Origin of the sequence: Kitasatospora sp. HPM-01-4 (assembly GCF_051374625.1) — a bacterium.
Lineage (GTDB): Bacteria > Actinomycetota > Actinomycetes > Streptomycetales > Streptomycetaceae > Kitasatospora.
Genome location: NZ_JBPQGP010000005.1, coordinates 8,743,168 through 8,858,510 on the forward strand (window position 1 = coordinate 8,743,168; position 115,343 = coordinate 8,858,510).

Below are 115,343 nucleotides of genomic sequence, written 5' to 3' on the forward strand. Positions count from 1 at the left end.
CGGCTGATGGTGATGGTCAAGGCGGGTCGGCCCACGGACGAGGTCATCGACGAGTTCGCACCGCTGCTGGAGCCGGGCGACATGATCGTGGACGGTGGCAACGCGCACTTCCTGGACACCAGGCGCCGCGAGGCCGCCCTGCGGGAACGCGGGCTGCACTTCGTCGGCACCGGTGTGTCCGGCGGCGAGGAGGGTGCGCTCAACGGTCCGAGCATCATGCCGGGCGGCTCCGTCGAGGCGTACGAGTCGCTCGGCCCGCTGCTGGAGGACATCTCCGCGAAGGTCGACGGGCAGCCGTGCTGTACCCACATCGGCCCCGACGGCGCCGGCCACTTCGTGAAGATGGTGCACAACGGCATCGAGTACGCGGACATGCAGCTCATCGCCGAGGCCTACGACCTGCTGCGGCGGGCCCTGCAGCTGAAGCCGGCCGACATCGCGGAGGTCTTCCGCACCTGGAACCGGGGACGGCTGGAGTCGTACCTCATCGAGATCACGGCCGAGGTGCTCGGACACACCGACGCCGCCACCGGCAAGCCGTTCGTCGACGTGGTGCTGGACCAGGCGGAGCAGAAGGGAACGGGGCGCTGGACCGTGCAGACCGCGCTGGACCTCGGCGTTCCGGTGAGCGGGATCGCCGAGGCGGTCTTCACCCGTTCGCTGTCCGGCCACGCCGACCTCCGCGGCGCCGCGCAGGGGCTTCCGGGTCCGGCCGGAGGCGGCCTGCGCGGGGCGGCGGCCGACGGCTTCGCGGACGCCGTGGAGCAGGCCCTGTACGCGTCGAAGATCGTCGCCTACGCGCAGGGGATCCATCAGATCCAGGCGGGCAGCGAGGAGTACGGCTGGAACATCGACCCGGGTGCCGTGGCGGCGATCTGGCGCGGCGGCTGCATCATCCGGGCCCGCTTCCTCAACCGGATCACCGAGACCTACGGCGGCGGGGACCAGCCGGCGACGCTGCTGACGGCCCCGTACTTCCGGCAGGCCCTGGAGGGCGCACAGGACGCCTGGCGGCGGGTGGTGTCCTCGGCGGCCGAACTGGGCGTGCCCGCCCCCGGGTTCTCGGCGGCGCTGGCCTACTACGACGCCCTGCGCTCGCCCAGGCTCCCGGCCGCGCTCATCCAGGCCCAGCGTGACTTCTTCGGAGCACACACCTACCGCCGCACCGACCGGGACGGGGCTTTCCACACCCTCTGGAGCGGCGACCGCAGCGAGCGGCCCGCATGAGCCGAGCACGATCCGGCGCGGTCGGCCCCGGCGGTCTAGGGTGAGAGAAGGATGTCTCTCACCCGGCTGGGCCTGGTGGTCCACCAAGGCCGCTCCGCTGCTGTCGCGGGGGCGCGTACCGCCCACGCGTGGTGTGCCGCGCACGGTGTCGCCTGCACCGAGATCGACGTGTGGCAGGACGGCCGACCGCGGCGCAGCGGCCAGGAGGAGGCGACGGCCGCGGGCCACCCGGAGCTGATCGTCACGTTCGGCGGCGACGGTACGTTCCTGCGCGGTGCGCGGATCGCCGCCAAGGACGGTGCCGCGGTCCTGGGCGTGAACGTGGGCCGGGTCGGCTTCCTCACCGAGATCACCCCCGACCAGGTCGAGGACGCGCTCGACGCCTTCGACCAGGGCCGGGCGGCGTGCGAGGAACGCATGGTGCTCACCATGCGGGCGTCACGGCCGCTGGAGATACCCAGCGGGCTGGAGGCGGTGCTGTGCTACGGGCGCGGCCCCGCGCTGCCCGCTCCGACCGTGCGCCCCGGCAGTGCGGAGGAGGTGGGCTGGGGGGTCGGGCTGGACGTCACCGCCGTGAACGACGTGGTCTTCGAGAAGCTCGCGCGGGACCGGCAGGTCGGCGTCGCCGTGTACCTGGCCGGACAACTGCTCGCCACGTACTCGGCCGACGCGCTGATCGTGGCCACTCCGACCGGCTCCACCGCCTACAGTTTCGCGGCCGGGGGACCGGTGCTCTCCCCGGCCGCGGACGCGCTGGTCTTCACCCCCGTGGCCCCGCACATGGCGTTCGACCGCACGGTGATAGCCGCGGCCGACGAGCCCGTCGCGGTGCGGGTGCTGGAGCACTCCGGCCGGGTGGGCGTCAGCGTCGACGGGCAGCTGCGCGGGGTACTGGATCCGGGCGACTGGGTCGCGTCCTACCGGGCTCCGTACCGCCTGCGCCTGGTGCGGCTGGCACCCACCGGGTTCTACCGGCGCCTGCGGGACCGGTTCCAGTTGGCCGACGCTCCCGCGACCGCCGTCGACCACGCTCCGCCCTTCTACCGCCCCAACGTCCCCAGGCCCGCTGAGCTGGCACATCTGCGCATCGGCCCCCTGCCGCCCGCGGAGTGAGCGCCCCGCGACGGTCTTCGTCGCGGGGAGCGGGTGGAAGGGGCGCCGGCGAGGCGCTCTCGCCGTGGTGCCGCCGGGCCTTGGGCGCGCCCGAGGTCGCGGGATGTCCGGTGGGACGGGTGAGTGGTGCATCACACAGTGTGTCGACTGATCGAATCCGTGTCCGAAGGGAATGAACTTCCCGGGGCGCCACCGTGCTCGGCTCCGGCAGCGAGGCCGGAGAGGAGGGTGGCGCGCGCCGATCGGATCAGCTGGAACTGGAGTTCACCATGGTCACCGCGCCGCCCGAAACCCTGCTGTGCGGCCGGGAGCGAGAGCTGTCGTGTGTTCGCGATCTTCTTGAGTACGGCCGACGCGGCGGGACCGCGCTGCTGACCGTCGAAGGAGTGCCGGGATCGGGCAAGACCCGTCTGCTGCGGGAGACCGTGGTCCTGGCGAAACAGCTCGGCTTCCGGGTCGGGGACGAGGCCGCCGTGGACTGCGGGGTGCGGCGCTCCCGGTACCGCTGCGGCTCGGCGGCCCGCCCGGGCGACCACTGCCGGCACACCGCGAGTGTCCACCCCACCCTCGTGGTGGTCGACGAGGCCGACGGCCTTCCCGGCCGGCCGGCCGGGGCGGGGGCGGCCGAGTGGCGCGGCCCCCGGAGCCATGCCGTCTGGGTGGCGGCCCGGCGCAGTTCCACCGGTCCCGACCCGTTCCGCGGCCTGCGGTCCGACCCGACCAGGCGCGGTGAGCGCCTGGTGCTCGGTTCGCTGTCGTCCGCCGCTTCGCTTCGGCTGGCCGCCGAGCACCTGGGAGGTCCGCTCTCGCTCCAGCTGGCCGAGCTGGTCGAACAGGCGGCCGGCAATCCGGGGCTGATCGTGGAACTGCTGACCGGGCTGCAGGAGGAGCGGGGCCTGGGGACCGTCCACGGCCGGACCGAGCTGCTGACGGACCGGCTGCCAGAGCGGCTGCACGGCAGAGTGCGCGCCACGCTCGGTCAGCACTCCCGGGAGTGCCGCCAACTTCTGTCCGTGGCATCCCTGTTGGGCAGCGAGGTGGTGTACGAGGAGCTGGCGCCGATACTGAGCACCTATCCTGCCGCGCTCTTACTGTTACTGGAGGAAGCCTGCGCCACCGGGGCGATGCGCCATGACGGCGGCCGGGTCGTCTTCGCCGGCGAACTGGTGAGGCGGGTCATCGCCGAATCGGTTCCGGCGACCCTGCGGCAGGCCCTGCTCCGGGAGGCCGACGCCCTGCGGTCGCCGCGGCAGCCGGCCGAAGCGGATCCGCCGCCCCGGGCCACGGCCCCCACCCCGCTCAGTGCACAGCAGCACACGCTGATCCAGCTGGTGAGCGAGGGCCTGACCAACCGGCAGATCGCCCGCCGTCTCGACCTCTCCCCGCACACCGTCAACTACCACCTGCGGAAGCTGTTCCGGGGCTTCGGGGTGAACTCGCGGATCGATCTGCTGCGGGCGGCGGCCCGCCACGGCACACCGGTGGGGGCGGGCAGCAGGGAGCCGTGAACCGCCCGGTCCCGCTGAGGCCCACCCGAGGGTCGGCCTCAGCGGAACGCACCGGGCTAGCCGAAGGTGAGGGACTCCTCCAGCATGCGGGTCAGCTCGTCCTCGGGGAGCGAGCGGAAGTGCCCGTCGCGGACGGCCACCGGGCCAGGGCCCTCCGACTGCTCGAGCTCGCTGGTCGCCCGGGTGGCCGCGACCATGGCGCGGGTCCGCTCCCGCCGCTCGTCCTCGTAGCGGCGCAGCGCCTGCGGCAGGTCGGAGGCCGAGGCGAGGTTGCGGGCCAGGACGACCGCGTCCTCGACGGCCATGCCCGAGCCCTGGCCGAGACTGGTCAGCATGGGGTGTGCGGCGTCGCCGAGCAGCGTCACCGGGCCTCGGCCCCAGTGCTCCAGGAAGGCGCGGTCACGGGAGGGCACCGCGATGATCGCCTCCTGGGGAGTGCTGCGGACGGCCAGTTCGACCTCCTCGGGCCAGTCGGCGAAGGCGCGCTCGACGTCCGCCTTGCCACCGCGCCAGTCACGGGCCTCCTCGACGGGCATGTTCATGGTGCCCCACCAGTACACCTGGCCGCCGCCGACGTCCACCAGGCCGAAGCGCCGTCCGCTGCCCCAGTAGTGGGTGACCGACCCCGGGGTGAAGCGCGGGTGCTCGAACGGGATGACGCCGAGCCAGCAGATGTAGCCGCTTTCCCGGGCCTCCTCCGGTCCGGCCAGCTGCCGGCGCACCACCGAGTTGAAGCCGTCGGCGCCGATCAGCACATCGCCGTGGGCCTCCCGACCGTCCTCGAAGCGGACCCGGACCCCGCCCGAGTCCTCGTCGATCTCGAACTCCCGCGCAGCGGCGCCGAGTACCAGCGGGATCCCGGCGACCTGCTCCAGCAGCGCCTGCTGGAGTGCCGGGCGGGTGATCAGCACGCTCGGGGCGCCGATCCGGCTGATGACCTTGGCGAAGGGGAACTCCCTGATCAGCTCGCCGCGGTCGGTCCTGACGTGGTACGAGGTCAGGGGCCGGCCGTAGCGCTCCAGGCCGAAGTCGAGACCGATCGAGCGGAGCGCGGCGGTGGCGTTGCTCATGACGGAGAGCCCCGAACCGGCGGCCCGCAGCTCCGTCGCCCGCTCGTAGACCTCGACGTCCATGCCGACACTGCGCAGCGTCGCGGCGGTGGTGAGCCCGCCGATTCCGGCGCCGATCACCAGCGCCTTCCGGGGCCGGTCCGACCGCACTCCACTGTCCGTCACTTCCGCTTCCTTCCTTGCGATGTCCGTCATGTCACTGTCCGATCCGGTCGGCCACGACCTCGGCCACATGGGCCACGTACGGTTCCTCCATGATGCTGAGATGATCGCCGGGTACGTCGATCACGGTCAGCTCGCCGCTGGTCCACTCGCGCCAGCCGTTCGACGGGTCCTGGTGCATGCTGCCGACCGCGGTGTGCATCGAGTCCAGGACCTCGGGCAGCGGCTCCAGGGCGTGGATCAGCGTCATGTCCTGCTCCACGACATCGGGCCGGTAGGCGTACGCGGCCCGCCAGTTGGCCTCGTAGACCCGGAACAGCCGGCGGACCACCGCGGCCGAACTGCCCGACGGCAGTACGCCCTCGGCGATGGCGAGCTGCGCGATGAAATCGAACTTCTCGTCCAGGGCGGTGAGTTCGGCCGGGATGGCCTCCAGCGGCGAGTCTCCGCCGCGCTGCAGCCAGAGCAGCTCCCAGAAGAACCAGCCCAGCAGGGCGTCGTCGTCGGTGTATCCGCGCCGCATCCGGTTCAGCGCGGTGGTGTCCAGCAGCACCAGCTGCTCGACCTCCTCGCCGGCGGCCTGGAGCTGGCGGGCCATCTCGAAGGCCACGAAGCCGCCGAAGGACCAACCGCCGATGACGTACGGTCCACTCGGCTGCGTCCGCCGCAGCGCGGAGATGTACTCGGCCGCCAACTCCTCGACGCTGCCCAGCGGTTCGGTGCCCGGATCGGCGCCGGCCGCCTGCAGGGCGTAGAAGGGACGACCCTCCGGCAGATACCTGGCGAAGCGCACGTAGCACAGGACGTTGCCGCCCATCGGGTGGACGAAGAACACCGGCCGGCCCGCACCGCCCGGCCGGATGGGCACCAGCGGATCGAAGGCGGTCTGAGCCCCGCCGGAGCGCAGCCGACCGGCGAGCTCCGCGACCGTGGGCGCGGCGATGAACTCGGAGAGCGGGATGCTGATCCCGTACCGCTGCTCGATCAGCACGACCAGGCGCATCGCGGTGAGCGAGGTCCCGCCCAGCTCGAAGAGGTTCTCGTGCACACCGACCGAGGGCCGCTGGAGCAGATCGCCGATGATCGTCGCCAGGGTGCGCTCGTAGGTGTCCCGGGGAGCGGTGTCGTCGGCGGAGGCGGCCACCGTCAGCGGTATCCGGCGCAGCGCCGCGTCGTCCCGCTTGCCGCTGGGGGTCAGCGGCAGGGCGGTGAGCCACTCGAAGTGGGTGGGCACCAGGTACCCGGGCAGCACCGACCGCAGCTGCTTGCCCAGCTGGACCAGGTCGGCCCGCTCGGGATCGCCGACCAGGAAGGCGGCGAGGAAGGAGTCGTTGCCCTCGCGCTGCCGGGCGACCACCGCCACCTCGGACAGCCCCGGATGATCGGCGGCGAACCGGGTGATCGCCACCTCCACCTCGGCGGGCTCGACCCGGAAGCCGCGCACCTTGACCTGCGAGTCGGCACGGCCGACGCAGACCACCGCGCCGCCGGGCAGGGTGAAGCCGAGGTCCCCGGTGCGGTAGAGGCGTTCCCCGGCCGGTCCCGCCGGGTCCTGGACGAAGCGTTCGGCGGTCAACTCGGGCTGGCCGAAGTAGCCCTGGGCCAGGCAGGCGCCGCCCAGGTAGAGCTCGCCGGTCACCCCGGGCGGTACCGGCCGCATCCGGGCGTCGAGGACCAGCACCCGGGCGCCGGTGATCGCCGTGCCGATCGGCGGCAGCGCGGGGAAGTCCGCCGGGTCACCCGACATGGTGTGGCTGGCGACGACGTGCGACTCGGTCGGCCCGTACTGGTTCTCCAGGATCGCGCCCGGCAGGGCGGCGCAGAGCCGGCGGATCTCCTCGGTGACCCGCAGCTGCTCGCCGGAGGAGATCAGCACCCGGAGCGCCCCGGGCACGATGCCGAGCGCGGCGGAGGCCTCGGCGAGCTGCTGGAGCGCCACATAGGGGAGGAAGAGCCGTTCGACGCCCTCCCGGTCCAACAGCCGCAGCAGGGTGGGCAGATCGCGGCGCTGCTCCTCGGTGAGCAGCCGGAGCGTGCCGCCGCCGCAGAGCGTCGAGAAGATCTCCTGGAAGGAGACGTCGAAGCTCAGCGGAGCGTACTGCACGGTGGTCCCGCCGACGGCGCCGCTGGGGATGCCGTTCTGCCAGGCGACCAGGTTGGCGAGGGAGCGGTGCGGCATCGCCACGCCCTTGGGGCGGCCGGTGGAGCCGGAGGTGAAGAGCAGGTACGCGGTGCTCTCGGGGTCGATCCGCGGCGGCACCACGGCCTCGGACTCCGGCTCGGTTCCGGGATCCGCCGGGGCGAGCAGCTCCTCGGCGGTGAGCACGGGCGTCCCGTCGGTGACCAGGCGGGCCTGGCGGCCGTGGGCGACGACCCGGAACGGCCGGGCCTGCTCCAGCATCGCGGCGATCCGCTCCTCGGGATAGCCGGTGTCCAGCGGGAGCGCCGCGGCTCCTGCCATAAGGACGCCCAGGATCACGGCGACGGTCTCGGGAGAGCGTTCCATGGCGATGCCCACCCGGTCGCCGGGCCTGGCGCCGAGCGCGATCAGCCGCCTGGCCACCAGTTCGGCGGTTCGGCCGAGTTCCGCGTAGGTCCACCGCTGTCCGTCGGCGACCAGGGCGACGGCCTGCGGGGTGTGGGCGATCCGCTCCCGGACGGCGTGGACGACGTCCGGTGCCGGGACCTCGGTCCGCGACGGTGTGGTGAGGCCGGATCCGGTCGCGGTCGCCCCCGCGGGAGTGCCGGCCTCCTCGGCGAGGAAGCCGAAGTCGGCCTGCTCGTCCGGGTGGTGGACCATCCGCCGCAGGACGTCGACGAGGACACGGGAGTGCAGCTCGGCCTGGTCCGGGGTGAAGGTGCGGCCCTCGTAGTCGATCCGCAGCCGGATCAGTCCGTCGGTGGGATCGGTGACGGCGTTCACCAGGAGCCGGAGGTTGGTCTCCTCCCAGGTGCGGAAGTCGAGCAGGGCCACACCCGGAAGCCCGAACACCTCGGCCAGCTGGCGGAAGTGGACGTAGTTGAAGGCCGTCTCCAGGACGGTGCCGCCGAGGTCCTCCTGGATCGCGCTGAGCGGGTAGCGCCGGTGCGGGTGGCTCTCCTGCTCCTGCCGGAAGGTCTCGCGGACGATCTCCGTCCAGTCGGCACCGGTGCGGTCCAGACGGATCGGCACGGTGTTGAGGAAGAGGCCCGCGATGCGCTCGGCCTCGGCCTGTTCGGGCCGGCCGTGGGTGATCAGACCGGTGGTGACGTCGGCGGAGCCGGAGAACAGCCGCAGGGTCAGCAGGTGGGCCGCGAACAGCACGGACTTCACCGGCAGCGTCCGCTCCCGGGCGAAATCCCGGACGGCCCCGGTGAGTTCCGCGCCCAGCTCGACATTGCGCATGATCAGGTCATCGCTGCCCGCGGGCTGGTGCGGCCGGAAGGCGCTGAGCTGCGGCAGCTGGACACCGGCGAAACGCCCGGTCCAGTACGCCCGGGCCTCGGCCGACTCCAGCGCCTGCCGCTCGGCGAGCACATGCCGGGCCGGTGAGGGCAGTGCGCGGTCCGCGACCGCCTCGATCTCCAGGCCCAGGCTGTGCAGGTAGTCCTGGAGCAGCTCGCTGATCAGGTTGGCGACGCTGCCGCCGTCCAGGATCGCGTGGTGGAAGCTGAGCACCAGCTCGACGGTCTCGGGCCGCAGGTGAACGCGGAGGCGGTAGAGCGGCGCCCGCTCGAACTCGTACTGGTGGTACCGGCGTTCGTCCACATGGCGGCGGATCTCGGCGTCGGCCGACGAGGCGTCGAGCTCGCGCAGGTCCGTGATCTCCAGGGCGCCGGCGACCTCGGCGTCCACGATCTGCAGCGGCTCCGAGAAGCTGCCCAGATCGAAGGAGGAGCGCAGTGCGGGGTGGCGGGCGACCAGCCGGTCGAAGGCGAGGCGGAACCGCTCGCCGTCCCAGGGCAGGCTGAGGCTGTACTGGAAGACGTCGTGGTAGACGGCGGAGTCCTGCTGGGCCCGGCTGTGGTAGAGCAGGCCGAGCTGGAGACGGGAGACCGGGTAGGCGTCCTGCCTGCCCTCCAGTCGGGCCCGGTCCACGCTGGAGACCAGCGCGAAGGGCTCGGTGGCCGGTTCCTCGGCGGCGGCCTGTCCGGTGGTGGTGTGCGGTGTGAGCTCCGCCACGGTCGGATACCGCATCAGGTCGCTCAGCGAGAAGTCGAGCCCGCGCCTGACGGCCGCCGCCCGGACGCGCAGCATCAGGATGGAGTCGCCGCCGAGCGCGAAGTAGTTGTCGTGGATGCCGACCTGCGGCACTTCCAGCACCTCGGCCCAGGCGGCGGCGAGGGCGGCCTCGGCGCCGTTCCGAGGGGCGGCCTGGGCCGACGGCCCGGCGACGGCCTGCGGGTCCGGCAGCGCCCGGCGGTCGGCCTTGCCGTTCGGGGTGAGCGGGACGCGGTCGATCCGCACGAAGTACGCGGGGATCATGAACTCCGGCAGGGCCTTGGAGAGCCGGTCCCGCAGCAGGGCGGTGTCGAGCTCCTCCTCCGCGACGTAGTACCCCACCAGGTGGGTGCCCCGGGCTTCGGAGTTCCGGTCCACCACGACGGCGTCACGCACCCCGTCGACCGAGGCCAGGGCGTTCTGCACCTCGCCGAGCTCGACCCGGTTGCCACGGATCTTGACCTGCCCGTCGATCCGGCCCAGGTACTCCAGGTTCCCGTCCGCCAGCCGGCGGGCGAGGTCGCCCGTGCGGTACATCCGGGCGCCGGGCAGGTGCGGGGCGTCGACGAACTTCTCCGCGGTCAGCTCGGGGCGGTCCAGATAGCCGCGGGCGACCCCGACGCCGGTGATGCACAGCTCGCCGGGCACACCGACGGGCTGCGGGTTGCCGTGTGTGTCCAGCACATGGAGGCCGGTGTTGTCGATCGGCCGGCCGATCGGTACCCGGTCCACCCCCTCCGCCGGGCAGTCGTAGTACGAGACGTCGACGGTGGCCTCGGTCGGCCCGTAGAGGTTGACCAGCTGCGGAGCGGGCCGGCCCGTCGCACCGAAGACGCGGTTGAACTGGGCCACCCGCGCGGCCGGGAGCGCCTCACCGCTGCAGAAGACGCGGCGCAGCGAGGCGGCCTGATCCACCAGTCCGGGCTCCTCCTCCAGCAGGTCGAGGAACGGGCCGAGCATCGAGGGGACGAAGTGCATGACCGTCACCCGCTGCTCGGCGATCGTGCGCAGGATGGTCCGGGGATCCCGCTCGCCGCCCACCGGCAGCAGCGCCAGGCTCGCGCCCTCGATCGCCCACCAGAACAGCTCCCACACCGAGACGTCGAAGGAGATCGGGGTCTTCTGCAGCAGTACGTCGCCCTCGCCGACGGGGTACCGCCGCTGCATCCAGGCCAGCCGGTTCACCACCGAATGGTGTTCGACCATCACGCCCTTGGGTCGGCCGGTCGAACCCGAGGTGTAGATCACGTAGGACAGGTTGTGCGAGTCGGCGGCGGGCTCCAGCGGCTCGCCGGGGCCGTCCAGCAGTTCGTCCACGCGCAGCACGCGTACCGAGTCGTCGACCTCGGGAACCGGCGAGTCCGCGCCGGTCAGCACCACCCGGGCACCGCAGTCCTGGAGCAGGAACCGGATCCGCTCGGCCGGGTACCCCGGGTCCACCGGCACGTACGCGCCACCCGACTTGAGCACGCCGAGCAGGGCGAGGACGGTCTGCGGTGAGCGCCGCATCAGCACCGCGACCCGGTCGTCGGGGCGGACGCCCTCGGCGCGCAGCGCGCGGGCCACCTGGTTGGCGCCGGCGTCGAGTTCGGCGTAGCCGAGGGCGGGGTGGGAGCCGGTGGCGGCCACCGCGATCCGGTCCGGAGTGCGGGCGGCCTGCTCCTCGATGAGGCTGTGCAGCGTCCGGTCGGCCGGGTACGCGACGTCCGGGCCCTGGCGGTGGGCGAGGAGGTCCAGCTGCTCGGCCTCGCTCAGCACGGGCAGCGTGACGGCGGGGCGCTCGGGCTCCTCGACACCGTTCCTGATCAGGGCCAGGAGGTGTGCGGCAGCCGCCTCGATCGGGAAGTCCCGGTCGAAGACGTCGCGGGCGTAGTCGAGGTCGATCCGCAGCCGGGAGTCGTCCTCCATGGCGTGGATCACCACGGAGAGGGCGTGCTGCCGGTGCACCGGAGCCACCCGGTCGCTGGTGAGCTCGATCCCCGGCGCCGGCTCGGTGCGGGCGTAGCGCAGGTAGGAGAGAGTGACGTCGAACAGCCTGCGGTCACCGGTCGGACCGCCGGGCAGATCGCGCAGGATGTCGCCCAGGGGGAGCCGCTCGTGCTCGCGCAGCGCGTCGGTCGAGGCCCGTATCCCGGCGGCCAGCTGCCGCAGGGTCGCGTCCGCCGGCACCGCCACGCGCAGCGGCAGGTTGTTGGCGAAGTGGCCGACGGTGGCCAGCTCCTGGGGCGTGCGCCGGTTGAGGAAGGGTACGCCGAGCACCAACTCGTCGGCGCGGTGGATCCGCGAGAGATAGGTCGCGAAGGCGGCCGCGACGAAGGCGAAGGGGGAACTCCCGCCCTTGCGGATCCGCGCGACCAGCTCTTCGTCCACGGTGAAGCTGTGGCGGGCGCTGCGCTGCCCGCCCTCGGGCAGCCTGTGGAGGTTGCGGTTGAACAGGGCGGGCGTCACACCCTCCAGCCGCTCCCGGTGGAACACGCGGGCCTGCTCGTACTCGGCCGAACCGCGGTAGGCGGCCTCGGAGTCGAGCAGCTCGAGGTAGCGGGGCGCGGTGTTCCCGGCATCGGCGGCGGTCGGGCCGTCCTCGGCGGTGACGGCCCGCGCGTACTCGGCCCAGAGCTCGCCGAGCACCTTGTCCAACGCCCAGCCGTCCAGCAGGATGTGATGGCCCTTGAGGTGGAGGTGGACGACGCTCGGGCTCTCGCGCAGCAGGGTCGCCCTGAACAGAGGGCTGCGGCGCAGTGGCACCGGACGGGTGAAGGAACGTCCCATCCAGGCCGCGCAGGCGGCCCGTGGATCATCCTCGCCGCTGAGGTCGAGGTAGTCGATCCAGGAGGAGGCGGTCTCGGGGGTCGTCTCCTCCACCCACTGCAAGGGTAATCCGTCCCGCTCGTCGAAGCGCAGCGAGAACACCTCATGGCGGCACAGGACCCGGACGAGGCACTCCCGCAGGGAATCCAGGGCTATCGGGCCGTCAAGTCGGTCCTGAACGATGACGTTGAACTGGTGGTCATCCGGAGCACTCAGTTCGGCGGCCCAGATATCACGCTGATAAGCAGTCAGGGGGAATTCCCGACGAGCTGCCACTGGCCATCCCTTTCGTATGCGAGCGGCGAATCGGTCTACGAACTCTCGTTCGGGACACTAGCCAGGCAAATTGGCGCTCACCACTACTCGTACGAGTAGGCCGGTGCTACTCACCGGCGGGAGGCGGCTCGTTGGACCGGTCCGTACCGTGGACGCCGACCCCGCCCTCACCCACGCAGGGCGAGAGCCAGCCAGGCCGCGGTGGCGGCACCCGCTGCCGCCACGGCGGCGAGCAGAGCCAGCACTCCGGCCCGGACCCGCAGTTGCGGCCGGCGCCCCGGCGGCAGGGTGTGAGCCCGCGTCGGGTGCTGCGGGTCGTACAGCACCGGTACCCGGTCGCCGGGCGCGTACGCGGTGCCGTCCGGCCGACACCATGGAGCGTCCGTCCACCCGGTCCGCTGGTCCGGCAGTTCGAACGCGACGAGTGCGCGGGCGTAGGGGTTGCCTTCGCTGTCCTCAAGATGGCGGATCGAGTCCACCCGGCCCGTGGTCCGCACCCCGCGCCGGTGCAGGCCCAGACTCCGAACCGCCTTCCGCGCCAGGCGCACTGACAGCGTGGCGGTGGCCGCCGCGGTCACCAGGCCCACGAGAACCAGCGCGAGACCTCCCATGGCCGCCAAAATACCTTCAGCAAGGGTGAGTTGAGTGACGATCGAGAGGATTCACCGCCGCCGGCGGTCCCCGGGTGGGCCCGGCGGAGGCGGGTCGGGCGGTGGTCGGGTGTACTCGACGGCCGTCGGCGGAGCGATGAGCGATGTGCTAATGGACAGTCACTGATGACGGATTGAACTAGCGCCATCCGGGGTGTAGTTGACGCATCCGGGTCCGGCGGGATGGCGGTCGGGGTGCGGTCCATGCCGGGATCCCGCGGGTTGCGGTCCGGTGAACGGCCGCGCGGCGATGGGCCGCTGCCGTCGGGAGTGGACGAGGTTCAGGGCCTGCGGTCGTGGTCGTCCCGGGGCCGGCTGCGGCGCCCGCTCCTGCGACGGCGCAGCTGCCAGACGGTGAGGGCGACCACCACCAGGGCGGCGAGCAGAATGGCGGTGGTGCGCCCGACGATTCCCTCGACACGGCTGTAGGCGCTGCCGGCGAAGTATCCCAGCAGGGGGAAGCCGGTGCCCCAGGTCATGCCGCCGAGGGCGTTGAAGAGCAGGAACCGGGGGTAGGGCATGCGGGAGACGCCGGCCAGGGCGGGCATCGTCGCCCGGAAGAACGCGATGAAGCGGCCGGCGAAGACCGCCACCGGGCCGCGGCGGCGGATCAGGTCCTGCGCTTCGGCGAGGCGCCGGCGGTGGCGCCGCAGCGGCCGGGAGTCGAGGATTCCCGGACCGATACGACGGCCGATCTCATAGCCGACCGAGTCGCCCACGACGGCCGCGCCGACCACGGTGAGGATCAGCCAGCCGATGGAGACCCTGCCCTGGTGGGCGAGGACGCCGCCGAGCACGGCCGCGGTCTCGCCGGGCAGTACGAAGCCGAAGAAGAGGGCGTCCTCCGCGAAGACCACTGCGGCGACGACCGCGTAGACCACCGGGCCGGAAAGGCCGCGCAGCCAGTCGGTGATCGAGTGCATCGGCCGCCTCCGTGCCGGCTTCCCCGCCGGTCCTGTTCCGCTCAATGTAACGCGGGCGGTCCGGGTCGGGGTGGCGGCTCGCGCCGGGACGGACGCGCGTCGGGGAGGGCGGCTCCTCGGCCCGGATCCGTCTGGCAGTCCGTCAGACGGCTTTCTGTACAACCCCATCGGGCTGACGCGATACCCGGCTCCGCCGTCGGCGCCCCGACGGTCCGGCGGGCGCAGCCGTGGTGCTGATCGTGCTCTCGATGGCGGCGCGGCCTCGCCCTACTGCGGCGATCCCGCCCTGCCGAGGCGCTCCGGCCAGGCCGCGCACGGAGGGTGAGGTGACCGTTCGGAGTCTTGCGATTGCGAACCGTTATGAGCTGGGTGAGGCTGGCGATCGCCGCCCCTCTGCGGCCTCAGATCACACAGCAAAGGTTGTTTCATGCGTAACAAGCGGATCATTGCGGCACTTGCCGGTGTCGCGCTCACCGGAGCCATTGCCACCACCGTCCAGGCGAACGCGGCCACCGTACCGGTCCCGCAGACCGCCGCCGCCCACGCGAGTCAGGCGGACCAGGCGCAGTCGCTCCAGCAGATCCACGAGCTCGGCCTGCTCGGCGACCTCACCAGCAGGGTGGACGACGTCGCGCAGACCGTCAAGACCAACCCCCAGCCCGACAAGGCCGATTTCCAGGCCCAGGTGGACGCGGCAAGGGACGCCGTCGCCACCCTGCAGGCGGAGACCGACAAGGTGGCCACCAGGCAGGGCGCGGCACCGCGCAGCCTTACGTCCGACCTCGCCAAGCTCAACACCGACCTCGCCAAACTGCTGGCCGATGTCCTGGCCGGCAACGCCGCCGCGATCCCCGGCGACCTGGCCGCGATCGCCGCTGACCTCGTGGCCATCCTCAACGACATCCTCGGCGTCCTGGACGCCCCGGCGGCCGCCCAGGCCGCAGCCGGGCACTGACCTCACCGTTCCGCGCCCGCCCCGCCGCTCTCGGTCGGGCGGGCGTCGGCCTGTCCGGTCCCGCCGCGATCCGCAGGTCAACACCGCGGAGTGGGCGGCCACTTCGGGCAGCAGACTGGTCTCCCCGGGGGCTCGGTGCGGCTGATGGCCGCACCCTGCCGGACCCGGGCAACTCCCGGCCGCTCGTCGTCACCGCTCGGGCGGGCGGCCCGGATCGCGCAGCCGGTCGAGCTCGCGCCGGTCGCGCTTGGTCGGCCGCCCGGCACCCCGGTCGCGCAGGCCGACCGAGGCGATCTCCTCGCGGCTGGGCGGAGGCGGGCTGTTGTCGACGAAGCACTCGGCGGCGACGCCCGCACCGACCCGCTTGCTGATCACCCGGGAGACGACCACGATCCGCTCCCTGTCCTCCTGCTGCAGCCGTACCTCGTCCCCGGGCCGCACCGGCTGGGCCGGCTTGACGCGCGTGCCGTTGACGCGGACGTGCCCCGCCCGGCAGGCGGTCGCCGCCAGTGAACGGGTCTTGGTCAACCGGACCGACCAGATCCAGCTGTCGACGCGCACAGTTCCCTCGTCCGAACTCATACCCCAGACCCTATGACCTGCGCGGTGCCGCCCGGACGGCGGTCCCGGCTCCCGCGCACCGCTCGGGCCACGCCGTGCCGCGCGGGCACGCCTGATCCTTTCCGGCTGTGCGGGCGAGCCCCCGGAACGGCGGGAGGGGCGGCCGTTACCTTTCCTTCGTGATGAACCACCAACCGGACGAGGATCCGGACGCCACCGTGGCCCGCGAGGCCATCGACGAGTACCTCACGGCGCGCTCCGAGCACTGGCGGCAGATCGCCATCGCGACCCGCGACAGCGACCGGCAGGCCACCTACCACGCAGCCGAGAACCGGCTGACCCGCTGGCGCGAGCACGGGGAGCTGGACAGCTGGGTCGCCAATGACGTGGTGGAGGCCGCGAAGCAGAACGCGGCCCGCGAGCGCCGCGAGGCGATGGCCACCCCCGTGGGGAGCGCCGTGGCCGAGGCCGCCACCCAGCGCGTCCAGGCCGTCCGGCGCTGGTGCCGCGCCCAGGGCTACGTCCTGGCGGACGACGTGGCCGAGGGGGAGTGACACCGCTCTCGGCGGGATGCGGACCCGCCGCCTTCCGCGTCTCCCGCCGCAGAGCAGGTCTCCCGCCGCAGAGCAGGAGGTGCGGAAGGCGGCGGACGGCCCGGCGGCGGGGAGCGGAGAGGCCGGGGGCGGGCGGCCACGGGGGAGCGGGCCATGTGGTCAACCGTCGGACGGCCCCTCGATGTGCCCGGGTGCGGTGAGGCCTGACGGCCGGCGGTGCGGCGAGAGCCGACCGCCGGCGGCACCGTGGCGTACGACCGCCCGCGCCGAAGGCCCGGCCGGGATCAGCGGTCGATCTCCCAGACGCCGGTGAAGACTCCGTCCAACTCCTCCTCCGCCGTGGGCAGGCCGGGGAGCGGCCGGGGCGGGCCGGAGCGGAACGAGTCGAGGACGATGGCGAGGTAGCGGCGCCAGGCCTCGGGATGGACGGTGGCGAAGGCCGGGACGGCGCGGCAGACCGGTCCCATCACCACCAGCAGGTCTGTGGGTGTGACGTCGGTGCGCAGGGTGCCCTGCTCCTGGGCGCGGGTGACCAGGGTGGAGACGGTCCGGGTGTTGCGCTCGATGGTGTCGGCCAGCGCCCTGATGTCCGGGCTGCTCATGGTCACCAGGTCGTTGATCCCCCGGTCGGCGGCGACCAGGGCGAAGATCCGCTCGAAGTAGCGGGTCAGCGCGGTCCAGGCGTCCTCGATCTCCAGCACCTCCTCGGCGGCCTCAGCCAGCTCGGACAGTGCGTCGGCGAACACCTCCTCGATCAGCGAGTCCCGGGTCGGGAAGCGCCGGTAGAGCGTCGCGTTGCCGACACCCGCACGGCGCGCGATCAGGTCGAGCGGTGCGCCCAGTCCCTGCTCGGCGAACACATCGCGGGCGGCGGCCAGCAGCAGTTCCCGGTTGCGCTGGGCGTCCCGCCGCAGGCCGGGGGGCGCGGCGGCCCGGTCGGGCACGGCCGTTCCGGCGGCCCCGGTGCGCCTCCCGGTCGCCTTCCGGCTCCTCGGGCGGTCTGCGGGCTTCTCGGAGTGCTCTGGCATACCCCGACCCTAACAGGAACCGGGGACACCTCCCCGGTTGCGCTACAGTCGGTTCCGGAAGTGGGGAGTGCTCCCCGATTAATTTCCGCCATGTTCTCCCGCCATCCTCCGATCAACAGGGGTGTGTGATGCCATCAACCAGGACGGCCTCGCGCGGCGTCAGGGCCGCCGACTGGGCCGACGGCCGGCTCGGGGTCTACTCCCTCGCCAAGGCCAACCTGCGCAAGATCTTTCCGGACCACTGGTCCTTCATGCTGGGGGAGATCTGCCTCTACAGCTTCGTCATCATCATCCTGACCGGCGTCTATCTGACGCTGTTCTTCAAGCCGAGCATGGCCGAGGTGGTCTACCACGGCCCCTACGCCCCGCTGGACGGCATCCGGATGTCGGAGGCGTACGCCTCGACCATGAACATCAGCTTCGAGGTGCGCGGCGGTCTGCTGATCCGTCAGATCCACCACTGGGCGGCGGTGGTGTTCGTCGCCGCGATGTTCGTGCACATGATGCGGGTCTTCTTCACCGGGGCGTTCCGCAAGCCGCGTGAGATCAACTGGATCTTCGGCTTCCTGCTGCTCTTCCTCGGGATGCTGGACGGCTTCTTCGGCTACTCGCTCCCGGACGACCTGCTGTCGGGCACCGGTATCCGCTTCATCGAGGGCACCATCCTGGCGCTGCCGCTGGTCGGCACGTACGTACAGATGTTCCTGTTCGGCGGTGAGTTCCCCGGCACCGACATCGTGCCGCGCTTCTTCACCATCCACGTACTGCTGATCCCGGGCATCATGCTGGGCCTGCTGGTGGCGCACCTGATCCTGGTCTTCTACCACAAGCACACCCAGTGGGCCGGTCCGGGCAGGACCGAGAAGAACGTGGTCGGCATGCCGCTGATGCCGGTCTACATGGCCAAGGCCGGCGGCTTCTTCTTCCTGGTGTTCGGTGTCATCGCCGCCGTATCGGCCGTCGTCGCCATCAACCCGATCTGGGCGTACGGGCCGTACCGGCCGGACCAGGTGTCCACGGACGCGCAGCCGGACTGGTACATGGGCTTCGCCGAGGGCCTGATCCGGGTGATGCCGGGTTGGGAGGTCCGGGCCTGGGGCCACACCCTCAACCTGGGCATCCTGATCCCCTTCCTGCTCTTCCCGCTGGTGCTCGGCGCGATCGCGGTCTACCCGTTCGCCGAGGCGTGGATCACCCGTGACACCCGCGAGCGGCACCTGCTGGACCGGCCGCGCAACGCGCCCGTCCGCACCGCGCTCGGGGCCGCCTGGATCAGTGTCTACCTGGTCCTGCTGGCGGGCGGTGGCAACGACCTGATCGCCACCCATCTGCACCTCTCGCTCAACGCGATCACCTACGCCGTGCGGATCGGCGTCTTCGCGGTACCGGTCGTCGTCTTCCTCGTCACCAAGCGGTGGTGCCTCGGCCTCCAGCGCCGGGACCGCGAGAAGGTGCTGCACGGCCGGGAGAGCGGAATCATCAGGCGACTGCCGCACGGTGAGTTCGTCGAGGTCCACCAGCCGCTGACACCCGAGCAGTTGCACCGGCTGACCGCACACGAGCAGCACCGGCCGCTCGAACTCCCGGCCGGGACCGACCGCAACGGGGTCGAGCGCAGGGCCGGAACGCTCGCCAGGACCAGGGCCCGGCTGTCCACGGCGTACTTCGGACCGGCCGGCCAGATCGCCAAGCCGACCGCGGCCGAGCAGCGCGAGCTCGCCGACGGACACCACGCCGACGCCCACTGAGCACCGTGTGACGTGCTCCCGCCCCATGCTCCTCTCCCCGTTCTCCGGCCCGTGCCCCTTCCAGGCGGGCGGGGCGCGGTCCCGTGATGCGTTCCGCAATCCCTCATCGGTCCCGGACGACGTCGAACCACCTCGGATGAACTCGGAGCTGTGACATGACGACGACAGCGCTCCACGAAGAGCCGGCCGTACAGCGCCGGACCGCGCAACTGGCGGCCCGCCGCCACCTGTTGCTCACCACCGCCGACGGCACCCCGCTCACCGCTCCGACCTGGGTGGTGCCGGACGGCGCCGCGCTCGGGGTCTGGGTCCCGGCCGACAGCCGGGCGGTGCGGCAGGTGCGGAGGGGCTCGCGGGTGTTCGTCGTTCCGTGCGACGGCCACGGCAGGGCGACCGGTGCCCCGGTGCCCGCCCGGGCCGCCGTCTGCGACCCCGACACCACGGCGCGCTACCGGACTTCGCTCATCAACAAGTACGGCCTCACGGCCCTGCTCCGGCTGGCCCGCGCGCGTCTGCGCAGCGGCCTGGACGGCACCGTCGGCATCCGGCTGACCCTGGTCGACCGGGAGTGGCTGCTGACCGGTGAACCCTGGCGGCCGCCGGGCTGGTACAGCCTCAACTAGGGCGCGTCCGGCCGCCCGAACTCCGGGTACGGGAACCGCGCGAGGGCGATACGGAGCCCATCGCGCGGTTCTCCGCCGTCCCCGTTCCGCTCCCTCCGGAGAATTCACTATTTGGTGGTAAGCATTCGCCGTTGTGCGTGCCACGGGCACGGGCGCCCCTAGGCTCTGATAGTCAGTCAGTCGGTGTTCCCCCGGAGCCCCGGACGCCCGTGGCGTTCCCGCCCTCCGGGGCGTTCCCGGTTCCCCGGGTATCTCCGATGCAGCCCTCACCTCTCGGCGAAAGAAACGAGGCATTCGTGTCGCTGGCAGCCCCGCCCCGCGCCGCCGCGCGTTCCACCGCCTTCCCGGCCGAGGTGTCGAGCCACCGCTGGCAGGGGTACCACTGCGAGTCGCGGCTGGTCAGGACGAGCGCGCCGCGTATCGCGCCGGTGCTGCTGATCGGCGGCGCGTTCCAGACCAAGGAGACCTGGGGCCGGTTCGAGCGGGAGTTCCTGGCACACGCGGACGTGCTGACGGTCGACCCGCCGGGCTGGGGCGCGGGCGGGGTCCTCCCGGACCGCTACGGAGCCGACTTCCTCGCCGACGCGCTGGTCCACATGCTCGACGAGACGGGGCTGCCGTCGGCCAACATCGTCAGTGGCTCGTACGGCACCGCCATCGCCTACCGGCTGGCCCAGCGCCACCCCGAACGCGTCCGGCGGATAGTGCTCATCGGCACCATGACCGCCATCCCCGAGCACGCCCGGATCGCGATGCGCCGCACCATGGACCTCCTGGCCGAGCGGCGGATGCAGGAGTTCGCCGAGGCCTCGGTCGAGCTGCTGATGAACGCCGACTGGGGCGCGTCCGTCACCGCGGGTGCGCGGGTGCGCCGGTTCCTGCTGCGCCGGCTGCTCAACCTGGGCGCCGACGAGGTCGAGCAGACCTTCGCCAACACCCACCGCCTGCTCAGGCACGAGATGGTGGACCCGAGCCGGGCCCCGGCCGCTCCCGTCCTGGTCACCACCGGCGAGCACGACACCTTCACCACGCCCGACCTCTGCCGGGCGCTGGCCGCCACCTGCGAGGACAGCTGGTTCGCGGAGGTGGCCGACGCCGACCACATGCTGCACCTGGAGCGGACCGGTGAAGTCGCCGACCTGGCCACCAGGTTCCTGGCGGAGGAGTCCCTGTCAGGGCTCCCCTACTGCCGCGGCGTCGAGCGGATCTCCCGGCCCGGCAGAGGACATTGACGCGGGGCCGTAACCGCTTCCGAGGGCAACTCGTTGGCAGACAGCGGTGGTTCGGCCGCGTTCGGTGTGACGGTGTTCGGGCCTGTCGCGTTCGGTGCGGCGGCTGCGGTGGATCGGCAACGGGAGGCCCACGGGTATGCGTATCCAGCTCATCACGGTGGGCACCATGGGCTCGGTCGCGCCGTACACCGGCCTCGGGCACCGGCTGGCGGCCGAGGGCCACGAGGTGGAGATCGTCACCCACGCCAAGTACGCCGAGGCGGTGACCTGTTGCGGCCTGCGGCTGCGCCCGCTGGCGGCGGACCCGTTCGAGGCGCTGGTCGGCGCGCACGGCAGACTCCGGGACACGGCGCCCGCACGGGGTGCCGTCCACCGGCTGCAGGAGCTGCGATCGCTCCGGCAGGCGGTCGAACCGGCCACCCTCGGACTCGTGGACGGCATCCTCGACGCCGTGGACCCCAAGGCCGACCTGCTGCTGCTGTCCACCCTCGCCGCCCCGATCGGCGGGCCGCTCGCGGAGTACCACCGCATCCCCAGCATGGGCGTGTTCCTCCAGCCCGAGGTGCCCACCAGGGAGTTCTCCCCGTGCGCCATGGCCTGGCGGCCCCCGGGCCCGGCCAACCTGCTGCGCGGCCGAGCGGCAAATGTGCTGGTCGACGGCCTCTACGGCCCGGCCCGGCGGCGGCTGTTCGCCCGGCTCGGCCTGCCGCACCACGGCGGCGGCCGTCTGCGCCGTGAGCGGGAGCGGAGCCGGTGGCCGATCTGGCACGGCTACAGCCCGTCCGTCGTCCCCCGCCCGGCGGACTGGCGGCCCGGACTGCACGTCGCCGGGTACTGGTGGCCGCACGAGTGCCCCGACTGGCAACCCCCGGAGCTGGTCACCGACTTCCTCGCGGCCGGTCCGCCTCCGGTACTGATCGGCTTCGGCAGCATGACGCCCGGCGACCCGGTACGGCTCGGTGAGATCGCCGCCCGGGCCCTGCGGCAGGCCGGGCTGCGCGGGATCGTCCAGTCCGGCTGGGCCGGGCTGTCCGTGATCGACGATGACGTGATCACCGTCGGCGCCCTTCCGCACGGCTGGCTGATGCCGCGCACCGCCGCCGTGGTCCACCACGCCGGAGCCGGTACCACTGCCGCCGCGCTGCGCGCGGGGGTGCCGGCCGTACCGGTCCCGGTGATGACCGACCAGCCCTGGTGGGCGGCGCGACTGGTCCGACTGGGCGTCAGCCCCGAGGTGCTGCCCTGTGCCGGGCTCACCGCCGGGCGGCTGGCCGGGGCCCTGACCCGGGCGACCGGCCAGGCCGGCTTCGCCAGGCGTGCGGGCGCCCTCGCCGCCCGGCTGGCGCAGGAGGACGGGGCGGGTGCGCTCGCCCGAGCGATCGACGGCCTCGGCGGCTGAGGCCGCGCCACCGTCGGCGCGCGGACCGGACTCCCGGGCCCGTCTGACGGGGCACCCCGGACTCCCGGGTCCCACCGGCCGAGGACGACCCGAACGTCCAAGCCCCACCGACAGGGCGCCCGGAACTCCCAGGCCCCACCGACAGAGGACACCCCACGTGACATCACCCGCGCCCCCGCTCCCGGTCGGTGTCCGGACGTCGGCAGGCACCCCCATGCCGCCGCAGGACGCCTGGTTCCACCGGCAGCAGCGCAGCGGCGCGGCCTGTATGACGGTCGCGGTCCTCGCCTGGTTCGAGGGCCCCGCACCGACCCTCGCCACCCTGCGCGAGCTGGCACACGAACGCCTGCGGGGGTACGAGCGCCTGGGCCTGTCCGCCACCCAGGCCGCCCCTTCGGACTGGCCGCGCTGGACCCGCGAGACGGGTTTCGACCCCTCGCGCCACATCCACGCGGAACCCCTGACCACCAGCCCCGACGAGCTGGTGGCCCGCCCGCTCGACCCCGGCCGGCCCCCGTGGCAGCTGCACCTGCTCCCCGGACCGGCCGGTGGCGGCTTCGCCCTGCTGCTCCGTGCCCACCACGCGTTGCTGGACGGATGCTCCCTGGTCGCGATCCTCCGGACCCTGCTCGACGGCCCGCCGGTACCGCCGTCCGAAGCTCCACCTGGGCAGCGGACCCCGGCCGGTCCGGGACGCCAACTCGGCTGGGCCCTGTCGGATCTGCTGCCGCGCGCCCGCCCACTGCCGTTCCACGGCCCGGTCGAACCGCTGCGGACCCTCGCCTTCAGCCGGATCCCGCGAGCCGAACTCGACGCCGCCCGCGCCGCGTTGTCGCCGGATCCGGCGTCCGGCAACGCGGTGTTCCTGGCCGCGACCTCCGGCGCGCTGCGGAGGCTGGGCCTCACCGGGCGCCTGCCGCTGCTTCCCGGGGTCTGCGCGCTGGTCCCCGTCGACGTGCGCGGCGCCGATCAGGGGCTGCTGCTCGGCAACCACTACGCCACCGTCCGGGTACCGCTGCCCGTGCGACGGCAGCCGAAGCGGCGGCTGGCCGCCGTGCACGGCCGCACCCACCGCGACGAGCTCAGGCAACGGGCCCGTGCGCAGGCCGAGCTGGTCGCACGCCAGCCGCTCCGCTACACACCGCTCGGTGCACTCCTGGGCCGCTATGTCGACTCGCCCCGGTACTTCTCCGTCCTGTGCTCCAGCGTCGCGACCCGCGCGAGCCGGCTCACCCTCGGCCCCGCCACCGCCACCGGCTTCGCCCTCGTCCCCCCACTGGGCCCCGGCCACCCGCTGGCCGTGACCATGGCCCACCACGGCACCAACGCGGTGGTGACCGCCATCACCGACCGCCGCCATGCGCGACTGGCAGGCCCGCTGGCCGACTTGATCCATGAGGAGATCCGCTCCCTCGGCTGCTGACCCGCCCTCACCGCCGCCCGGCCGAGCCCCCGTCCGGGCTCTCGGGACGGTGGGCTGCGGAGGGCGCACGGCCGGCCGGACCGTTCACCGGATGTCGTCCGAAGACCGTTCATCCTCCCGTGGTGGACGGCCCTTCGGCCTGCCCGGAAGACGGACTCGGCCAAGCTCTTGCTCGGTTGAGCAAGAAGCCTTACAGTTTTGCTCATGCCAGCAAAGAACAGTGTGAGCGAGCAAAACGCGGGCAGGACCTTCACCGAGTCGGCGCGGCGGGCGCAGATCGTGCAGGCCGCCATCGAGGTGCTCGCGGAGGTCGGTTACGCCAAGACCTCGTTCTCGAAGATCGCCAAGCAGGCCGGTCTGAGCAGCACGGGGATGATCTCGTACCACTTCAAGGGCAAGGACGACCTGATGCACGAGGTCGTCACCGAGGTGATGCGGGTGGCCGAGGCCCATATGGTGCCCCGGATCGAGGCGGCCGACGGCTACCGGGGCCGGCTTCGGGCCTTCATCGAGTCGAACATCGGGCTGCTGACGGTCTATCCGAAGCATCTGCCCGCGCTCAACGAGGTGCTCACCAACCTCAAGGGGGACGACCCGCACCGGATCGGCTTCGTGGGAACGCTGAAGGCGATGATGGGCATCCAGGAGCAGCGGATGCGCGAGGCCCAGGCATCCGGGGAGTTCCGGGACTTCGACGCCAAGGTGATGGTGACGGCCCTTCGCGGAGCCATCGACGGCGTGATCGCCCGCTCGGTGCTAGACCCGGAGCTCGACATCGCGGCCTGCGGGGCCGAGCTGGCGGACATCTTCGACCTGGCCACCCGCCGTATGCCGTAAGGGAGACCGGCAGGCGGCGGCAACAGTCAGGCAACGGCGAACAGTACGGCACAGAGAGAATCACAGGGGGAGACCATGAGTGAGTCAGCGGTACGGACCATCGAGCCCACCGAGAAGCAGAAGGCCGCCGCCGCACGCCGGCAGCTGATCCGGTCGCTCGTCTTCGAGCTGGGCATTCCGCTCGGCGGCTACTACCTGCTGCACGGCCTGGGCATGAGCCAGTGGGCGGCGCTCACGGTCAGCGGCCTGCTGGTGCTGCCCTGGCTGGCCCTCGGGATGGCCAGGCGCCGCCGGATCGAGGTGATGCCGGTGTTCACCCTGCTCCTGCTGGTCGTCGGCGCTCTGATGTCACTGGTGACCGGGGATCCCAGGACCTTGCTGATCAGGGACAGCTGGCTGATCGGTGTGCTCGGGCTGTGGGTGCTGGGCACGCTGCCGACCCGGCGGCCGTTCATGCTCACCACCTCCCGCTCGGTCGTCGCGGCGAAGATCGGTGAGGACGGCGCACAGGAGTGGCTGCGCAACTGGGACCGCGATCCCGCCTTCCGGCGGCATATCCGGGTGCTCACCGCCGTCTGGGGATCCGGATTCACCCTGGACGCCGTGGTCCGGGTGGTGCTCGCCTGCACCCTCCCGGTCGACGCGGTTCCACTGGTGAGCACGGTGCAGTGGCTGGTGGTGCTCGGTGCGCTCTTCGGCTTCCACTACCGCTACGTCACACGGCACGGGCTCAAGGTCTGAGCGGCGGAAGCCGGTCAGACGTCAACTTCGAAGAGAAGGAGCGGAGATGGACACGGACGTTCTCGTGGTCGGAGCCGGGCCCACCGGTCTGCTGCTCGCCAACGAACTGCAACTCGCGGGCGTGGACACCCTGGTGCTCGAACGACTGCCGCAACGCACCGGCCAGTCAAAGGCGTTGAACCTCCAGCCGCGCACCGCCGAGCTCCTCCAGCTGCGCGGCTGGCTGGAACCGGTGCTGAACCGGGCGGTGGCGACCGTCCCCGGTGGACACTTCTGCGGACTGCCGCTGGACTACACGGTGTTCGACACCGCCTTCCCGTACCAGGTCGGTATCCCGCAGGCCAGGGTGGAGGAGTTCCTGGAGGGCAGGCTGGCCGAGCACGGCGTTCCGGTGCTGCGCGGACACGAGCTGGCGGACTTCGCGCAGGACGCCGACGGCGTCACGGCCACGGTGACCGGTGCGGGCGGGCACCGCCGCCTGCGGGCGCGGTACCTGATCGGTGCGGACGGCGGGCACAGTGCGGTCCGCAAGGGGCTGGGCGTCGCCTTCCCGGGCCGGGACGGCCGGATGTCGGCGGTGGTCGCGGACGTGGTGCTCGAAGGCCCAGGCGCGGCGGGCGGCGAGTGGCGGCTACCGGAGTTCGAACCGAACGAGAACGGTGTCTGCTTCCTGCTGCCACTCGGTGACGGTCTGCACCGGCTGGTCCTCGGCGGCCCGGCGCAGCAGGGCGTCGAGCGGTCCGCCCCGGTCACCGAGGACGAGGTGAGCACCGGGCTGCGCCTGCACCACGGTGATGCCGTCCGGCTGCGCGAGCTGCGCTGGGGTTCGCGGTTCACCGATGCCTCCCGGCAGGTCGAGCGGTACCGCGACGGCCGGGTGCTACTGGCCGGGGACGCCGCCCACATCCACACCCCGATGGGCGGCCAGGGCCTCAACCTCGGTGTGCAGGACGCCTTCAACCTCGGCTGGAAGCTCGCCGCCGAACTGCACGGCTGGGCGCCGCCGGGGCTGCTGGACAGCTACCACGACGAACGCCACCCGGTGGGCGCCATGGTGCTGGAGAACACCAGGGCCCAGGGCGTGCTCAGCCTGCCAGACCTGGACGTCCTCTCCCTGCGCGGCATCTTCGCCGAGCTGCTCGCCACGCCGGAGGCCAACCGGCGGATCGCCGGGATGATCTCCGGACTGGACATCCGCTACCGGATGCCGGGGGAGCCCGCGCACCCGCTGCTGGGTGCCCGGCTGCCGGGGATCGAACTGCTCGGCGGGCGCGGCCTGTTGCTGAGTGCCCAAGGCCGGCCGGATCTCGCCGGGGCGGTCGCGCCCTGGTCGGACCGGGTCGACTGCACAGCCCGGGACGGAGGGGACGGGCCGAGCATCCTGGTCCGGCCCGACGGCTATGTCTGCTGGGTCGGTGAGGGTGCGGACGGGGGGTTGCGGGAGGCGCTGCACCGGTGGTTCGGGGCGCCCGCGCGGGTGTAGGGGGCATCCGAGCGGAGCACCGCCCAGGCCGGTATCCGGCCCGGGCGGTGCTCCGACCGCGTACGCCCCCGGCCGGGAGCGCACGCGCCCGGCCGGGCAGCGCCCGGCCAGGGTCTCACCAGGTGACCGGCAGCTCGTGCACTCCGTAGATCGCCATGTCGGTCCGGTAGCGGACGTCCTCGTAGGGGATGGCCAGCCGCAGACCGGGCAGCCGCTCCAGCAGCGTCTGGAGGGCGATCTGGAGTTCGGCACGGGCCAGCGGCTGGCCCAGGCACTGGTGGACACCGAAGCCGAAGGAGAGGTGGCGGCGGGCCTCCCGGGTCACGTCCAGCCGGTCGGCGTCCTGGAACACCTCCTCGTCCCGGTTGGCGGTGGAGATCATGGACAGCACTCCGTCACCGGCCTTGATCAGCGTGCCGTCGATCTCCACGTCCTCCAGTGCGACCCGGGGGACACCGAGGTGGACGATCGTCAGGTAGCGCAGCAGTTCCTCGACCGCGCCCTTGATCAGGGAGGGGTCGGAGCGCAGCCGCTCGGCCTGCTCGGGGTTCTGCAGCAGGGCCAGGGTGCCGAGCGCGGTCATGTTGGCGGTGGTCTCGTGGCCCGCGATGAGCAGCAGTACGCCCATCGCGGCGGCCTCCTCCAGGGTGACCTCGCCCTTGGCGACCAGCCGGCTGAGCACGCTGTCGTCGGGTTCACGCTGCTTGCGGGCGGCCAACTCGGCCAGGTAGGAGTTCAGTTCGTCCTGTGCGGTCTCGACATCGGCCGGCGTCGAGCTGAGGCTCAGCAGTGCGTGGCTCTGCTTCTGGAAGAACTCGTGGTCCTCGTACGGGACGCCGAGCAGCAGGCAGATCACCAGTGAGGGGACCGGCAGGGCGTAGTCGCGCACCAGGTCGGCCGGCCCGCCTCGGGCGATCATGCGGTCGAGCGTCTCGTCCACGATCTGCTGTATCTGCGGCCGCATCGCCTCCACCCGCTTGATGATGAAGTCACCGGTCAGAAGTCGGCGTTGGCGGGCGTGCTCGGGGTCGTCCAGGCGGATGAAGGTCGGGGTGGAGCGGGTCACCAGCTCGCGGCGTCCGGGGAAGAGGATCGGGAACCCGGGGTGGCGGATGTCGGCGCTGAACCTGCGGTCGCCGAGCACGAATCTGGCCTGCCGGTGGCCGGTCAGCAGCCAGCACTGGCTGCCGTCCCAGAGGCTGACCCGGCTGATCGGGCCGGTGGTGCGGTGGGCCTCCTCGTAGGCGGGCGGGGGAGAGAAGGGGCAGGTGCCCCTGGCGGCGGGAACGGTCGGCATGCTGTCGGCCGCACCGTTGGCAACGGTGGTCATGCGGTTCCTTCCACGTGCGTCTTCCAGGTGCGTCTTCCGAGCGCTGAAGAAACGGGGGGACCGGGCTGTCGGTGCGTCAGGAAGGCCGGGAACGGCGTCCGGTGCTGTGCTGTTCGACGTCGCCGGTGCTCAGGAGTCGCCCTCGTGCACGGTGATCACGTTGGCGGGGCAGAGTGCGGCTGCCAGCCGGACCTCGGCGTGCACCGAGGGGTCGGGGCGATCCGTGAGGAGCTGGACGAGTCCGTCGTCCTCGCTCTGGTCGAACACCGTGGGGGCGGTCAGTACACACTGTCCCGCGCCGCAGCAGCGGTCCTGATCGATGGTCACCTTCATCGCGCGCACCTCGGGTGGGAGAGGGGAATCAGTTGCCTCGGGCAACTGATTGCAATCTAACCCACGCCCCGTCGCGCACGAAGGGCTTCTTGCCAACTCGCGGGGTTTGGCCGGAATCCGACTCCCGAATCCCCGCTTCCGAATCCACCCGACGCCATGGCGGTGGAGGCGGGTGCGGGGCTGGTTCCCGAGGTGTGGTCGGAACCTGAGGACGGGCTGTGGCGGGCTGACGGAGAATCGGGAAGTCCGGTGGTGCCCGGACGGGTCTTGTGGTCTCATACAACTAGTTGAATGACGAACCGTGCGGCTTCCGGATCCACCTCCAAGGCCAACTGCCCCAATCCCGGAGGGACTTGACCGGAGCGGCGAGCCCCAGGCGGCGAGGCCGGACCGACGACACCTTGGAGCGACCCGAGATGGACCTGGCGAACGCCACCGACGCCGATACCTTCACCCGCAGCGCCGCCGTGGTCGCCACCGGCACCGCCACCGACTACCGGGTCGAGATCCGCGCGGGCAAGCACCCGGTGGCCGCCGACGAGCCGGAGTCCTCGGGCGGCCAGGACACCGCTCCGACGCCGATCGGCCTGCTGCTCTCCGCCGTCGGCTCGTGCACCGCGATCACTCTGCGGATGTACGCCCAGTGCAAGGGCTGGCCGCTGGAGCAGGTCCGGGTCCACATGGCCTACGAGAAGAGCGAGCACGGCGACCGCCTCACCCGCCGGATCGACCTCACCGGCGAACTGGACGAGGCCCAGCGCGCCCGCCTGCTGGACATCGCCGAGCGCACACCGGTCACCCGCGCGGTCCGCGACGGGCTGCCCATCGTCGCTGCCGGAGGTGCCCGCCACTGACCGAGGGTTCGGTGCCGGACGCGTCGGACCAGGCGGGCGGCACGGGGGGCGACAGACGACAGACCAGGGGGAAGCTGTGACGTCGAACAGCCATGACACGACCCGCCACTCATTCGCCGGACGCGGCTACGCCGGGTACGGCCTGGGGAGGATCCTGCCGGTCTTCTCGGGCCGTCCGGCCTTCCCGGGACACCGAACCGCAGGCCGCCTGGCCGGCGCGGTCTTCGCGGCCGACCCGGCCGAAGCGGTCTTCGAGTGGGCGGACTTCACGCCGACGGGCCACAACCGCACCAGGGTGCGCAGACGAGCCCTGCACACCCTGGTGAGTCTGGTCGGCGCCGCCGCCTTCACGATCACCGGCGTCGTCTTCGACTGCACCAAGGTCCACATGTGGATGCACTACGCCGATGCCGAGGAAGTCCCCGCGGTGGTCACCTCGGCCGAGTACGTCAAGGCCGGGACCAAGGAGAGCCCCGCCGCGATCAGGCTCACCATCGACACCGGACAGGGCCCGGTCGAGGCGGCGGCCGACGACCCCTGGACCGGCCCGGACGGCCTGTCCGCAGGTGACCACGTGCAGGTCCTCTTCGACCCCGACCGGCCCGGCCACGCCGCCTTCCCCGGTCAACTCGACTGGAGCACCATCGCCTTCCCCGGTGGGGCGTTCACCGTGATCGGCCTCGGACTGGCCGGGCAGGAGGCCCTCCTCGCCGCCCGGATGCTCCGGTACCGCCGCTCCTACTGACCGGGCCGGTCGCCGGGACGGCTCGCCCGCCGGGCACACCCGCCCGCCGGCCCCGTCCGTTCCCCGGGAGCGCCGGCCGAGCGGGTGCCGCGCCGCCGAAGGCGCTCGAACGGTGTCAGCCGAGAGGAAGCGGACGGATCATGCACACCCGGGGCCAGCGGTCGAGCCCGTGCTCGGCCTCCCGGCGGCGGATCTCCCGCAGGCCGGCGGTGAGCGCGGACTGCTCCAGCGGACGGAAGCCGCAACGCTCGTAGTACGGCGCGTTCCAGGGGACCTGAGTGAACGTGGTGAGGGTGAGCGCGGGCATCCGGTCGGCGCTCGCGCAGGCCGCCAGGTGCTCCAGCAGCGCGCGTCCGATGCCCTGCCTGCCATGGTCCGGGTGCACCGACACCTGCTCGACGTGGAGGTTCCCGTCCACCGGCTCGGCGAGCACGTACGCCACGGGACGGTCGGCCGCCTCCACCGCGACCCAGGCCAGCCCGGCCCGCTGGTAGCGGGTGAGCTCGTCGATCGTCGGCGGCTCGTCCTCGGCGATCTCGGGCATCCCGATTGAGCGGAAGGACTCACCGGCCGCCCGCTCGATGTCCTGGAGCTGGGGGAGGTCGTCAATTCGGGCCAGTCTGATGATCATCGTCCCATTCTGGGTGCATCTCGCACGCCTTGGCCACTCGTTATTCCGCCGCTGCCGCCTTCCCGGCCGTGGGGCGGCGGCGAACCGGCCGTGGCCCGGCCGCGGCCCGGCCGCGTGGTGTCTCAGGTGGCGTACCGCCCGCCGGGCGACGGCGAGCTGAACGTCGGCGCCCGATGCGGCCGGTCATAGTGGCGAGATGACAGAGCGTCAGGCCGGTGACCCGGACCACGGCCCATCCCCCCGGCCCTCCCGTCGCAGCATCCTGACCGGGGCCGGATGGGTCCTGCTGGCCGCCGGTTGCGGTGAGCACCGCACCGCCCCCGCCGCGTCGACCACGCCCAGCGGCCCGGCCGCCACCCGGACCGGCCCGACCGCCGCGTCCCCCGCCGCGCCATCGGCGCTGCCCGCGACCTCACCCTGGACGCCGGGCGCCGGCGAGATCCAGCCGGACGTCAAACTGCGTGCCGTGCAGCTCGTCGAGGCGCTCGGAGCCTGGCCGGACGGCGGACGGGGCACCGCGCAGGCCCGGGCCAGGATCGCACCGCTCGGCCTCGACGCCGCCCTCGCCGACCAGGCCGGCCCGCTGCTCCCGGCCGCCGACCGGGCCGCCCTCCAGGTGATCGTCGCCCAGTACGGGGGGATCCTCGCCGACTCGGCCAGTGTCCTGGTGGTCTGCGACCAGTGGACCGGGACGGCAGCCGGCCCGGCCGTGCCCGGCGGCACCACGGTGGACGTGCGCCTGAGCGCGGCGAGCCCCCGCTGGACCGTCACCGCCCTGCACCCGGCCGCACCCGGACCGCCGGCCTCCGCTCCGTCCCCGCTCGCCGCGCGGGTCCTGGCGGACCACCGGATCACCCTGCCCCCGGCAGCCGTGGCCGACATCCGCAGCGGTGCCGTCCACGACAGCGTGCTGACCGCGATGCTGACCCTGGCAGGCGCTCATGACTTCGCGGTCAGCGTGATCAGATCAGGCCACCCGCTCGACGTGTTCGGCACCGATCGTCCGAGCGACCACCCGCGCGGCCGGGCCTTCGACGTCTGGCGGATCGACGGCCGTGCCGTGGTCGACCCGGCCACCCCGCACGCCCTGGTCGACGGCTTCATGCGCGCGGCGGCCGCCGCCGGGTCCTACAACGTGGGCGGGCCCCGTCAACTCTCCGGCGGGACGACGCCCGACCAGTTCTTCAGTGACGCCACCCACCACGACCACGTGCACATCGGCTTCGCGACCTGAACCCTCCGCAGCCCGACGACCAGCGGGCCGCAGCCGCGTAACCGCGGCTCCGTCCCGAGCCGTTGACCCCGGCCCGGGACGGAGCCGACGCGTCAGCGCTGCTGCAGGTTCAGGGCCTGGCCGGGGAGGATCAGATCGGGGTTGTCCCCGATGGTGCCCTTGTTGCTCTCGTAGAGGTGCTGCCAGCCGTCGATCTGGTGCGACCGGGCGATAGCGGAGAGGGTGTCCCCGTGCTCGACGGTGTAGGTCTGCGGCGTGGTCGTGGCCGGTGCGGCCGGTGCGGCCGGGGCACCGGGCGCCGACGGAGTGCCGGGGGCGGCGGGGCTTCCCGGCGTCGCGGGCGCGGTGGTCGCGCCGGCGCCCGCGACGGGTGCCGCCGGAGCTTGCGGGGTGCCGGTGGCGGCCGGGGTGCCCGGCGCCTGCGCCGCCGGGGTGGAGGCGCCCGCGCTCGGACCGTCGGCCTGCGCCGACGGGGACGGCTGGGCGGTGCCGGGAGCCGCCGGGCTCGGCGTGGCCGGAGCCGTACCGGTGCCCGGATCGGCGGACGGAGCGCCCGAGGGGGCGTCGGCGGCGGCCGCGGCGTTCATGTGCTGGATGTAGACGTCGTGCTGGACGGTCCAGTGCCAGACGCCGTTGTCCTGGAACCAGTACACACCGGCGTTCGGGTCGTAGCCGGCGCGGCCGGGGAAGGTCGGGTCCGGGGTGCCCGGCGTGCTGCCGCCGGTGTCGGCGGAGGGAGTGCTCGGCGTGGGCGTGGCCGCCGGGGCGTCGGGCGCCGGGGCGGGCGTGCTCGTGGCCGAAGGCGCCGGGGTGGGCGTGGCACCGGTGGTGGAGCCGCCGGTCAGACCGGCCGAGCTGGCGCAGTTGGCCCAGAGGCCGGAACCGGACTCCGCGAGGACGCGCTCGGCCACGGCTATCTGCTGGCTCCTGGTGGCGTGGTCGGGCTGGGCGGCGTACTTGTCGCCCCCGTGCGTGACCCAGGTGCGCTGGGTGAGGCCGAGGCCGCCGTAGTGGCCGTTGCCGTCGTCGGCGGTCCAGTTCCCGCCGGTCTCGCACTGGGCCACGGCGTCCCAGGTGGTGGCGGGCGTGGCGTGCGCTCCGGTGGCGGTGAGCAGCGGAAGGGCCAGACCCACGCTCGCCACTCCGGCGGCGGCGATGGCACGGTCGGCCTGAGTGGGTCGGCGGTGGCGGCCGGAACCGGAAAAGACCACGGGACGTTCCTCTCCGTACGCCTGCGAGGTGAGCTGTCGGGTTCGGACCGGGAGGTGGCCCGGCCGCGCGGGTACGCGGCTTCACCCCAAGCCGTGGGGGCGGCGACTGACCTGGTTCCCCCGCTCCTGCCCAGGGTTTGCTCGATGTCCCGGACACGGGCGGGCAGGACTCGGCGTACTGCGTCCGGGAGTCCGCAACAGCGAACTGGAGGGAGAGTAGAGGGATCATCACCTGGATAACAAGCCCGTATCCGGTACATCACACAAAAATCACGAAACCCTCAGTTTCCCGGTGGGCACCGCCCCTCGGCCGCCACCGTCGGGCAGCGGCGTCAACTCCGCTGCCCGGGCGAGCATCTAGACGAGCACTCCGCCGCCGTCCACGGTCGCGGTGGTGCCCGTGGTGAAGGGCTGGCGCATCAGTGAGACGTAGACCTGTGCGATGTCCGCCGGCTCACCGACCCTGCCCAGCGGGGTCGCGGCCGCCGTGCTCCGGTACAGCTGCTCGCGGTCCGCGTCGGTCAGCGGGGCCCAGAGCGGGGAGCGGACCACTCCGGGAGCGACGGCGTTGACCCGGATCGGGGCCAGCTCGAGGGCCAGTGCGCGGACCGAGGCCTCGATCGCACCGCAGATGCCGGCCGCCACCGTCCACCCGGGACCGGGGCGGGCGCCAGCCGTCCCGCTGGTGAGGACTACCGAGCCGGACGGCCGGAGGTGGGGGAGGGCGGCGCTGACGGCGGCGAGCGCGCCGAAGTACCGCAGGCGGAAGAACTCCTGGGCCCTCGCGAGGTCGAGGCCGTCGGCGGGCAGCAGGGCCAGCGGCTCGCCCGCGGTGAACACCAGGTGGTCGAACTCCCCGATCGCGCCGAGGAGTTCGCGGACCTGGGTCGGGTCGGCGAGGTCGGCGCTCTCGCCACGGGTACCGGCCGGCAGTGCGGCCAGCGCCCGCTCCACGCTGTGCGGATTGCGGGAGGCGACCACGACCTCGGCGCCGTCCTGGGCGGCTTGGGCCGCGACGGCCAGTCCGATGCCGGAGGTTCCGCCGAGGACGACGACGCGCTGATCCGAGAGGGGCATGACGTTTCCACCTTCACAGGTAGGTGCGACGGGGTAGGTGCGACCGAAGCTGTCGGCCGGCACCACCACGGTGCTCCCCTGGGGCGGATGGTGTCCAAGACCTCTTCGGCCCGCTGTCATACCCTTGGGGTATCAGGGGGATTCAGGCGGTTCGGGAGGGGCGGGATGGACGTCGATCTGCGCAAACTGCGCTACTTCGTGGCGGTGGCCGAGGAGCTGCACTTCGGCCGCGCCGCCACCCGTCTGCACATCGCCCAGCCCGTCCTCTCCCGCCAGATCCGGGCGCTGGAGGCCGAGTTGGGCGTTCCGCTGCTGTACCGGGACCGGCGCTCCACCGCACTCGCGCCGGCGGGAAGCCGGCTGCTGGAAGAGGCCCGGCCGCTGCTCGCGGCCGCCGAAACGCTGCGTCGGCGGGTCCGGGAGGTGGCCCACGGCACCGTGTTCACCATCGGGTTCATGCCCGGCATCACGACCACCGTCGCCGCCCGGGCGTTCACCGCCCGCCACCCCGAGCTGAGCGTCGACTTCGTCCAGACCTCCTGGGACGACCAGACCGCCGTCGTGCGTGAGGGCCGGGTGGACGTGAGCTTCATCCGCCTCCCCGTCGACCTGGACGGCCTGCGGGTCCGGCGGCTGTTCACCGAACCGCGCGTCGCCGCCCTGCCCGCCGACCACCCGCTGGCCGGGCGCGCGGCCGTCACCATCGCCGACCTCGCCGGCGAGCGGCTGCTCCAGGACCCGTCCGCCGTCCCGGAGTGGCCGGCCGGCAGCGGATACCGGGGCGGCCACCGGTCCACCACCCGTCCTGCCGTCCGGACGGTGGAGGAGAAGGTGGAGCAGGTCGCGGCGGGGAACGGCATCGTCGTCCTGCCGCGCTCCGTCGCGCTCGCCTACCCGCGCCCCGACATCGTCCGGCTCCCGGTCACCGGCATCGCCCCCCACCAGGTCTGCCTGGCCTGGAGCGGGGCTCGCAGCTCGCCGCTGATCGAGGAGTTCGCCGAGATCGCCCTCGACTGCGCCGCCGGATAGCCGGCACCGAGGGGTGCGGAGAACCGCCTGAGTGGTCGCGCGGATCGGCAGCGCGCCGCCCATGTGGTTCCCCGCACCCCTTCGTGGCCCTGACGGGCCGGGGGAGCCTCAGCGCGTCTCGCGGTGGAGCCGCTCGAAGTCGCCGACCAGGGCCGCGGGCGAGGGCAGCTCGTTGATCTCGCTCCGCAGGGCGGTGGCCGCGTCGCGCAGGCCCTTGTCCTCGAGCAGGCGGGTGAGCTGCGCGGCGTCCACCGAGTCGCTGTCGGAGCTGAGCGCGAACCCCTTGGTGACGGCGGCCGAGACATTGATGAAGTGGTCCGCGCCCTGCGGCAGGATCAGCTGGGGGACACCGGCGACCGCGGCGGTGAGCATGGTCCCGGAGCCGCCGTGGTGGATCACGGCGTCGCTGGCGTCGAGGAGTTCGGCCAGCGGGGTCCACGGCAGCGGGCGGATGTTGTCCGGCAGGGTGCCCAGCGGGGTGAGGTCCGCGTCGCCGACGGCGAGCAGGAAGTCGGCGTCCACCTCGGCGGCCTGCTCGGTGAGCCAGGCGATCGGGTTGACCCCGGCGAACTCGGTGAGCACCGTGCCGAGGGTGACCGCGATCCGGCGCCGCTCGCCGCGGCTGGTGAGGTCCGAGGGAACGACGCCGCCGCCGTTGAAGGGGACGTAGCGGACGCGCCAGCCGCCGCCGTCACCGCCGAGCGAGGCCGGGACGACGTCGATCACGGTGGGCTTGCCGTGACCGGTCAGTCCGTGCGCCTGGTAGTCGGCGGCGAGGAGGTCGGAGAACCGGTCGAGCATCGGAAGGCCCTGCATCACACCGAAGTTGTGGGACACGGTGGGTATGCCGAGCTTGGCCGCGACCAGCGGAGCGGCGGCCGCGAAGGGGTCCATCACGATGATGTCCGGGCTCCACTCGGTGGCGACCCGCAGCAGTCCCTCGATGGCGACCCGGCCGTGCTCGGCGAAACCGATGGCGGCGCGCTGGAGGATCTCCTCCTGGGTGCTGTCCTTGGCGACGTACTCCGCGGGCTGGTCCTTCACGACCCGCTTGAAGGCCTCGATGATGCCGGTGCCGTCGCCGACCTCGACCACCGGAAGGCCGGTGCTGCGCAGCATCTCCAGCGGAGCCGAGCCGGCGAACAGGACCTGGTGGCCGGCCGAGCGCAGGGCGTGAGCGGTCGGAATCATCGGGAAGATGTGCCCGGCCGCGGCCGGGGCGGTGAACAGGACGCGCATGGGGTGACTCCTCGCGTGTTGCATGGACGTTCGAATCTGACGTTACGTCAAATGAGTGATCCAGGTGTCCGAATTTCGGACACGGAGAAGCGGGAAGCCCTGTGGGCTCCCGTCGCGAGGGGAAGGGCCGTGCGCCGGCCGGGAATCATGGCCCGGCATCGCCTGGGCCTGCGTTCAGCCACCGCACACGGCAGCTCTCCTGAGTGCATGACGCCCGCTCCCCCCGATTTCACTGGACAGCCTGTCTTTCATCGGACAGCCTGTCAAGTGATTGTAGGATCAGCGCCCATGGCCACTCGAAAATATGACCAGCGTCTGAGAGCGGAGGCCTCGGAGGAGACCCGGCGCCGCATCCTCGACGCGGTCTACGCCTTCCTGTCCGAGGCCCCGGCCGAGCCGGTCGCCCTGGACAAGGTCGCCCGGCTCGCGGGAGTCGCCCGCTCGACCGTCTACCTGGTGTTCGGCTCACGCGGCGGCCTGTTCGCCGCCTTCGCCGAAGACCTCCTGGAGCGCGGCGGATTCACGGAGATGCTGGCGGCGACCGCCCACCCGAACGCCCGCGAGGGTCTGCGCGGCGGACTCCTCGGGGTGGTGAAGATGTTCGCCGCCCACCGGGACGTGCTTCGCGCGCTCTACTCGATGGCGATGCTCAACGCGGACGCGGTCGGCGGTGCGGTCCAGCGCATCGAGCAGGGACGGGCCGCCGGGTGCCGCTACCGCGCACTGCGCCTGGCGGACCAGGGCCTGCTCCGCGCGGGCGTCACCGTGGACGAGGCCGCGGACCTGCTCTGGGTGCTGACCAGCTTCGACGGCTTCGACCTGCTGTACACCGGCCGCTCCCTCCCGCTGGAGCAGGTCGCCGAACGGCTTGCCGACGCGGCCGAGCGCAGCCTCTGCCGGTAGCGTGCGCGGTCCGCCCGCGAGCGGGCGCAGAGTCCGGCCCGGGTCCGGGAGGAACCGCCGCCTCCCGGGTGGCATCGACCGTGCACCGGGGAGGACGACCGGGCCCGGCCCCGAACGCGGGCGGAGCACGCCCCGACGACACCGCCGCCGCGGAGACGGGGCGTGACGAGCAGGGGCACACGGACCGCGCACACGACCACGCGTGCCCCGGAGCGGCCGGTCACGCGTGGTCGATCAGGAGGCCGACCGGGCGGAGCCGCGTGCCCCCGGTGCAACCCTCAGCAGATCCGCGGCAGTTGCTCCCCCACCGGCAGGTCCACCACCCGGGTGCCCCCCAGACCGGTGCGGGCCACCACCATCCCCGGGTGCTCGGCCACGCACTCGCCGATCACCGCCGCCCGAGCGCCCAACGGGTGTGCCCGCATCGCGTCCAGCACCGCGTCCGCGTGCTCGCGCGGCACGAACGCCACCAGCTTCCCCTCGTTGGCGACGTACAGCGGGTCGAGCCCGAGGAAGGCACAGGCGCCGGCCACCGCTTCGGGTACCGGCACGCTCCGCTCCCGGATCACCACTCCCACCCCGGCCGCCGCGGCGATCTCGTTGAGAGCCGCGCCGAGCCCGCCGCGGGTGGGATCGCGCAGCACGTGCAGATCGGGCGTGACCGCGAGCATCGTCTCGACCAGCCCGTTCAGCGCGGCGCAGTCGCTCTCGATCTCCACCTCGAACTCCAGCCCCTCGCGCACGCTCATCACCGCGATCCCGTGCAGTCCGAGATCCCCGCTGACGATCACCACATCACCGGGCACCGCGCGCTGCGGCCGGATGTCGACCCCGGTCGGGATCAGCCCGATCCCGGCGGTGTTGAGGTAGACGCCGTCGCCGCGTCCCGCCTCCACCACCTTGGTGTCACCCGTCACGACCTGGACCCCGGCCAGGCGGGCGGCCGCGCCGAGCGCCTGCGCCACCCGGGCCACCACCGCCGTCTCGACGCCCTCCTCCAGGATGAACCCGCAGGACAGATACGCCGCCCGGGCCCCGCTCATGGCCAGGTCGTTGACCGTCCCGTTGACCGCCAGGTCCCCGATGCCGCCGCCGGGGAAGAACAGCGGACGGACCACGAAGGAGTCGGTGGAGAAGGCGATCCGCGCACCGCCCAGCGTCACCGCCGCCGAGTCCGCGAGCCCGGCCAGCACCGGCCCGCCGAAGGCCGGGGCGAAGACGTGCTGGACCAGCTCGGCGGAGAGCGCACCGCCGCCGCCGTGCCCCATCACCACCCGCGGATGGTCGCGCAGCGGCAGCGGACAGCTCCAGCCGGAGAGGTCCGGTGCGCTCTCGGCCGTATCGGTCGCCTCACGCAACGGAGTCCACCTCCTGCCGGGCGGGAGCCGGGGCGCCGAGGCGCCGGTAGAGGTAGTACGCGGCGCACGCCCCCTCACTGGAGACCATGGTCGCCCCGAGCGGCGTACGCGGCGTGCACACCGTGCCGAACGCCTCGCACTCACTCGGTTTCAGGTGCCCCTGGAGCACCTCGCCGCTGCGGCACTGCGCGGGCTCGCACGGGGTGATGTCCGAGACCGGGAAGCGGTGTTCGGCGTCCTGGTCCCGGTAGCGCGGCGACAGCCGCCAGCCGCTGGCCGGGATGACCCCGATACCGCGCCACGCCCGGTCGGTGACCTCGAACACGTCCGCCAGCATCGCCTTCGCCACCGGGTTCCCCTCCGGCCGTACGGCACGCGGGTAGGCGTTGTCCACGACGTGCTCCCCGCGCTCCAACTGCCCCACCGTGCGCCGGATCCCCTCCAGGATGTCCAGCGGCTCGAAGCCGGTGACCACGATCGGCACCCGGTGGCGGGCGGCCAGGTCCGGGTACTCGTCGGTCCCCATCACGCTGCACACATGGCCCGCCGCGAGGAAGCCCTGTACCCGGCAGTCCGGAGACCGCATGATCGCCTCGATGGCCGGCGGCACCCGCACGTGCGAGACCAGCAGGCTGAAGTTGCGGATGCCCAGCTTCTTCGCCTGGTGGACCGTCATCGCGTTCGGGGGAGCGGTGGTCTCGAAGCCGATCCCGAAGAAGACCACCTCACGACCGGGGTTCTCCTGCGCGATCCGCAGCGCGTCCAGCGGCGAGTACACCACCCGGACGTCCCCGCCCTCGCTGCGCACCCGGAACAGGTCCCGCTCGGAGCCGGGCACCCGGAGCATGTCGCCGAACGAGCAGAAGATGACCTCCGGACGGGCGGCGATCGCCAGTGCCCGGTCGATCACCTCCAGCGGGGTGACGCACACCGGGCAGCCCGGCCCATGGATCAACTCCACTTCCTCGGGCAGCAGTTGGTCGATCCCGTGCCGGACGATGGTGTGGGTCTGTCCGCCGCACACCTCCATCAGCGCCCACGGCCGGGTCACCGTGGCGCGGATGTCCGCCAGCAGCCGGCCCGCCAGCTCGGGATTGCGGAACTCCTCCAGGTACTTCATCGCCCCATCTCCTCCGCCGCTACCCAGGGGTCGCCGAACTCCTCCTGCAGCAGGCCGAGTTCTTCGAACAGGTCGAGCGTCCTGCGGGCCGACTCCTCGTCCAGCCGCTGCAACGCGAAGCCCACGTGCACGATCGCGTACTCACCCACCGCGAGGTCCGGCAGGTACTCCAGGCACACGTCCTTGACCACGCCGCCGAAGTCGACCCGGGCCATCCGGGTCCCCTCCCGCTCCTCGATCTCCAACACCCTTCCGGGAACCGCCAGGCACATCCGCCCTCTCCTCGCCTCGAACCGCCCTGTCCCGCCGGACCGCTCACCGGGTCCGCGCGGCCACCATCACCTGGCCCAGCGCAAGCCCGCCGTCGTTCGGCGGCACCCGCTGGTGGACCAGCACGGTGAAGCCGTCCCGGCGCAGCGCCTCGGCGCAGTCGCCGAGCAGGAGGGCGTTGGCGAACACCCCGCCGCTCAGCGCCACCGTCTCCAGCGCGTGCGACCGGCGGGCGCGCACGCACAGCGCGCGCACCAGCCCGGCCACCGCCCGGTGGAACCGCAGCCCGATCACCTCCGGGCCGACTCCGGCCCGCAGATCGGCAACCACGGCCGCCAGCACCGGCCTTGGATCGGCCGTCCACTCGGCCGCTCCCAATCCGGCCTCCCCGGTGAGCAGTTCGAACCCGTAGCCTTCGCCCACCTCGTTCACCGAGGCCGCCGCCGCCTCCAGCTCCATCGCCGCCTGGGCCTCGTAGCCCGACCGGTGGCACACCCCGGCCAGCGAGGAGACGGCGTCGAACAGCCGGCCCATGCTGGAAGTCGGCACGCAGTTCAGATTCCGGTCCAACTGGCGTTTCAGCAACTGGAGTTCGCGCTCATGGCAGGCCTGTACACACGGCAGCTCCGGCGACCAGGGGAGACCGGCGGCATGGAGGTGCGCCAGCGCCATCCGGTACGGGCGCTCCACCGCCGCGTCCCCGCCCGGCAGCGGTACGTACGCCAGGTGCGCGAAGCGCCGGAAGGAGTCGTAGTCCGCCAGCAGCACCTCCCCGCCCCACACCGCCCCGTCGTCCCCGTAGCCGGTCCCGTCGAAGGCGATGCCGATCACCGGACGGCCACCGTCCAGGCCGTGCTCGGCCATCACCGAGGCGATGTGCGCATGATGGTGCTGCACCCGCACCGTCCCCGAGCGTTCTGCGGCGGACCGGCGCAGCGCCCACTGCACCGAGCGGTAGCCCGGGTGGCGGTCCGTCGCCACCAGCTCGGGCCCCACCCCGGTGAGCTCCCGCACATGGGACACCGCGCGGTCGAAGGCCCGCAGCGTCGAGAGGTCGTCCATGTCGCCGACATGGCCGGAAAGCCAGGCGCTGCGCCCCTCGGCCAGCGCGAAGGTGTTCTTCAGGTCGCCACCCGTCGCCAGCACCGGCGGCACGGGCAGCGGCAGCGCGACCGGCAGCGGCGCGTACCCGCGTGAGCGCCGGACCGGCAGCGCCCCGCCCTGCCAGAAGCGCACCACGGAGTCGTCGCACGGGACGTGGATCGGACGGTCGTGCAACAGCCAGGCGTCGGCCAGCGGTGCCAGCCGCTGCAGCGCCTCGCCGTCATCGGTGACGATCGGCTCACCGGAGAGATTGCCGCTGGTCATCACCAGCAGCCGGGGCCCGGGCGGATCGCCCGGCAGCCCGAACAGCAGGTGGTGCAGCGGGGTGTACGGGAGCATCACGCCAAGGTCGGGACTGCGCGGGGCGACCGCCTCGGCCACCGGTCCACCGGCCCGCCGGCGCAGCAGGACGATCGGCCGTACGGCTCCGGTGAGCAGGCGCCGCTCCGCCTCGCCGAGCTCCACCAGCTCCTCCACGTCGGAGAGCTGACGCACCATCACCGCGAACGGTTTGTCGCCCCTGGCCTTCCGGCGGCGCAGCAGCGCGACCGCCGACGGATCGGTGGCGTCGCAGGCCAGGTGGTAGCCGCCGATGCCCTTGACCGCCAGGATCGCGCCGTCCGCCAGCAGCCTCCGGGCGGCGGTCACCGGGTCCTCACCGAGCGCGCGGTTGCGGCCCCTGGTCCCGACCAGGTTGAGCCGGGGCCCGCAGGCGTGGCAGGCGATCGGCTGGGCGTGGAAACGCCGGTCGGCGGGATCGGCGTACTCCCGCGCGCAGTCGGGGCACATCGGGAACCGGGCCATGCTGGTCCTGGCACGGTCGTACGGCAGCCCGGTGACGATGGTGTAGCGCGGCCCGCAGTTGGTGCAGGTGATGAACGGGTGCCGGTAGCGCCGGTCGGCGGGATCGGCGAGCTCGGCCAGGCAGTCGGCGCAGGTGGCGGTGTCGGGCGGGATGACGGCCCGTCGGGTACCGGTGTCCCGCGAGGCGACGATGGTGAACCCCGGATCGCCGGTGACGGCCACCACCTCCTGGGCCAGGGTGTGCACCTCGGCCAGCGGCGGGGCGTCGGAACGGATCCGGCGGCAGAACGTCCGGACGGCCTCCGCGCTGCCCTCGACCTCCGCGAGCACGCCCTGACCGGTGTTGGTGACATGCCCGGCCAGTCCCAGTTCGGTGGCCAGCCCGAAGACGAACGGCCGGAACCCCACCCCCTGGACCACCCCTTCGATCGCGACCCGCCTTCGCTGTACGGCTCCGGTCCGCGCCGGCGCGGTCACCGGCCCTCCCGCACCAGGGCGTGATCGTGGACATGGGCGGGCCGGGCCGCCATGACCGGCCGGTGGACCGGGGCGCCGTCCAGTACGGCCAGCGCGCGGTCGAGCAGTTCACCCGTCCCCAGGCCGGTCCGCGCGGAGGTCAGCACGATCTCCACCCCGGGGTTGACCCGGGCGACGTTGGCGCGGAACGCCGCCTCGTCGAAGCCCACCGCCTCGGCCAGATCGGTCTTGGTCACCACCACCAGGCTCGCCAGACCGAACGCCGTGGGGTACTTCAGCGGTTTGTCCTCGCCCTCCGTCACCGAGGCCAGCGCGACCCGCAGTGACTCGCCGAGGTCGTAGGAGGCCGGACAGACCAGGTTCCCCACGTTCTCCACGAACAGCAGCCGGGTGCCCTCGGGAAGCCAGCCCGTCAGATGCCCGCGCAGCATCGCGACCTCCAGGTGGCACAGCCCGTCCGTGAGCACCTGCTTCACCGGCACACCCGACCGGGCGAGCCGCAGGGCGTCGTTCTCGGTGGCCAGGTCGGCGGTCAGTGCGGCGACCGGTACCCCGCGCTCCCGGGCCAGCGACAGCTCGGCCTCCAGCAGGGCGGTCTTGCCGCTGCCGGGGCTGGACAGCAGGTTGACCGCGACCGTGCCGTGGCCGGCCAGCTCGGCGCGCAGCTCCCGCGCCTGCTCGTCATTGCGGGCGAGCACAGCCTGTTGGAGATCGACGACACGGCACACGGGTTCAGCCCTCCTGGTGGGTCGGGGCGAGCGCGGGAGCATCGGCCCAGCACACGCTCAGAATCTGCAGTTCCCGACCGGACAGCAGCTCGGCCTGCGCACCGCCGCAATCCGGGCAGCACAGGTCGGGCGGCATGCCGACCGGCCATTCGGTGGCGCACCCACCGCAGCGGGCGCGGGCCGCGACCGGTTCGGCCAGCAGCTTCGCGCCCCGCACCACGGTGTCCGCGCAGGCGAGTTCGAAGCAGAACTCCAGAGCCTCGGGCACCACCCCGGCCAACTCGCCGACCTGGAGCCGGACGGATTCGACGGCCCGGGCACCATGCCCGCGCGCGGCCTCGGCCACCTGCTCCACCACGGCCAACGCGATCGACATCTCGTGCATCGGCCTCTCCCCGTCGCCCGGTCGCGGGCCCGCCGCCCCTCGCTCCGCGACCCATTACAGGTCGGCCCGGCCAGCCATCCCCGCCGCCGCGCCGCGCCCTCGCACCGGACTACGCCATTCGTCCCAAACTCCGATAGGTCGACGGCCCGGGGGACACCTGCCGGATGGCAGCCGAACCGTGCGGAATCCAGCCGCGTGAGGGCCGGTGGGGTGCGGAGGACACCCGTGCCGAACCGAATCCGACCGCGCACGGCGCGACCCCCAGGGGCGGGAGGCCGCGCGCACGGACGTGCGCGGTCCTTGGCGCTTCCCCGCGCCCCTGGGGGTGCCTGCCTGATCAGGCCGTCGCCGTTCCCCGCACCGCCGGGGGCCTGCCTGCCGTCACATCCGACTGATCCGCAGATACCGCTTGATGTCGGGCAGGTTCTGGGCGACGGCCAGTACCAGTCCGGCACCTGCCAGGACCACGCACGCGACAAGGAACTTCCGCATCAGGGCACCTTCCTCTCTTCGCGGCCCGCCACCGGACCGCCGAAACCGACCGGGCGTACCAGGCCGGCGGCCTCGCCGTCCCGTACCACCCGAAGGATCAGCTCGACCGCCCGGTCGACGGCTGCCGCCACCACCGGGCTCAGGCCGAGGCGTTCGTCCACCGACTCCGGCTCGCAGCCGACCACCAGGACCCGCTCGGGCGGGCTGGCGCCGGTGCCGGCGCTGAGTGTCGCCAGCAGCGCCAGCACCGCGTCCGGTCCCATCCGATGCCCGTCCAGCAGGGAGTAGTCGGCCTCGACGGGGCCGTCCCCCGTCGGCTCGATCAGGTAGAGCGTGCCGGGCCGGTCCTCCCGCTGGACCGCGTCCACCAGCACCAACGTCCGGTAACCGTCCAGGAGCCGGTAGGCCAGGTGGACCCCGCGGACCCCGAAGTCGACGGCCTCCACACCCTCGGGCAGCGGTCGGGCGGCGAGCCGCCGTACCGTCTCGACGCCGAAGCCGTCATCGCCGAGGAAGATGTTGCCGACACCGGCGACGAGCACGCGGTCACCCGTCACCGGCCGCACACCCGCGCCGCTCACAGCTCCTCCACCGGGGTGATCTCGTCCGGCTGGAAGTAGCGGAAGCGGCCCTGGACCCGCCAGAGCTCCGCGCCGGGGTCGCCGTCGACCGTCACGGCCAGGTGGACGGCGCCGTCCACGTCCCGCAGGACCGCCTCGACCAGTGCCGTCCGACCGTGCAGGAACAGGTCCTGCGCATCGGTACGGCGCCGCCCGGGCTTGAGTACGACCCGGCTGCCGGCCCCGACCGACCGGCCGTCGACCACGATCCGGTCCAGGGCCGGATCGACGCCGCGGTCGGCGCCGGGATCCCACCACGGGGTGTCGGGCGGTGGCCCGGGAAAGGCATCGCCGTCCGCCCCCGCCGGGACGACCCCCGCGGCGGCGACCTCCCGCAGGTTGCGCACCGCGCCGTGCAGCCGCTCCAGCACCTCGGGCGGCATCGAGTCGACGAGGTCGATCGCGGCGCCGGCCAGTTCGTCGGTGCCCCGGGCCTCACGCTTCTCCCGCTCGGTCAGAGCGGCCGTGCGCAGGGCGAGGATCTCGTCGATCTCGGTGGCGTCGTACAGGGCGCCGGGGCTCTCGGGGGCGATCTCCGGGTGGTCGGCGAGGATGATCGGTGAGGACAGCAGCACATCGGACCGGCCCGCCGCCCCGGCCAGCACCGGCCAGGTGTGCTCGTTGCGGCACTGCGCGACCGCGGGCGCCGCCCACTGCGGCGGATCGGTCATCGACACGAAGCCGCCCGCGCTGAGCCCCAGCAGCAGGTGCGCCGACACCAGCGAACGGCGCAGCGCGAGTTCGCGGTCGGCCCCGGTGGGCGGTGACCAGCCGCTGGTGTTCTCCACCACCGCGCTCAGCCGCAGGGCGCCGTACGGGCCGGGGAGTTCGGCCGCCGACAGGCGCAGCACGCCGTCGAGCCGCTCTCTGCGGCGGGTCAGGCGCCCGACGGCCTTCTGGTCCCGGTACACGATCTCCTGCACCTCGCCGGCGGGCAGCTCGAACGGGACGGTGACCCCATCGCCGATCAACTCCTCGACCGGGAAGGAGACTTCGATCTGTTCCGGGACGCCCTCGTCCCAGGGCACCAGCACCCGGTCGGGCAGGGCGAGTTCGTCCGCCGGCTCGAAACCCCGGTCGGCCCGCTGCCGTTGCACCGTCCGCTTCTGGACGTGCAGGAAGCGCAGTTCCGCCGCCAGCCGCGCGCCCCGGCGAGGTTCCATCAGGCACTCGGTGCGCTGGCGGGAGTGCTCGGAGCCGGCCGCGCCGAAGGACGGCGGGACGAGCACCCCGAACTGCCAGCGCATCCGGTTCTTGGCCGCCGACGCCCGGTAGGGGTAGAGCACATAGCCCTCGAACAGTACGGCGTCCGCGATCCGGCGGGCGGCCTCGAAGCCCGCCGGTGGCATGGACCCGCTCACCGCAGGCTCCCCTCGGCGGCCACGGCCGAGTCGTCCAGCAGTGCGCGCATCGTCGCCTCCCAGGACGGCAGCCCGCGGCGGGAGCGGAACTCCAGCAGGGCGTCCATGGTGTCGCGCGGCAGACGGACCCAGCCGCAGCCGGGGAAGTGCTGCTCGATCATGTCCCGCCAGACCCGCACCGGCAGCCGGCACGGCGCCTCCCGGTCCCAGGGCACCGGCTGCACCTCGAAGCCGCCGGGGCCGGTGAACGCGGCACCGGAGAACAGCAGCAGCAGGGGAGCCTCGCCGTCCGCCAGGGCGTGGAAGTACCGGGTCGCGGCGACGTCCATGTCGTAGGTGCACGGCACCACCAGATCCGCCTCGGTCGACCCGGTGAACCCGGGTACCGTGAGCGACACCTGGGCCAGCTGGACCGGATTGAGCGAACCCGGCCAGCGGCTGCGCTCGCCGAACAGTACTCCCAGCCGCTCGGCCTCCCCGGGCCCGTACCGGCGGCGGGCGGGCTCGATCCGCAGCTGGCAGTGCAGCACCAGGGCGTGCACCCGGACGCCCTCCCCGGCCGCGATCCGCAACCGGAACACCAGGGTCGGGCCCGCCGCGTACGGATCGGTCCGCACCCCGGTGCAGCTGAACTCCAGCCCGGTCACGAGGCCACCTCCTCGGCCAGTACCCGGGAGCGCCGCTCGACCCGGGCGAACAGCGCGTCGAGTTCGGCCCGCGCCGGGGCGCCGCCGTCGAACCCCTTCCAGTGCAGGCGCATCCGGCCGACCAGCTCGTAGCAGATGTCGATCGGCACCAGGAAGCACCGGAGGCCGTCCGCCGTCCGGCGCAGCAGCAGCGCCTCCACATCCGGCTCCAGCAGTGCGGCCAGCCGGCCGCGGCCGAGCGTCGACTCCCAGAGCGACGGGTCGAGTTCGCTCTCGGTGGGGCCGGCCGGGCTGGGGTAGAGCGCGACCAGCCGCCCGAGCACCGTGTTGCGGAAGAAGAACGCGGTGGAGACCGGGATCTGCAGCAACTCCCAGTCGGACCGGTCCAACTCGTGCGAGGGATCGACGAGATAGCGGTCCGGAACCTTGCGGTAGCGCCCCTCGGCGGCACCGGGCGACTCGAACAGCAGCGCGCAGGCCGCGCAGGTGCAGGCGAGGGACCGCTCCTCGGTGTCCACCACATGCCGGTGGCCGGGCGGCAGCTGGACCCCGCAGAACCCGCAGCGCTCCGGTTGCGGCGGCGCCGGCTCGCGCAGCCGGCGCAGCAGCGCCGTGCCCGGCCCCTTGACCGGACGCGCGTTCACCGGGCCTCCGCGGCGGCGGGCGGACGGGAGCCGATCTGCAGCAGCGGTGCGGCGGGCCGCTCCAGCTCCACCGCGGTGACCTCGGGGGCGTGGCAGGAGAGCTCACTCTCGACGCTCTCCTCGGCACCGCAGCCGCAACCGCTCAGCTTGCGCAGCGTCAACGTGCCGCTCTCCCGGTCGAAACCGACCATCTCCACACGGGTGTCCGCCAGCGCCCGCGCGATCCGGGCGATGACGTCCTCGGGGTGCAGGCCGTGGAGCACCAGCAGCCCGGCGACCAGCCGGTCGTCGAGCAGCGGGGCGAGGACTCGGGGCGGCAACAGCTCCACCAGCCGGGCCAGCCCGGTGCCGTAGAAGGCCATCAGCTCGCGCACCAGCGCCTCGCCGGCCTCGGCCTGCCCCGAGGTGGTGAGCGAGTCCAGCATCTCCTGGACCCGCAGTCCGGTCTGCTCCGCGCTCATCCGCCAAGCCCGCTCAGGCCGGTGGGTACGTGCATCTTCTCGACGGTGCGTCCGCCGCCCAGGTACATGTGCACCCCGCAGGGCAGACAGGGGTCGAAGCTGCGCACGGCGCGCATGATGTCGATGCCCTTGAAGTTCTCGGGGCTGTTCTCCTCGAAGATCGGGGTGTTCTGCACCGCGTCCTCGTACGGTCCCGGGGTGCCGAAGCTGTCGCGGACGCTGGCGTTCCACGGGGTCGGCGGGTAGGGGTGGTAGTTGGCGATCTTGCCGTCCCGGATCACCATGTGGTGCGAGAGGACGCCGCGGACCGCCTCGGTGAAGCCGCAGCCGATGCTCTCGTCCGGCACCTCGAACTTCTCCCAGGTCTGGGTGCGTCCGGCGCGGACCTCGTCCAGCGCCTTCTCGGTGAAGTACAGCGCGGCGGCGGCACTGTACGCCTGGAAGTAGGTGCGCGCCCGGTTGCGTTCGAGGGCGTTGCTCCACTTGGGGATCTTCCACTCGAAGGTGACCTCGGGCTTGGTCATGGTGCGCGGCAGGTTGATCTGCACGCTGTGGCCGGTGGCCTTGATGTAGCCGATGTCGACCAGACCGGAGAGGGCGGTGGACCAGAGCCGGGCGAGCGGGCCGCCGCCGGTGTCCAGGGCCAGGTACTCCTTGCCGTCGAACCAGCGCGGGGACATCACCCAGCTGTACTTGTCGTCGAAGTTCCGCTTCTGCGGCGCCGGGATGGTGTGCTGGTTCCACGGGTGCCTGGGGTCGACGGGGTTGCCCAGCGGGTCATGGGTGACGAACTGCTCCTGGCCCTCCCAGTCCTGGTAGTAGGAGCTGCCGAGCAGGATCCGGATGCCGAGGTTGATCTCGGTGAGGTCGTTGGTGACCAGTTTGCCGTCGACGATGATGCCCGGGGTGACGAACATCTTCCGACCCCAGTCGGTCATGTTGCGGTAGGTGAAGTCGCAGTGGTCGGGGTCGTTCAGGGCACCCCAGCAGCCGAGCATGACCCGGCGGCGGCCGACCTCCTCGTAGCCGGGCAGCGCCTGGTAGAAGAAGTCGAACAGGTCGTCGTGGAGCGGGACCACGCGCTTCATGAACTCGACGTAGCGGGTCAGGCGGGTGAGGTAGTCGGTGAACAGCTGGAGGGTGGCCACCGTGCCGACACCGCCCGGGTACAGCGTGGAGGGGTGCACATGGCGGCCCTCCATCAGACAGAACATCTCCCGGGTGTAGCGGCTGACCTGGAGTGCCTCGCGGTAGAACTCGCCCTCGATCGGGTTGAGCGCGCGCATGATGTCGGCGATGGTCCGGTAGCCGTGGTCGCCGGCGTGCGGTGCCTCGGTGCGCTCGGCGAGTTCCAGCACACCCGGGTTGGTCTCGCGGACCATCTTCTCGCAGTAGTCGACCCCGACCAGGTTCTCCTGGAAGATGTTGTGGTCGAACATGTACTCCGCGGACTCGCCCAGGTTGATGATCCACTCGCCCAGGTGCGGCGGCTTCACCCCGTACGCCATGTTCTGCGTGTACACCGAGCAGGTCGCGTGGTTGTCACCGCAGATACCGCAGATCCGGCTGGTGATGAAGTGCGCGTCGCGCGGGTCCTTGCCGCGCATGAAGACGCTGTAGCCACGGAAGACCGACGAGGTGCTGTAGCACTCGGCGACCCGCTTCTGCTTGAAGTCGATCTTCGTGTGGATGCCCAGGCTGCCCACGATCCGGGTGATCGGGTCCCAGGACATCTCCACCAGGCCGCTGCCGTCGCCGGCCGTCCTCGTCGTCTCTGCCATCGTCCTCGTCGTGCCTTCCTTCGGAATCTGCCAAGGGGAAAGGGCGCCGCACACCTCACCCCGTGTGCGGCGCCGCGGGGCTCACCAGGGCGCGTGGTAACCGGTCGTCAGCCGACGGCCGGTGCGGCGCCACTTCGGCTCCTTGTCCACGGTCGCGGCCGTGATCGAACGCAGCCAGCGGATCGTGCCGCCGTAAGCGCTGCTGGCGGCGGAGGACACCCTGCTGCCGGGCGGTTCGTCCATGAACGGCATGAACTTGTCGGGGAAGCCCGGCATGGTGCAGGCGATGCAGATGCCGCCGACGTTGGGACAGCCGCCGATGCCGCCCGTCCAACCGCGTTTGGGGACGTTGCACTTGACCACCGGACCCCAGCAGCCGAGCTTCACCAGGCACTCCGGTGAGCCGTACTCGGTGGCGAACTGGCCCTGCTCGTAGTAGCCGCCGCGGTCGCAGCCCTCGTGCACGGTCGCGCCGAACAGCCAGGCGGGGCGCAGCTTGTCGTCCAGCGGGATCATCGGTGCGGCGCCGGCCAGTTGGTAGAGCAGGTAGGTCAGCGTCTCGGCGAAGTTGTCCGGCTGGATCGGACAGCCGGGGACGCAGACGATGGGCAGCCCGGCCTTGGACTTCCAGTTCCAGCCCAGGTAGTCGGGCACACCCATGGCTCCGGTCGGGTTCCCGGCCATCGCGTGGATGCCGCCGTAGGTCGCGCAGGTGCCGATCGCGACCACGGCGGTGGCCTTGTTCGCGAGCCGGTCCAGCCACTCGCTGGTGGTGACGGGCTGACCGGTGGCCGGGTCGTCACCGAACCCGCACCAGTAACCCTCCTTCTTGATCGACTCATTGGGGATGGACCCCTCGACGACCAGGACGAAGGGTTCGAGCTCGCCGCGGTCCGCCTTGAAGAACCACTCGATGAAGGTGTCGGCGCCCTGCACGGGGCCGCACTCGAAGTCGATCAGCGGCCAGTGCACCTCGATCTTCGGCAGGCCGGGCAGGGCGCCGGTGACGATCTCCTCGATGCTCGGCTGCATCGCGGCGGTCAGCGAGACGGAGTCACCGTCGCAGCTGAGGCCCGCGTTGATCCACAGAATGTGCACCGGGGGCGCTTCGGTGCGCTCCGGCGTTGCTGTAGCACCCATGAGGATGCCTCCTCGGAAACGGGATGAGTCCGGCATAACGAACCCATTGACTTACTAGCAGCAGAACCGCCGGTACGTTCGCTGGGTGGGCCGAACCGGTTACCGCCGACCGCGCCGGGCGGTACACCCGAACGGGTGGGTCAGCAGAGCCGCGGCGGAGTGCCCGACACCGGCCGCTTGCGGACGAAGTCCGACCGCAGCGCGTGGTACGGCTCACCGGGGTCGAAGAAGTTTTGGTGCATCCGCTCCAGCTCCGCCGCCCGGTACGCGGCCAGCGGCCGGACGGCCTCGTCGTGCTCCCGGGTGCTCTTCTTGGCGGCGATCCGCTCCTGCAGGCGCCCGGAGCCGGCCAGCAGGGCGGCGAGGTGGCCGACGGCCGCGCCGAAGTCCTGCGGTGTGCTGGGGAGCACCCGGTCCACCAGGCCCAGCCGCTGCGCCACCCCGGTGGTCAGCGGCAGTGCCTGCTCGGCGAGCCGCCGGGCGCCGGCCTCACCGACCCGGCGGGGCAGGGTGTAGGTCCAGTACTCCGAGCCGTACAGGCCCATCAGGCGGTAGTGCGGGTTGAGCACCACACCGTCGCGGTACCAGACCTCGTCCGCCGCCAGGGCCAGCATCGCGCCGCCCGCCGCCGCGTTGCCGCCCAGTGCGGCGACCACCAGGCGGTCGGTGGTGGTCAGCACGGCCTCCACCAGGTCGTCCATGGCGTTGATGTTCCGCCAGGACTCCTCGGCGGGGTCGGCGGCGGCCTCGATCACGTTCAGGTGGATGCCGTTGGAGAAGAAGTCCCGCCCGCCGCCCAGCACCAGCACCGAGGTCGGGCGGTCGCAGGCGGAGCGGTAGGCGTCCAGCAGGCGGCGGCAGTGCGAGGTGCTCATCGCCCCGCCCGGAAAGGAGAAGCGCAGGAAGCCGACCTGGCCCTCCTCGCGGTAGTCGAGGTCGGTCCAGGTGCGGCGGCCGCCTGGCAGGGTGAGCGGTGCCTGGACCTCGGGCAGGTGGGGGAGCAGCTCGCCGAGGGCCAGGGTGGCGGGCAGCTTGAAGGTCGCCGGGCCGCCGGGCCGGCGGCGTGGCCGCAGCTCGGGGATCCACACCGCGCCGTCCACCGTGGCCCGGCAGACGGCGCCGGCCCGGGTGGCGATCAACTCCCCGGGATCACCGCGCAGTCGGTCCTCCGGATGGCCGCCGTGCAGATACCACTCGCCGCCGAGCAGGTCGTCCAGCACACCGGGGTGGGAGTCCGCCGCCCGCAGCTTGCGGACCACGGTGGCGGTCGGGTCCACCGCCCAGTCGATGCGGCGCAGGGGCTGCCCGAAGTACGGGCGGGTGTGGTCGGGCACCTGCCACATCGGGCCGAGCTGCGGCTGCGGGGCGTACCTGCCGGAGGCGAAGCGCTCCACGGCGAGCAGCACCGCCTCGAGGGCGGCATCGGCCACCTCGTTGCGGTAGAGGTCGCTCTTGCCCAGCGGCGTGCCGTCGCCGGCCGTCGGCAGCGGGCAGCCGGCGCTCGCCCACACCGGGCCGCCGTCCATCACCTCGTCCGCCTGGAGCACGGTCACACCCCAGCGTTCGGCGCCCTCGTGGACGGCCCAGTCCAGTGCGGACGGCCCCCGGTCGCCGGGCGGCCCCGGGTGGACCACCAGACAGGTGCGGGTGGACCAGACGTCCCGGGGGATGGCGGCCTTGAGCATCGGCGCCAGCAGCAGGTCCGGGGCATGCCTGCGGACCGCCTCGCGCAGCTCCTCGTCGCCGGACCCCAGATGGACCGCCATGGTGTGCCCGCGCTCGCGCAGTTCGGCGAAGACACGCTGGCTCAGACTGTTGAACGCGCTCGCGACGAGCAGAATCCGCATCCCGACCTCCGGCTCACCCGATCTGCTAGGGATCGTGAACCACCGCACCGCAGCCTCGTCCGAGCCCGGGCGGCGAGGTCACCCGATCGGCCGGGGGCGGGCGCCGGCGGCACGGAAAACCGCGTGATCGGTCCGCCGAGGGCGCGGGGAGTGCCGCCGCGAGGTCCGGGACAGGGGGCGAACGCCGCCGGCCGGACCGCGCCGGGCGGGTCAGCCGCCTTCCGGGGCCAGCAGGCGGTCGACCTCGGCGCGGGTGGGCAGGGCGGCCTGGGCACCGGGGCGGGTGGTGGCGAGGGAACCGGCGGCGCAGGCACGGCGGAGGGCGGTGGCGGGCGGGGTGTGAGCGGCGAGGGCGAGGGTGAGGGCCGCGCAGAAGGCGTCACCGGCGCCGACGGTGTCGACGGCGTCCACCGGGAAGCCCGGGTGCGAGAGGGGTCCGTCGGCGGATTCCGCCACGGCGCCGTCCGCGCCCAGGGTGACGACGACCAGATCGGGGCCGAGGCCGCGCAGTGCGGCGGCGCGCCGGGGCCAGGGGCCGGTGGCGGCGAGGCCGGCGGCCGTGAGGAGGGCGGTGGCCTCGCTCTGGTTGAGGATCAGGACGTCGGTGTAGGCGATGAGTTGACGGAGCCGGTCGTCGAAGGGCGGCATCGGGGCGGCGTTGAGAACCGTTCGGACTCCCGCCGCGCGGGCCGCGCGGGCGGCGGCGAGCGCGGTGGCCACCGGTACTTCGAGTTGGAGCAGGAGGATGTCGCTGTCGGCCGTGAAGCGGGCGGGGTCGCCGCCGGTCAGCCGGATCAGGGCCGCTTCGTCGAGGTGGCGGTTGGCACCGGGGGCAAGGGTGATGGAGTTCTCGCCGTCCTCCTGGACGACGATCAGGGCCAGACCGGTGGCGGCGCCGGGGAGGGTGCCCACCGCGGTGGCGTCGACCCCTTCGCGGTGCAGGCCGGAGCGGAGTCGGGCGCCGAACTCGTCGTCACCGAGCAGCCCGACCAGGCGGACCAGACCGCCGAGCCGGGCCGCCGCCACCGCCTGGTTGGCCCCCTTGCCCCCGGCTCCCCGGACGGCGTCCTGCCCCGAGACGGTCTCGCCGGGGGCCGGGAGTCGCGGCACTCGTATGGTGAGGTCCATGTTGAGGCTGCCTACGACGAGCACGCGTTCGTTCATCTGAATCCCTCGGAGGAAACCCCCGGCTCCGGCCGGAGGAGGATGTCAAGGGGTCCATTGTCGTACGGGGCGGGTGGGGCGCGGCCGGCCCTGCTCAGGCGGACCCCGGCGGGTCAGTCCTGTTTGATGGCGGAGATGTCGAGCTCCAGGACGACCTTGTCGCCGACCAGGAAACCGCCGCCTTCCAGCGCGGCGTTCCAGGTGATGCCGTAGTCCTTGCGGCTGATGGTCAGCGAGCCCTCGAAACCGACGCGGAGATTGCCGAACGGGTCGCGGGCGTTGCCGGTGTACTCGAAGTCGATGGCGACCGGGTGGGTGGTGTCCTTGATGGTCAGGTCGCCGTTCAGCCGGAAGTCCGTGTCGCCGACGCGCTCGACGCCCGTGGAGACGAAGGTGATGTGGGGGAAGACGGGGGCGTCGAGGAAGTCGTTGGTGCGCAGGTGGCCGTCGCGCTGTTCGTTGCCGGTGTCGATGCTGGCCGCGTCGATGACGACCTTGGCGGTGGAGCGGGTCGGGTCGGTGCCGTCGAGGTGGGCGCTGCCCTCGAACTCCTTGAAGGCGCCGCGGACCTTGGTCACCATCGCGTGGCGGGCCACGAAACCGATCCGGGTGTGCGCCGGATCCAGTGTGTAGGAGCCGGTCAGTTGGTCGAGCGGAGTCGTCATGTCGCCCTTTCTTCAAGGAGGTTGATGCCACAGGGTGCGGCTGCCAGCTCACGCTAGGCGCGGGTGGGCGGGAGCCGTTCCCAGCGCGCCCGAGGGGTCACCCGTCCGGGGGAGTGGGCCAGGGAGGGAACCCGGTGCGCGCAGGGGGTGGGGATCAGTCCGGCGAGTGGTCGAAGGAGCCGTGGCGTCCGGCTCCGGCGGTGAAACGAGCCGCTCCGGCGACGGTGTCGGCGGCGAGGGAGACCAGGCCGTGCCGCCACTCGTTGGCGATGGCCTCCGCCTCGGCGAGACCGTCCTGTTCGAGCAGGGACAGTCGGTCGTGGCGCAGGCAGGTCTGCGGGAAGCGGGCGAGCTCGGCGGCGAGCTCCTCGGCGGCGGCCCGCTCCTCGCCGACGGGTACGACCCGGTTGGCCAGGCCGATTCGGAGGGCCTCCTCGGCGTCGACCGGACGGCCGGTGAGGATCAGGTCCATCGCCCTGCTACTCCCGATCAGCCGGGGGAGCCGGACGGTTCCGCCGTCGATCAGCGGTACGCCCCAGCGGCGGCAGAACACACCGAACACCGCGTCCTCGGCGGCGATGCGGAGGTCGCACCAGAGGGCGAGTTCCAGGCCCCCGGCGACGGCGTGCCCCGCGATGGCCGCGATCACCGGCTTGCTCAGCCGCATCCTGGTCGGCCCCATCGGCCCCGGGCCGTCGGCGGCCAGCCGGTTGGAGCGGTCCGTGCCGACGGCCTTGAGGTCGGCTCCGGCGCAGAAGGTGCCTCCCTCGCCCCACAGCACCGCGACCGAGGCGGTGTCATCGGCCTCGAAGTCCTCGAAGGCGGATGTGAGTTGGGCCGCGGTGGCGCCGTCCACCGCGTTGCGCGCGGCGGGCCGGGAGAGGATCACCGTCCGGACCTGGCCCGTCTGTTCGATCCTGACCGCAGACTCGGACTCGGTTGCCACCGTACGCGCTCCTCTCCCCGGAGACCTGGCGGCACGGCAACGGCCGTCCGCGACCGCCATCATGCCGCCCGGTGTGGGCGCTGGACAGAGGGCGGCCGCGCTGCGCGCCGTGGCCGACCGCGCGTGCCGGCTTCCGGTCCACGGGAGCGTGTTGCGGCTACAACGGCCTGATGGAGGCCGTGCGGTCGGCGGAGCAGGAACATCCCAAGGCCTTACGGGACTCCCGTCCGGCCGGATCGGGTCACTCCGGCGGCGTACGGGAGTCCCCGCGTCCTGGGGGACTCAGCGGGCCAGGTGGTCGCGCGGACCCATGACGATCACCGGCCGAGCGGCCGGGTCGAGTGCCTTGAGGAGCGTCACCAGGTCGGGCGGGGCCAGGCTGACGCAGCCGTGGGTGGGCCCGCCGTGGTCCACGTGCAGCCAGATCCCGCCGCCGCGGGCCGCCCCCATCGGCTGCCGGGTGTCCAGCGGGCTCCGGCCCGGCACCCGGTTGTAGTCGATGGCGACGACGTAGTCGAAGGACCCGGCCAGGTCCTCGCCCTCGAAGCCGTCGCCGTCGATCACGAAGGAGTCGGAGCGGTAGTACGGCAGCGCGGTTCCCGGGTTGGGAAGCCGGCCGCCGGCGTCGCTGAGGGTGAAGACGCCGATCGGGCTGTGCAGGTCGCCCCGGTGGTGCTCCTCGGTCCAGCCGTCGCGGGCGTTGTGGCCGGGCCAGGGGCCGGCCACGGGGGCCCAGCGGCCGCCGGCGTCGGCACTCCAGAGACGGACGCTGGTGGTGGCCGAGTCCGTCGCCTCGCCGGTCGCCACCACGGCCTGCCGGGTGCCCGCGGGGATCCGGCCCAGGGTCCGCGGCCCGAGGCCGGCGATCGCGGTCGAGGCGGACGGGGTGGCCAGGGCGGCCGGCGAGGTGCCGTGGGAGGGTGCGGCGGGCTGCGGCGGGGCCGCCCCGAGGTCCATGCTCCGGTCGGACCTGGATGCCGCACAGCCGGTGCCGGTGGCTATCGCGGCGAGCGTGAACAGGCCGAGCAGTGCACGGCGGCGAGGAGGTCGGGAGGGGCGGTCGGCAGACAAGACGGTCAGTCCTCGGTGAGCGGTCGGGAAAACGTCGATGGGTGCGGTGGTCGGTCGTCGGTCGTCGAAGGCCGCGGCCGTGGGCCCGGCGGATCCGAGTAAGGACCGGCCTGGTGAAGGGCGGTGTCGTCCGGTCCTCGGATCCGGTGGCACCGGGCCACCCGGCGCGCGCGTCCGTCGACCACGGTGCCGTCGTCTCGTCCTCGTGCGTATCGGTACCGACCTCCGGTCTGTCTGACGCCAAAGAGCCCGGTGTGGATGCGGGCGGGTTGTCCGATGTGAGGTACGTCATACCGGAGTTGTGCTCGGGTGTGCGTCTCTGGAGGCTTTGCCGAACGGCCGACCAACGGGCGGCGGCCCCGGTTCCCTGGGGTCGGATCACCGAACGGACCGAACGAATGGGGCCGGGCCTCGATCGATCCGCTGGACGTCGCGGCCGAGTTGCCCTCGGTGTGGAGTTCGCGCCCGCCGGGACAGGTGGGGCAGGCGATCGTGCTTGAGTGGAGCGGGAGTTGACGAGTGGACCCGCCGCGGCCCGCCGCCGGCCGGCTCGCGGGAGATCGACGGCGGCAGGCGGGGGAGACCCGGTGCGCCCCGACGGGGGCGGCTGCGGCAGGATGACGGGTATGACGAGTGATGGCGCGGCAACGGAATCCGGATACCTTCTCGACAACCGGCAGCGTGAGGCGGGGCAGCGGTTCGACGCCCTGGCCGAGATCTTCGACGGCTGGACCTTCGACCACCTGGACCGGCTCGGCCTTGCCGAGGGGTGGCACTGCTGGGAGGTCGGCGCGGGCGGTCCCGGTGTCCCGGCGGGACTCGCCCAGCGGGTCGGGCCGACCGGACGGGTGCTGGCCACCGATCTCGACATCTCCTGGCTGGCGGACCCGCTGCCCGCGCAGGTCGAGGTGGTCAGGCACGACGTGGTCCAGGACGCGCCGCCCGCCGGCTCGTTCGACCTGGTGCACGCCAGGCTGGTGCTGGTGCACCTCGCCGACCGGGCGGAGGTGCTGAAGCGGCTGGTCGCGGCAGTGCGCCCGGGTGGCTGGCTGGTGATCGAGGACGCCGACCCGGCCCTGCAGCCGCTCGCCTGCCCCGACCAGCACGGCCCGGCGCAGGAGCTGGCGAACCGGATCCGGGCGGCCTTCCGCACCCTGCTCGCCCAGCGCGGCGTGGACCTCGGCTACGGCCGCACCCTGCCCCGGGTCCTGCGGGAGGCCGGTCTGGTGGACGTGGCGGCGGAGGGCTTCTTCCCGCTGACCTCGCCCGTCGGCCGGGAGTTGGAGGCGGCGACGGTCCGTCACATCCGCGCCCAGCTGGTCGGACAGGGCCTGATCGAGGAGCACGAGATCGACGCCCACCTGGCCAACCTGCGCGGGGAGGGGCTGGACGTCACCACCGCGCCGCTGATCACCACCTGGGGCCGCCGCCCGGCCTGACCCGAGCCGGGGCGGTCGCCCGCGCTCCGGCGGGCCGGCCGGCCCGGGTGGATTACCAACCGTTACCGATCGGTCATCCGGAGTTAAGCCAGGAGAGGATTGTTGAAGGGGCGGCGCCTGCGACGCTACCGGCCATGGAGAGCGAATCGCTGAACGCCGAAGACCATGTGTCGGTGCATCGGGCCGTGCAGGTGCTGTCCGATCGCTACCCGCATGTTCTGACGCTGACCGCCCGGCTGGGGGCGTGGGCGGAACTCGTCGCGAGTGTCGAGGAGGGTTTCGACGCCGTGTGGGCCTGGGAGTTCGAAGAGGACGTGGCCGACCGCGACTGGCTCCATGACGCCTGGCCGATCCTGACCGAACGGGTCCGCCGGCTCTGCCGGCCCGAACTCGACGCGCTGGACCGCCGGTTCCGTGCGGCCACGGCTCCGATCGGTTCGCCGGGTGCGGGCGGCGGCGCGGTGGCCGCCGAGGGGCGGTGGTGGCAGTCCCGGTATCCACTGCGGGTGTCGGGGGATCCGCGGGCGGAACTGCCGCCGACCTGGTCGCCCGCTCCCACGTACGTCGGGTGACGCCAGGGGCGGGTGCCGGTGACGGCCGGGGGTATCGCGGGAATTGTCCAAAGTGACGTGTTCGCGACAGTCGAGGTGGGTAGGCATGCGGGACCGCCGGCCCGAGGCAGCGTCCTCGGGGTGACGCGGGCGAGTGCCGGACGGGCGGGGAGGAGAGGGCGGGCGTCGCGGGCGACCGGTGTTGCTCCGTCACCCTCCCAAGCCGCAGTCGGGCATTCGGTTATGACGCTTCCTCATGTCGAAGGGACCTCCCGATGCCGTTTGACCACGCCGCGGATCCGAAGCGGTCCACCAGCGCCGACCGGGCCGCTCGCCGAGCCTCCCGCGGGCTGCGGTTCGCCGGTGCGCTCGCCCTCGTCGGAGCGCTCACACTGAGCGCCGCGTCCACCGCCTCCGCGAGCGCCGGTGAACCGGGCGGCGGGCGGGCTCCCGCCGGAGGGGGCGCCGCGGTCTCACTGGACGGCTGGGACCTGATCCTCCCGGTCGACGCCTCCGGCGGGACCTCGGGCGACCATGCCGCGATCCTGCGCCCCGCCGCCCTCAAGTCCCCCTACCTGAACCGGGAGGCGGACGGCAGCCTCGACTTCTGGGCACCCTCGGTCGGCGCGACCACCGCCTCCTCGCGGCACCCGCGCACCGAGCTGGTCGGACGCGACAGCTGGACGGCCGGGAAGCAGAAGCGGACGCTCGCCGCGACCGTCCGGGTCGGCCAGGTGCCCGGCTCCACCCATGACGTGATCGTCGGTCAGATCCACGGGGCGGGCGACGACGGTTCGGTCCCGCTGGTGATGCTGCACTACGACGCCGGTGTCATCCGGGTCACCGTCAAGGACGCCGCCGACCGGTCCACGGTCTACCGGCTGCTCACCGGTGTCCCGCTGGACACCGCCTTCAGCTACACACTCGGCGACAACGGCGACGGCACGCTGACCTTCACCGCCCGTGTCGGTACGGGGCGCACGGTCAGGAAGACCGTCCCCGTCCCCTCGGCGTACCGGGGCATGCCGGTCAGGTTCGCGGTCGGCGACTACCAGCAGGCGAGCGAGGCGCTGCCGTACGGGGACGGGGGCCGCGTGGTCCTCAGCAGGCTCGCGGTCGGCTGACCCACAAGCGGCGCGAGCAGCCCGTCGTGGGCCGGAAGCGGATCCGCCGCCGCGCCGCCGTCCGCCGGGACGGACGGCGGCGCGGCGGCGGATCCGGCCGGTCCGGAGAGCGGCCGAGACCGATCCGGCGGACCGGCCCGATCCCGGTGTCAGCGCACCATCGCGGCCAGCACGCTGCGCCAGTCCTCGCCCGGCTCCGCGAGGAGCAGGCCGGCCAGCACGTCGGCGCGGTAGCGCCAGGGACGCAGCAGCTCGGCGTCGGCCTCGGGGTCGGCGTCCCGGCGCAGCTCGACCGTGCTCGCCGAACCGAGCAACCCGGCCAGCTCGGCGGCGAGTTCGGCCCAGGAGACATGGCCGGAGACGGCGTTCACCACCTGGCCGTCCGCCCGGCCGGTGCCGTCGACGCAGCCGACCACCGCCCGTGCCAGGGCGGCCGAGTGGACCCAGCAGGCGCCGTACCAGCTGTCGCCGTACGTCGCGGGGTCGGGCAGCACCAGTGGCTGCCCGGCCTGCGCCGCCTGGAAGAGCGCCCCGGTGGAACCCCAGCGGAGCTGGTCCCGCAGCCGCCGCTGCGGACCCCAGACGATCGGGGAGCGGACCACGGAGCCCGCGCCGCGGCCCTGTGTACCGGCGGCCGCCAGCAGGATCCGCTCGCAGTCCAGCTTGCCCTGGCCGTACGGCGACACCGGCAGCTCGGCCGGCGCGCCCTCCGGGACCTCGGTACCGGCCGGCCGGCCGTAGGCGTCGATGCTGCTGACGAAGACGAAGTCGCCCCGCCGCCAGGAGTCCACCATGGTGCGCATCGCGGCGACGTCCACCTCGGGCGAGGTGAAGGTGCAGGCCGCGTGGATGACCGCGTCGACCCCCGTCACCGCCGCCCGCAGGCTGTCGAGATCGGAGAGGTCGCCCTCCACCACCTCCACCCCGTCCAGCGCCACCAGGTGCGCGGACTCGGGCCTGGCCAGCGCGCGCACCGGGCGGCCCTGCGCCATCAGCTCCTGGAGCAGGGCCGCGCCGACGCCGCCCGTGCCGCCGGTGAGCAGTACCGTGCCCTCGCGTACCGTGCCGCGTGCCGCGCGACCCGGCTGCCGAGCCGCCGCCGAGCGCCGTTCGGCCTCCCGCGCGTCGAGCAGGGCCGCCAGGGCGCGCGGGGTGCGCTGCTCCAGGACGTCCAGTCCGGTGAGCGGCAGGCCGGTGCGCCCGCGCAGCCGCTCGGCGAGCTGGACGGCGACCAGGGAGTGGCCGCCCAGCACGAAGAAGTCGGCGTCGGGATCGGGGCGGGAACCGAGGAGCTCGCCGAAGGCGGTCCGGACGGTCTCCAGCCTCTCCCGGCCGACCGGGCGGCCGCCGGCCACGGCCAGTCCGGGCAGCCGCCCGTGGTCGACCGTGCCGTCCGCCCGGCGGGGCAGCGCGTCCAGCAGCGTGACCGCCGCCGGGAGCTGCCCGGCCGGGAGCCGGGAGCGCAGCCGCGTCCGCAGCTCGGTGCCGCCGGGCGCACCCGCGCCCTCGACCACCGCGTACGCCAGCGGCGGCAGACCGTCGCGCTCCACCACCAGGGCCTCGGCGACCCGGTCCTCGGCGAGCAGGGCGGCTTGGGCCGGGTGCGCCTGGCCGCGCAGCGGCTCCCCGGGCAGTTCCCGGAGCCGCCGGCCACCGTCCTCGGCCACCGCGGCCAGCAGGGCGCCGAAGGACGCGAGCAGCTGGCGCGCGGCCGGTTCGTCCAGTACCTCGGTGTCGTACTGCACCAGGCAGCGCGGCTGCGGGCCCTCCTCGACGAACAGGCCCAGGTCGAACTTGGCCAGACCGAGGTCGACCTCGACCGCCTCGGCCGCCAGGCCGGGCAGCCGCAGCGGCTCCGGCGGTCGGACCACGTCGCAGGTGACCGAGAGCAGCGCGGTGCCGTCCGCGCTGCGCCCGGCCGCGCCCAGGCGCTCGACCACCAGGTCGAACGGGACCTGGTGGTGCTGCTGCGCGGTGAGCAGCGAGTCGCGCACCCGGTCCAGCACCTCGGTGAAGCCCGGGTCTCCGGTGAGGTCGGCCCGGATGGGCAGGGTGTTGACGCACAGACCGACCAGTCGGCGCAGTTCGGGACGGGAGCGATGGCCGCTCACACAGCCCAGGGTGAGGTCCGGCTCGCCGGTGGCGCGGTGCAGGGCGGCGAAGGCCGCCGCCAGGACCACGGTGAACAGGGTGGCGCCCTGCTCGCGGCCGAGCCGGTGCAGTCCGGCCAGGGTCTCGGCGGGCAGCGGTTCGGTGTGCAGGCCCGCGGTCCTGGTCCGCGGCCCGCGGTGGGCGCGGCGGGGGAGCGGGACGGGGTGCGCTCCCGCCAGGCGGTCCGCCCAGGTGTCGATCCCGGCGGTGAGCTCGGCCGCACGGGAGCGCTCCCAGTGCGCGAAGTCCCGGTACTGGAGGGCGGGTTCGGCCAGCTCAGCGGGGCCGCGGTCGAGCGCCGCCGAATACAGCGCCGCGAGCTCGGCGGTGAGAACGGGCAGCGAGCCGCCGTCCACGGCGATGTGGTGCAGGGTGAGCAGGAGGGTGTGGTCGTCCGGGGCGTGCCTGAGGACGAGGGCGCGCAGCACCGGACCGTCGGCCAGGTCGAAGGGGCGGGACGCCTCGGCGCGCAGCAGGCCGGGGGTCTCCTCCGGTGTGGCGGGCACCACGGGGACGGGGACCGGCGCGAGCGGCAGCGGCTCCTGGAACGGTTCGTCCCCGTCCTGCCCGTAGCGGGTGCGCAGAATCTGGTGGCGGTCCGTCAGGGCGGTGAGCGCGTCGGCGAGTGCCCCGGGATCGAGCGGGCCGCGCAGCCGGGTGGCCAGCGGGACGTTGTAGAGCGCGCCGCCCTGGCCGAGGCGGTCCATCAGCCACATCCGCTGCTGGGCGTGCGAGAGCGGCGCCGGACCGCTCCCGCCGGTGCGGGGGATGGCCGCGGGGCGGGCACCGCCGGCCCGCTCCCTGGCCAGCCGCAGCAGGTCGGTCTGGGCCTGGTCGGTACGGGTCATCGGGAGCCCTCCGGGTGCGGCTCGGCGTGGGCGGCGAGCAGGGCCTGTTCGATCAGCGCGGCCTGGTCGGCCACGGTGGTGTGGGCGAAGAAGTCGGCCAGCGACAGTTCCACGCCCAGGTCCTCACGCAGGTCGTCGACCACCCACATGGCCATCAGCGAGTGCCCGCCCTCGGCCAGGAAGTCGGCGTCCGGCCGGGTGACCGGACGGCCCAGTGAGCGGGACCAGGCCTCGGCGACGGCCTGCTGGAGCGGCGTCAGCTCGGCGGCCGGCGCCTGGACGGGCGCGGCCGGGCCGGTCTCGGCCAGGGCGCGGCGGTCGACCTTGCCGGCGCCGGTGAGCGGCAGGGCGTCCAGGAAGGTCCAGGCGGTGGGGATCAGGTGCTCGGGGAGCCGGCCGGCCAGCTGGGTGCGCAGGGTGTCGGCGGTCGGCCGGTGGTCCTCGGCGGGAACCACGTACGCGGTGAGCGCGGCGTCCTCCTGCCCGGCGCGCCGCACCACGACCGCCGCCTGGGCGACCTCGGGGAGCAGCCGCAGGGCGTGCTCGATCTCACCGGGCTCGATCCGGAAGCCGCGCACCTTGACCTGGTCGTCGGCCCGCCCGTGGAAGTCCAGGGTGCCGTCCGGGCGGGCGGAGACCAGGTCGCCGCTGCGGTACATCCGGCCGTGGCCGGGGATCTCCCGGAACCGGTCCGCCGTCAGCTCGGGCTGCCCCCGGTAGCCCAGCGCGAGCCGGGCGCCGCCGATCCACAACTCGCCCTGGACGCCCGGGAGTACGGGCTCCAGCCGGTCGTCCAGCACGGCGATCCGCGAGCCGCCGAACGGCCGGCCGATCGGCAGCCGGCCGGCGCAGTCGTCGAGGCGGACCGGGTGCAGGGTGGTGAAGGTGGTGGCCTCGGTGGGCCCGTAGCCGTTCACCAGCCGCAGCCAGGGGAAGGCCCGCAGCACGGACGCGGCGTGCTGCTCGGACATCGCCTCGCCGCCGGCGATCAGGGCCCGCACCACGCCGAAGATCCGGGACTGCCGGGCGGCCAGCTGGTGGAAGAGCGCGGTGGTGAGGAAGGCCACGGTGATGCCGAACCGCTCGACGTCCCGGGCCAGTTCCTCGGCGGTCGGCCGCTCGGCGAGGGAGACCATGACGGCGGCGCCGTGCGCGAGCGGCGCCCAGATCTCGAAGGTCGAGGCGTCGAAGCTGGTGGAGGAGTGGAACAGCACCCGGTCGTCGGCGCCGAGCGCGATCCCGTCCGCCGCCGTCACCAGATCGGTGATCGCGTGGTGCGGTACCTCGACGCCCTTGGGGCGGCCGGTGGAACCGGAGGTGTACATCACCAGGGCCACCGCCCGGGGATCGTCCAGGCCGGGGTGCGGGGGCTGGACGGCGGTCGTGTCCTGGGGCCCGACGTCCGGGAGGTCCAGGACCATGGTCCGGTCGTCCGGCAGTCCGGCTTCGGCCAGCAGGCTCTTGTCGCCGAGGGTGAGGCCGACCCCGGCGTCGTCCAGCATCGCGGCGGTCCGCGGGCGCGGGTACGCGGGGTCGAGCGGTACGGCGTGCGCGCCCGCCCACCAGACGGCGAGCTGGGCGACCACCAGGCGGGTGGAGCGGGCGGCCAGCAGGCCCACCGCGCTGCCGGGGCCGATCCCGCGCTCGGTCAGGTCCGCTGACAGCAGTCCTGCGGCCACGACGAGTTGACGGTAAGTCAGAACAGTGGTGCCGTCGGAGACGGCCAGCGCGTCCGGGTGCAGCCCGGCCTGCCGGGCGATCAGGCCGGGGACGCTGCCGGGTACGGGAGAGGTCATCGGAGTTCCCTTCCGGGTGCCCCGGGGAGTGGCCGGGGCACCCTGGTGCGGCGTGCGGTCAGGAGGCGGCGACGGCGCTCGGGCGTCGGGAGTCGACCAGCTCCGCGAGTCGGCGCAGATCGGGCTGGCGGAGCAGCTGAGGAGCGCGCAGCCGTACGCCGCACTCCTGCTCCAGAGCGACCAGCAGACGGGCCGCGATCAGCGAATTGCCGCCCGCGTCGGTGAAGTTGTCCAGCGGGCCGAGTTCCGGACGGCCGAGCAGCTCACGGCAGAGCCGCAGCACGGTCTGCTCGGTCGGCGAGGCGGCGGCGTCCGCGTCCGCGGCCGCCTCGGACTCGGGCGCCCCGGCGAGCAGCGCGGCCCGGTCGACCTTGCCGTTGGCGTCCAGCGGGAAGGTGTCGACCAGGTGGACCAGCGTGGGCACGGCCTGCTCCGGCAGCCACTCCCGCACCTGCGGCAGCAGCTCGGCGCCGTCGCTCAGGGCGGGTTCGGCCGGCTGTACGAAGGCGACCAGTCGCACCCCGCCCGCCGCACCCGGCCGCGCGGCGACGGCGGCGCGCCGGACCCGCGGGTCGCGCTCGAAGGCCGCCTCGACCTCGGCGGGCTCGATCCGCACTCCGCTGACCTTCACCTGGTCGTCCAGCCGGCCCTGGAACTCCAGCGTCCCGTCGGGCCGCATCAGCACGCGGTCACCGGTGCGGTAGACCCGGTCGATCCCCTCGGCGCCCTCGGGGGCGGCGACGAAACGCCGCGCGGTGAGCTCCTCGTCGAGGTAGCCGAGCGCCAGGCAGCGCCCGCCGATGCGCAGTTCACCGGAGGTGCCCCGGGGGACCGGGTGCCCGTCCTCATCGGTGACGGCGACCACGACACCGGGCAGCGGAAGGCCGATCGGCGGGGTGTCCGCGCCGTCCGGCGCCGCACCGGGCGCCATGGTGTGCACCGTGCTCGCCACCGTGGCCTCGGCCGGGCCGTACGCGTTGTGCAGGTGCGCGGTGACCTCCGGCGCCGGATAGCGGCGCAGCCTGTCGCCGCCGACGGTGAGATGGCGGAGCGCCAGGTCATCCCGCCAAGGCAGGTCGAGCACCGGCTCGGCCAGCGGCGTAGGCAGTACGCACACCGTGATCCGGGCCCGGTGCCACCAGTCGGTGAGCGCACCGGGGTCCCAGCGCACCGCGTCGGGGGCCACGCTCAGCGCGGCGCCGGAGGTGAGCGCCGCCCACAGCTCCATCAGGTGCGGGTCGAAGGCGACCCCGATCATCAGGCTGTGCCGGTCGCCGGGGCCAAGGCCGGTCAGCTCGCGGTACCAGTGCAGCAGCGCGCCGAGCGACTCCTCGCCGACGGCCACCGCCTTCGGGGTGCCGGTCGAGCCGGAGGTCAGCACCGAGTAGTACGTACCGGCCGGTGCGCCCACCGACTCCGGTGCCGACGGGGCGAAGGCCGCGACCACACCGGCGGCGGCGTTCGCGCCCTCGGCGGGCAGGGGCAGCGCCGACTGCTCCGCCGCACCGGCCCGGTGGGACGGCGGCAGCAGCGCGGGGTCGCCGATCAGGCAGCCCAGGCGCAGGTTCCGCGCCACGGCCGCGAGCCGCCGCTCGCCCGGGCGCGGGCCCAGCGGCAGGTAGACGGCGCCCAGCCGGGCCACCGCCAGCGCGGTGGCGACCAGCGCCACCGAGTGGTCCAGGCAGACGCCCACCAGCTCGCCGGGACGCACCCGGTCGCGCAGTGTGTCGGCCAACGAGACGGCCAGGGCGTCGAGTTCGGCGTAGCTCCAGCTGCGCTCGCCGTCGATCAGCGCGGGCGCGTCCGGGGTGCGGCGCACCCAGTCGAGGTAGCACTCCAGCACGGCGGCGTCCTGGTGCGGCCGGCCGTGGGCGATGCTGAGAGCCGATATGTCGGTCATGATCTGGTCTCCGGGTCTGCGAGCGGGACGAGCGGCAGGGATGAGCGGCGGTGACGGCCCATGGGCTCAGCCCAGGCCCATCGCCCTGGCGACGATCACCTTCTGGACCTCGGAGGTCCCCTCGATGATGGTCATCATCCGGACGTAGCGGTACAGGAACTCCAGCGGATGCCCGCGCACCCAGCCGGTGGCCCCGTGCACCTGCAGCGAGCGGTCCACCACCCGCACCGCCGTCTCGGAGGCGGTCAGCTTGGCCAGCGCCGCGTTCTCCGGCGCCTCGGTGCCGTCATCGACCAGCCGGGCGCAGGCCAGGGTGAGCAGCTTGGACGCCTCCACCTCGGCCCGGCTGCGCACCAGGTGCTCCTGGACGTGCTGGTAGTTGCCGATCCGCTCGCCGAACGCCTCCCGCTCCCGCGCGTACTCCACACCCAGGCGCAGCGCGTACTCGGCAACCCCGTTGGACATCGCGGCGACCACCAGCCGGCCGCGCGAGAGGCTGTCCATGGCCAGCGCCATCGCGGCGCCGACACCCTGCTCGCCGCCGATCACGGCGTCCATCGGCACCCTGACCTGCTCCAGCATCAGCTCGAACAGCGGCTCGCCCGACATGCCCTCGTAGCGCTGGCCGATCCGCAGCCCCGGCTGGTCCATCGGCAGCACGAACGCCGTGGCACCGCCGGTGGGGCCGTCCCCGAGGTCGGTCGCGGTGACCACCAGGGCGAAGTCGGCCCGGTCGGCGTTGCTGACGAAGGTCTTGCGGCCGCTGATGATCCAGCCGTCGCCGTCCCGCCGCGCGGTGCAGGTCAGCCGGAAGGCGTCGGAGCCGGCCTGCGGCTCGGTCAGCGCCAGACAGCGCGCCGCCTCGCCGCGCACCAGCGGCGCCAGGTACCGCTCGATCTGCTCGGGCGTGCCGTGGCGCAGCAGCGGGCTGGGCCCGTCGGAACCCGCCAGCGCGTACGGGGCGAGCGAGCAGCCGCTGCGGCCGGCCGCGTGGTGCAGCAGCACCACCGCGGTGAACGGCATCCCGGAGCCGCCGAGCTCCTCCGGGTAGTCCCCGGCGTAGAAGCCCAGCGCGGCCGAGCGCTTGCGGACGTAGGCGCGCAGATCGGCGGGCGGCTGGTCGGCGGTCTCGGGCAGCTCGGCGGCCAGCGGCACCAGCTCGCGGCGGACGAAGCTCTCGAAGGCCTCGACCAGTTCGCGGTGTCCGTCCTCGAGGACGGAGGAAGGGGTGGAGTTCACAGGGCGGCTCCGGTCGGGTCCTGGGGCTGGGGGCGGACGGGTCGGCGGGCGCAGGTCACGAGCGGCCGCCCGTCAGGGCGCGGGCCTGGTCGGCCAGCACGGGGTGCTGGAACAGGGTGCGCAGCGGCGGGCGGTGGCCCAGGTGCGGCTCCAGCCAGGCGGAGAGCTGGGCGGCGAGCAGGGAGTGCCCGCCGACCTCGAAGAAGTGCGAGTCGGGGCCGAAGCGGTCGTGGCCCAGCACCTCGCGCCACGCCTCGGCGACCAGGGCCTGCGCGGGGTCCGCGAAGGCCGCCGGCTCCTCGGCCGGCTCCGTGCCGGGCTCGGGGAGCTCGACGAGCCGGCGGACCAGCGCGGCCCGGTCCGGCTTGCCGCCCGGCAGCACCGGCATGCTCTCCAGGGCCACCCAGGTGCCGGGGACCAGTGCCCCGGGCAGCCGCTGGGCCAGCGCGGCGTGCAGTGCGGTCTGGTCGGGCTGCTCGGTGCCCTCCAGGAAACCGACCAGCCGGGGGCCCGCGGAGCAGTCCCGGTCCAGCACCACCGCGCAGGAGCGCCCGCCGAGTTCGGCGGAGGCCGCCGCCTCGATCTCCTCCAGCTCGATCCGGAAACCGCGCAGCTTCACCTGGTTGTCCTGGCGGCCGAGGAACCACAGCCGGCCGTCCTGATCGCGGTAGCCGCGGTCGCCGGTCAGGTACACCCGCTCACCGCCGAGCGCGGCCGGCCTGGCGAACCGGGCCGCCGTGACCTCGTCCCGGCCGAGGTATCCCTCGGCCAACGCCGTTCCGGAGACGGCGAGTTCACCGATCGCACCGGCGGGCAGCGGGTGGTGTCCCTGGTCCAGGACGTGCACCCGCGTTCCGGGCAGCTCGATCCCCAGCGGGATCTCCTCGATGTCCTCGGCCAGGTCGGCCGCGGTGACCTCGTGCACGGTCGAGGTGACCGTGGCCTCGGTGACGCCGTACGCGTTCAGCACCGTCGCCGAGGTGTCCTGGGCCAGCGGACGCAGCGCGGCGGCGGGCAGCCGCTCACCGCCCAGCACGATCAGCCGCGGCGACCAGCGCCCGTCCCGCAGCGCCTCGCGCAGATCCTCCCGTACGGCCAGGAGGTAACTGGTCGGCAGATTGGCCACGGTGACGCCGCGCGCGGCCAGCACCGCGACCAGCTCGGGACCGGTCGGCACCTCGCGCTGCGGCAGCACCAGTGCGGCCCCGGCCGCCAGCGAGGGCAGCACCTCCTCCAGTGCCACGTCGAAGGACGGCCGGGCGAAGAGCAGCACCCGGTCCGTCTCGCTCAGCCCGTACCGCTGCGCCAGCGCGCCGACGTAGCCGGCCAGTGCGGCCCGGCCCACCAGCACCGGCTTGGGCACACCGGTCGACCCGGAGGTGTGGATGACGTACGCGGCGCCGTCGAGCACCGCCGCCGGCTCGGCCTTGGGGAACGCGGGACCGTCCAGCAGCGCGGGGAGGCGGCCCTCGGCGGGCAGCGCCAGCGCGCTCTGCCGGGTGGCGAGCACCAGCGCGGGCTCCAGCCGCTCCAGCAGCAGGCCGAGGCGGGCGGAGGGGTCCTCCGGCGAGAGCGGCGCGTACACCGCCCCGAGGCGCAGGCAGGCCAGCAGGGCGACCACGCTGTCCACGCCCCGGGGCAGCAGTACGGCCACCGGCTGACCGGGCGCCACCCCGGCCGTGCGCAGCCGCTCCACCAGTTCGCCGACCCGGCGGTCCAGGTCGCCGAAGGTCAGCCGCTCGGCACCGGCGATGATCGCGATCCGGCTCGGATCCTGCGCGGCCACCGGGTCGAGCAGGGCGAGGTCGGGGGCGGCCGGCGGGTCGCCCGGGTCCACCGTCGAGGCGCTCAGGGCGGCCAGCGGGGTCAGCGGGGCGTCCAGGTAGGCGCGCAGCAGGTCCAGCAGGCGCTCGGCCAGCAGCTGTGCCACCGGCTCGCCGAACAGGTCGGCGTCGTAGTCCCAGACCAGGGTCATTCCGGCGGCACCGTGCCGCTCGCCGACCACCCGGCGGTCGTCGGGCAGCAGCACCAGGTCCAGATCGAACCGGGTGGTACCGGTGTTGAAGCCCTCGTACAGCGAGATCTCCAGGCCCGGAGCCTCGACCTCGGGCAGCGCGGCGTCGTGGGCGCTGAACATCACGTCGAACAGCGGGTTGTCGGCACCACCGGTGTGCAGCCCCAGCGAACGGGTCAACTCCTGTACGGGGACGTCCTGGTGGGGAAGCGCCCGCAGCAGGGTGTCGGTGACCTCGTCCACCGCTTCGGTACCGGGTGCGCCCGCGTCGAGCCGGAGCCGCAGCGGCACGGTGTTGACGAACATGCCGACGGTGCCCTCGAAGCCCACCGGACGGTTGCCCACCGCCGTGCCCACCACCAGCTCGTGGTGGCCGCTGTGCCGGCGCAGCATCTCGGCGAAGAGCGTGAGCAGGGTGCTGAACGGAGTGTGGCCGTCGCTCTTGCTCCGCTCGCGCAGCCGCTCGGCCAGGTCGGCGCCGATCGACTGGCGCAGCTGCCCGCCCCGGTGGCGGCGCACCGAGCCCGGACGCTTCAGACCGGGCAGGGCCAGGTCGAAGGGCGCGTCCCGCAGCTCCTGCTGCCAGTACGCCAGGCTGAGCTCCCTGGCCCGTGCCTTGCTGCCGTCGGTGTCGGTGCGCACGTGCTCCTCGTAGGAGCGGGCGGGCGGGAGTTCGGCCTGCTCGCCGAGGGTGTGCGCGCGGTAGGCGGTGAACAGGTCGCGCAGCAGGATGGCGAAGGAGTGGCCGTCGTGGATCAGGTGGTGCTCGACGTGGATCAGGCGGTGGTGCTGCTCGGCGAGCCTGACCAGGTGCCAGCGCAGCAGCGGCGCCTGCTCGGTGTCCAGCGGCTCCTCGGCCTCGGCGGACAGCAGGCGGCGGAAGGCCTCCTCGGGCTCGGCCTCGGCGGACAGGTCACTGGTGCGCAGGCGCGGCTCGGCCTGCTCCCGCACCCGCTGGGCGGGGAGCCCGCCGGGCTGGGGGACCAACTCCAGGCGCAGGCCCGGGTGATGGGTGATCACGGCGGCGAGACCGGCGCGCAGCGCGGCGATGTCGAGGGGGCCCCAGAGGTCCAGGGCGGCGGTGAAGTTGTAGGCACGGCTGCCGGGGAGCATCTGCTCGTGCAGCCAGACGATCTCCTGCGAGGAGGAGAGAGCGAACATCGGCAAGTCCCTTTGCTTGTGGCGGGCTTGAGATCTGCTTGTGGCGGGATCGGGGTTTCCCCGGGGCCGTGGCGGGCCGCCCGGTCAGGGCGCTTCGCCGACCGCCCCGGGAGTACGGGGCGCCGCCCGGTCGGCCGTGTGCGCGACCGGCCGGCCGCGGCCGGGGCCTTCGGGTGGTGCCACCGGGGCCGGAGGGCGGTGCGGACCCGGTTGTCCGGAGGGAGGTCGCAGGTGCGAGGTCGGCCGTGTGCGCGGTCGACCTGGCGCTCGCTCCCGGGGTGCTGCCCGGGCCGGGCGGGGGTCAGCGGTGTGCTTCCCCGTGCCCCTGGAGCGCGTCCACGAGCACCTCGAAGGCGGTGTGGACCGCCTCGTCGGTGAAGTGGCCGCGGTTCCAGGCCAGACGGATCAGGAGGTCGTCGCCGTGGGAGGCGGAGACCGCGAACGGAGCCGCGAGGGGACGGCCGGTCAGGTGGGTCTCGCGGCCGTCCGTGCCACCGAGGACCAGGGGCGGGCGGCGGTGCAGGTCCTCGAAGGTGAGCAGGCCGTCCAGTGCCCCGGTCCACTGCGCCCCGCCCGAGCGCGCGGCGCGGAGCACCTCGTCGAAGGGCATGTCGGCGTGGTCGAGGTCGTCCCACCAGGCGGCGCTCAGCTCGTCGAGATCGGCCGGGCCCGGGGCGGCCGGGTGCACCAGGGTGTTCAGGAAGCAGCCCAGCACCTGCTGCGCGGCAGCCGGCCGGCCGCCCCACGGGTAGCCGAGTGCCAGCGTCCGGTCGGGCCCGGACAGCCGGTGGGCGGCCGCGCCGACCGCGGCCAGCAGGGCGGGGAACGCGATCCGCCGCGCGGGTCCTTCGCCCAGGGGCAGCCGGCGGCTCAGCATGCCGGTCGGCCGGTCGTCCCCGGCGGGGGCCGGAGTGCCGCCGAGGCCGGCGAGTCTGGCGGCCCAGTGGGCGTGGGCGGCGGGCGAGGAGGCCGAGTCCTCGGCCGCGAGCTGGAGTTCGACCGCCTCGCGGTAGGCGTCGACGGCCGCGCCGAGTTCCTGCGGATCGGGATCGGCCTCCTCGCCCGGGGCGTCCTCGCGGTAGGCCCGGGTCAGGCCGGCGGTGACGATGCCGAGTGACTGCTCGTCACAGGCCGCGTGGTCCAGGGCGACGGCCAGCACCTCCTCGTCGTGCTCCGGGCCGCGTGCCAGCAGCAGCCGCAGCGCGGGCCCCTCCGCGGGCCAGTCGAGCAGCGCGCGGCGCAGCGCCTCGTGGGCCGTGCCGTCGGGCGGCACCGGGACCTCCCGGACCTCGGCCGCCGGCGCACCGAGCCGCAGCACGGGGGTGCCGCGCAGATCGGTGAAGGTGCCGCGCAGTGCCGGGTGGCGGGCCGCGACCCGCAGGGCCGCGCGGTGCAGCCGGGCCGGATCGACGGTGCCGCGCGGGAAGGCGAAGAACAGGGGCACCACGTCGGGGCGGCCCTGCGGGTCGAAGCGGCGGACGAGCAGGAACCGGCGCTGGGCACCGGTGACCGGGAGCAGTGTGGCCGGGTCGTCGGCGGAGGAGACGGCGGAGCGGTAGTGGGTGAGGTAGGCGTCGGTGAGGCTGGCGGGCACGGGAGGATCTCCGCTTCGGCTCTTGGCGGTTGGGCGGATCTGTGGTCGGTGGCGCCGCGGGCGGCTTCGGTGCGTCGGGCTGGTTCGTCGGGTGGGTCCGTCGGGTGGGTTCGGCTGGGCGGGTTCGGTTCGGCGGATCTGGGAGCGCGGGGCCGGCACGGTCCCCTGAGGGGCGGAGTGGCGCGCCCGCAGCGGTGCACCGGGCCGGTCCCGCCCGGCACCGTCCTCAGCGGACGGGAGGCGTGGAGGCGGGCTCCGTACCGCGGCCGTCGAGGCTCTGCCCGGAACCGACCTCGACCGGCTCGGCACGGGCTGCCCCGGCAGCGGCCGTGGCCCTGCTCCCGACCTCGACCGGGTCGCCGGAGCCTGCGGCCCCGTCCCCGGCCCCGTCCCCGGCCCCGTCCCCGGCCCCGTCCCCGGCGTCCGGAGACCCGGCGTCCGCCGCGTCGCCGGACGGAAGGTCGCGCATCCGGCGCAGTGGGGACATCAGCACCGGCACCGGCACGAGGAGGAAGCCCGCGGCGCACACCCACAGGGCCGCCCTGGGCCCGGCCGCGGCGGCGACCGCGCCGCCGGCCAGTGCGCCCAGCGGCATGGTGCCCCAGACCAGGAACCGCATGGTGGCGTTCATCCGGCCCAGCAGCGCGGGCGGGCAGATGGTCTGACGGAAGCTCACCTGGGCGACGTTGTAGACCACGGCGCTGAACAGCACCACGGCCAAGCCGGTACCGAAGAGCACCGCGCCCGCGCCTTCGGCGGACAGCGGCCACAGCACCGCGAACGGTGAACTGACCGTCAGCGACAGCCAGATCAGCCTGGCCTGCCCGAACTTCGCGGCCAGCGGCCCGGCGCAGAGCGCCCCGACCAGGCCGCCGACGGCCGAGACCGACAGCAGCAGGCCGATGGTGCCGGGGGAGAGCGAGAGCACCCGGACCCAGAAGACGGTCTGCACGGCGGCCAGCAGGGCGGAGAAGAAGTTGGAGGTGGCGGTGGTGATGGCGATGGTGCGCAGCAGCGGGTGCCGCAGGACGAACGAGACGCCCTCGGCGATGTCCGCCCGCAGTGAGCGGCCCGGCGCCGGTTCCGGTCGCTCCTCGCGGACGCGGATCCCCAGGAGCAGCAGGGCCGAGGTGAGGTAGCCGATGGCGTCGGCCACGATGGCCAGCGGCGCGCCGAGCAGCTGGACCAGCCCGCCGCCGAGCCCGGGACCGGCGACCTGGGCGGTGGACCGGACGGTCTCCAGGGCGCCGTTGCCTTCGACCAGCTGCGTCGGCGGCAGCAGCCGTGGCAGGAAGGACTGGTGCGCGACGTCGAAGAACACCGTGGCCACACCGGTGACCAGCGCCACCGCGTACAGCTGGGCCATCGTCAGCACACCCGCCGCCGCCGCCAACGGGACCGAACCCACGGCCAGGCAGCGCACCAGGTCGGCACGGATCAGTACGGGCAGCTTGCGCATCCGGTCCAGCCAGGCGCCCGCGGGCAGGCCCACCAGCAGGAAGGCCGCGGTCTCGGCCGCGGTGAGCAGGCCGACCTGCAGCGGCGAGGCGTCCAGGACCAGTACTGCGGCCAGCGGCAGGGCGACCAGGGTCACCTGGCTGCCGAGTTGGCTCGCGGCGGCCCCGGACAGCAGGAACCGGAAGTCGCGGTGTCGTAAGGCCTCACCTGCCAAGAGGCGCTGAAAGGCGTTCACCTGTGCGACTTTGGTCGAAAATCGCCGTTAAGAGCAACCTGTGGGAATGAATCCGGACTTCTCCTGTCCCGCCCCCGCGCCGTCCGTCGAGCGGGTGAACGGACGGCGCGGCGGGGTGGCACGGACGGCCCGACCGGCGAGAAGCCGTGTCCTGGCTGGTTCGGTGACGATCTAGCCGCCGTCCAGGAATCCGTCCAGTATCCGGACAGACGGTGACCGTCCATCGGACAGCTGGTTTCAGATATGGCCGGATCGAGCGGACTATTGTTGACTATTCATCTCTTTGTGAAGGTGATGTGATAGAGACCTGGCCTGATCCGGCGGGATGCCGCCCGGATCAGCGGCTCGGGGCGCAGGAGTAGAGCCGCTGCTGGGCCGCGAAGCCGTCGTCGAGTGCCCGGGCGCCCAGCCCGGCGGACGGTGTACCGGCGCCGTACTCCGCGGCGGGCACCTCGGCGCAGGTGGACTCGACCCACGAGCGGATCTGCGAGGCGGCGGTGCCGGCCGGGCCGCCGCCGGAGAGGGTGCCGGCCGTCAGGCTGTTGCCGAGCAGGACGTAGTGCACGGCCCTGGTGTCCACCAGCCGCTGGAACTCCGCCGTGGTCGGCGACGGCGCCAGGCCGGTGAAGCCGCCCATCGGCAGGACCCGCTCCCCGGTGGCGAGGATGAACGGCGAGGCACCGCCCCAGCTGGAGGCCGCGAACAGGTACCTGGAACCGTTCCGGTGCGCGCGCAGATAGCCCAGCAGGGCCTGCTGCGAGACGGTCAGCCGGCCCGTGGAGTCGGCCGACATGCTGCTGTCCACCCGGCGCTGCGGCTGCGGGGCGGGTGCCGGGTTGGAGCCCGACGGGCCGACGGTGCCCATGCTGGAACCGCCGTACTCCGCGGTGAGGACCGAGCAGGCCCAGGCGCCCGGAGCGACCAGGGCCGCCGTGACGGTCGCCGCCACCCCGCCGGCCAGGATCAGCCGGCGGCCGGGCGACCGCCCGGCGTGCTCGTCCCCGTTCAGCCCGTCCGCCACCTCGCCCAGCCGGGCCGCCCCGAGCAGCCCCAGCGCCAGACCGCCGAGAGCGAGCACCGTCGTCGCCAGCCACGGCAGGAACTCCGGGAACCGGGTGGCCAGGAAGACGTGCCACAGCACGGTGGTGGTGATCGCGGCGGGCAGGGCCCACGCCCGCCGGCTCTCGGAACGGAACTCCCGCCACATCAGCATCGCACCCGCCCCGCTCAGCGCCGCCAGCGCGAGCGCGACCACGCCCATGTAGTAGCTGTGCCTGCCCACGCTGCCCGCGCTGAACACCAGGAAGAACAGCCCCAGCCACGTCCCCCACAGCACCGCGCCCGAGCGCAGCGCGTCCGTCCGCGCCTCGCGCCGCCGCCAGACCAGTAGACAGACCAGCGCGAGGACGGCCCACGGGTAGAACCAGCCGGTCTGCGGCGCGAACTGACGGCCGAACATCTTGGTCCAGCCGCCGTCACGCGAGCCGCCGCCGGTGCCGGAGGCCGGAGCGTCGCCCGTCGGCGTCGCGGCGGAGGCCGTGGCCGGAGCCGTCGGCGTGCCGGCAGCGGCGGCGGGGGCCGGCGATGTGCTCGCAGCGGTGGCGGCAGCCGTACCGGTCGCTGCGGCGGACCCGCCGGGGCTCGGCCCGCCGCGGACCGCCTGGACGCTCCCGGTGTCCGCCGCGTTCAGTCCCACGGCGGAGAAGCGGTTGAGGAAGTTGTAGCCGACCACCATGCTGACCGCCGAGTTGTCCGTGCTGCCGTCGACGAACGGGCGGGCTCCGGCCGGTACGGCGGTGACGACCGCCATCCACGAGACCGAGACGGCCAGTGCCAGCAGCCCGGCCAGCACCAGGTGCCCCAGCCGCCGCCACAGCGTGACCGGTGCCGCGAGCAGGTACACGGCGGTCAGCGCGGGCAGTACCGTCCACGCCTCCAGCATCTTCGCCTGGAACGCCAGGCCGACCCACACTCCGCACATCAGCAGCGACCGCAGCCGCGCCGAGAGCGCCGCCCGCTGCGCCGCGTCGGCGGCCAGCACCAGCATCAGGGTGAAGGCGGGATCCTCGACCGAGGTGCGGAACAGTCCGGCGGTCACCGGGGTGAGGGTGAAGGCGGCGGCCGCGAGCAGGCCCGCGTCGGCCCCCGCCCAGCGGCGGACCGTCCGGTACAGCACCAGAACGGTCAGCACTCCCTCGAGCACCTGTGGAAGCGTCAGCACCCAGGGGTGGAAGCCGAGCAGGTGCGCGGCCAGTGCCTGCGGCCAGAGGAAGCCGGGCAGCTTGTCCAGGGTGATCGTGTTCGCGGGGTCGAACGAGCCGAAGACGAACGCCTTCCAGCTCTGGCTCATGCTGCGCACGGCGGCGGCGTAGAAGCCGTGGTACTGGCTGTGGTTGATGCGCCAGGCGAACAGCACGGCCGCCACGCAGGCGATGCCCAGCAGCACCGGACGGGCGTACCCGGGCTGTCCCTCAGGGGACTTCCACGGGGCTCTGCGGGTACGGGGTGTGAGCGGATCGGGGGTCCGGGACGGAGTGAGCGTATCTGTGACCATGAGCCGCACGATCGGCCGCACCCGCGTGGAACAGCGGTCGCAGCGCGCCGATTTGGGTGACTTTATACCTTGTGCACGCCGATCGGCCTACGGGAGCCGGGTGTTCGGGGAGCCGTGCGAGGCGCTTCGGCCGTGCGGCCGGACGCGGCGTGCCGAGGGCCGGAGCCTTCATCGCCGCGAAGGCGCGGCCCCGAGCCGGCGCGGGGATCAGCACTTGCCCCCGTTGACACCGTCTATATGGCCGCCGAGGCCATCCTTGTAGTAGCGGCGCCAGTCGCCGCCGTGCACCCGGCAGCTCCCCTCCGGATCCCAGTGGATGAAGCAGGCGTCGGTGTTCGCCACGAACGAGCCCACGTCGTCGTGGAGTTCGGACGGCGTGTCGTGGCAGCCGCTGCCGGCCGTCCACTCCCGGACGTTTCCCCACGGGCCGTCACCGGTCCGGTTCCGGTACCGGATGCCGTTCCCGCCCGGGTGGAGGCCCCGGCGTCCGCCGTCGGCCGGCGCCGGGCGCGCTCCCGGTGGCCGGCCGGCGCCGGGCGCGCTCCCGGTGGCCGGCCGGCGCCGGGCGCGCTCCCGGTGGCCGGCCGCGCGGTTCCCCGCGGTGCGCCGGTGCCCGCGGGGACCAAGCGGCGAGGGCCTTCGCACGGCGAGGCCACGCAGCGTGAACCCTCGCACGGAGCAGTACCGGCCGCGCGGCCGGCCGGGCAGCGGTAGGACGGACCCAGACGCCGCGCTGGGAGGAGTGACCCGGGATGAAGATCGTCGTCGACCTGAACCGCTGCCAGGGCTATGCGCAGTGCGCTTTCCTCGCCCCACAGGTGTTCGAGATGCACGGCGAGGAGGCCCTGCTGTACACCCCGCTGGCCCCTGAACACGAGCGCGAGCGCGTCCGCAGGGCCGCCGCGGCCTGCCCGGTGCAGGCGATCCTGGTCGAGGAGGAGACCGGTCCCGATGTCCGATGACCTCAAGAACAACCGGATCGTCATCGTCGGCGCCTCACTGGCCGGCCTGCGCGCCGCCGAGACCCTGCGCGAGGAGGGCTTCACCGGCCGGCTGACCATGGTCGGCGATGAGCGCCAACACCCCTACGACCGGCCGCCGTTGTCCAAGCAGGTCCTGCTCGGACGGGTGGCCGCCGAGGAGACCGGGCTGCCCAGGCGCCGCGAGGTGGACGCCGAGTGGAGGCTCGGCCTGCGCGCCACCGCGGTGGACGGGAACGCCAAGGAGGTCCTGCTCGCCGACGGGGAACGACTGCCCTTCGACCGGCTGCTGATCACCACCGGAACCCGGGCCAGGCCGTGGCCGAACGCCGAGGAGGGCGCGCTCGACGGGGTGTTCACCCTGCGCACCAGCGAGGACGCGGCCGGTCTGGCCGAGCGGCTGGAGGCCGGTCCCAGGCGGGTGCTGGTGATCGGCGCCGGGTTCACCGGCTCGGAGATCGCCTCCGCCTGCCGGGAGCGCGGCCTGGAGGTGACCGTGGCCGAGCGCGGCCCGGCACCCCTGGTCGGCGCCCTCGGCAAGGCCTTCGCCTCCCTGGCCGCCAAACTCCAGCTCGCCCACGGAGTGGACCTGCGCTGCGGGGTGACCGTCACCAAGCTCAACGGCCGCGACGGCAAGCTGACGGGTGCCGAATTCTCCGACGGCACCCGGATCGAGGCGGACGTCGCCGTCGTCGCCCTGGGCGCGGTCCGCAACACCGAATGGCTGGCCGAGTCCGGGCTCGCCGCCGGCCCGCGCGGCGTGGCCTGCGACGCGGGCTGCCGGGTCTTCAACATGTACGGGATCGTCACCGACGACATCTTCGTCGCCGGTGACGTGGCCCGCTTCCCGCACCCCCTGTTCGAGTACCAACTGATCTCGCTCGAACACTGGGGCAACGCGGTCGCGCAGGCCGAGGTGGCGGCCCACAACATGGTCAACCCCGGACCGAAGCGGCGCCCCCACCTGGCCGTGCCCGCCTTCTGGTCCAGCCAGTTCGGCCTCAACATCAAGTCCGTCGGCGTGCCCACCTTCTCCGACCACGTGGTCCTCGCCCAGGGCTCGCTGGAGGCACGCCGGTTCGTCGCGGTGTACGGCTACCGGGGCCGGGTCACCGCCGCCGTCAGCGTGAACCGGGCCAAGTGGCTGCCCTACTACGAGCGGCTGATCCAGACCGCCGCGCCCTTCCCGCCCGAGCCGGCCACCGTCGAACCCTCGTCCCACACGCCGGTCCCCTCCGACGTGCCCGACCCGAGGGTGCTCTCGCACGGCCCGACCGTCGCGCTCACCGGCCACCTGCCGGATCTGCGCCTGACCCTGCGGCGCTGGGGCGGCGGCTGAGCCCTCGACCGGGGCGGCTGAGCCCCCACCACCCCCCGACCGACGCCACCGCCACCGCTGAGGAGCCCGCGCATGGCCGCCGCCGACACCCTGTTCCGCCGGATCACCGACTACGCCAACCGCGCCGATCCGTACCCCCTCTACGCCGAACTCCGCGAAGCCGGCGTGACCCGCCAGGACGACGGCAGCTACCTGGTGGGCACCTACCACGAGATCGCCGGACTGCTGCACGACCCGAGGATCAGCTCGGACCGCCGCAACCGCACCGTCCCGGACCTGCTCGGATCCGAGGAGGCCGCGGCGCAGGTCTCCTTCATCGGCCGCGACGACCCCGAGCACGAGCGGCTGCGCACCATCGCCATGCGGCCCTTCGGCCCGCCCCACTCGCCCGACCGGGTGGAGGCCATGCACGACGAGATCACCGAGATCACCACCCGGCTGATCGACCCGCTGCAGGGGCGCGACCGGATCGACCTAGTCGAGGACTTCGCCTACCCGCTCCCGGTCACCGTCATCTGCCGCATGCTGGGCGTACCCCGCGAGGACGAACCGAAGTTCCACGTCTGGACGGAGACGCTGATCGCGGGGTTCGACCCCACCCCCGACAGCAACCCGGAGGAACGCCAGCGCGCGGGCCTGGACGCCCGCAAGGCCATGGGCGAGTACCTCGGCGAACTCGCCGAGAGCCGGCGGGGCAAGCCCTCCGACGACATGCTCTCCGCGTTCGTCAACGACCCCGGACCCGAAGGCGGCTTCACCCGCGAGGAGCTGATGTCCAGCGCCGTCCTGCTGCTGCTGGCCGGTCACGAGACCACCGTCAACCTGATCACCAACGGCGTGCTCACCCTGCTGCGGTACCCAGAGGCACTGGAACTGCTGCGCCGTGAACCGGAGTTGATGCCCAGGGCGGTGGAGGAGCTGCTGCGCTACGAACCACCGGTCCACCTGCTGCCGCAGCGCACCGCGCTGACCGACGTCGAGGTCGCCGGTGTCACCGTCCCCAAGGGCGTACCGCTCATCCTGGTGCTCGCCTCCGGCAACCGCGACCCGCGACAGTTCCACGACCCCGACCGCTTCGACCCGACCCGGCGCGACGTCCAGCACTTCGGCTTCGGCAGCGGCGTGCACAGCTGCTTCGGCGCACCACTCGCCCGGATCGAGGCGCAGATCGCGCTCGCCGAGCTGATCCGCCGCCTGGACGACCCGCGCCTGCTCCAGGACCCGCCGCCGTACCGGCGCAGCCCGATCCTGCGCGGCCCCCGCCATCTGCCCCTGGAGATCGCCGGCATCAAGGCCTGAGCGGGAGGCGGGGCGGACGTGCCGGTGACGCTGGAGGATCTGCTGGCCGACCGTTCACTCGGGCTGCGGCTGCTGGCCGGGGGCGAGGAGCTGCGATCACCGGTCCAGTGGGTGCACGCCAGCGACCTGGAGGACCCGACACCGTTCCTGGAACAGGGCCTGGTCCTGCTGACCACCTGGCTGCTGCCACGCGATCCGGCCCAGACCGACGAGTACGTCCGGCGGCTGCGCGCGGCCGGGGTGCGCGCCATCGGCTTCGGCTACGACGCCACTCAGCGGCTGACGGGCTGCCCGCCCGAACTGGTCGAGGCGGCCCGCCGGCACGGCATGCCGCTGTTCGAAGTACCGCGCTCCACCCCGTTCATCGCGGTGTCCAGGGCGGTCGCCACGGCGATCGCGGCCGAGGAGCACGCCAAGGCCCAGGCCCTGCACCGGACCACCCAGGAACTCACCAGAGCGGCCGCCTCCGACGAAGGCGCCCGGCGGATCGTGAAGCGGCTGGCGAAGGCGATCGACGGCTGGGCGGTGCTCACCAGCCCGGTGGGCAGGCCGGTGCACGCCTCACCGCACCACGCGGAGCGCCGACTGGCGCAGCTGGGCGAGCAGTTCGGCTACCTGCTGCGTACCGGTCCGCGTGCCGCGGCGGCGGTCCGGGTGGAGCAGGACGCGGTCCAGCTGCAGACGCTCGGTGTGGACCGGGTGCGCGGACTGCTGGTGGTGGGCCGCGAGAACCAGCTGGACTCCTACGCGTTCGCGGCCGTCGACACCGCCGCCTGTCTGCTCACCGTCCGACTGGAGCGCTCGCGCGGCCAGTACCGCGCGGAACGCCGCCTTTACGCCGCCGTGTTCGACCTGCTGCTCGCCGGACGGTTCGCCGAGGCAGAGGCGGTGCTCGGCGACCTCACCGCACAGCTCCCGGCCGCACCGCTGCGGGTACACCTGCTGGAGATCGAGCCGCGACAGCTCGACACGGCACTGCTGGCCTGCGCGGCGGCGGCCGCCCGAGGACGCGAAGGCCACCTGGCCGCCGTCCGGCCGGACCGGCTGGTGGTGCTCGCCACCGCCGAGGGCCGGCTGGAACAGGAGCTGCCGGAGATCACCACCAGGGCCGAGGGCCTGCTGGGCAGTTCCGAACCGCGCGGACTGACCGCCCTGGGCTCCGGACTCGCCGAGGCCGAGCAGGCCCTGGCCACCGCCCACGCGGGCGGCTCCCGCACGGTGCGCTTCGAGGACCTCTCCCGGGGCCGCCTGCTCGAACTCCTCGGCGAGGAACGGATGCGGCAGTGGGCGGCGCGCGTGCTGCGCCCGCTGCTCGAAGGCGAACCGGAGGACCTGGCGACCGTACGGGCCTGGCTCACCAACGCGGGATCGCTCAAGGACGCGGCGGCCGAACTCGGGGTGCACCGCAACACCGTGCGCCAACGCCTGCAGCGCATCCGGCAGTTGATCGACCACGATCTGGACGACGCGGTCGACCGTGCGGAGCTGCTGATCGCCCTGCAGGCCATCGCCAGGGGGTGAGCCACCGCCCAGCCGGGTGGGGCGTGCGCCCGGTTCCGCTTCACCCGGACCCCGCCGCCCGAGGCGCGCCCGGGTAAAAGGAGTGCAAAGTGCCCAGTGGGCGCCGGACGGCTGTTCACCGTGCACACGGTGGTGGGCCGCTCGGAGGACTACGGTCGGTGTCATGAGCCCCGCCGGGCCCGTGGAACCGCCCCCGACAGGAGTTCAGCGCAGATGAGCACGACTACCGGCCCGGTCCGTACGGGCGCCCGGGACGAGGACTTCTTCCCGTACGTCGACGACCACCGGTTCGTGCACGCCGACGGCCGGACCGAGGTGGTCCGCAACGGCCGGGGACTCGACATCGAGGACCGGGACGGCAAGTGGTTCCGGATGACCCAGACCAGCTGCCAGGAGGGCGACCTCTACCGGATCACGGTGAGCCGGGCCGTCCCGCGCCAGGTCTCGGCCGGGCAGGAACTGCCGTCGGGGACGGTACTGGTGCGGCTGATCCGTACCGACCGTCCGATGGTGGCGGGAGAGCCGCTGAACGGTTCCGACGACCGGCGGCACGACTTCGGCGGAACGCCGGCCGCCGGGCAGCGGATCTGGATCTCACTGGACTCCGAGACCGGCTCCCGGTTCGCGGACGGCCGCCGCTTCGGTGAACTCGTCCTGGACGCCGACGGCATCGCCGAACTCCCCGCCATCACGGTCGGACCGGGCAACGGCGCACCGGCGATGGTCCTCGCCGCCGGCTTCGACGAAGTCCCCTTCGCCCGCTACGGGGCCTTCCAGCGGTACGGCTACACGGTCGTGGGTGTCAACATACCCCTGTGCGGACGCCAGGGCGGCCAGGGCCGCGCCGGGGCCGAGCCCGGTGAGTGACGTAGCGTCAGGAGCCGGTGGAAGCGAGGCGATCCGTTCGCCCGCCCGGGGCGGGCGCGGGCCCGGAGCCGATCACCGCACCGCCGGCCGGCCGTAGTCGGGCAGGGCGATGTTCCCGGCCTTGGCGAACTGTGCGGCGAGCACGTTCCGCATCGGCCAGCGGGTCATCGAGCGCATGGAGGCGGCCCGCAGGCGGATGGCCAGTGCACTGGACGGTGCGTAGCCCTTGGCGCCGCCCGGCGGCAGTTCCTGCGCCTGGTCGACATAGGGGCGCATGACGCGGTCGTAGGCGCGGAAGGCGGCGCGGTGGTCGCCGTCGGCGGCGGCCAGCTCACCGGCCAGTACGTAGGCGCCGACCAGGGCCAGGCTGGTGCCCAGCCCGGTGAGCGGTGTCGCGCAGTATCCGGCGTCACCGAGCAGCACGGCGCGGCCGCGCGACCAGCTGTCCAGGTGCACCTGGCCCATCGAGTCGAAGTGGAAGTCGGGGGCCGTGCGCATCGCCCGCAGCAGCTTCGGGACCTCCCATCCGGCGCCGGCGAAGCGCCGGGCCAGCAACTCCCGCTGGGCGGCGGTGTCCCGCCGGTCGTAGGTGACCGGCGCGGAGCGGAAGCTGAGCCCGGCCTTGATCTCACCGGGGAGCCGACCCGGCCGGGCGGCCGCGACGAGCCCGCCGGGTGCGTTGTACATCCGGTACCAGCCGTCGAGTTCCATGGGCTCGGTGGTGGTGAACCAGGCGTTGTAGACGCCCAGCGGACGGACGCACTCCGACTCCGGGCCGAAGGCCAGCGCGCGCACCACCGAGTGCAGTCCGTCCGCGCCGACCACCAGGTGGAAGCGGCGCGGCGCGGCTTTCTCGAAGGTGACGGTGACCCCGTTCGCGTCCTGGTCGAGCCCGGTGACGGTGTCGTCGAAGAGGTACTCGACCTCGTCACGGGTCGCCTCGTACAGGAGGTCGCCCAGGTCGCCGCGGAGGATCTCGATCTCGGAGACGATGCCCTCGCCGCCGAAGCTGTCCTCCGGCACCCGCGCGGTGATCCGGCCGGAGCCGTTCACCAGGGCGAGACCGCGCTGCTCGACGGTCATCTCCCGGACCCGGTCCATCAGTCCCATCCGGGTGATCACGGTGCGGCCGGCGCCGCGCAGGTCCACGGTCTGGCCGCCCGGCCTGGGGGCCGGGGCCCGCTCGACGACGGTCACGGTGAAGCCTGCCTTGCGTAGCCAGTACGCCAGTGCGGGGCCGGCGATGCCGCCGCCGGAGACGAGTATCTCGGTGTTCTGCATGAGGCTGAATGTATGCCGTACGCAGTGCACTATGCAAGTCGCAAAACCGCTGCTGGATAGTGCAGTTGGCTGCTAGTGCACTAGTGCGGACCGGTGATTTCGGGGGCTGTCGGGTGCTGCGGCTAAGCTGGAGGCGCACTCTTAGGTGCACTAGTGCGGAGGGGAGATCGTGGACAAGCGGGACGTACCGCGCTACAGCAGGATCGTCGCGGAACTGCGGCAGCGCATCGAGGCGGGCGAGCTGGCGCCGGGGGAGCGGGTGCCCTCGACCCGGGAGATCACCCGGCAGTGGGGTGTCGCGATGGCGACCGCCACCCGGGTGCTCACCGAACTCCGGCAGGCGGGCCTGGTCCGCGCGGTGCCGGGCGTCGGCACCGTCGTCGCGGCCCCTGTCGCAGCCCCGGCCGACGCCGGTGAGCGGGCGGCAGTCGGTGAGCGCGCGGCTACCGGTGAGCGCGCGGCTGCCGGGGAACGAGTGGCGCGGACCCAGCGAAGGGGTCTTCCGGACGGGACGCTCGCCCCGGACCGGATCGTCACCGTCGCCGTGGAGGTCGCCGATCGGGAGGGGCTCGCCGCGGTCTCGATGCGCCGGGTGGCGGCCGAACTCGGCGTGGCGACCATGTCGCTCTACCGGCATGTGGCCGACAAGGACGACCTGTTGATGAAGATGATGGACCGGGCGTTCGCCGAGTGGCCGCTGCCCGCGGACCCGCCGCAGGGCTGGCGGGAGCGGCTCGAACTCGCTGCCCGGATGATGTGGGCGATGTTCCGCCGGCACCCCTGGCTGGCACCGGCGCTCTCGGTGACCCGCCCGCAGCCGATCGCCAGCGCGATCCCGTACACGGAGTGGGCGCTCGCCGCCCTGGACGGCCACGGGCTCGACGTGTCGACGGTCTTCACCGCGCACCTCACCCTCTTCAACTACATCAGGGGCACCGCGGTCAACGTCGAGCTGGAGATGGACGCCGAGGCGGTCAGCGGTGTCGACAGCGAGGAGTGGCTGGACACGCAGGAGCCCGCGCTGGACGCGATCCTGGCCGCCGGGGACTTCCCGATCATGCAACGGCTCACCAGGACCGGCTACGACTTCGACCTCGACGGCCTGTTCGAGTTCGGGCTGCAGCGCATTCTCGACGGCATCGCCGTGCTTCTCGAACGGCAGCGCTGACGCCACCTGCCGCCGAAGGGGCTTAATCCCAGCGATCAAGGAGGAATGGGGCGTATCGTCATGAACTCTCCCGTAGAGAACGGAGGTTAACCAGAGATGGGACTGTTCAGGGACGCCCCGCCCCGCGAACATCCGGACTACGCCCAACTGCGGTTCATGGCAGCCGGATCACCGTCATGGTGGAAGCGGAACCGGCACAAGGTCCTCGCGGTCGCAGGCCTCCTCACCGGCTTCTGGCTGGCCGGCCACCATGAGACCGCACCCAAGACCTGCGCCCCGGTCATCACTTCGAGCAACGCCAACTGACCACACCGGCAAGCCCGTCCCGGTCGGCCGGGACGGGTGTTCGGCTCCGCGGTGCCCGTCCCGGCCGGTCGGGACGGGCACCGCCTTTCCGGCGCCGCCGGTCGACCACCGACAGGAGCTCCTCCTCGGCCGCGAGCCGGTGCGGGCAGGCCACCGCCCCGGCCACCGGGTGGACGGTGTGAGCCGGTGCCGTGCCGGGGGTTTCGGGAAAGGTCCTCGACAACAGGCAGTGCTTGTGTGTCAGGGTGGCGGTGGGAGAACTCGCGGGTGCGTCCAGGCATCCGGAGCCGAGAGCGGTGGGGAGCGGTGACGGTGGCGATGCGGGCATTTCCTCTGGTGGGCGGGCCGGTGGAGTTACGGGGTGCGCTGGACCTGGAGAGGACGCAGGCGGGGGTGATGCCTCGCCGCTTGCCCGCGTGGACCAAGGAGCAGTACCAGGACCCGTCGGTCTACGGGGTGACGGTGATGCCTTCGGGGGTGCGGCTGGTGTTCCGCACCGATGCGCGTGAGTTGGAGTTCGAGGTACTCACCTCCACGGGGCAACTCGACACCGATCCTCAACCCCGCCCGACCGGGATGCTGGAACTGCTGGTGGACGGTGCCCCCGCCGGGCGCCAACGAGCACCGCTGGGCAATGTGGTGCGGATGGCGGGCCCCGGTGCCGCGCAGCGGCTGGTCCCGGGGGAGCCGGGGACCGTACGGTTCGCCGGGCTGCCGCCCGGTATGAAGAACGTCGAACTGTGGCTGCCGCAGCAGACCCCCACGGAACTGGTGGCACTACGTGCCGACGGCGAGGTGCTGGCACCGCTGCCGGACGGTCGGCGCCGCTGGGTGCACCACGGCAGTTCGATCAGCCACTGCCTCGAAGCCGACGGCCCGACCGGCACCTGGCCGGTGGTGGCGGCCTCGCTCGGGGGAGTGGAGGTGATCAACCTCAGCCAGGCGGGCAACGACATGCTGGACCCCTATGTCGCCCGGACGATCCGCGACATGCCCGCCGACCTGATCAGCCTCAAGGTGGGCATCAACATCGTGGGCCTGGCCACCTTCCGGCGGCGGACGTTCGGCCCGGCGGTGCACGGGTTCCTGGACACGATCCGGGACGGTCACCCCCACACCCCGCTGCTGCTGGTGTCCCCGGTGAGCTGTCCGGCACTCGACTCCACTCCCGGCCCGACCGCGATGGGCCCGGACGGGAAGATCACAGCCCTGGGCGACCCGGCCGATGTGGCCCGTGGGGCACTGTCGCTGAGGGTGGTCCGTGACGAACTGGCCCGAATCGTGGCGGCCCGGCGAGCACACGATCCCCATCTGCACTACCTCGACGGACGCGAACTGCTCGGCCCGGACGAGGTGGACGACCTTGCCGACGGCCTGCACCCCACCGCCGCCGCCTACCGCCGGATGGGCAAACGCTTCGCCGCGCACGCCTTCGCCGACGACGGCCCGTTCCGTTGACTGACCGGGGTGCCGCACCTGCGGGAGCTGCGTGTGTGCCGGGCGGTGCCATGAGGCCGGGACGGCGACGGCGGTCACGGTGGCGGTCCCCGGGCGGGTGACGGGGTGCCGGTGAGGCCGACGCGCCCGCTCGGCCCCGAACCCGGGGCTGCCGAGCGGCGCGTGGCAGTGCGTCCTATCGTGGTCGCGTACCGTGGGTCGGTCAGGTAGGGCGGGGAGTCACGTGCTGCGGCTTGAAGCGGTGGGAAAACGCTACGGCAGGGGGAAGTGGGTCGTCAGGGACGTCCACGCGGAGATCCCCGGCGGGGAGATGGTGGCGTTCGCCGGTGGCAACGGGTCGGGGAAGTCGACGCTGCTGAGGATGGTGGCCGGGATCTCCAGACCGACGAGCGGGGTGGTCTCGGGGCGGCCTCGGCTGATCGGTTACGTCCCCGACCGTTTCGCGCCCAACGGGCGGATGTCCGCCGCGGAGTACCTGACGCACCTGGGCCGTGTCCGGGGTCTGGGGACGCGGTCCGCCGCCGCCAGGGCGCACCACCTGCTGGACCGCCTCGCGCTCGTCGGCGGTGAGGAGGCGCAGCTGCGCACCCTCTCCAAGGGCAACGCCCAGAAGGTGGCGCTGGCCCAGGCACTGCTGGTGGAACCGGAGTTGCTCGTCCTCGACGAACCGTGGTCGGGGCTGGACGCGTCGGCGCACGGCACCCTGGCCGAGATCATGGCCGAGGTGGCCCGGGCGGGCGGATCGGTGGTCTTCACCGACCACCGGGAGGCGGTCACCAAGGTGCTGGCCGCGCGCACCTACACCGTCGAGAAGGGCGCGGTGGCGCTCCGAGCGGCGCAGGAGTCGACCGCGTACCACCCGGTGACCGAGGTCGTCCTGGCGAACCCGGTCCACGGCGGTGTGCTCAGCGAACCGGACTGGGAGACGATCGGCGGCGTGCGCTCGGTCACGCGGAGCGGCGGACGCCGTGCCGTCACCGTGGACCGCGAATGCGTCGACACGCTGCTGCTGACCGTGCTGCAGGGTGGCTGGTCGGTGCTGACCGTGACCCGGGACGACCAGGGCCGGGGCGACGTCCATCCGGTCGGCCCGGCGGACGCCGTGCCGGGAAGGAGCTCCAGGTGATCGCCCTGATCCGGTACTCGCTCGCCACCGTGCTGCACACCCAGCGGTATCTGGCACCGCTCCTGCTGTTCACCGGCCTGATGGGCGTGCTGACCGTCGACGGCAGCGGCCCGCTCCCTCCCGCGTACGCCTCCTCCGCGGGAGCCCTGTTCGTCGCCGCGACCTGGCTGACCACAGCGCTGCTCGGTCTCGACAGCCCGGAGCAGCGGGCGATCCTCGTGGTCGGTACCGGCAGGCCGGCCAAGGTGCTGGTGGGGTCGGTCGCCACGGCGCTGATCGGTTGCCTGGCCCTGATGGTCTTCGGGCTGCTCTTCCCGCTCTGGGTGGGCTCGTACGACCCCGGGCCGGCCGACCTCCTGCTCGGTGCGGTCGCCCAACTCACCTGTGCCTGCACGGGAATCGCCATCGGACTGCCGTGCTCACGCCTGGTCTTCAGCCGCCAGGGCCATGCCCTTCTCGTGGCACTGGTACTGGTCATGGCCTTCCTGTTCGCCCGGGGAGTGCCGCCCGTCAACCGGCTCTTCAGGCTGATGGCGACCTCCTCCGACTCCGCCGCCCTGCTGGCCCCGGCAACCGGCATGCTGGCCGTCGCCTTCGGCCTCCTCCTGGCCTCCGCGTGCGCCACCCAGTACCTCTCCGCCCGCCGGGGGTAGGCGGGACGACCGGGTGGCACACGGCCTGGGGTGCGAAGTCCGGTTCGGCGGCGAGGGGTTCAGCAGGGGATGCGGAACCCGCCGACGGCCGTCCGGGCGGCGGCCTCGGCCCGGCGGGCCGCACCGAGGACCGGGCTCGGGGCGGGCGACTCGGCGAGTTCGCCGATCCGGGCACCGTGCGCGGCGGCGTTCTTCACCGAGACCCGGTTCAGCGGCGCCGGGCTGATCCGCTTCCGGGCCTTCAGGTAGGCGGGGAAGTTCTCGAAGTCCCTGGTGTGCCTGAAGGGTTCGGTGTAGCCGGTGAAGGCCGGGTACCCGTCGCCGTCGATCAGCGTGTACGCGGGCATGGCGATCCGGTAGCGGCGGGTCAGGTCCAGCGGCTTCCCGTCGATCAGGACATCGCGGGGGTCGACCCGGTGGCCCACCGTGCCCGTGGCGTCGAAGGCGTAGTGGACGTTGTGTGAGACGGCCAGCGGCGCGAACCGCAGTGCGCCACCGCCGGCGTCACTCCACTGCTGTTCCAGCGCGTCGTGGATCTGCGCGCCGGTGACGGTGGCGGTGACGATCGCGTCGCCGTAGCCCACGGCGTTGAACACCTTTCCGAAGGTGACCGTTCCGTGCGAGCGCGTGTCATAGGCCAGGTCGTCGCCGATGATGCACTGGCCGACGCGCGGCGCGATGGCTATGACGGCCAGTTCGGCGGGGGCGGCGGGGTAGGCGTTGCCGTCGTTCATCGGCTCCTGCGGCTGCCGGCCGGCCCAGTACGCCCAGTCGGCCACCAGATCGCCCAGAGTGCTCTCGCCCGCGCGGTTGGTCTGCCGGGTGAAGGAGGCGGTCTGCTTGGCGACGGCGGTCTTCGAACGTCGCTCGGCGTACCCGGCCCAGTAGTCCACCACCTGCTTCAGCTCCGGATCCGGCGCCACATCACGGGTGTTGGGGTGATTGGTGGAGGTGGTCAGCGCGCGCACCACCCTGCCGGTCGCCGGATCGAGCCGCAGGTTGATCTCGTTGATCAGCTGGCCGTAGCAGCCGGCCTCGACGAACGGGCGCGGCACGCCGTTCGGGTCGGGGACCATCATGTTGAAGGCGCAGTGCCAGTGGCCCGTGACGATCGCGTCGATGTCGGGGGAGACCCGTAGCGCCAGCTCGTACGCGGGCCCCGAGGGACTGCTGCCGCTGTTGAAGTCACTGCCGGCCACCGCGCCGTCGTGCATGCTGAGTACGATCGCGTTGACACCGCGTGACCTGAGCTCGGCGGCGCAGCGGTTGGCGCTCTCGATCTCGTCCAGGGAGGCCAGCGCGGGCTGGAAGGACGCGGGGAAGGCCTCGGTGCCGGTCGCGGTCAGATGGATGAACCCGATCGGGAGCCTGCGGCCCCGCCCGGCGTCCACCCACTCGATGTTGTACGGCGGAAGAACCGTGCGGTTGCTCGCCTTCCACACCATGTTGGCGCTGTAGTAGCGGAAGTCGGCGCCGTGGAACCGGTGTCCGCCGGAGTCCTTGAACGAGTCGTCCCAGCCGGCCCTGGAGAACGGGACGCCCTTCTCCATGTGCTGGGTGAGGAACGCCGGTGACCGGTCGAACTCGTGGTTGCCGGCGGAGGCGAAGTCCAGCTTCATCCGGTTGAGCGCCTCGATGGTCGGCTCGTCCGCGAAGGCCGCCGCGTCGAACTCCCAGCCGGAGAAGAGGTCTCCGGGTGCGAAGAAGACGGAGTTCCGGTGTCCCGCCCGGAGCCGGTTCAGATGGGCGGCCAGATAGGCGACCCCGCCGACGGAGACCTTCTCGCCTCCGGCACCGGTGAGGACCGCGTTCTCGTCCGGTGCCGACTGCAGATAGCCGTGCAGGTCGGTGATGTTGAGTAGTTGTACGTCGACGTACTCGTCGGCCGTGGCGGCGTCCCTGGCATGGTCGTCGGCGAAGGCCGGGATGCCGATGGCGGCAACGGCGGCGATGGCGCCGGCGCCGGTGATGAAAGCCCGCCGTCCGATTTCTCGCACTGGCTTCACTCTCCTGCGGATGTCTCTGACAGTCTGCGGGACGGGTGACGGGAGGACAGGGAACGCCCTGTCCTGGGTCCCCCTACGGTCAGACTGCCGCGCCGCGGGTGGCGGCCGGAATCCGCCTGGCATGAACAGTCAATGTCCATCCGGCGTCAACTCCGAGTGTTTTCAGGAGAATCGCCGGGAAATCAGCGCCGTGACGCTCTGCCTGTTTGACCGCGAGCGCCGGCAGCCGTACGGCTCCGCAGCGCCCGCACGGCCTCCCGCCTCCCCCGCTCGGCCTCCCGCCTCCTACGCTCGTCCTACCGGCCGACCGCATACCCCTGCATCCCACGAGGGTTCGCTCCCGCCGACAGGATCCCGCTGCGCGGGTCACGGGCGACCGCGCTCACCCGCCCCTCGGACCAGGCCCCGCCGACCGTCACCCGGTGCCCGCGGCGCCGCAGTTCGGAGATGACCGGCTCACCGAACCGCGACTCGACGGTCACCCCCGCCGGGTCCATGGCACGCGGGTGGAACGAGGACGGGAAGCTCGTCTGGTGCCAGTTCGGGGCGTCGATCGCGCCCTGCAGGTCAAGCCCGCCGCGCACCGGCTCACGCAGCGCGACGGCCAGGAAGAAGTGCAGGCTCCACTGGTCCTGCGAGTCGCCGCCGGGCGTACCGAAGGCCAGCACCGCCTCGCCGTCGCGCAGTGCCAGCGAGGGCGACAGCGTGGTGCGCGGCCGGCGGCCGGGGACGAGCGAATCGGGCAGACCCGGCTCCAGCCGGGCCATCTGCAGCCGGGTGCCGAGCGGGAAGCCCAGCGCGGGGACCACGGGGTTGGACTGCAGCCAGCCGCCGCTCGGCGTGGCCGAGACCATGTTGCCCCAGCGGTCCACCACATCCAGGTGGCAGGTGTCACCGCGAGTGGAACCGTCGGAATCCAGCGTCGGCTCGCCCACCCCGAGCGACGTCCCGCCGGCCCTTGGGTGCGCCTCGCCGTGCGCCGCGGCCTGCTGCGCGCGCAGCGCGTGCCCGCTCAGCCGAGGGGTCCGCCCACCGGGGTGTCCGGGCCGCAGCTCGGCCGACGCCTGCGCGCCGATCAGCGCCCGCCGCCGGGCGCAGTACCCGCCGTCCAGCAGCTCGGCCACCGCGACCGGCGAGCTGTCGCCGTACCAGGCCTCCCGGTCGGCCATCGCGAGTTTGCCGCCCTCGATCAGGGTGTGCAGGTAGTCCGGGCCGCCGTACGGGACGACGCTCTGACCGAACTCATCGGGCAGCAGAGCGAGTTGCTGCAGGAAGACCGGGCCCTGGCTCCACAGTCCCGGCTTGCAGACCGTCCAGCCGTTCCACTCGTACCCGACCGGCTCCTCGTAGCAGGCCTCGAAGGCGGCGAGGTCGTCGCAGGTGAGCACACCCCCGTGCCGCTCACCCGAACTGTCCATCACCGCCTGCGAGGCGAAGGCGGCCAGCTCCTCGGCCGCGAACCCGGACCGCCACACCCGCCGGGCCGCCTCGATCTGTGCCTCGCGGCCGCTGCCCGCGCTCTCGGCCTCCGCCAGCAGCCGCCGCCAGGTGGCGGCCAGCGCGGGGTTGCGCAACAGCGCACCGGGCGCCGGGGCCTGGCCGCCCGCCAGATAGAGGGCGGCGGAGCTCGGCCACTCGCTCTCGAACAGCGCCCGCACCGCGCGGACCGCCGCCCCGATCCCCGGCACGGCCGGGTGGCCCTGCTCGGCGTAGCCGATGGCGTACTTCAGGACGTCCCGCAGTCGCCTGGTCCCGTGGTCGCGCAGCAGCAGCATCCAGGCGTCGAACGCACCGGGGACCGCGGCCGCCAGCGGCCCGGTGCCGGGCACGGCGTCCAGGCCGAGCGAGGTGAAGTGCTCGACGGTGGCGCCGCGAGGTGCCCAGCCCTGCCCGCACAGCACCTGCGGCCGGCCGCCGACCGGAGCCAGGATGATCGGCACCTCACCGGCCGGCCCGTTGAGGTGCGGCTCGACCACCTGCAGCGTGAACCCGGCGGCCACGGCGGCATCGAAGGCGTTGCCGCCGTCCTCCAGCACCGCCATCGCCGAGGACGAGGCGAGCCAGTGCGTGGAGGCCGCCATGCCGAAGGTGCCCTGCAGGGTCGGTCGGGTGGTGAACACGGCACTCCTGACGGTCGGTTGAGGCCGCCCGGCGCACGGGAGACCAGGTACAGCCTTCGTACCGCGACCGGGGCGTGCCTGGCAACAGCGGGTCAGGAGCGTTGGGCGAAGGCGTCGGCTCCGGTGAGACGGGCGGACAGCTCCCACAGCCGGGCGGCCTCTTCGGGGTCGACGGCGTAGGCGCGCACCCCGGTGAGCGGGGCGTCGTCGGGGGTAGTGAGCTCGGCGACGTCGCAGTCCTCGCAGTAGAGGCCGCCCAGCTCCGCGAGCCGGGGCGAGGTCGCCGCCCACACCTGGGTGGCCGCACCCTGCTCGGGAGTCTTGAAACTGGGATCGATCGGATTGCCGTCCTCGTCGATCCAGCCGTAGGCCACCTTGTCCGCGTCGGAGAGGTGGCGCTGCAGCGGGGTGAGGATCTTGCCGGGGTGCAGCGAGAACGCCCTGACCCCGAACTCCCGCCCCAGAGCGTCGAGATGAGTTGCGAACAGCGCATTGGCGGTCTTCGCCTGGCCGTACGCCTGCGACCGGTCGTAACCCTGCTCGAAGTGGAGGTCGTCCCAGCGGATGTTTGAGAGGTGGTGCGCGGCGGAGGACACCGCCACCACCCGTGCACCGCCGTCCGCCAGAGCCGGCCAGAGGTGGTTGACCAGCGCGTGGTGACCGAGATGGTTGATCGCGAAGTGCGCCTCCCAGCCCGGCCCGATCCGGGTCAGTGGCATCGCCATGACCCCGGCGCTGTTGATGAGGATGTCGACGGGGCGACCCGAGGCGGTGAAACGCTCGGCGAAGGCCCGCACGCTCCCGAGGTCGGCCAGGTCGAGTTCCCCGACCTCGACACCCTCGATCCCCTCGGCGGCCGCCAGGGCACTCGCCCGCCGCCGCGCGGGAACGACGACCCGGGCACCGGCACGGGCGAGCGCACGCGTGGTCTCCAGCCCGATACCGGAGTAGCCGCCGGTGACGATCGCGAGCTTTCCGGAGAGGTCGATTCCGCGCAGGACGTCGTCCGCGCTGCTCCGCATCCCGAATTCCGAGCCGAGCCTGCGCTGAGAAGTGGTGGTCATACAACGGACGTTAGGAGTTGGAGAGCGCTCCAAGTCAAGCTGGACCGGAGCCGGTCGGGACAGCGGCAGCAGGACACGGTTCGACCCCGAGGTCCACCGGATCGCACGGTTCGGCAAGGACGGGCGGTGACCGGTCCCGTTCAGCGCCCCCACGGGGCGCGGCGGGGCCGTCGACGGCCGGGCTGAAGCGGACCGTCTTCGCCGGAACGGCGCAGAGCATCGGGCTCCGCCCGGTCGGGATGGGCATTGAGGGCGTGGGAGGCCGGTGCGGGCCGGGCGCCGTCGGGGGGTGTCGGCCAGACGGTGATGGCCTCGGCGGGGAGGTGGATCCGGCAGTCGCCGGTGGTCGCGGGGACGGCCTGGGTCGTGACGGCGATGCTCAGCGAGTGTCCGTTGGCCAGTGCCGCGCGCATCTCGGTGACGGCGCCCAGCTGTACGGTGTCGAGGATGGTGGCCGGATGGCCTCCGGTGTCGGTGAGGCGGACGTCCTCCGGCCGGATGCACCAGGTGACGTGCGTGCCCGGGGGGAGGTCGGTGGCGGCCACGGTGATCCGGGTGCCGTCGACCACGACGGTTCGCGGGTCGGCGAGGTGTCCGGTGTGCAGGTTGCGGATGCCGAGCAGATGCGCGGCCTCAGGAGTGGCGGGGTGGGCGAAGACCTCCTGCTGCTCCCCGGCCTGCAGGAGCCGGCCGTGAGCGACGATGAGGATCTCGTCGGCGAGGAGGGCCGCGTCCTCGGGGTCATGGGTGATGATCACGGTGGTGGGAGCGGTGCCCTGCTGGAGGCGGCGCAGTTCCCAGCGCAGTTCGTCCCGTACGGGAGTGTCCAGGCCGGTGAACGGTTCGTCGAGCAGGAGCAGGCGGGGGTCTCGTGCGAGGGCACGGGCCAGGGCGACGCGTCGGCGCTGGCCACCGGAGAGCTCGTGGGGCAGGCGCTGCTCCAGCCCGTCGAGGTGGAGCTGTCGCAGCCAGTAGACGGCCAGGGCGGGGTCGGTACCGGGCCCGAAGGTGATCTGCTGCCAGACCGGCAGATGCGGTAGCAGGCTGGCATCCTGCGGGACGTAGCCGACGCCCCGGTGTTCGGGTGGCAGCGCGGTGAGGTCGTCGTCGTCGAGGCGGACGTAGCCGGACTGGGGGGTGGCGAGACCGGCCACCAGGCGCAGGGTCAGCGACTTGCCGGCACCGGACGGGCCGAGGATCGCCAGGTGGCGGCCCCGGGCGGCGTGGGCGATCCGCAGCTGGAAGGTTCCGGCCCGTGCGTGCAGGTCGAAGGTGAGGCGTGAGCTGGTCCGGGCGCGTGGGGCCCGGGGTGGGGGCAGCGTGCCATGGCGGCGGCGGTGCAGCCGCGGATGCGCGGTGCAGTGGCTGATGGCCAGGACGGCCACGGCGGCGATCAGGCTCACGGCGACGGGCAGCAGGGTGGTGGTGAGCCCGGTACTGCCGAACTGGACGTAGGTGTACACCGGCAGCGAGTAGGGGTGGTAGGCGAGGACCACGGTGGCGCCGAACTCGCCGAAGGCGCGCAGCCAGGCCAGCAGCAGGCCGGCCCGGATGCCCGCGGCGGCGCCGGGCAGGGCGACGCGGACGAACCGGGACAGGCGTCCGTGGCCGAGGGTGGCGGCGACGTCCGCGAGGTCCGGGTCGAGGGCGGCGAAGGCCGAACGCGCTGCGACGATCAGGAACGGGGCCGCGACGAAGACCTGGGCCAGCACGATCCCGGCGGCGTGATCGGTGAGCCGGCCCCCGAAGAGCCGTCCGAGCGGGGCGTACGGTCCGACGATGTACAGCAGCAGAATGCCGCTCATCAGGGGTGGCAGGGCCAGGGGGAGCTGCACCGCGATCCCCAGCAGGGTGGCGACACGGCCTCGGACCTGGGCGAGCAGATAGGCCAGAGGGACGCCGAGGACGGTGATGACCGCGGTGGCGATGGTCGCGGTCACCAGTGAGACGGCCAGCGCGTCGCCGATACCGGGCGCGGTCAGCGCCCCGGGCGGGGCACCCGTCGCCCGTGCGACGAAGGCCCCCAGCGGGGCCAGCAGGTACAGCAGGAGGAGCGCTGCCAGCCAGGGCAGCGGCGTGCCCAGGAAACGCACCTGACCCCGGGGCTGCGTCGGTCGTGGACTCACCCTCCGCCTCCTTCATCATCAGCCGGAGCCCTTCGTCCGCGGCAGTTCGGAACGGAGCGGCGCGGGGACCGCTCCGGCGTCGCCGGAGACGGTGGGCGTCGAGAGGGTCACGTTGTGCGCGGCCAGACTCGCCCTGCCCCGGTCGCCCAGCAGGTAGTGCACGAAGGCGGTGGCTCCCGCGGGGTTGGCCGCGCGGTTGACCACCGTCACGGTGAAGTGGGCGGCGACGTCCACCGCGCCGAGGTCGACGGTGGGTACATGCTGCTCGGCCGCTTCGTTGCTGTAGAAGAAGGCGGCGTCCAGCTGTCCCGCCTCCAGGCGGCCGTCGAGTTCCTGTTCCGGGAAGACCTGGGAGGACTTCTCGACCGAGGCGGCCAGGCCGGGATCCCGGTAGATCCGGGCCGCCTGCTGGAGGGCCTCGATGGCCAGCTCTCCCTTGGGGTCGAGCCTGGGATCGGTACGGCCCAGCCGGAACCCGGGTTCGGTGATCACCTGGTACCAGGGTTTCGCCTTCAGCTCGGCGGCGAACGCACTGTGCGGGTTGTACGCGATCATCACCGGTGTGCTGCCGAACGTCACGTACCAGGACACCCACCCGCCGTTGGCCGCACCCTCCAGGGAGTCGTCGGCCTTCGAGCTGGCACTGACGAAGACGTCGGCCTGCCGCACCTTGCCCTTGATCTGGTTGGCGAGTTCGGTGGAGCCGCCGCCGACCCCCTGGTAGTGGTAGCCCGTCGCGGCGCTGAACGCCGGACCGAGGTCGTGCTCCATGAAGTTCTGCAGCGACCCGCAGTACAGCACCTGGACGGTGCCGTTCCCGCCGCCGGTAGCCGCCGGTCCGCCCGGCCGGTCACCGGAGCCGCCGCAACCGGCGACCAGGGCCACGGCCGCCGCCAGCGCGCCCACCAGCCGCGCCCGAGACCACCGCCGGGCCGGCACTGCCATCCGCACGCGCCCTCACCCTTTCCGCTCCCGCACGGCAAGAACACGCGCCGGCCGTGACCCGCGGCGGTCGAGCCGGCTCGGGACGGCCGTACGTCGCACCGTGCCGTGCCGACCGGGTTCCGGGGATCGCGCTCGGTGCGCGCTCCTGCCGCTCCACGGGTTCTGGCCCCCGGGCGCCGCGGACCCGTGCCGCCCCCGGAACGCTTCGCACGGGGTGCGTCGGCTCCGGACGCCCCAGGACCGGGCCGCCCGGGGGAGAACCTCAGAACACCACGCTATCCGCATCCGTGTCCGACCACCTCGTCCGGACGCCCCGGCGGCCGACCGGGCGGTCGTGGCGCCGACGGGAGCGGGAGGACGCCCGGCCGGGCCCGCCGACGCCGCGGCCCCATCGGACACCGCCGCGGGCGCCGTCTGCCACCGGCACCGAGCACGGCTGTCGAGGACGGGAAAACCGCTGGCGGACCCGGTACGGCACCGGCATCCTGACCGCATGCTGATCAGGGAAGCCACCACCGATGACTGGCCCGCCGTCTGGCCGTTCTTCCACCGGATCGTCGCCGCGGGCGAGACCTACCCCTATCCGCTCGATCTCACCGCGGAGCAGGGCCGCGACTGGTGGCTCCTGCCCGCCCCGGACCGTACGGTGGTCGCCGTCGACGAGGCCGGTACGGTCCTGGGCACCGCGAAGATGAACCGCAACCGCATGGGCAACGGCTCGCACATCGCGAGCGCCAGCTACATGGTCGACCCGGCGTACTCCGGGCGGGGCGTGGGCCGGGCACTGTGCGAGTACACGCTGGAGTGGGCCCGCGCCGAGGGATACCGGGGGATGCAGTTCAACGCGGTCGTGGAGACCAATGCGCACGCCGTGAAGCTCTACCGCTCGCTCGGCTTCGAGATCCTGGGCACGGTCCCGGAGGGATTCCGGCACCCGACGGAGGGCTATGTGGGGCTGCACATGATGTACCGCCCGCTCTGAGCCGGACGCCGGCCGGGGCGGGTACGGACGGCCGGTCGGTCTCCCGCTCCCGCCCGTACCCCGTGCCCGGCCCGTGACAGCCGCGCCGCAGGGATCAGCGGCGGGCCGTGATGACGGCCGGCATCGGACCGTCGGGACGGACGATGAAGCCGAACACGGCCGCGCTCGGGGTGCTCAGGAAGACCGGGCTGAAGGCCGGCAGCAGCTGTTCGAGGAGCACGGTCATCTCGCGCATCGCGAACTGCAGCCCCAGACAGGCGCGGGCGCCGAGCCCGAACGGCAGGTACGCGCCGGGCTGGGCCGGGCGGCGTCCCGGGGCGGTGAACCGCTCGGGGTCGAAGCGCTCGGGATCGGGCCACAGCCCGGGATCGCGGTGGGTCAGGTAGGGGGAGAGGAAGACGTCGGTGCCCGCCTCGATCCGGAAGCCGTCGAGGAGGTCGTCCTCGACAGCGTGGCGGGGGAGCAGCCAGGCCGGCGGATACAGCCGCAGGGTCTCGCTGACCAGGGCCTGGACGGCGTCCCTGCGCGCGGCGGAGCCCGGCGCTCCGGCCGCCAGTGCCCGGTCGGCCTCCTCCGGATGACGCTCCAGCAGCAGGTAGAGCCAGGCCAGTGTCTTCGCGGTGGTCTCGTGCCCGGCGACCAGCAGGGTGACCAGTTCGTCGCGGATCAGCCGGTCGGTGTACTCGGGGCGGCTCGTCGCGAGGTCCAGCAGGACGTGCAGCAGGCCGGGGCCGTCCGGACCGGCGCCGCCCCGGCGGGCGGCGTCGATCGCGTGCCCGGCCACGGCGTCGATCCGCGCGAGATCGGCGGCCACCGCCGTCTCGACGGCGGCCTGAGCGGCGGGCACACCGCCCGAGGCGGGCGGGACGGGGGTGGTCGGCAGGGCGGCTACGACCGTCTCGATGGCGGCCAGTTCGTCATGGGTCGCGGCATCGAGCGGGTGGCCGGTCAGGGAGCGCCAGATGGTGTCCAGGGCGAAGAACCGCAGGTCCTCACCGACATCGGTCGGCCGGCCGGTACGGGCGCACTCGGCCCAGTGACCGGCGGTGCGGTGTGCGGCGTCGGCGATCCGCTGCTCGAAGCGGCGGATGCCGGTGCCGGTGAACTGGGCCTGCAGCAGGCGCCGTTGACGCTTCCACTGCTCGCCGGAGGCGGAGAGCACCCCGTCGCCGACCAGGATCCGGGCACGGTGCGAGCGCTTGACGTAGCGATCCGGATGACGGGCCAGCACGTGCTGCACCGCCGGCGCCCCGGTGGCCAGCACCGTCGGGCGCGGACCGAGTCGGACCGCGCCGACCCCGCCGAGCGCGCTCACCCGGCCCAGCAGCTCGACCAACTGCCCACCGGAGGCGCGCCAGGACTCGACGGCGGAAGCGTCGAGCTCCGGTGGTGGACCTCCCGTGCCGGGGTGCTGAGGAACGACGTCAGGGACTTCGGTGGCCAAGGCACTCCTCCTGCTCGACGGCTGCGGCTTCACGCGTCTGTGACGATACGTCAGCTCAGCTGGGCCGTGTGGGCGAAGCAACCGGATGACGGGAAGAGGCACTTGATTCCCCACCCGCCCGCCGTTCCGGGGCCCGGCCGCCGCGGACGTTAGGCCGAATCGGTTCGCCTCGCCCCGAAACCGCTGCACCGCCCGGACGGCTGGGGATCCTTCGCGCGGCGAAAAGCCACCCGACGAAAGGATCTTCATGCCGGACCAACTGCTCAACCGCGCCGTGCGAGTGGCGGCCGTCGCCGCCCTCGCGCTCGCCACCACCGTCGCGACGGCGGGCATCGCGGGCGCGGAGTCGCCCGAGGAACACCCGATCGAGGTCAAGGTCGACAAGGCGGGCATCACCGCGCCGCAGAAGCACCTCGGCGGCCTGGTCAGCTTCCGGGTCAAGACCGACGACCCCAACGGCCGTCAGCTCCAGCTGCTGCGCCCGCACGCCGGAGTGAAGATCGACAAGGTGCTGCACGACCTGGCCGGCTCGGTCAGCCGTACGCCGTCCACCGCGGCGGCGGGCATCCGGGCGGTCCGCGGCGAGGCCGACGCACTCGGCGGCGCGATGGTCACCACGAAGGTCCACGAACAGTTCACCGAGGAGGTCAGCCCCGGCACCGTCTACCTGCTGGACCTCACCGCCTTCAAGGCCGACCCGGCCCACCCGGTGATGAAGGCCATGGAGCTGGCCGGCACCAACGGCATGAACGCCAACCAGGCCCGCTACCCCCACGGCATCGTGGTCCACCGGGCCACGTCCGACGGGCCGCGGTTCCAGACCGACGACCTGGACCACGTCCACCTGGCCTACCTGGTGCACAACGGCTCGCCGCAGATCCACGAGACCCAGCTGCGGCCGGTCGCCCCGGGCACCACCGACAAGCAGGTCCACACCTACCTGGACGCGATGGCGCACGGCCGCCGGGCGCAGTCCCCGTTCACCGGCCCGGCCACCGGCCTCGGCGCCTTCTCCCCGGACCGCAGCGCCTCGATCCAGGCCCACGGCCTGCAGCCGGGCCGCTACGCGGTGCTCGACCTGGTTCCCGACGAGAAGACCGGCCTGCCGCACGCCGCCCTCGGTATGCACCAGGTCGTCGACCTGAAGTGACGCCGGGCGACTGACCGTTGTGCGGGCGGGGGAGACCCCGCCCGCACAACCGTCCATCAGCAGGCCGTCCGCCCACCGCATCGCCGAGGGCGCGCAATACCACCGGCCGCGCCTCGCGAAGGCGCCCGGCGCGCCGCTCCTACGGGTATCAGTCGTCGAAGTCCGTGCCGCGGCTGACGGACTCCCAGGCCAGCGCCTCGGCGCGGGAGGCGTCGAGGTGGCGGAGGATCTCGTCGGCGGCGTCATTGCCGAGCGCCAGCCGCAGCGGGGTGTGCTCGGCGTCCAGCGCGGTCAGGATGGCGGCAGCGGCCTTGGCAGGGTCGCCCGGCTGCTTGCCGTCGCTGTCCGGCAGCACGGCCCGGACGGCACCGACCGTCTCGTCGTACGCGGGGATGGCCGCGGACTGCTGCAGGGCACCGCCTCCGGCGAAGCCGGTCCGGAACGAACCGGGCTCGACCACCAGCACCTTGATCCCGAACGGGGCCACCTCCAGGGCGAGCGCCTCGGACAGCCCCTCCAGCGCGAACTTGGTCGCCGAGTAGGCGCCGACACCCGGGAACGAGAAGCGCCCGCCCATGCTGCTCATCTGCACGATGGCGCCCGAACCCTGACGGCGCATCTGCGGAAGAACCGCTCGGGTCAGCGCTGCGGGACCGAAGAAGTGAAGGTCCATCAGATCGCGCAGCTCGCGGTCGGTGGACTCCTCGACCGCTCCGATCAGGCCGCGGCCGGCGTTGTTGACCAGGACGTCGATCCGCCCGTACCAGAGCAGGACCTCGGCCACCACGGCGCTGATCCGCGCCGGGTCGGTGACGTCCAGGGCGACCGGGATCACCCGGTCGGGATGCGCGGCGGCGAGGGCGTCCAGCGTCTGAGGCCGGCGGACCGCCGCGACGACGGTGTCACCGGCCGCGACGGCCGCCTCGGTGAGCGCCTGGCCGAAACCCGACGAGGCGCCGGTGATCAGCCAGACCCGCCCGGAGGCCGTGCGCTCGGCGGGCTGGGCGGAGGGAACGCTGGACATCTTCATCTCCTCGATCCGCGGCGCCCGGAAACCTCTGTTGCCCGGCGTCGCTTGGTCGTTGACGACTCCAGTTATGTCAGCCGCCGTACCGGACGGTCCAAGACAGAGTCCCGGTGGCTCGATAGAGACGGCTTATGATCACCGGATGGAGCTGCGTCAGTTGCACTACCTGGTCGCGATAGCCGACGAGGAGAACCTCGGCCGGGCCGCCGCCCGGCTGTACGTGAGTCAGCCCGCCCTCTCGTACGCCCTGCGGAACCTGGAGTCGGAACTCGGTGTGCGGCTGTTCGACCGGCACTCGGGGGGCGTCACCGCGACCTCGGCCGGGCGGGACGTGGTGGCCGAGGCCCGCCGTACGGTACGCCAGGCGGAGCGGGTCGCGGCCGCCGCCGAGCGGCACCGGCGGGGCGAGACCGGGGTGCTGCGGGTGGGCTTCGAGGCCAGCGGCGCCGGTGAGCTCACCACCCGCTCGCGGGCCGAGTTCGCCCGCCGCCACCCCGGCGTCCGGGTGGAGCCCAAGCGCTTCGACTGGGGACAGGAGGCGATGGCCTTACGGGACGGCCGGGTTGACGTCGCGTTCGTCTGGTTACCCGCCGACCTCACCGGCCTGCGGGCCGAGCCGGTGCACACCGAGCCCCGGGTCGTCGGCCTGCCGATCGGACATCCGCTGGCCGACCGCGACGGTCTCTCGGTCCTCGACGTCGGCGACGAACCGCTGATGTGGACCGAACGCGCCCCGCGGGACTGGGTCGACTGGTGGGCCGTCAACCCCCGACCCGACGGCTCCAGCCCCAACTGGGGGCCGACCAACGACAACGTCGAGGAGATGCTCGAACAGGTGGCGGAGGGTTCCGCCGTCTGCTTCGCCCCGCTGAGCATGACCCGGTACTACGCCCGCCCGGACCTGGCCTGGGTTCCGCTCACCGACGTGGAACCGCTCCGGGTCGTACTGGCCTGGTCCGCCGGCACGGACAACCCGCTGGTCCTCGGCTTCGCCGAGGTGGTGCGCGAACTCGCCGCCGGCCACTGACCGTTGACGGTGGACGGCGGCGAGCCCTGCTCGGGCGGACCGCCCGTCACGCACCTCGGCCGCTGCCGGGAAGCGGGGTGTCCCAGTCGAGCAGCCGCAGGAGCTCCTCGTCCACCCGGGAGGCCGGGCGTTCGGAGTCCCGCGCCTGCGGGCCCGGGGAGTCGGTCCGGCTGGAGGTGAGCCGGGCACTGGCCGTGATGTTCCGCTCGACCCGGGGCCTGCGGTGAAGCTCGTAGCAGTCCAGCGCCGCGGCCGGGGTTTCGGCGTCGCGCAGCGCCTTGGCAAGCACCACGGCGTCCTCCAGCGCCATCGAGGCACCCTGACCGGTCGCCGGAGACGCCGCGTGGGCCGCATCGCCGACGAGCACCGTACGCCTGCCGTGCCAGCGGGCCCCGGGCGCCAGGTGCAGGGCGTTGGTCACCAGCAGCCTGTCGTCGGTGGCCGCGACGATGTCGGCGGCGGGTGTGCGGTCGGGGCGCAGCAGCGGCAGCAGCCTCTCCCGCCACTGACCCGGCGTCATCAGGGCGATCTCCTCGGCGGTCGCCGCCGGGCCGGGCACCCGGGCGAACCAGAAGGTCTCTTTGGCGGGGGAGACCAGGTAGCCGAACGCGGCACCGCTGCCGCGGACCATGGTGATCAGGTCAGGGTCGCCGGGCACGGGCGTGGCACCCGTCGTGTAGCCGTAGAAGACGCGCTGGCCCGCGTACTCCGGTCCGGGCGCGGTCGGATCGAGCTGCGAGCGGACCGCCGAGCGCAGACCGTCGGCGCCCACCAGCAGGTCACCCGTGGCCGAACTGCCGTCCGCGAACACCGCCGTGGCGGCCGTCTCGCTCTCGCTGACGGCGACGAGCCGAGCCGAGTGCCGGATCGGGATGCCCCGCCGCCGGACCTCGCGCTGCAGTACCGCGCCGAGTTCGGCGCGGCGCAGACAGCGGTAGCGGGTCAGCGGGTGGTCGTGTTCGCCCAGCGGCATGGCGGAGAGCGGGGCGCCGGCCTCGTCGATCATGCTCATGCGGGTGATCGGGAAACCGAGGCCGGCCACCGGCTCGGCCGCGTCGAGCTGCGCCAGCGCGCGCATACCGTTGCTCGCCAGGGTGAGGAAGGCCCCGATGTCCTCCCCGCTGTCCGGATGCGCCTCGTAGACGGTGACCCCGAACCCCGCCTTGTGCAGTGCCAGGGCCGTCGCCGTCCCGGCGATCCCGCCCCCGATCACCATGATCCCCGCCAACGCGATCCCCTTCCCCTGCGCCGCCCCGGCGGGAACCGGGGCGGACGGTGCCGTACGTTCCCACCACGACCATAGCGCCGGGGACCGCCGCACTCGGCGGGACCGGTACGCCCGGCCGGATCCCCGCGGGCCCCACGCGCTCGGGCCGGTGCCCGTGACCGTCGCCGTGACCGCGCGAGGAGCGGCACTCACCCCCGCTCGGGGCCCGTCCACGGGTCCGGGCCGGCGGGCGCGACGCGCTGCTCGGTCCAGATGGTCTTGCCGGTGGGGGTGTGGCGGGTGCCCCAGTGCTGGGTGAGGTGGGTGACCAGCAGCAGGCCGCGGCCGCTCTCGTCGGTGGGTGCGGGGTGACGGGGGTGCGGGGTGGTGTCGGTGGCGTCGGAGACCTCGCAGACCAGGGTGTCGTGGTAGTGGAGGAGCCGGACGTGGATGGGGCCCGAGGCGTGCTGGATGGCGTTGGTGACGAGCTCGGTGAGGATGACCTGGGTGGTGAACACCTCGTCGTCCAGGCCCCACCGGGCGAGCTGCCGGGCCGCGGCGGTGCGGATCGCGGCGACGGCGGTGGGGGCGAAGAGAACGTCCCAGTCGGCGATCCGGTCGGGCGGCAGGAGGTGGGTACGGGCGACCAGGACGGCGGTGTCGTCGGTGGGCCGGGTCGGCCGCAGGGCGGCGAGCACCTCGTCACAGGTCTCCTGGGGAGTGCGGCCGCGCTGGTCGGCGAGGGCGGCGAACAGGGCGTTCTCCCCGGCGGTGAGGTCGCGGGTGTGATTGGTGATCAGGCCGTTGGTGTACAGCACCAGGGTGGTGCCCTCGGGGAGGCGGAGCCGGGCGGCGTGGAAGGGGTGGTGGCCGAGGCCCAGCGGCGGGTTGGCGGGGAGGGCGGGGACCTCGACGGTGCCGTCGGGGCGGACCAGGACGGGCGCGGGATGGCCGGCGCCGGCCAGGGTGCAGGTGCCGGCGGTGGGGTCGTAGATGGCGTACAGGCAGGTGGCACCGGCGATGACGGCCTGGGTCTCGGACGCCTCCTGGTCGAGCTGGGAGACCAACTGGTCGAGGTGGGCGAGCAGTTCACCGGGCGGCAGGTCGAGGGTGGAGAAGTTCTGTACGGCGGTGCGCAGCCGGCCCATGGTGGCGGCGGCGTGCAGACCGTGCCCGACCACGTCGCCGATGACCAGCGCGGTGCGGGTACCGGGCAGCGGGATGACGTCGTACCAGTCACCGCTGGCGCCGGTGGGGGCGGGCAGGTAGCGGTGGGCGATGTCCAGGGTCGGGTGCGGCGGAAGGGTCCGGGGGAGCAGATGGCGTTGGAGCGTGGTGGCCAGGGTGTGCTCGCGGGTGTAGCGGCGGGCGTTGTCGATGGCCAGGGCGGCCCGGTTGGTGAGCTCCTCGGCCAGTGACAGGTCGTCCTCGTCGAACGGCTCGCTCTCCCGGGTGCGCCAGAAGTTGACGACGCCCATCAGCACGCCCCGGGCCCGCAGCGGGACAGTGATGAGCGAGTGGAAACCGAAGTCGATCACGTCCTGGGTGCGCTCGCGGTCCTGGTTCCGCCAGCCGTTGTCGGCGGACAGGTCGGGTACGAGGACGGGGTGTCCGCTGACGAAGCCCGTCGCCTGGGGGGTGGGGCCGGCGAAGGTCTGGAGCCCGCCCGCGGGGTAGAGCGGCGACGGGCCCGGGCCGGTGAGCGCGACCCGCCGCAGTACCGCTGCCGTGCCGCTGACCAGGGCCTGCGGTTCCTCGCCTTCGAGGACGGGCTCGGCGAGGTCGACGGTGACGTAGTCGGCCAGGCGCGGGGTGGCGATCTGGGTGAGCTCCTGGGCGGTGCGCCGGATGTCCAGGGTGGTGCCGATGGCGAGACTCGCGTCGTACAGCAGCCGGAGCCGGTTGCGGGCGATCTCGGCCGTACCGGTCAGGATGTGGAGCTCGGTGGTGTCGCGCAGGGTGGCGACGCTGCCGGGCGGGCCGCCCTTCCGGTCGGTGGGCCGGTTGTTGATCGCCAGCAGCCGGCCCCCGAGCGGAACCACCTCGTCGGTGACGATGCGTCGGGAGGCCAGCAGCTCCGCCATCCGGGGGGTGAGCCGAAGGGCGGGGTCGCCGACGGCGCGTCCCTCGGCATCGGCGGGGAGGTCGAGCAGGCGGCGCGCCTGGTCGTTGGCGAGAAGGATGCGGCCGGTGCCGCCGACGATGACCACCCCTTCGCGGACCGCGTGCAGCACCGCGTCGTGGTGCTCGTACATCCGGGTCATCTCGGCGGGCCCGAGGCCGTGGGTCTGGCGGCGCAGCCTGCGGTTCACCAGGCCGGTGCCGGCGGTGGCCAGCGCGAGGGCGGCGGCACCGGTGATCAGCAGCACGGGGAGCTGGCGGTTGATCGCGCTGCTCACCCCGCTGACCTTGACCCCGGCGGACACGATCCCGATGATGTTTCCGCCCTCGTCGTAGGCGGGGACGATGACCTGAAGCTCGTGGCCGAGCGGTCCTTGGACGCTCTCGATGGTGGTCCTGCCCTGCAGGGAGGGGCCGATCGTACCGACGAACTTCTTGCCGATCAGTTGCGGCTCGGGGTGCGTGTAGCGGATGCCGTCGCGGTTGGTGACCACCAGGAAGTCGATTCCGGCCTGCCGGCGGGCGACCTCCGTCCGCGGCTGGAGGACCGCGGTCGGGTCGGGCAGGCGCATGGCGGCCGGCAGACCCGGGGTGTGCGAGAAGGACTCGGCAGCGCCGAGCGAGCGGTCGCGGGCCTCGTCGAACTGGTCGCTGCGGGCCTGGATCAGCAGGGCGGCCACGGCCGCCACCACGAGCAGCAGCACGATCAGCACCTGCTGCAGGAACATCTGCCCGGCGAGGCTCCGCATGCCCAGGCGGTGCCGCGCCGACGAGGCGGGCGAAACGGCGTCCGGCTGGCGCCGCTCGCGGCGGCCGGACGGTCGGCGCCGGAACGGCCAGAAGGAGCGGGGCAGGGCTCGGGCCATGGGTAAATGTCTAACCCGGCCCCGCCGTGCGCGGGCCGCACCACGCTGTGGACCTTGCGCCGAGCGAGCGGAAAGACACCCCGCTCCGCCCGTACGCGGCCCCCTCGGGCGGGCCTCCCGGCAGCCGACGGGCGTCCCGGTACCGGCCGGCGGATACCCGGGCAGCGACGACACCGACGGCCCGTTCTCCCTCGCCGCGGGCCCCCGGGCGCCACGTGCACATCCCGTGGAAGCGGCGGCCCCCGTCCGAACCGCCGTCCCCTCCGGGACGAACCCGGTTGGCTGGGGGCTGCCGGCCCGGAGGCCTACGGGGGCCTCCGGAGGCGTACGCGGGCGGCGGAAGGGCGAGGCCGGGCCTGCGGTCCCGCCCCTCCGCGGTGAGCTGTTCAGGGAAGTTTGGCGGCCAGGATGTCGACGGTGCGGATGTCGGGATCGGTGGCCAGGCGGGTGGGGGCGATCCGCATCAGGGCCGCCGCGATCCGGCCGTTGAGGTGAGCGGCCCGGCCGCTCTCATCGGCGAAGGTGTCGAAGATCCCGAACACGGTGGGGCTCTCCCTGAAGGCGAACCAGGTCAGGGTCTGCTCCTCCTCACGAGCCGATGCCAGGGCGTCGCGCAGCAGCGCCTCGACCTCCTCGGCGTGCTCGGGCAGGGCTTCGATGCGGGCCAGCAGGCCGATCGTCGACGTCATGTGTTCCGTCCTTGCTCGGATCGCGAAGGCCCGCGTTCTGCGGGCCACCACGAAACTACGAGCCACACGGGGGAGCGGGGCGGCGGCGCGTCCGGCGGGGCCGTACCGCTGGGGCGCCCGTGGACGACGCGGACCGCCGCCCTCACCCTGACATCGAACCAACTGACTCCACCGGAGCCGGTGTTGCGGCCACCGGACGGTCTGTGACCGGACGCCCTGCGATGACGGCCCTCCACCGCACCGCCGCCTCCTGCCGCACCGCCGCCTCCCGCGCGCGGAACGAACGGTCAGCCGCCGACGGCGCTGACGGCCTGCCGGGGCGCGGCCGGCGCCGTGAGGGTCGCCAGTCGCCGCAGGCTGGCCCGTCGCTGTACCAGGCTCAGCCCGGTGACCGCTGCGCCGAGCGCAAGCCAGCCCGCCGGACCGGCCGTCATCACCGCGCCGGTCAGCAGCAGCGGGCCCACCGACTTCTGGACCGACTGGGACATCCCGGCGACTCCCAGGTAGGAGGCCCGGGCGCGCGGCGGCGCCAGACTGACCGCCAGCTCCCAGGAACTCACCGAGCGCATCAGTTCGGCCAGGGTGACCAGCATCGCGGCTGCCAGCATGGCGAGTGACGCCGACCAGGCTCCGCCGCCGGTGGCGGTCGCCAGTACCAGGCAGCAGGTGAGCAGGGTCATTCCGTACCAGCCCACTGCCGCGGCCGCTCTGCGCGGGCCTTCGGTCCGTGCCGAGATCCGCAGCTGCAGGACCACCACGAGCACGGTGTTGACCACCAGGAAGGCGGGGACGACCGCGTGCGGCGCTCCGGTGTGGTGGACCAGCCAGAGCGGCAGGCCGACGTTCAGCACCGAGTCGTCCAGGTTCATCGGGATGTCGAGGAGTACGAAGAGCAGGTAGCCGCGGTCCCGCCAGGGGCTGGGGGCGGATGACGGGCCGTCAGTGGTCCTGCCGTCGTTCTCCGCCGTCACCAGAGCGTGGCCGACCGGCTCCCTGGTCCGCCGGACCAGGGCGGCGGCCAGCACGAAGGAGAGCGCGTTGGCCAGGATCAGCGCGCGGTAGGCGTTCGTGGTGCCCACGGCGAGCCCGAGCGCGGCGATGCCCGCGCCGAGCGCGTACCCGGCGTTGGCCACGCTGCGGAACAGCGCCTGGTAGGTGCTCCGCCGTTCACCCGCGATCCGGGTGGCGAAGAGCATCTCCAGTGTCTTGGCCGCCCGCTCCGCGAGGCAGGTGAGGGCCACCACGGGCAGCAGTGCGGCGAAGTCGTGGGCGACCAGGAGCAGGCCCATGGTCCCCAGCCGCAGCAGGTGGCATCCGATCAGCAGGCCGCGCACGGTGAACCGTTCGGCGGCCCGCCCCGCCAGCGGTGACCCGGCGATCCCCGCGATGGCCCCCACCCCCAGCAGCAGTCCGAGCTGGCGCGCGTCCAGCCGGCTCACGAAGGTGAAGTACAGCACCGAGGCCGCGGCCCACACCCCTGTCCCGGTCCGGTCCACGCACTGTGCGAGCAGCATGATCCGCGCATCCCGCCCGCCCGGCGGCCGCCGCAGCTGTGCTATCAGTCCATCCCCGTTCCATCGCATGGCGAGGCCCCCGTGTCCACTCTCGGAATCAATCTCGACGTCAAGATACTTGATATCGACAAATCCCGGGAGGGGCGGTGGGGTGGGAGTGAGGCGGCCGAGGTCCGGCGGGGCGACCGAGCGTCAGGCGTCGGTTTCAGCGGCCCGTCGTGCGGATGTGTCCGGACGATCCCAGGGCGTGGGCCGCGGCCTCTGCGGCCGCCGTCTCCACGGCACCGCCTCGCCGCACCGCCGGCCAGGGGCCGACCGGTGGGGCCACCGGCCCCGGGGAAGGACCGGCGGACCGGGCCCGCCGGCGGGCCGGAAGGCCCGAAGGGCCCTACGGGTTCCGTACGGTTGCCGAGCAGACTGGGCCCGTCGGCCCCGCGCGGGCGCCGATGCCAGCACTCCTACCCTCCGTACCCAGGAGGCGTGCCATGTCCGCCGATAGCGCTCCCCACCGCTGCCCGGCCGCGCTCGCGACGCTCTGGCGGCAACCCAGTCCGGCCGAGGGCGGGGGAGGCGGGCTGCCGCGCCGGCGTCCGGACCGGGCGCGCGGCCGACTCGTCCTGGTCCTGGTGCTCGCCTCCGTCGGAGCACCGGCCGTTGCGGCGGCGGTCGGACCGCCGACGGCACAGTACGGGCGGGGCACCGAGCCGCAGACGGCCCGTCACCTCCACCCGGTCGTCACGACCACGGACGGAGCGGCGCTGCCCGGCGGGGCCGCGATGACGGCGGATGCCACCCGGGTCCACCCGCTGTCCGACCGGCACCGCGAGCCGTCGGCCGTCTCGAACGACGTCCGCGTCGGCGGGACCGTGGCGGTCTGGGTGAACGAGCTCGGACGGCCCGCGGCGGCGCCCCGGCCGGGCACGGACACCGTCGCGGACGCCGCCGCCTCCATCGGGCTGATGACGTTGGCCGGACTGTCGCTGGGGGCGGCGTCCCGCTCCACGCTCCGCCGCCGCACACTCGACCACCGGGCGGGGGAGAGCCGGTAGCCGGAGTGGGCGGAGCCGCTGTGGTCCGGCCGCCAGGACGGTGGGTGAACCCGGGCGGGTGCGGCAACCGGGCCCGGTCAGAGGGTGAAACGGTGGCTCTCGCCCGGCCGGATGGTGAACGGGGAGTCCCGGAAGCGGACCTGGACCGGCTTCCGGTCGCTCTCGCGCAGGCCCACCGTGATCTGCCGCTGGTCGAGGGAGAGTGCCAGGCCCCAGTGGCCCCGGTAGCGCAGGTCCAGGGCCAAGTGGCCCAGCGCGGACGGCAGATGAGGGTCGATCCACAGGGCGTCCGCACGGATCTCCAGTCCGGTGTAGCAGCGCTGGAGCAGGTCGACGGCGCCGGCCATGGCGCCGAGGTGGACGCCTTCGGCGGTGGTCCCGCCCTGGACGTCCCGCAGGTCGGCGGTCAGCGCGTCGCGGAAGTGGTGCCAGGCGGCGCGGCGGTCGGAGCGGGTCAGCACCCAGGCGTGGACCACCGAGCTCAGGGTCGAGCCGTGCACGGTGCGTCGCAGGTAGTAGCCGGTGGTGCGGGCCAGCAGCTCGTCCCCGGCCGGGTAGCCGAGGCGGCGCAGCAGGCCGCGCACCTCGCGGGCGGAGAAGAGGTACCAGAGCATCAGCACGTCGGCCTGCTTGGATGCCTTGTAACGGTTGACGGTGTCGCCCTCGGCCTCCAGGATCCGGTCGAGGCGCCGGAGGTCGGGGTAGCGGCGCCGGTACGCCGTCCAGTCGAGTTCCGCCAGCCGCTCGTAGCCGTCGAACTGGCTCAGTACGCCGTCGTGGAAGGGGATGTGCAGCCGGCGGCTGACCTCCTGCCAGCGGCCCAGCTCCTCCGGGCCGAGGGCGAGCCGCTCCAGGAGTTCCGCGCGCGGGTACTCGGGCAGCACCTCGACGGTGTCGAGCGCCCGGGCCAGCACCCACGAGGCCAGGACGTTGGTGTACGCGTTGTCGTCCACCCCGGGCCGCTCGGCCCAGGGGTAGGCGTCGTGGTACTCGTCGGGGCCGAGCACGCCGCGGATCGAGTACCGCCCGCGTGCGGGGTCGTGGTCGGCGCAGGCGGACCAGAACCGGGCGATCTCCAGCAGCATCTCGGCGCCGGTGGTGGCGAGGAAGTCCAGGTCACCGGTGGCCTGGTAGTACTGCCAGACGTTGTAGGCGATGGCCGATCCCACGTGCCGCTGGAGGTGGCTGTGGTCGGGCAGCCAGTGGCCGGAGAGCGGGTTCAGGTGCAGCCGCTGTGACTCCTCACGGCCGTCGCTCGCGCTCTGCCAGGGGTACATCGCGCCGCGCAGACCCGTCTCGCGGGCAGCCCGGCGGGCGGCGTCCAGGCGGCGGTGGCGGTAGCGCAGGACGGCCTGGGTGAGTTCGGGGAAGCGCAGGTTGAACAGCTGCAGGACGAAGAGCTCGTCCCAGAAGACGTGGCCGCGGTAGGCCTCGCCGTGCAGGCCGCGGGCGGGGATGCCGACGTCGAGGTCGACGGAGTGCTCGGAGTACGTCTGGAGCAGGTGGAACAGGTTCAGGTGCAGCGCGCCGACGCCGTCGAAGTCGGCCTCGATGCGGCAGTGATGCCACAACTCGGCCCAGCGCAGCGCGTGTTCGGAAACCAGCTGATCGAAGCCGGGGGCCTGCGCGGCGAGCAGCCGGGCGGCCCGCAGCGGATCGTCGACCGCCGGGTCACGGGAGGTGTACAGCGCGACGGTCTTCTCCACGGTGACCGGCCGGCCCTCGGCGGCGTCCAGGACGAGGATCTGGGCCGCCCGGCCGTCCCGGAACCGCTCGGTGCGGACCGCCGGGACCGGTGTGCCCGCCTGGTGCACCCGGGTACGGGCGGCGAGTGCGATGCGCAGCGGCGATCCGATGGCGGCGGCCTCCAGCCAGAGCAGGCCGTCGCGGTCCGCGCCCTGCCCAGCCGGGAGCAGGTGGCGGCTGGTCAGACCGCGGTAGCGGGCCACACCGGTGTTGGCCACCGTGCCGTCGAGCGCCGAGCTGACCTCCAGCCGGCCGGACCAGTTCTCCGGCACCAGAGTGGTCTCCAGCGCGACCAGGTGCGGCTGCGCCTGGCTGGCGATCCTGCGCTGGACCAGCCGGGTGCGGCGACCCTGCGCGTCCGTCGCCAGCGCCTGCCGGGTGAGCACGCCGCGGCGCAGGTCCAGCTCTAGACACTGGCGTACCGGTGGGCCGGTGAACCACTCGCCGCCCTGCGGACGGAAGGTCAGCGGCAGCCAGTTCGGGCAGTTGACCAGGTCCTCGTTGTCGACGATGTGACCGTCGACGCTGGAGGAGGCCCGGTCGTAGCACCCGGCGAGGTAGGTGCCCGGGTAGTGGACGCCGTCCGCACGGGATTCGGGAGCGGCGCCGCGGGTGACCAGGTAGCCGTTCCCCACGGCGCACAGGACTTCACGAACCCCCTCCTGGGCGGGGTCGAAGCCCTCGTAGCGCAGCGTCCACGGATCGGGCATCGCCGGCTCCGACTCCGGGCGCGACGCCCGGCGCGCCGAAGGCGCGAGGGAGCGAGTGAGGGCGTCTGCGTCCGACTCCACCTCGCCTCCTCCACTTGGCCTGCCTTCCAGTGTGGGCGGCGCGCCGTCGGCCCGCTCAGCGGATGGCGGGTGGCTCACCGGACACGGCGGTCACGTGCCGCAAGGCCGACGGCGTCTCGTTCGGTCGCCGCGCAGCCGGACGGGCGGCTGTCGGTGTACCACCGGTGACGGGCCCGTGCCGGGCGCGGGTGGTTGCTACAGGGCGTCGGCCGGATCGGCATAGGCGTGCATGCGGACGACCCGGCCGTCGCGGACGGTGAAGACGTCGGCGACCGTCACGTCATGGGCGGTACCGTCGGTGAGACGGCCGTGGAAGTGATGGACGATCACGATCTCCTCGCCCCGCCGGTACGGGGTCGGCTCGGAGACCAGCTCGCTCCACAGGGCGTAGGAGTCGCGCAGGTACTCCGCGACGGCGGCGGGGCCGGTGCGCCGGCCGCCGCCCGGGAACTCCTCGGGCTCGATCCACTCGACGTCCGGGTGGAGCGGGGCGACGGCGGTGTCGATGTCACCTCGGGCGTAGGCCGCGTAGCAGGCCAGCACAAGGGCCACGTCCGGGGCCGTAGGATCCGCGGGAACGGCAGTCATGGGCCGACCATATCCCGACGGTTGGTGCAGCCGTCGTCTTTCGCCCGCGGTGTAACCGGCGCGTCAGGCGGTGACGTCGCCGGGATGCTCCTTGCCTTGGCAGCGGACTTGCCTCGTCGGTGGGCATTGCGGCCAACGCGGTGAGCCCGGCGTACTGTCAAGCCCGTCTGGTCGGTCGCAACTCCCTTACTGTGAAGCGAAGTTACGATCATCATGTGTAGCCCCAGGATACGTCTTCCATGGGTGCGGGGCAGGTGGGCGAGGACCCGGCGCGGTGCGCCGGGACGGCGGGTAGGCCGGGGGAGAGGTCGGGCGACAGGATGGAGCCGTGGGGTCGCTGCCGGTAGGCGTCGGCGCGGGCCGCCGGCCAACTCCCGCTCAAGGGCGGGCACACGCGGGACTCGGCGGTCAGCGCGTGGTGGTGGGTGCCGGTCCCGACGACAGCCTCGTTACCCGGTCGACACAACCGATCTCGCGCTGAAATGATCAGGTGCCGATCACCGCACCTGAACTCCAGCGAAGGAAGCTTGTTCAGCCATGCATATCGACATCGCACCATTCGTTCCGGCTCTTGCAACGGAGCATGAGATAGCCGAGTGCTACGAGGCCTCGACGGCGGTGTTCAGAGAATTCTCCGACTGGCCGGCGCCTTCGTACGCGTCCTTCGTGGAGGAACTGCGTATGCCGACTTCGCTGCTGGGCTCGCAGCGATACTGGGTGGCCCGGACCGGCGGGCGCATCGTCGGAATGGCGACCCTGACGCTTCCGGAGCATGAGAACGTCGAGCTCACCATCACCAGCGTGCGGGTCGTTCCCGAGAGTCGCCGACAGGGCATCGGCACCGCGCTGCTGCGGGCGACGCTTCCCGACTCGCGGGCTGCGGGGCGGGTCGTGGTGACCGGACAAGGACTGAAGGTCGGCGGTGAGGGGGAGAAGTGGGCGAGTGCCCTGGGGTTCGCCAGGGTGCAGGAGTTCGTCCTGCAGGATCTCGCGGTCCCGGACGTTGATCCGCGGCTGTGGCGAGTCGCGGCTCCGGACGGGTACAGGGCGGAGCAATGGACCGGCGCGGCTCCGGAAGCGCTGGTGGCCGGTTATGCGCGGGCCCGCACCGCCATCATGGACGCCCCGGCGGGGGAGTCGAGCCTCCGCTTCCCGGACTGGACGGTGGACCGGGTCCGCCGGCATGAGGCCGACCTGCGGGAGCGGGGCGAAGAGCAGCGGATCGTCGTCGCGGTCCACGAGAGCACCGGCGCGGTGGCGGGGCTGACGGAGATGGTGATCAGCCCGAGTCGGCCGACGTTGGGCTACCAGCAGGAGACGGCGGTGCTACCGGCCTTCCGCGGTCATGGCCTCGGGCGGTTCATCAAGGCCCGCCAGATGCAGTGGCTGCGGGCCGAGCGGCCTGAGATCAGCCGGGTGGCCACGAACACCGCCGCAGACAATTCCCACATGATCCGGGTCAATCACCAGGTCGGCTACCGGACCAACGCCACCGTCGCCGATGTCGAGGCCCACATCGACACCCTGGAGGCCCGCTGGTAGTCCCCGGCCGCGGCGGAGCGACAATGACGGACTCCCCGGTCGGCCTTGCGCAGACGCACCGTCGACGGCCGGATCGGCCTCCGGCCTTGACGCTGACGGAAAGTCAGGACTCCGTGAAGGCCGTCACCCCGGTCATCGTGCCGAGCAGGATGCGTGCTCCGGAGAGTGCCGGTGAGGCGAAGTGGGGGACCGGTCCGACGGTGAGTTGTCGGCGGATGCGGCCGGTTGCCGGGTCGAGTGCGTTCAGCTGCCCGCGTCCGTTGTCGACCACCCAGACCGCGCCGCCGCCGACCACCGGAGAGCCGGCTCCCTGCAGCGGTACCCGCCAGCCGGGCTTGATCGAGCCGTCGGCGGCCACCGAGAAGCGGGCCAGGGCGTCCGCGCACGGCAGGTAGACGGTGTCGCCGTCGACCGCCGCGGCGCCGAACCCCCGGCAGGCCCGCGTCTGCGCCAACTGGCCGCCGATCCCGCCCAGATGGTCGGCGGCCAGGGTGTAGGCGATGCCGCTCTTGCCGGCGATGAACACGTGCCGTCCGACCAGCGCCGGGGCCAGCGAGCCGAGGTCGAGGTCGTTCGCGTTCTCCTGCGCCCAGTCGGCCGGGGCGAAGAAGTCGGCCCGGTGCAGATCGGCGGTGAGGGCGAGCACCGAGTCCGAGCCGTCGTAGCCGCCCGGCGTGCCCTCGGTGGCGGCGCCGTTGCCGACCGAGACGAACATCCGGTCACCGCCCACCACCGGCCCGCCCGGCGACCAGATGCCGCCGCCGCGAGAGGTGGGCACGGTGTAGGCGAGGGTCGGCCCGCTGCCCGTGGCCGGCACCGAAAGGACCGTGCCGACGTAGTCCGAGCAGTCGCCGTACAGTCCGCCGTACGCGATCAGCACCCGGCCCCGCCAGAGCGCGAGCGCGCCGCGCTGCTGGTGCGCCGCGCGCTTCCCGCGCGGCGGTTCGGCCTCGCGGCTGACCAGCGGTGCACCGGTCCCGGCATCGAGTCCGACCAGCTGGTGGAGGCCGCCGGACAGCTCGGCGACCGCGAAGACGAGCCCGGTCCGCGGGTCGTAGACCGGTGTCCCGGTGATGCCCAACGG

The 115,343-nt window shown here is 73.1% G+C and carries 91 protein-coding genes and 1 riboswitch (2 of these 92 only partly in view); of the genes, 36 read left to right on the forward strand and 55 right to left on the reverse strand.

All coding sequences use genetic code 11. From position 1 onward, the window contains the following. From gndA to ACSMTC_RS37665, 3 genes are all read left to right on the forward strand, one after another. Positions 1–1,227 carry the 3' portion of an NADP-dependent phosphogluconate dehydrogenase gene (gene gndA, locus ACSMTC_RS37655; RefSeq protein WP_436564254.1) on the forward strand. The gene continues 210 nt to the left of window position 1, outside the view, so only the last 1,227 of its 1,437 coding nucleotides appear in the window; its start codon lies off the left edge, out of view; the stop codon is at positions 1,225–1,227. Positions 1,228–1,278: 51 nt separating this feature from the next. Then, a complete protein-coding gene (locus ACSMTC_RS37660) occupies positions 1,279–2,340 on the forward strand; it encodes an NAD(+)/NADH kinase (RefSeq protein ID WP_436564255.1) in 1,062 nt (353 codons plus the stop codon). A gap of 194 nt (positions 2,341–2,534) precedes the next feature. After that, the gene (locus tag ACSMTC_RS37665) at positions 2,535–3,848 is read left to right on the forward strand and encodes a helix-turn-helix transcriptional regulator (RefSeq protein WP_436564256.1); all 1,314 of its coding nucleotides are present in this window, start codon (positions 2,535–2,537) and stop codon (positions 3,846–3,848) included. 56 nt (positions 3,849–3,904) lie between these two features. Here ACSMTC_RS37665 and ACSMTC_RS37670 read toward each other — a convergent pair whose 3' ends face one another. The 4 genes from ACSMTC_RS37670 to ACSMTC_RS37685 form a co-directional block, all read right to left on the reverse strand. Next, on the reverse strand, positions 3,905–5,083 hold the full coding sequence (locus ACSMTC_RS37670; protein ID WP_436564257.1) for an FAD-dependent monooxygenase: 1,179 nt from the start codon (positions 5,081–5,083) through the stop codon (positions 3,905–3,907). Positions 5,084–5,114: 31 nt separating this feature from the next. Then, the gene (locus tag ACSMTC_RS37675; RefSeq protein WP_436564258.1) at positions 5,115–12,365 is read right to left on the reverse strand and encodes an amino acid adenylation domain-containing protein; all 7,251 of its coding nucleotides are present in this window, start codon (positions 12,363–12,365) and stop codon (positions 5,115–5,117) included. A gap of 167 nt (positions 12,366–12,532) precedes the next feature. Then, complete coding sequence (locus tag ACSMTC_RS37680; RefSeq protein WP_436564259.1) at positions 12,533–12,976, reverse strand: DUF3592 domain-containing protein; 444 nt, start codon at positions 12,974–12,976, stop codon at positions 12,533–12,535. 320 nt (positions 12,977–13,296) lie between these two features. Further along, positions 13,297–13,938, reverse strand: a complete 642-nt coding sequence (locus ACSMTC_RS37685; protein ID WP_436564260.1) for a DedA family protein — start codon at positions 13,936–13,938, stop codon at positions 13,297–13,299. Positions 13,939–14,365: 427 nt separating this feature from the next. On the opposite strand from ACSMTC_RS37685, the gene ACSMTC_RS37690 reads away from it, so the two are divergent. Continuing rightward, the gene (locus ACSMTC_RS37690; RefSeq protein ID WP_436564261.1) at positions 14,366–14,893 is read left to right on the forward strand and encodes a hypothetical protein; all 528 of its coding nucleotides are present in this window, start codon (positions 14,366–14,368) and stop codon (positions 14,891–14,893) included. Positions 14,894–15,082: 189 nt separating this feature from the next. On the opposite strand, the gene ACSMTC_RS37695 is transcribed toward ACSMTC_RS37690, so the two are convergent. Beyond that, on the reverse strand, positions 15,083–15,475 hold the full coding sequence (locus ACSMTC_RS37695; RefSeq protein WP_436564262.1) for an RNA-binding S4 domain-containing protein: 393 nt from the start codon (positions 15,473–15,475) through the stop codon (positions 15,083–15,085). Between the two features lie 161 nt (positions 15,476–15,636). Here ACSMTC_RS37695 and ACSMTC_RS37700 point away from each other — a divergent pair, with 161 nt between their 5' ends. After that, positions 15,637–16,008, forward strand: coding sequence for a hypothetical protein (locus ACSMTC_RS37700; protein WP_436564263.1), 372 nt, complete (start codon positions 15,637–15,639; stop codon positions 16,006–16,008). 284 nt (positions 16,009–16,292) lie between these two features. Here ACSMTC_RS37700 and ACSMTC_RS37705 read toward each other — a convergent pair whose 3' ends face one another. After that, positions 16,293–17,036 (reverse strand): TetR/AcrR family transcriptional regulator, encoded by a 744-nt coding sequence (locus tag ACSMTC_RS37705; RefSeq protein ID WP_436564264.1) that lies wholly within the window; start codon positions 17,034–17,036, stop codon positions 16,293–16,295. Between the two features lie 128 nt (positions 17,037–17,164). On the opposite strand from ACSMTC_RS37705, the gene qcrB reads away from it, so the two are divergent. The 8 genes from qcrB (at position 17,165) to ACSMTC_RS37745 (ending at position 26,522) form a co-directional block, all read left to right on the forward strand. After that, positions 17,165–18,784 carry a cytochrome bc1 complex cytochrome b subunit gene (qcrB, locus tag ACSMTC_RS37710; protein WP_436564265.1) on the forward strand — a complete coding sequence of 540 codons (1,620 nt, stop codon included), beginning with the start codon at positions 17,165–17,167 and terminating at the stop codon, positions 18,782–18,784. A gap of 155 nt (positions 18,785–18,939) precedes the next feature. Further along, entirely contained in the window at positions 18,940–19,407 is a 468-nt protein-coding gene (locus tag ACSMTC_RS37715; protein WP_436564266.1) for a PPOX class F420-dependent oxidoreductase, read from the forward strand. A 296-nt stretch (positions 19,408–19,703) separates the two neighbouring features. Beyond that, positions 19,704–20,639 (forward strand): alpha/beta fold hydrolase, encoded by a 936-nt coding sequence (locus tag ACSMTC_RS37720; RefSeq protein WP_436564267.1) that lies wholly within the window; start codon positions 19,704–19,706, stop codon positions 20,637–20,639. Between the two features lie 136 nt (positions 20,640–20,775). Then, positions 20,776–22,038: a glycosyltransferase gene (locus ACSMTC_RS37725; RefSeq protein ID WP_436564268.1), complete on the forward strand. Its 1,263-nt coding sequence runs from the start codon at positions 20,776–20,778 to the stop codon at positions 22,036–22,038. 214 nt (positions 22,039–22,252) lie between these two features. After that, positions 22,253–23,461 carry a wax ester/triacylglycerol synthase domain-containing protein gene (locus tag ACSMTC_RS37730; protein ID WP_436564269.1) on the forward strand — a complete coding sequence of 403 codons (1,209 nt, stop codon included), beginning with the start codon at positions 22,253–22,255 and terminating at the stop codon, positions 23,459–23,461. A gap of 204 nt (positions 23,462–23,665) precedes the next feature. Then, positions 23,666–24,298: a TetR/AcrR family transcriptional regulator gene (locus ACSMTC_RS37735; protein WP_436564270.1), complete on the forward strand. Its 633-nt coding sequence runs from the start codon at positions 23,666–23,668 to the stop codon at positions 24,296–24,298. 75 nt (positions 24,299–24,373) lie between these two features. Next, the gene (locus ACSMTC_RS37740; protein ID WP_436564271.1) at positions 24,374–25,039 is read left to right on the forward strand and encodes a VC0807 family protein; all 666 of its coding nucleotides are present in this window, start codon (positions 24,374–24,376) and stop codon (positions 25,037–25,039) included. Positions 25,040–25,085: 46 nt separating this feature from the next. After that, positions 25,086–26,522, forward strand: coding sequence for an FAD-dependent monooxygenase (locus tag ACSMTC_RS37745; protein WP_436564272.1), 1,437 nt, complete (start codon positions 25,086–25,088; stop codon positions 26,520–26,522). 115 nt (positions 26,523–26,637) lie between these two features. On the opposite strand, the gene ACSMTC_RS37750 is transcribed toward ACSMTC_RS37745, so the two are convergent. After that, the gene (locus ACSMTC_RS37750; protein ID WP_436564273.1) at positions 26,638–27,852 is read right to left on the reverse strand and encodes a cytochrome P450; all 1,215 of its coding nucleotides are present in this window, start codon (positions 27,850–27,852) and stop codon (positions 26,638–26,640) included. A 129-nt stretch (positions 27,853–27,981) separates the two neighbouring features. Beyond that, on the reverse strand, positions 27,982–28,185 hold the full coding sequence (locus ACSMTC_RS37755) for a ferredoxin (RefSeq protein ID WP_436564274.1): 204 nt from the start codon (positions 28,183–28,185) through the stop codon (positions 27,982–27,984). Positions 28,186–28,601: 416 nt separating this feature from the next. On the opposite strand from ACSMTC_RS37755, the gene ACSMTC_RS37760 reads away from it, so the two are divergent. Next, positions 28,602–29,039 carry an OsmC family protein gene (locus tag ACSMTC_RS37760; protein WP_436564275.1) on the forward strand — a complete coding sequence of 146 codons (438 nt, stop codon included), beginning with the start codon at positions 28,602–28,604 and terminating at the stop codon, positions 29,037–29,039. 76 nt (positions 29,040–29,115) lie between these two features. Next, complete coding sequence (locus ACSMTC_RS37765) at positions 29,116–29,784, forward strand: hypothetical protein (RefSeq protein ID WP_436564276.1); 669 nt, start codon at positions 29,116–29,118, stop codon at positions 29,782–29,784. A gap of 115 nt (positions 29,785–29,899) precedes the next feature. Here the strand turns inward: ACSMTC_RS37765 and ACSMTC_RS37770 are convergent, their stop codons facing one another. Further along, positions 29,900–30,415, reverse strand: a complete 516-nt coding sequence (locus ACSMTC_RS37770) for a GNAT family N-acetyltransferase (RefSeq protein ID WP_436564277.1) — start codon at positions 30,413–30,415, stop codon at positions 29,900–29,902. A 196-nt stretch (positions 30,416–30,611) separates the two neighbouring features. Here ACSMTC_RS37770 and ACSMTC_RS37775 point away from each other — a divergent pair, with 196 nt between their 5' ends. After that, positions 30,612–31,649, forward strand: coding sequence for a hypothetical protein (locus ACSMTC_RS37775; protein WP_436564278.1), 1,038 nt, complete (start codon positions 30,612–30,614; stop codon positions 31,647–31,649). Positions 31,650–31,741: 92 nt separating this feature from the next. Here ACSMTC_RS37775 and ACSMTC_RS37780 read toward each other — a convergent pair whose 3' ends face one another. After that, the gene (locus tag ACSMTC_RS37780; RefSeq protein WP_436564279.1) at positions 31,742–32,860 is read right to left on the reverse strand and encodes a transglycosylase family protein; all 1,119 of its coding nucleotides are present in this window, start codon (positions 32,858–32,860) and stop codon (positions 31,742–31,744) included. Positions 32,861–32,864: 4 nt separating this feature from the next. Beyond that, positions 32,865–33,010, reverse strand: a riboswitch (cyclic di-AMP (ydaO/yuaA leader). Positions 33,011–33,217: 207 nt separating this feature from the next. Beyond that, entirely contained in the window at positions 33,218–33,937 is a 720-nt protein-coding gene (locus ACSMTC_RS37785) for an SDR family oxidoreductase (RefSeq protein WP_436564280.1), read from the reverse strand. 165 nt (positions 33,938–34,102) lie between these two features. Between ACSMTC_RS37785 and ACSMTC_RS37790 the strand changes: the two genes are divergently transcribed. Next, complete coding sequence (locus ACSMTC_RS37790; protein ID WP_436564281.1) at positions 34,103–34,966, forward strand: LysR family transcriptional regulator; 864 nt, start codon at positions 34,103–34,105, stop codon at positions 34,964–34,966. Positions 34,967–35,074: 108 nt separating this feature from the next. Here ACSMTC_RS37790 and ACSMTC_RS37795 read toward each other — a convergent pair whose 3' ends face one another. After that, a complete protein-coding gene (locus ACSMTC_RS37795; RefSeq protein ID WP_436564282.1) occupies positions 35,075–36,205 on the reverse strand; it encodes a nucleotide disphospho-sugar-binding domain-containing protein in 1,131 nt (376 codons plus the stop codon). A 288-nt stretch (positions 36,206–36,493) separates the two neighbouring features. Here ACSMTC_RS37795 and ACSMTC_RS37800 point away from each other — a divergent pair, with 288 nt between their 5' ends. Continuing rightward, entirely contained in the window at positions 36,494–37,108 is a 615-nt protein-coding gene (locus tag ACSMTC_RS37800; protein ID WP_436564283.1) for a TetR/AcrR family transcriptional regulator, read from the forward strand. A gap of 278 nt (positions 37,109–37,386) precedes the next feature. Here ACSMTC_RS37800 and hypE read toward each other — a convergent pair whose 3' ends face one another. The 19 genes from hypE to ACSMTC_RS37895 all read right to left on the reverse strand — a co-directional run bounded on the left by hypE (position 37,387) and on the right by ACSMTC_RS37895 (position 56,193). Continuing rightward, complete coding sequence (gene hypE, locus ACSMTC_RS37805) at positions 37,387–38,376, reverse strand: hydrogenase expression/formation protein HypE (RefSeq protein ID WP_436564912.1); 990 nt, start codon at positions 38,374–38,376, stop codon at positions 37,387–37,389. An 82-nt stretch (positions 38,377–38,458) separates the two neighbouring features. Further along, positions 38,459–39,586, reverse strand: coding sequence for a hydrogenase formation protein HypD (hypD, locus tag ACSMTC_RS37810; RefSeq protein ID WP_436564284.1), 1,128 nt, complete (start codon positions 39,584–39,586; stop codon positions 38,459–38,461). Beyond that, the gene (locus ACSMTC_RS37815) at positions 39,583–39,858 is read right to left on the reverse strand and encodes a HypC/HybG/HupF family hydrogenase formation chaperone (RefSeq protein ID WP_436564285.1); all 276 of its coding nucleotides are present in this window, start codon (positions 39,856–39,858) and stop codon (positions 39,583–39,585) included. Before ACSMTC_RS37815 ends, hypD begins: the two co-directional genes overlap by 4 nt. 43 nt (positions 39,859–39,901) lie before the next feature. Beyond that, the gene (gene hypF, locus ACSMTC_RS37820) at positions 39,902–42,241 is read right to left on the reverse strand and encodes a carbamoyltransferase HypF (protein WP_436564286.1); all 2,340 of its coding nucleotides are present in this window, start codon (positions 42,239–42,241) and stop codon (positions 39,902–39,904) included. Continuing rightward, entirely contained in the window at positions 42,238–42,969 is a 732-nt protein-coding gene (gene hypB / locus ACSMTC_RS37825) for a hydrogenase nickel incorporation protein HypB (protein WP_436564287.1), read from the reverse strand. Before hypB ends, hypF begins: the two co-directional genes overlap by 4 nt. 4 nt (positions 42,970–42,973) lie before the next feature. Then, positions 42,974–43,354 (reverse strand): hydrogenase maturation nickel metallochaperone HypA, encoded by a 381-nt coding sequence (gene hypA, locus ACSMTC_RS37830; RefSeq protein ID WP_436564288.1) that lies wholly within the window; start codon positions 43,352–43,354, stop codon positions 42,974–42,976. Between the two features lie 381 nt (positions 43,355–43,735). Then, on the reverse strand, positions 43,736–43,846 hold the full coding sequence (locus ACSMTC_RS37835; protein ID WP_436564289.1) for a DUF6893 family small protein: 111 nt from the start codon (positions 43,844–43,846) through the stop codon (positions 43,736–43,738). Further along, a complete protein-coding gene (locus tag ACSMTC_RS37840; RefSeq protein WP_436564290.1) occupies positions 43,846–44,403 on the reverse strand; it encodes a hydrogenase maturation protease in 558 nt (185 codons plus the stop codon). The genes ACSMTC_RS37835 and ACSMTC_RS37840 overlap by 1 nt, the downstream gene beginning before the upstream one ends. A gap of 20 nt (positions 44,404–44,423) precedes the next feature. After that, positions 44,424–45,815: a hypothetical protein gene (locus ACSMTC_RS37845; protein WP_436564913.1), complete on the reverse strand. Its 1,392-nt coding sequence runs from the start codon at positions 45,813–45,815 to the stop codon at positions 44,424–44,426. An 8-nt stretch (positions 45,816–45,823) separates the two neighbouring features. Next, entirely contained in the window at positions 45,824–46,474 is a 651-nt protein-coding gene (locus ACSMTC_RS37850; protein WP_436564291.1) for a DUF6084 family protein, read from the reverse strand. Next, positions 46,471–47,118: a DUF5947 family protein gene (locus ACSMTC_RS37855; protein WP_436564292.1), complete on the reverse strand. Its 648-nt coding sequence runs from the start codon at positions 47,116–47,118 to the stop codon at positions 46,471–46,473. The genes ACSMTC_RS37850 and ACSMTC_RS37855 overlap by 4 nt, the downstream gene beginning before the upstream one ends. After that, positions 47,115–47,579 carry a thioredoxin gene (locus ACSMTC_RS37860; RefSeq protein ID WP_436564293.1) on the reverse strand — a complete coding sequence of 155 codons (465 nt, stop codon included), beginning with the start codon at positions 47,577–47,579 and terminating at the stop codon, positions 47,115–47,117. Before ACSMTC_RS37860 ends, ACSMTC_RS37855 begins: the two co-directional genes overlap by 4 nt. Further along, positions 47,576–49,360: a nickel-dependent hydrogenase large subunit gene (locus ACSMTC_RS37865; RefSeq protein WP_436564294.1), complete on the reverse strand. Its 1,785-nt coding sequence runs from the start codon at positions 49,358–49,360 to the stop codon at positions 47,576–47,578. Before ACSMTC_RS37865 ends, ACSMTC_RS37860 begins: the two co-directional genes overlap by 4 nt. 81 nt (positions 49,361–49,441) lie before the next feature. Continuing rightward, a complete protein-coding gene (locus ACSMTC_RS37870) occupies positions 49,442–50,500 on the reverse strand; it encodes an NADH-quinone oxidoreductase subunit B family protein (protein WP_436564295.1) in 1,059 nt (352 codons plus the stop codon). Between the two features lie 140 nt (positions 50,501–50,640). Next, positions 50,641–52,347: a hydrogenase maturation protein gene (locus tag ACSMTC_RS37875; protein ID WP_436564296.1), complete on the reverse strand. Its 1,707-nt coding sequence runs from the start codon at positions 52,345–52,347 to the stop codon at positions 50,641–50,643. 210 nt (positions 52,348–52,557) lie between these two features. Then, positions 52,558–53,511: a ribokinase gene (locus ACSMTC_RS37880; protein ID WP_436564297.1), complete on the reverse strand. Its 954-nt coding sequence runs from the start codon at positions 53,509–53,511 to the stop codon at positions 52,558–52,560. Positions 53,512–53,624: 113 nt separating this feature from the next. Beyond that, positions 53,625–54,176: a YceI family protein gene (locus ACSMTC_RS37885; RefSeq protein WP_436564298.1), complete on the reverse strand. Its 552-nt coding sequence runs from the start codon at positions 54,174–54,176 to the stop codon at positions 53,625–53,627. Between the two features lie 154 nt (positions 54,177–54,330). Continuing rightward, positions 54,331–55,122: a crotonase/enoyl-CoA hydratase family protein gene (locus tag ACSMTC_RS37890; RefSeq protein WP_436564299.1), complete on the reverse strand. Its 792-nt coding sequence runs from the start codon at positions 55,120–55,122 to the stop codon at positions 54,331–54,333. A 282-nt stretch (positions 55,123–55,404) separates the two neighbouring features. Next, a complete protein-coding gene (locus ACSMTC_RS37895) occupies positions 55,405–56,193 on the reverse strand; it encodes a L,D-transpeptidase family protein (RefSeq protein ID WP_436564300.1) in 789 nt (262 codons plus the stop codon). Positions 56,194–56,819: 626 nt separating this feature from the next. On the opposite strand from ACSMTC_RS37895, the gene ACSMTC_RS37900 reads away from it, so the two are divergent. The 3 genes from ACSMTC_RS37900 (at position 56,820) to ACSMTC_RS37910 (ending at position 59,307) form a co-directional block, all read left to right on the forward strand. Continuing rightward, positions 56,820–57,632 (forward strand): methyltransferase domain-containing protein, encoded by an 813-nt coding sequence (locus tag ACSMTC_RS37900; RefSeq protein WP_436564301.1) that lies wholly within the window; start codon positions 56,820–56,822, stop codon positions 57,630–57,632. A gap of 134 nt (positions 57,633–57,766) precedes the next feature. Then, positions 57,767–58,204, forward strand: a complete 438-nt coding sequence (locus tag ACSMTC_RS37905; protein ID WP_436564302.1) for a hypothetical protein — start codon at positions 57,767–57,769, stop codon at positions 58,202–58,204. Between the two features lie 254 nt (positions 58,205–58,458). Next, positions 58,459–59,307 carry a polysaccharide lyase family 7 protein gene (locus ACSMTC_RS37910; protein WP_436564303.1) on the forward strand — a complete coding sequence of 283 codons (849 nt, stop codon included), beginning with the start codon at positions 58,459–58,461 and terminating at the stop codon, positions 59,305–59,307. 149 nt (positions 59,308–59,456) lie between these two features. On the opposite strand, the gene ACSMTC_RS37915 is transcribed toward ACSMTC_RS37910, so the two are convergent. The 9 genes from ACSMTC_RS37915 to ACSMTC_RS37955 all read right to left on the reverse strand — a co-directional run bounded on the left by ACSMTC_RS37915 (position 59,457) and on the right by ACSMTC_RS37955 (position 76,599). Then, positions 59,457–62,306 (reverse strand): condensation domain-containing protein, encoded by a 2,850-nt coding sequence (locus ACSMTC_RS37915; protein ID WP_436564304.1) that lies wholly within the window; start codon positions 62,304–62,306, stop codon positions 59,457–59,459. Beyond that, positions 62,303–64,102 (reverse strand): amino acid adenylation domain-containing protein, encoded by a 1,800-nt coding sequence (locus tag ACSMTC_RS37920; protein ID WP_436564305.1) that lies wholly within the window; start codon positions 64,100–64,102, stop codon positions 62,303–62,305. The genes ACSMTC_RS37915 and ACSMTC_RS37920 overlap by 4 nt, the downstream gene beginning before the upstream one ends. Before the next feature lie 58 nt (positions 64,103–64,160). Beyond that, the gene (locus ACSMTC_RS37925) at positions 64,161–66,002 is read right to left on the reverse strand and encodes a non-ribosomal peptide synthetase (RefSeq protein ID WP_436564306.1); all 1,842 of its coding nucleotides are present in this window, start codon (positions 66,000–66,002) and stop codon (positions 64,161–64,163) included. A gap of 66 nt (positions 66,003–66,068) precedes the next feature. Further along, a complete protein-coding gene (locus ACSMTC_RS37930; RefSeq protein ID WP_436564307.1) occupies positions 66,069–67,241 on the reverse strand; it encodes an acyl-CoA dehydrogenase family protein in 1,173 nt (390 codons plus the stop codon). A 55-nt stretch (positions 67,242–67,296) separates the two neighbouring features. Continuing rightward, positions 67,297–70,416, reverse strand: a complete 3,120-nt coding sequence (locus ACSMTC_RS37935) for a non-ribosomal peptide synthetase (RefSeq protein WP_436564308.1) — start codon at positions 70,414–70,416, stop codon at positions 67,297–67,299. 301 nt (positions 70,417–70,717) lie between these two features. Continuing rightward, entirely contained in the window at positions 70,718–72,010 is a 1,293-nt protein-coding gene (locus ACSMTC_RS37940) for a condensation domain-containing protein (RefSeq protein WP_436564309.1), read from the reverse strand. Positions 72,011–72,236: 226 nt separating this feature from the next. Further along, the gene (locus ACSMTC_RS37945; protein WP_436564310.1) at positions 72,237–73,703 is read right to left on the reverse strand and encodes an MFS transporter; all 1,467 of its coding nucleotides are present in this window, start codon (positions 73,701–73,703) and stop codon (positions 72,237–72,239) included. 337 nt (positions 73,704–74,040) lie between these two features. Continuing rightward, a complete protein-coding gene (locus tag ACSMTC_RS37950) occupies positions 74,041–76,257 on the reverse strand; it encodes an ArnT family glycosyltransferase (protein WP_436564311.1) in 2,217 nt (738 codons plus the stop codon). 207 nt (positions 76,258–76,464) lie between these two features. Beyond that, positions 76,465–76,599: a hypothetical protein gene (locus ACSMTC_RS37955; RefSeq protein ID WP_436564312.1), complete on the reverse strand. Its 135-nt coding sequence runs from the start codon at positions 76,597–76,599 to the stop codon at positions 76,465–76,467. A gap of 410 nt (positions 76,600–77,009) precedes the next feature. Here ACSMTC_RS37955 and ACSMTC_RS37960 point away from each other — a divergent pair, with 410 nt between their 5' ends. From ACSMTC_RS37960 to ACSMTC_RS37980, 5 genes are all read left to right on the forward strand, one after another. Beyond that, positions 77,010–77,219 (forward strand): ferredoxin, encoded by a 210-nt coding sequence (locus ACSMTC_RS37960; RefSeq protein WP_436564313.1) that lies wholly within the window; start codon positions 77,010–77,012, stop codon positions 77,217–77,219. After that, the gene (locus ACSMTC_RS37965) at positions 77,209–78,576 is read left to right on the forward strand and encodes an NAD(P)/FAD-dependent oxidoreductase (protein ID WP_436564314.1); all 1,368 of its coding nucleotides are present in this window, start codon (positions 77,209–77,211) and stop codon (positions 78,574–78,576) included. The genes ACSMTC_RS37960 and ACSMTC_RS37965 overlap by 11 nt, the downstream gene beginning before the upstream one ends. A 72-nt stretch (positions 78,577–78,648) precedes the next feature. Next, positions 78,649–79,875 (forward strand): cytochrome P450, encoded by a 1,227-nt coding sequence (locus ACSMTC_RS37970; protein ID WP_436564315.1) that lies wholly within the window; start codon positions 78,649–78,651, stop codon positions 79,873–79,875. Between the two features lie 24 nt (positions 79,876–79,899). Further along, positions 79,900–81,396 carry a PucR family transcriptional regulator gene (locus ACSMTC_RS37975; RefSeq protein WP_436564316.1) on the forward strand — a complete coding sequence of 499 codons (1,497 nt, stop codon included), beginning with the start codon at positions 79,900–79,902 and terminating at the stop codon, positions 81,394–81,396. A 213-nt stretch (positions 81,397–81,609) separates the two neighbouring features. Then, positions 81,610–82,263, forward strand: coding sequence for a hypothetical protein (locus tag ACSMTC_RS37980; protein WP_436564317.1), 654 nt, complete (start codon positions 81,610–81,612; stop codon positions 82,261–82,263). Positions 82,264–82,335: 72 nt separating this feature from the next. Here the strand turns inward: ACSMTC_RS37980 and ACSMTC_RS37985 are convergent, their stop codons facing one another. After that, positions 82,336–83,544 carry an FAD-dependent monooxygenase gene (locus ACSMTC_RS37985; protein ID WP_436564318.1) on the reverse strand — a complete coding sequence of 403 codons (1,209 nt, stop codon included), beginning with the start codon at positions 83,542–83,544 and terminating at the stop codon, positions 82,336–82,338. Positions 83,545–83,713: 169 nt separating this feature from the next. Here ACSMTC_RS37985 and ACSMTC_RS37990 point away from each other — a divergent pair, with 169 nt between their 5' ends. The 5 genes from ACSMTC_RS37990 (at position 83,714) to ACSMTC_RS38010 (ending at position 88,255) form a co-directional block, all read left to right on the forward strand. Then, a complete protein-coding gene (locus tag ACSMTC_RS37990; RefSeq protein ID WP_436564319.1) occupies positions 83,714–84,712 on the forward strand; it encodes a TetR/AcrR family transcriptional regulator C-terminal domain-containing protein in 999 nt (332 codons plus the stop codon). A 96-nt stretch (positions 84,713–84,808) separates the two neighbouring features. Continuing rightward, a complete protein-coding gene (locus tag ACSMTC_RS37995) occupies positions 84,809–85,018 on the forward strand; it encodes a hypothetical protein (RefSeq protein WP_436564320.1) in 210 nt (69 codons plus the stop codon). Positions 85,019–85,336: 318 nt separating this feature from the next. Beyond that, entirely contained in the window at positions 85,337–86,476 is a 1,140-nt protein-coding gene (locus ACSMTC_RS38000; protein WP_436564321.1) for a GDSL-type esterase/lipase family protein, read from the forward strand. Positions 86,477–86,702: 226 nt separating this feature from the next. Next, positions 86,703–87,602, forward strand: a complete 900-nt coding sequence (locus tag ACSMTC_RS38005; RefSeq protein ID WP_436564914.1) for an ATP-binding cassette domain-containing protein — start codon at positions 86,703–86,705, stop codon at positions 87,600–87,602. Then, a complete protein-coding gene (locus ACSMTC_RS38010; RefSeq protein WP_436564322.1) occupies positions 87,599–88,255 on the forward strand; it encodes a hypothetical protein in 657 nt (218 codons plus the stop codon). Before ACSMTC_RS38005 ends, ACSMTC_RS38010 begins: the two co-directional genes overlap by 4 nt. Positions 88,256–88,314: 59 nt before the next feature. On the opposite strand, the gene ACSMTC_RS38015 is transcribed toward ACSMTC_RS38010, so the two are convergent. From ACSMTC_RS38015 to ACSMTC_RS38035, 5 genes are all read right to left on the reverse strand, one after another. Next, positions 88,315–90,252 (reverse strand): bifunctional metallophosphatase/5'-nucleotidase, encoded by a 1,938-nt coding sequence (locus ACSMTC_RS38015; protein WP_436564323.1) that lies wholly within the window; start codon positions 90,250–90,252, stop codon positions 88,315–88,317. Between the two features lie 305 nt (positions 90,253–90,557). Further along, positions 90,558–92,381 carry a gamma-glutamyltransferase family protein gene (locus ACSMTC_RS38020; RefSeq protein ID WP_436564324.1) on the reverse strand — a complete coding sequence of 608 codons (1,824 nt, stop codon included), beginning with the start codon at positions 92,379–92,381 and terminating at the stop codon, positions 90,558–90,560. 92 nt (positions 92,382–92,473) lie between these two features. After that, on the reverse strand, positions 92,474–93,445 hold the full coding sequence (locus ACSMTC_RS38025) for an SDR family NAD(P)-dependent oxidoreductase (RefSeq protein ID WP_436564325.1): 972 nt from the start codon (positions 93,443–93,445) through the stop codon (positions 92,474–92,476). A gap of 140 nt (positions 93,446–93,585) precedes the next feature. After that, positions 93,586–95,571: an ABC transporter ATP-binding protein/permease gene (locus ACSMTC_RS38030; RefSeq protein WP_436564326.1), complete on the reverse strand. Its 1,986-nt coding sequence runs from the start codon at positions 95,569–95,571 to the stop codon at positions 93,586–93,588. Between the two features lie 18 nt (positions 95,572–95,589). Further along, positions 95,590–96,516 carry an extracellular solute-binding protein gene (locus ACSMTC_RS38035; RefSeq protein WP_436564915.1) on the reverse strand — a complete coding sequence of 309 codons (927 nt, stop codon included), beginning with the start codon at positions 96,514–96,516 and terminating at the stop codon, positions 95,590–95,592. Between the two features lie 493 nt (positions 96,517–97,009). Here ACSMTC_RS38035 and ACSMTC_RS38040 point away from each other — a divergent pair, with 493 nt between their 5' ends. Continuing rightward, the gene (locus ACSMTC_RS38040) at positions 97,010–97,498 is read left to right on the forward strand and encodes a GNAT family N-acetyltransferase (protein ID WP_436564327.1); all 489 of its coding nucleotides are present in this window, start codon (positions 97,010–97,012) and stop codon (positions 97,496–97,498) included. A 94-nt stretch (positions 97,499–97,592) separates the two neighbouring features. On the opposite strand, the gene ACSMTC_RS38045 is transcribed toward ACSMTC_RS38040, so the two are convergent. After that, a complete protein-coding gene (locus ACSMTC_RS38045) occupies positions 97,593–98,942 on the reverse strand; it encodes a cytochrome P450 (protein WP_436564328.1) in 1,350 nt (449 codons plus the stop codon). A gap of 247 nt (positions 98,943–99,189) precedes the next feature. Between ACSMTC_RS38045 and ACSMTC_RS38050 the strand changes: the two genes are divergently transcribed. Then, positions 99,190–100,092 carry a hypothetical protein gene (locus tag ACSMTC_RS38050; protein WP_436564329.1) on the forward strand — a complete coding sequence of 301 codons (903 nt, stop codon included), beginning with the start codon at positions 99,190–99,192 and terminating at the stop codon, positions 100,090–100,092. Positions 100,093–100,240: 148 nt separating this feature from the next. Here the strand turns inward: ACSMTC_RS38050 and ACSMTC_RS38055 are convergent, their stop codons facing one another. After that, positions 100,241–101,116, reverse strand: coding sequence for an oxidoreductase (locus ACSMTC_RS38055; RefSeq protein ID WP_436564330.1), 876 nt, complete (start codon positions 101,114–101,116; stop codon positions 100,241–100,243). 145 nt (positions 101,117–101,261) lie between these two features. Between ACSMTC_RS38055 and ACSMTC_RS38060 the strand changes: the two genes are divergently transcribed. Then, positions 101,262–102,146, forward strand: a complete 885-nt coding sequence (locus ACSMTC_RS38060) for a LysR family transcriptional regulator (protein WP_436564331.1) — start codon at positions 101,262–101,264, stop codon at positions 102,144–102,146. A 46-nt stretch (positions 102,147–102,192) separates the two neighbouring features. Here the strand turns inward: ACSMTC_RS38060 and ACSMTC_RS38065 are convergent, their stop codons facing one another. From ACSMTC_RS38065 to ACSMTC_RS38080, 4 genes are all read right to left on the reverse strand, one after another. Beyond that, positions 102,193–103,374: an FAD-dependent oxidoreductase gene (locus ACSMTC_RS38065; RefSeq protein WP_436564332.1), complete on the reverse strand. Its 1,182-nt coding sequence runs from the start codon at positions 103,372–103,374 to the stop codon at positions 102,193–102,195. 188 nt (positions 103,375–103,562) lie between these two features. Next, the gene (locus tag ACSMTC_RS38070) at positions 103,563–106,340 is read right to left on the reverse strand and encodes a SpoIIE family protein phosphatase (RefSeq protein ID WP_436564333.1); all 2,778 of its coding nucleotides are present in this window, start codon (positions 106,338–106,340) and stop codon (positions 103,563–103,565) included. Positions 106,341–106,726: 386 nt separating this feature from the next. Continuing rightward, entirely contained in the window at positions 106,727–107,029 is a 303-nt protein-coding gene (locus ACSMTC_RS38075; protein WP_436564334.1) for a putative quinol monooxygenase, read from the reverse strand. A 287-nt stretch (positions 107,030–107,316) separates the two neighbouring features. After that, complete coding sequence (locus ACSMTC_RS38080; RefSeq protein WP_436564335.1) at positions 107,317–108,543, reverse strand: MFS transporter; 1,227 nt, start codon at positions 108,541–108,543, stop codon at positions 107,317–107,319. Positions 108,544–109,028: 485 nt separating this feature from the next. Here ACSMTC_RS38080 and ACSMTC_RS38085 point away from each other — a divergent pair, with 485 nt between their 5' ends. Further along, positions 109,029–109,592, forward strand: coding sequence for a hypothetical protein (locus ACSMTC_RS38085; protein WP_436564336.1), 564 nt, complete (start codon positions 109,029–109,031; stop codon positions 109,590–109,592). A gap of 77 nt (positions 109,593–109,669) precedes the next feature. Here the strand turns inward: ACSMTC_RS38085 and ACSMTC_RS38090 are convergent, their stop codons facing one another. Continuing rightward, complete coding sequence (locus ACSMTC_RS38090; protein ID WP_436564337.1) at positions 109,670–112,048, reverse strand: glycoside hydrolase family 65 protein; 2,379 nt, start codon at positions 112,046–112,048, stop codon at positions 109,670–109,672. A gap of 276 nt (positions 112,049–112,324) precedes the next feature. After that, complete coding sequence (locus ACSMTC_RS38095; protein WP_436564338.1) at positions 112,325–112,681, reverse strand: nuclear transport factor 2 family protein; 357 nt, start codon at positions 112,679–112,681, stop codon at positions 112,325–112,327. 573 nt (positions 112,682–113,254) lie between these two features. Between ACSMTC_RS38095 and ACSMTC_RS38100 the strand changes: the two genes are divergently transcribed. Then, entirely contained in the window at positions 113,255–114,259 is a 1,005-nt protein-coding gene (locus ACSMTC_RS38100; protein WP_436564339.1) for a GNAT family N-acetyltransferase, read from the forward strand. A gap of 103 nt (positions 114,260–114,362) precedes the next feature. Here the strand turns inward: ACSMTC_RS38100 and ACSMTC_RS38105 are convergent, their stop codons facing one another. Then, positions 114,363–115,343, reverse strand: the 3' portion of a protein-coding gene (locus ACSMTC_RS38105) for an outer membrane protein assembly factor BamB family protein (RefSeq protein WP_436564340.1). The gene runs 426 nt beyond the window's last position; only the last 981 of its 1,407 coding nucleotides appear in the window; the start codon falls outside the window, past its right edge — the gene reads right to left on this strand; the stop codon is at positions 114,363–114,365.

What these genes read in the sequence shown, in the direction of transcription:
- ACSMTC_RS37660 (WP_436564255.1), top strand. Translation starts at nt 1,279, where the DNA reads ATGTCTCTCACCCGGCTGGGCCTGGTGGTCCACCAAGGCCGCTCCGCT.
- ACSMTC_RS37680 (WP_436564259.1), bottom strand. Translation starts at nt 12,976, where the DNA reads ATGGGAGGTCTCGCGCTGGTTCTCGTGGGCCTGGTGACCGCGGCGGCC.
- ACSMTC_RS37685 (WP_436564260.1), bottom strand. Translation starts at nt 13,938, where the DNA reads ATGCACTCGATCACCGACTGGCTGCGCGGCCTTTCCGGCCCGGTGGTC.
- ACSMTC_RS37690 (WP_436564261.1), top strand. Translation starts at nt 14,366, where the DNA reads ATGCGTAACAAGCGGATCATTGCGGCACTTGCCGGTGTCGCGCTCACC.
- ACSMTC_RS37695 (WP_436564262.1), bottom strand. Translation starts at nt 15,475, where the DNA reads ATGAGTTCGGACGAGGGAACTGTGCGCGTCGACAGCTGGATCTGGTCG.
- ACSMTC_RS37700 (WP_436564263.1), top strand. Translation starts at nt 15,637, where the DNA reads ATGAACCACCAACCGGACGAGGATCCGGACGCCACCGTGGCCCGCGAG.
- ACSMTC_RS37705 (WP_436564264.1), bottom strand. Translation starts at nt 17,036, where the DNA reads ATGCCAGAGCACTCCGAGAAGCCCGCAGACCGCCCGAGGAGCCGGAAG.
- qcrB (WP_436564265.1), top strand. Translation starts at nt 17,165, where the DNA reads ATGCCATCAACCAGGACGGCCTCGCGCGGCGTCAGGGCCGCCGACTGG.
- ACSMTC_RS37715 (WP_436564266.1), top strand. Translation starts at nt 18,940, where the DNA reads ATGACGACGACAGCGCTCCACGAAGAGCCGGCCGTACAGCGCCGGACC.
- ACSMTC_RS37725 (WP_436564268.1), top strand. Translation starts at nt 20,776, where the DNA reads ATGCGTATCCAGCTCATCACGGTGGGCACCATGGGCTCGGTCGCGCCG.
- ACSMTC_RS37730 (WP_436564269.1), top strand. Translation starts at nt 22,253, where the DNA reads ATGCCGCCGCAGGACGCCTGGTTCCACCGGCAGCAGCGCAGCGGCGCG.
- ACSMTC_RS37735 (WP_436564270.1), top strand. Translation starts at nt 23,666, where the DNA reads ATGCCAGCAAAGAACAGTGTGAGCGAGCAAAACGCGGGCAGGACCTTC.
- ACSMTC_RS37740 (WP_436564271.1), top strand. Translation starts at nt 24,374, where the DNA reads ATGAGTGAGTCAGCGGTACGGACCATCGAGCCCACCGAGAAGCAGAAG.
- ACSMTC_RS37745 (WP_436564272.1), top strand. Translation starts at nt 25,086, where the DNA reads ATGGACACGGACGTTCTCGTGGTCGGAGCCGGGCCCACCGGTCTGCTG.
- ACSMTC_RS37750 (WP_436564273.1), bottom strand. Translation starts at nt 27,852, where the DNA reads ATGACCACCGTTGCCAACGGTGCGGCCGACAGCATGCCGACCGTTCCC.
- ACSMTC_RS37755 (WP_436564274.1), bottom strand. Translation starts at nt 28,185, where the DNA reads ATGAAGGTGACCATCGATCAGGACCGCTGCTGCGGCGCGGGACAGTGT.
- ACSMTC_RS37760 (WP_436564275.1), top strand. Translation starts at nt 28,602, where the DNA reads ATGGACCTGGCGAACGCCACCGACGCCGATACCTTCACCCGCAGCGCC.
- ACSMTC_RS37770 (WP_436564277.1), bottom strand. Translation starts at nt 30,415, where the DNA reads ATGATCATCAGACTGGCCCGAATTGACGACCTCCCCCAGCTCCAGGAC.
- ACSMTC_RS37775 (WP_436564278.1), top strand. Translation starts at nt 30,612, where the DNA reads ATGACAGAGCGTCAGGCCGGTGACCCGGACCACGGCCCATCCCCCCGG.
- ACSMTC_RS37785 (WP_436564280.1), bottom strand. Translation starts at nt 33,937, where the DNA reads ATGCCCCTCTCGGATCAGCGCGTCGTCGTCCTCGGCGGAACCTCCGGC.
- ACSMTC_RS37790 (WP_436564281.1), top strand. Translation starts at nt 34,103, where the DNA reads ATGGACGTCGATCTGCGCAAACTGCGCTACTTCGTGGCGGTGGCCGAG.
- ACSMTC_RS37795 (WP_436564282.1), bottom strand. Translation starts at nt 36,205, where the DNA reads ATGCGCGTCCTGTTCACCGCCCCGGCCGCGGCCGGGCACATCTTCCCG.
- ACSMTC_RS37800 (WP_436564283.1), top strand. Translation starts at nt 36,494, where the DNA reads ATGGCCACTCGAAAATATGACCAGCGTCTGAGAGCGGAGGCCTCGGAG.
- hypE (WP_436564912.1), bottom strand. Translation starts at nt 38,376, where the DNA reads ATGGGGCACGGCGGCGGCGGTGCGCTCTCCGCCGAGCTGGTCCAGCAC.
- hypD (WP_436564284.1), bottom strand. Translation starts at nt 39,586, where the DNA reads ATGAAGTACCTGGAGGAGTTCCGCAATCCCGAGCTGGCGGGCCGGCTG.
- ACSMTC_RS37815 (WP_436564285.1), bottom strand. Translation starts at nt 39,858, where the DNA reads ATGTGCCTGGCGGTTCCCGGAAGGGTGTTGGAGATCGAGGAGCGGGAG.
- hypA (WP_436564288.1), bottom strand. Translation starts at nt 43,354, where the DNA reads ATGCACGAGATGTCGATCGCGTTGGCCGTGGTGGAGCAGGTGGCCGAG.
- ACSMTC_RS37835 (WP_436564289.1), bottom strand. Translation starts at nt 43,846, where the DNA reads ATGCGGAAGTTCCTTGTCGCGTGCGTGGTCCTGGCAGGTGCCGGACTG.
- ACSMTC_RS37845 (WP_436564913.1), bottom strand. Translation starts at nt 45,815, where the DNA reads ATGCCACCGGCGGGCTTCGAGGCCGCCCGCCGGATCGCGGACGCCGTA.
- ACSMTC_RS37860 (WP_436564293.1), bottom strand. Translation starts at nt 47,579, where the DNA reads ATGAGCGCGGAGCAGACCGGACTGCGGGTCCAGGAGATGCTGGACTCG.
- ACSMTC_RS37865 (WP_436564294.1), bottom strand. Translation starts at nt 49,360, where the DNA reads ATGGCAGAGACGACGAGGACGGCCGGCGACGGCAGCGGCCTGGTGGAG.
- ACSMTC_RS37870 (WP_436564295.1), bottom strand. Translation starts at nt 50,500, where the DNA reads ATGGGTGCTACAGCAACGCCGGAGCGCACCGAAGCGCCCCCGGTGCAC.
- ACSMTC_RS37875 (WP_436564296.1), bottom strand. Translation starts at nt 52,347, where the DNA reads ATGCGGATTCTGCTCGTCGCGAGCGCGTTCAACAGTCTGAGCCAGCGT.
- ACSMTC_RS37880 (WP_436564297.1), bottom strand. Translation starts at nt 53,511, where the DNA reads ATGAACGAACGCGTGCTCGTCGTAGGCAGCCTCAACATGGACCTCACC.
- ACSMTC_RS37885 (WP_436564298.1), bottom strand. Translation starts at nt 54,176, where the DNA reads ATGACGACTCCGCTCGACCAACTGACCGGCTCCTACACACTGGATCCG.
- ACSMTC_RS37900 (WP_436564301.1), top strand. Translation starts at nt 56,820, where the DNA reads ATGACGAGTGATGGCGCGGCAACGGAATCCGGATACCTTCTCGACAAC.
- ACSMTC_RS37905 (WP_436564302.1), top strand. Translation starts at nt 57,767, where the DNA reads ATGGAGAGCGAATCGCTGAACGCCGAAGACCATGTGTCGGTGCATCGG.
- ACSMTC_RS37910 (WP_436564303.1), top strand. Translation starts at nt 58,459, where the DNA reads ATGCCGTTTGACCACGCCGCGGATCCGAAGCGGTCCACCAGCGCCGAC.
- ACSMTC_RS37915 (WP_436564304.1), bottom strand. Translation starts at nt 62,306, where the DNA reads ATGACCCGTACCGACCAGGCCCAGACCGACCTGCTGCGGCTGGCCAGG.
- ACSMTC_RS37920 (WP_436564305.1), bottom strand. Translation starts at nt 64,102, where the DNA reads ATGACCTCTCCCGTACCCGGCAGCGTCCCCGGCCTGATCGCCCGGCAG.
- ACSMTC_RS37925 (WP_436564306.1), bottom strand. Translation starts at nt 66,002, where the DNA reads ATGACCGACATATCGGCTCTCAGCATCGCCCACGGCCGGCCGCACCAG.
- ACSMTC_RS37935 (WP_436564308.1), bottom strand. Translation starts at nt 70,416, where the DNA reads ATGTTCGCTCTCTCCTCCTCGCAGGAGATCGTCTGGCTGCACGAGCAG.
- ACSMTC_RS37950 (WP_436564311.1), bottom strand. Translation starts at nt 76,257, where the DNA reads ATGGTCACAGATACGCTCACTCCGTCCCGGACCCCCGATCCGCTCACA.
- ACSMTC_RS37960 (WP_436564313.1), top strand. Translation starts at nt 77,010, where the DNA reads ATGAAGATCGTCGTCGACCTGAACCGCTGCCAGGGCTATGCGCAGTGC.
- ACSMTC_RS37965 (WP_436564314.1), top strand. Translation starts at nt 77,209, where the DNA reads ATGTCCGATGACCTCAAGAACAACCGGATCGTCATCGTCGGCGCCTCA.
- ACSMTC_RS37970 (WP_436564315.1), top strand. Translation starts at nt 78,649, where the DNA reads ATGGCCGCCGCCGACACCCTGTTCCGCCGGATCACCGACTACGCCAAC.
- ACSMTC_RS37980 (WP_436564317.1), top strand. Translation starts at nt 81,610, where the DNA reads ATGAGCACGACTACCGGCCCGGTCCGTACGGGCGCCCGGGACGAGGAC.
- ACSMTC_RS37985 (WP_436564318.1), bottom strand. Translation starts at nt 83,544, where the DNA reads ATGCAGAACACCGAGATACTCGTCTCCGGCGGCGGCATCGCCGGCCCC.
- ACSMTC_RS37995 (WP_436564320.1), top strand. Translation starts at nt 84,809, where the DNA reads ATGGGACTGTTCAGGGACGCCCCGCCCCGCGAACATCCGGACTACGCC.
- ACSMTC_RS38000 (WP_436564321.1), top strand. Translation starts at nt 85,337, where the DNA reads ATGCGGGCATTTCCTCTGGTGGGCGGGCCGGTGGAGTTACGGGGTGCG.
- ACSMTC_RS38025 (WP_436564325.1), bottom strand. Translation starts at nt 93,445, where the DNA reads ATGACCACCACTTCTCAGCGCAGGCTCGGCTCGGAATTCGGGATGCGG.
- ACSMTC_RS38035 (WP_436564915.1), bottom strand. Translation starts at nt 96,516, where the DNA reads ATGGCAGTGCCGGCCCGGCGGTGGTCTCGGGCGCGGCTGGTGGGCGCG.
- ACSMTC_RS38040 (WP_436564327.1), top strand. Translation starts at nt 97,010, where the DNA reads ATGCTGATCAGGGAAGCCACCACCGATGACTGGCCCGCCGTCTGGCCG.
- ACSMTC_RS38050 (WP_436564329.1), top strand. Translation starts at nt 99,190, where the DNA reads ATGCCGGACCAACTGCTCAACCGCGCCGTGCGAGTGGCGGCCGTCGCC.
- ACSMTC_RS38055 (WP_436564330.1), bottom strand. Translation starts at nt 101,116, where the DNA reads ATGTCCAGCGTTCCCTCCGCCCAGCCCGCCGAGCGCACGGCCTCCGGG.
- ACSMTC_RS38060 (WP_436564331.1), top strand. Translation starts at nt 101,262, where the DNA reads ATGGAGCTGCGTCAGTTGCACTACCTGGTCGCGATAGCCGACGAGGAG.
- ACSMTC_RS38070 (WP_436564333.1), bottom strand. Translation starts at nt 106,340, where the DNA reads ATGGCCCGAGCCCTGCCCCGCTCCTTCTGGCCGTTCCGGCGCCGACCG.
- ACSMTC_RS38075 (WP_436564334.1), bottom strand. Translation starts at nt 107,029, where the DNA reads ATGACGTCGACGATCGGCCTGCTGGCCCGCATCGAAGCCCTGCCCGAG.
- ACSMTC_RS38080 (WP_436564335.1), bottom strand. Translation starts at nt 108,543, where the DNA reads ATGCTGCTCGCACAGTGCGTGGACCGGACCGGGACAGGGGTGTGGGCC.
- ACSMTC_RS38085 (WP_436564336.1), top strand. Translation starts at nt 109,029, where the DNA reads ATGTCCGCCGATAGCGCTCCCCACCGCTGCCCGGCCGCGCTCGCGACG.
- ACSMTC_RS38090 (WP_436564337.1), bottom strand. Translation starts at nt 112,048, where the DNA reads ATGCCCGATCCGTGGACGCTGCGCTACGAGGGCTTCGACCCCGCCCAG.
- ACSMTC_RS38100 (WP_436564339.1), top strand. Translation starts at nt 113,255, where the DNA reads ATGCATATCGACATCGCACCATTCGTTCCGGCTCTTGCAACGGAGCAT.